The organism is Paraburkholderia sediminicola, assembly GCF_046026895.1.
GTDB classification, from domain to species: Bacteria; Pseudomonadota; Gammaproteobacteria; order Burkholderiales; family Burkholderiaceae; genus Paraburkholderia; species Paraburkholderia sediminicola_C.
In genome coordinates, this window is sequence record NZ_JAQQEU010000031.1 from 1 (window position 1) to 91,574 (window position 91,574).

At 62.8% G+C, this 91,574-nt stretch carries 85 protein-coding genes and 6 pseudogenes; 44 read left to right on the top strand and 47 right to left on the bottom strand.

What is annotated here, in order from left to right:
* From PQR02_RS21425 to PQR02_RS21440, 4 genes are all read right to left on the bottom strand, one after another.
* On the bottom strand, positions 1-236 hold a 236-nt coding region (locus PQR02_RS21425), incomplete at its 3' end, for a transposase (RefSeq protein WP_408235673.1).
* A gap of 155 nt (positions 237-391) precedes the next feature.
* Positions 392-913, bottom strand: coding sequence for a DUF8737 domain-containing protein (locus tag PQR02_RS21430; protein ID WP_408235428.1), 522 nt, complete (start codon positions 911-913; stop codon positions 392-394).
* A 17-nt stretch (positions 914-930) separates the two neighbouring features.
* Positions 931-1,773: a DUF8737 domain-containing protein gene (locus PQR02_RS21435; protein WP_408235431.1), complete on the bottom strand. Its 843-nt coding sequence runs from the start codon at positions 1,771-1,773 to the stop codon at positions 931-933.
* A complete protein-coding gene (locus PQR02_RS21440; RefSeq protein WP_408235434.1) occupies positions 1,773-2,624 on the bottom strand; it encodes a class I SAM-dependent methyltransferase in 852 nt (283 codons plus the stop codon). The genes PQR02_RS21435 and PQR02_RS21440 overlap by 1 nt, the downstream gene beginning before the upstream one ends.
* Before the next feature lie 131 nt (positions 2,625-2,755).
* Between PQR02_RS21440 and PQR02_RS21445 the strand changes: the two genes are divergently transcribed.
* On the top strand, positions 2,756-3,694 hold the full coding sequence (locus PQR02_RS21445; protein ID WP_408235437.1) for a LysR family transcriptional regulator: 939 nt from the start codon (positions 2,756-2,758) through the stop codon (positions 3,692-3,694).
* Between the two features lie 100 nt (positions 3,695-3,794).
* Here PQR02_RS21445 and PQR02_RS21450 read toward each other — a convergent pair whose 3' ends face one another.
* The 6 genes from PQR02_RS21450 to PQR02_RS21475 form a co-directional block, all read right to left on the bottom strand.
* Positions 3,795-4,163 carry a nitrile hydratase accessory protein gene (locus tag PQR02_RS21450; RefSeq protein WP_408235440.1) on the bottom strand — a complete coding sequence of 123 codons (369 nt, stop codon included), beginning with the start codon at positions 4,161-4,163 and terminating at the stop codon, positions 3,795-3,797.
* Between the two features lies 1 nt (position 4,164).
* Complete coding sequence (nthB, locus tag PQR02_RS21455) at positions 4,165-4,836, bottom strand: nitrile hydratase subunit beta (protein WP_408235443.1); 672 nt, start codon at positions 4,834-4,836, stop codon at positions 4,165-4,167.
* A complete protein-coding gene (gene nthA / locus PQR02_RS21460) occupies positions 4,833-5,501 on the bottom strand; it encodes a nitrile hydratase subunit alpha (RefSeq protein WP_408235446.1) in 669 nt (222 codons plus the stop codon). The genes nthB and nthA overlap by 4 nt, the downstream gene beginning before the upstream one ends.
* A 262-nt stretch (positions 5,502-5,763) precedes the next feature.
* The gene (locus PQR02_RS21465; protein WP_408235449.1) at positions 5,764-7,134 is read right to left on the bottom strand and encodes an MFS transporter; all 1,371 of its coding nucleotides are present in this window, start codon (positions 7,132-7,134) and stop codon (positions 5,764-5,766) included.
* 61 nt (positions 7,135-7,195) lie between these two features.
* The gene (locus PQR02_RS21470; protein WP_408235452.1) at positions 7,196-8,449 is read right to left on the bottom strand and encodes a metal-dependent hydrolase family protein; all 1,254 of its coding nucleotides are present in this window, start codon (positions 8,447-8,449) and stop codon (positions 7,196-7,198) included.
* Between the two features lie 12 nt (positions 8,450-8,461).
* On the bottom strand, positions 8,462-8,788 hold the full coding sequence (locus tag PQR02_RS21475; RefSeq protein ID WP_408235455.1) for a hypothetical protein: 327 nt from the start codon (positions 8,786-8,788) through the stop codon (positions 8,462-8,464).
* 94 nt (positions 8,789-8,882) lie between these two features.
* Here PQR02_RS21475 and PQR02_RS21480 point away from each other — a divergent pair, with 94 nt between their 5' ends.
* The 4 genes from PQR02_RS21480 (at position 8,883) to PQR02_RS21495 (ending at position 10,027) form a co-directional block, all read left to right on the top strand.
* Positions 8,883-9,089: a hypothetical protein gene (locus PQR02_RS21480; RefSeq protein ID WP_408235458.1), complete on the top strand. Its 207-nt coding sequence runs from the start codon at positions 8,883-8,885 to the stop codon at positions 9,087-9,089.
* Positions 9,090-9,128: 39 nt separating this feature from the next.
* Complete coding sequence (locus PQR02_RS21485; RefSeq protein ID WP_408235461.1) at positions 9,129-9,287, top strand: hypothetical protein; 159 nt, start codon at positions 9,129-9,131, stop codon at positions 9,285-9,287.
* A gap of 91 nt (positions 9,288-9,378) precedes the next feature.
* Entirely contained in the window at positions 9,379-9,561 is a 183-nt protein-coding gene (locus tag PQR02_RS21490; protein WP_408235464.1) for a DUF2934 domain-containing protein, read from the top strand.
* A 70-nt stretch (positions 9,562-9,631) separates the two neighbouring features.
* Positions 9,632-10,027, top strand: a complete 396-nt coding sequence (locus tag PQR02_RS21495) for a DUF2784 domain-containing protein (protein ID WP_408235467.1) — start codon at positions 9,632-9,634, stop codon at positions 10,025-10,027.
* 1 nt (position 10,028) lies between these two features.
* On the opposite strand, the gene PQR02_RS21500 is transcribed toward PQR02_RS21495, so the two are convergent.
* The 3 genes from PQR02_RS21500 to PQR02_RS21510 all read right to left on the bottom strand — a co-directional run bounded on the left by PQR02_RS21500 (position 10,029) and on the right by PQR02_RS21510 (position 13,325).
* Positions 10,029-10,514 carry a universal stress protein gene (locus PQR02_RS21500; RefSeq protein WP_408235470.1) on the bottom strand — a complete coding sequence of 162 codons (486 nt, stop codon included), beginning with the start codon at positions 10,512-10,514 and terminating at the stop codon, positions 10,029-10,031.
* Positions 10,515-11,210: 696 nt separating this feature from the next.
* Entirely contained in the window at positions 11,211-12,332 is a 1,122-nt protein-coding gene (locus tag PQR02_RS21505) for a YncE family protein (protein ID WP_408235473.1), read from the bottom strand.
* A 354-nt stretch (positions 12,333-12,686) separates the two neighbouring features.
* Positions 12,687-13,325: a TetR/AcrR family transcriptional regulator gene (locus tag PQR02_RS21510; RefSeq protein WP_408235476.1), complete on the bottom strand. Its 639-nt coding sequence runs from the start codon at positions 13,323-13,325 to the stop codon at positions 12,687-12,689.
* 229 nt (positions 13,326-13,554) lie between these two features.
* Between PQR02_RS21510 and PQR02_RS21515 the strand changes: the two genes are divergently transcribed.
* From PQR02_RS21515 to PQR02_RS21525, 3 genes are all read left to right on the top strand, one after another.
* Positions 13,555-13,956 carry a nuclear transport factor 2 family protein gene (locus tag PQR02_RS21515; protein ID WP_408235479.1) on the top strand — a complete coding sequence of 134 codons (402 nt, stop codon included), beginning with the start codon at positions 13,555-13,557 and terminating at the stop codon, positions 13,954-13,956.
* A gap of 43 nt (positions 13,957-13,999) precedes the next feature.
* Positions 14,000-14,755, top strand: a complete 756-nt coding sequence (locus tag PQR02_RS21520; RefSeq protein ID WP_408235482.1) for an SDR family oxidoreductase — start codon at positions 14,000-14,002, stop codon at positions 14,753-14,755.
* Positions 14,756-14,936: 181 nt separating this feature from the next.
* Positions 14,937-15,368, top strand: coding sequence for a TetR family transcriptional regulator C-terminal domain-containing protein (locus tag PQR02_RS21525; protein ID WP_408235485.1), 432 nt, complete (start codon positions 14,937-14,939; stop codon positions 15,366-15,368).
* Positions 15,369-15,503: 135 nt separating this feature from the next.
* On the opposite strand, the gene PQR02_RS21530 is transcribed toward PQR02_RS21525, so the two are convergent.
* Complete coding sequence (locus tag PQR02_RS21530; protein ID WP_408235488.1) at positions 15,504-16,223, bottom strand: FadR/GntR family transcriptional regulator; 720 nt, start codon at positions 16,221-16,223, stop codon at positions 15,504-15,506.
* Between the two features lie 139 nt (positions 16,224-16,362).
* Here PQR02_RS21530 and PQR02_RS21535 point away from each other — a divergent pair, with 139 nt between their 5' ends.
* From PQR02_RS21535 to PQR02_RS21570, 8 genes and pseudogenes are all read left to right on the top strand, one after another.
* On the top strand, positions 16,363-17,241 hold the full coding sequence (locus tag PQR02_RS21535; RefSeq protein ID WP_408235491.1) for a fumarylacetoacetate hydrolase family protein: 879 nt from the start codon (positions 16,363-16,365) through the stop codon (positions 17,239-17,241).
* Positions 17,242-18,027: an alpha/beta fold hydrolase gene (locus tag PQR02_RS21540; RefSeq protein ID WP_408235494.1), complete on the top strand. Its 786-nt coding sequence runs from the start codon at positions 17,242-17,244 to the stop codon at positions 18,025-18,027.
* A gap of 121 nt (positions 18,028-18,148) precedes the next feature.
* Complete coding sequence (locus tag PQR02_RS21545) at positions 18,149-19,486, top strand: metal-dependent hydrolase family protein (RefSeq protein ID WP_408235497.1); 1,338 nt, start codon at positions 18,149-18,151, stop codon at positions 19,484-19,486.
* 193 nt (positions 19,487-19,679) lie between these two features.
* Positions 19,680-20,705, top strand: a complete 1,026-nt coding sequence (locus PQR02_RS21550; RefSeq protein WP_408235500.1) for an ABC transporter substrate-binding protein — start codon at positions 19,680-19,682, stop codon at positions 20,703-20,705.
* A 19-nt stretch (positions 20,706-20,724) separates the two neighbouring features.
* Entirely contained in the window at positions 20,725-22,263 is a 1,539-nt protein-coding gene (locus PQR02_RS21555; RefSeq protein WP_408235503.1) for a sugar ABC transporter ATP-binding protein, read from the top strand.
* Positions 22,260-23,267, top strand: coding sequence for an ABC transporter permease (locus PQR02_RS21560; protein WP_408235506.1), 1,008 nt, complete (start codon positions 22,260-22,262; stop codon positions 23,265-23,267). Before PQR02_RS21555 ends, PQR02_RS21560 begins: the two co-directional genes overlap by 4 nt.
* Positions 23,264-24,220: an ABC transporter permease gene (locus tag PQR02_RS21565; protein ID WP_408235509.1), complete on the top strand. Its 957-nt coding sequence runs from the start codon at positions 23,264-23,266 to the stop codon at positions 24,218-24,220. The genes PQR02_RS21560 and PQR02_RS21565 overlap by 4 nt, the downstream gene beginning before the upstream one ends.
* Before the next feature lie 315 nt (positions 24,221-24,535).
* Positions 24,536-25,084 (top strand): annotated as a pseudogene (locus PQR02_RS21570) (hypothetical protein); the annotation flags it as partial.
* A 68-nt stretch (positions 25,085-25,152) separates the two neighbouring features.
* Here PQR02_RS21570 and PQR02_RS21575 read toward each other — a convergent pair.
* The 4 genes from PQR02_RS21575 to PQR02_RS21590 all read right to left on the bottom strand — a co-directional run bounded on the left by PQR02_RS21575 (position 25,153) and on the right by PQR02_RS21590 (position 30,667).
* A complete protein-coding gene (locus tag PQR02_RS21575; protein ID WP_408235512.1) occupies positions 25,153-26,031 on the bottom strand; it encodes an ATP-grasp fold amidoligase family protein in 879 nt (292 codons plus the stop codon).
* A 387-nt stretch (positions 26,032-26,418) separates the two neighbouring features.
* Positions 26,419-27,729: an MFS transporter gene (locus PQR02_RS21580; RefSeq protein ID WP_408235515.1), complete on the bottom strand. Its 1,311-nt coding sequence runs from the start codon at positions 27,727-27,729 to the stop codon at positions 26,419-26,421.
* Positions 27,730-27,917: 188 nt separating this feature from the next.
* The gene (pyk, locus tag PQR02_RS21585; protein ID WP_408235518.1) at positions 27,918-29,336 is read right to left on the bottom strand and encodes a pyruvate kinase; all 1,419 of its coding nucleotides are present in this window, start codon (positions 29,334-29,336) and stop codon (positions 27,918-27,920) included.
* Between the two features lie 236 nt (positions 29,337-29,572).
* Positions 29,573-30,667, bottom strand: a complete 1,095-nt coding sequence (locus PQR02_RS21590; RefSeq protein WP_408235521.1) for a tartrate dehydrogenase — start codon at positions 30,665-30,667, stop codon at positions 29,573-29,575.
* A gap of 109 nt (positions 30,668-30,776) precedes the next feature.
* Here PQR02_RS21590 and PQR02_RS21595 point away from each other — a divergent pair, with 109 nt between their 5' ends.
* Positions 30,777-31,703, top strand: a complete 927-nt coding sequence (locus PQR02_RS21595) for a LysR family transcriptional regulator (protein WP_408235676.1) — start codon at positions 30,777-30,779, stop codon at positions 31,701-31,703.
* A gap of 21 nt (positions 31,704-31,724) precedes the next feature.
* Here the strand turns inward: PQR02_RS21595 and PQR02_RS21600 are convergent, their stop codons facing one another.
* Positions 31,725-32,996: a glycosyltransferase family 87 protein gene (locus tag PQR02_RS21600; RefSeq protein ID WP_408235524.1), complete on the bottom strand. Its 1,272-nt coding sequence runs from the start codon at positions 32,994-32,996 to the stop codon at positions 31,725-31,727.
* Between the two features lie 330 nt (positions 32,997-33,326).
* On the opposite strand from PQR02_RS21600, the gene PQR02_RS21605 reads away from it, so the two are divergent.
* The 3 genes from PQR02_RS21605 (at position 33,327) to PQR02_RS21615 (ending at position 37,275) form a co-directional block, all read left to right on the top strand.
* Positions 33,327-34,835, top strand: a complete 1,509-nt coding sequence (locus PQR02_RS21605; RefSeq protein WP_408235527.1) for an integrase catalytic domain-containing protein — start codon at positions 33,327-33,329, stop codon at positions 34,833-34,835.
* A gap of 489 nt (positions 34,836-35,324) precedes the next feature.
* Complete coding sequence (locus tag PQR02_RS21610) at positions 35,325-36,896, top strand: UbiA family prenyltransferase (RefSeq protein WP_408235530.1); 1,572 nt, start codon at positions 35,325-35,327, stop codon at positions 36,894-36,896.
* 16 nt (positions 36,897-36,912) lie between these two features.
* Positions 36,913-37,275: a DMT family transporter gene (locus tag PQR02_RS21615; protein WP_408235533.1), complete on the top strand. Its 363-nt coding sequence runs from the start codon at positions 36,913-36,915 to the stop codon at positions 37,273-37,275.
* A 151-nt stretch (positions 37,276-37,426) separates the two neighbouring features.
* On the opposite strand, the gene PQR02_RS21620 is transcribed toward PQR02_RS21615, so the two are convergent.
* From PQR02_RS21620 to PQR02_RS21630, 3 genes are all read right to left on the bottom strand, one after another.
* Positions 37,427-37,765 (bottom strand): DUF4148 domain-containing protein, encoded by a 339-nt coding sequence (locus PQR02_RS21620; RefSeq protein ID WP_408235536.1) that lies wholly within the window; start codon positions 37,763-37,765, stop codon positions 37,427-37,429.
* 152 nt (positions 37,766-37,917) lie between these two features.
* The gene (locus PQR02_RS21625; protein ID WP_408235539.1) at positions 37,918-38,349 is read right to left on the bottom strand and encodes a PaaI family thioesterase; all 432 of its coding nucleotides are present in this window, start codon (positions 38,347-38,349) and stop codon (positions 37,918-37,920) included.
* 11 nt (positions 38,350-38,360) lie between these two features.
* Positions 38,361-39,200: an aldehyde dehydrogenase family protein gene (locus tag PQR02_RS21630; RefSeq protein WP_408235542.1), complete on the bottom strand. Its 840-nt coding sequence runs from the start codon at positions 39,198-39,200 to the stop codon at positions 38,361-38,363.
* A gap of 29 nt (positions 39,201-39,229) precedes the next feature.
* Between PQR02_RS21630 and PQR02_RS21635 the strand changes: the two are divergent.
* Both PQR02_RS21635 and PQR02_RS21640 read left to right on the top strand, forming a co-directional pair.
* A pseudogene (locus PQR02_RS21635) lies at positions 39,230-39,484 on the top strand (electron transfer flavoprotein subunit beta/FixA family protein); the annotation flags it as partial.
* 3 nt (positions 39,485-39,487) lie between these two features.
* Positions 39,488-39,901 (top strand): annotated as a pseudogene (locus PQR02_RS21640) (electron transfer flavoprotein subunit alpha/FixB family protein); the annotation flags it as partial.
* Positions 39,902-40,099: 198 nt separating this feature from the next.
* Here PQR02_RS21640 and PQR02_RS21645 read toward each other — a convergent pair.
* Complete coding sequence (locus tag PQR02_RS21645) at positions 40,100-40,339, bottom strand: DUF2934 domain-containing protein (RefSeq protein ID WP_408235545.1); 240 nt, start codon at positions 40,337-40,339, stop codon at positions 40,100-40,102.
* Positions 40,340-40,518: 179 nt separating this feature from the next.
* Here PQR02_RS21645 and PQR02_RS21650 point away from each other — a divergent pair, with 179 nt between their 5' ends.
* Complete coding sequence (locus tag PQR02_RS21650; RefSeq protein ID WP_408235548.1) at positions 40,519-40,686, top strand: hypothetical protein; 168 nt, start codon at positions 40,519-40,521, stop codon at positions 40,684-40,686.
* 63 nt (positions 40,687-40,749) lie between these two features.
* Here PQR02_RS21650 and PQR02_RS21655 read toward each other — a convergent pair.
* Positions 40,750-40,979: pseudogene (locus tag PQR02_RS21655) on the bottom strand (FCD domain-containing protein); the annotation flags it as partial.
* Positions 40,980-41,904: 925 nt separating this feature from the next.
* Between PQR02_RS21655 and PQR02_RS21660 the strand changes: the two are divergent.
* Positions 41,905-43,848, top strand: a complete 1,944-nt coding sequence (locus tag PQR02_RS21660; protein ID WP_408235551.1) for an alpha/beta hydrolase — start codon at positions 41,905-41,907, stop codon at positions 43,846-43,848.
* Positions 43,849-43,913: 65 nt separating this feature from the next.
* Here PQR02_RS21660 and PQR02_RS21665 read toward each other — a convergent pair whose 3' ends face one another.
* From PQR02_RS21665 to PQR02_RS21750, 18 genes and pseudogenes are all read right to left on the bottom strand, one after another.
* Positions 43,914-45,212 carry an L-fuconate dehydratase gene (locus PQR02_RS21665; protein WP_408235554.1) on the bottom strand — a complete coding sequence of 433 codons (1,299 nt, stop codon included), beginning with the start codon at positions 45,210-45,212 and terminating at the stop codon, positions 43,914-43,916.
* A gap of 207 nt (positions 45,213-45,419) precedes the next feature.
* The gene (locus tag PQR02_RS21670) at positions 45,420-46,361 is read right to left on the bottom strand and encodes an ABC transporter substrate-binding protein (RefSeq protein WP_408235557.1); all 942 of its coding nucleotides are present in this window, start codon (positions 46,359-46,361) and stop codon (positions 45,420-45,422) included.
* 87 nt (positions 46,362-46,448) lie between these two features.
* A complete protein-coding gene (locus tag PQR02_RS21675; protein ID WP_408235560.1) occupies positions 46,449-47,474 on the bottom strand; it encodes an ABC transporter permease in 1,026 nt (341 codons plus the stop codon).
* A gap of 14 nt (positions 47,475-47,488) precedes the next feature.
* Positions 47,489-49,003: a sugar ABC transporter ATP-binding protein gene (locus PQR02_RS21680; protein ID WP_408235563.1), complete on the bottom strand. Its 1,515-nt coding sequence runs from the start codon at positions 49,001-49,003 to the stop codon at positions 47,489-47,491.
* Positions 49,004-49,501: 498 nt separating this feature from the next.
* The gene (locus PQR02_RS21685; RefSeq protein WP_408235566.1) at positions 49,502-51,109 is read right to left on the bottom strand and encodes an ABC transporter substrate-binding protein; all 1,608 of its coding nucleotides are present in this window, start codon (positions 51,107-51,109) and stop codon (positions 49,502-49,504) included.
* 119 nt (positions 51,110-51,228) lie between these two features.
* Complete coding sequence (locus tag PQR02_RS21690; RefSeq protein WP_408235569.1) at positions 51,229-51,660, bottom strand: helix-turn-helix transcriptional regulator; 432 nt, start codon at positions 51,658-51,660, stop codon at positions 51,229-51,231.
* An 11-nt stretch (positions 51,661-51,671) separates the two neighbouring features.
* Positions 51,672-52,826 (bottom strand): NAD(P)/FAD-dependent oxidoreductase, encoded by a 1,155-nt coding sequence (locus PQR02_RS21695; RefSeq protein ID WP_408235572.1) that lies wholly within the window; start codon positions 52,824-52,826, stop codon positions 51,672-51,674.
* On the bottom strand, positions 52,823-54,235 hold the full coding sequence (locus tag PQR02_RS21700) for an FAD/NAD(P)-dependent oxidoreductase (protein ID WP_408235575.1): 1,413 nt from the start codon (positions 54,233-54,235) through the stop codon (positions 52,823-52,825). Before PQR02_RS21700 ends, PQR02_RS21695 begins: the two co-directional genes overlap by 4 nt.
* Entirely contained in the window at positions 54,217-54,525 is a 309-nt protein-coding gene (locus PQR02_RS21705; protein WP_408235578.1) for a (2Fe-2S)-binding protein, read from the bottom strand. Before PQR02_RS21705 ends, PQR02_RS21700 begins: the two co-directional genes overlap by 19 nt.
* Positions 54,526-54,619: 94 nt before the next feature.
* Positions 54,620-55,897, bottom strand: coding sequence for an NAD(P)/FAD-dependent oxidoreductase (locus tag PQR02_RS21710; protein ID WP_408235679.1), 1,278 nt, complete (start codon positions 55,895-55,897; stop codon positions 54,620-54,622).
* A gap of 60 nt (positions 55,898-55,957) precedes the next feature.
* Complete coding sequence (locus PQR02_RS21715) at positions 55,958-56,626, bottom strand: haloacid dehalogenase type II (protein WP_408235581.1); 669 nt, start codon at positions 56,624-56,626, stop codon at positions 55,958-55,960.
* A gap of 376 nt (positions 56,627-57,002) precedes the next feature.
* A complete protein-coding gene (locus PQR02_RS21720) occupies positions 57,003-58,484 on the bottom strand; it encodes an aldehyde dehydrogenase family protein (protein ID WP_408235584.1) in 1,482 nt (493 codons plus the stop codon).
* A gap of 97 nt (positions 58,485-58,581) precedes the next feature.
* A complete protein-coding gene (locus PQR02_RS21725; protein ID WP_408235587.1) occupies positions 58,582-60,597 on the bottom strand; it encodes a hydantoinase B/oxoprolinase family protein in 2,016 nt (671 codons plus the stop codon).
* A gap of 19 nt (positions 60,598-60,616) precedes the next feature.
* The gene (locus PQR02_RS21730) at positions 60,617-62,659 is read right to left on the bottom strand and encodes a hydantoinase/oxoprolinase family protein (RefSeq protein ID WP_408235590.1); all 2,043 of its coding nucleotides are present in this window, start codon (positions 62,657-62,659) and stop codon (positions 60,617-60,619) included.
* Positions 62,660-62,785: 126 nt separating this feature from the next.
* Positions 62,786-64,687 carry an ABC transporter ATP-binding protein gene (locus PQR02_RS21735; protein WP_408235593.1) on the bottom strand — a complete coding sequence of 634 codons (1,902 nt, stop codon included), beginning with the start codon at positions 64,685-64,687 and terminating at the stop codon, positions 62,786-62,788.
* Positions 64,688-65,674 carry an ABC transporter permease gene (locus PQR02_RS21740; RefSeq protein ID WP_408235596.1) on the bottom strand — a complete coding sequence of 329 codons (987 nt, stop codon included), beginning with the start codon at positions 65,672-65,674 and terminating at the stop codon, positions 64,688-64,690.
* A gap of 44 nt (positions 65,675-65,718) precedes the next feature.
* A complete protein-coding gene (locus tag PQR02_RS21745) occupies positions 65,719-66,672 on the bottom strand; it encodes an ABC transporter permease (protein ID WP_408235599.1) in 954 nt (317 codons plus the stop codon).
* An 86-nt stretch (positions 66,673-66,758) separates the two neighbouring features.
* Positions 66,759-68,335, bottom strand: a pseudogene (locus PQR02_RS21750) (ABC transporter substrate-binding protein).
* A 446-nt stretch (positions 68,336-68,781) separates the two neighbouring features.
* Here PQR02_RS21750 and PQR02_RS21755 point away from each other — a divergent pair.
* The 8 genes from PQR02_RS21755 to PQR02_RS21790 all read left to right on the top strand — a co-directional run bounded on the left by PQR02_RS21755 (position 68,782) and on the right by PQR02_RS21790 (position 77,113).
* Complete coding sequence (locus PQR02_RS21755; protein ID WP_408235602.1) at positions 68,782-69,666, top strand: GNAT family N-acetyltransferase; 885 nt, start codon at positions 68,782-68,784, stop codon at positions 69,664-69,666.
* A gap of 15 nt (positions 69,667-69,681) precedes the next feature.
* Positions 69,682-70,605: a 2-hydroxyacid dehydrogenase gene (locus PQR02_RS21760; protein WP_408235605.1), complete on the top strand. Its 924-nt coding sequence runs from the start codon at positions 69,682-69,684 to the stop codon at positions 70,603-70,605.
* A gap of 183 nt (positions 70,606-70,788) precedes the next feature.
* The gene (locus tag PQR02_RS21765; RefSeq protein WP_408235608.1) at positions 70,789-72,213 is read left to right on the top strand and encodes an aspartate aminotransferase family protein; all 1,425 of its coding nucleotides are present in this window, start codon (positions 70,789-70,791) and stop codon (positions 72,211-72,213) included.
* Between the two features lie 65 nt (positions 72,214-72,278).
* Positions 72,279-72,776 carry an Lrp/AsnC family transcriptional regulator gene (locus PQR02_RS21770; RefSeq protein ID WP_408235611.1) on the top strand — a complete coding sequence of 166 codons (498 nt, stop codon included), beginning with the start codon at positions 72,279-72,281 and terminating at the stop codon, positions 72,774-72,776.
* A gap of 311 nt (positions 72,777-73,087) precedes the next feature.
* Positions 73,088-74,182 carry a tartrate dehydrogenase gene (locus PQR02_RS21775; RefSeq protein WP_408235614.1) on the top strand — a complete coding sequence of 365 codons (1,095 nt, stop codon included), beginning with the start codon at positions 73,088-73,090 and terminating at the stop codon, positions 74,180-74,182.
* 76 nt (positions 74,183-74,258) lie between these two features.
* Entirely contained in the window at positions 74,259-75,731 is a 1,473-nt protein-coding gene (locus tag PQR02_RS21780) for an NAD-dependent succinate-semialdehyde dehydrogenase (RefSeq protein WP_408235617.1), read from the top strand.
* On the top strand, positions 75,728-76,720 hold the full coding sequence (locus PQR02_RS21785; protein WP_408235620.1) for a M14 family metallopeptidase: 993 nt from the start codon (positions 75,728-75,730) through the stop codon (positions 76,718-76,720). Before PQR02_RS21780 ends, PQR02_RS21785 begins: the two co-directional genes overlap by 4 nt.
* 48 nt (positions 76,721-76,768) lie before the next feature.
* Positions 76,769-77,113, top strand: a complete 345-nt coding sequence (locus PQR02_RS21790; protein ID WP_408235623.1) for a cupin domain-containing protein — start codon at positions 76,769-76,771, stop codon at positions 77,111-77,113.
* 88 nt (positions 77,114-77,201) lie between these two features.
* On the opposite strand, the gene PQR02_RS21795 is transcribed toward PQR02_RS21790, so the two are convergent.
* Positions 77,202-77,567 (bottom strand): nuclear transport factor 2 family protein, encoded by a 366-nt coding sequence (locus PQR02_RS21795; RefSeq protein ID WP_408235626.1) that lies wholly within the window; start codon positions 77,565-77,567, stop codon positions 77,202-77,204.
* 188 nt (positions 77,568-77,755) lie between these two features.
* The gene (locus PQR02_RS21800) at positions 77,756-78,511 is read right to left on the bottom strand and encodes an SDR family oxidoreductase (protein ID WP_408235629.1); all 756 of its coding nucleotides are present in this window, start codon (positions 78,509-78,511) and stop codon (positions 77,756-77,758) included.
* A gap of 90 nt (positions 78,512-78,601) precedes the next feature.
* Here PQR02_RS21800 and PQR02_RS21805 point away from each other — a divergent pair, with 90 nt between their 5' ends.
* Positions 78,602-79,555, top strand: a complete 954-nt coding sequence (locus PQR02_RS21805; protein ID WP_408235632.1) for a LysR family transcriptional regulator — start codon at positions 78,602-78,604, stop codon at positions 79,553-79,555.
* A 58-nt stretch (positions 79,556-79,613) separates the two neighbouring features.
* Here PQR02_RS21805 and PQR02_RS21810 read toward each other — a convergent pair whose 3' ends face one another.
* A complete protein-coding gene (locus PQR02_RS21810; protein ID WP_408235635.1) occupies positions 79,614-79,919 on the bottom strand; it encodes a hypothetical protein in 306 nt (101 codons plus the stop codon).
* Positions 79,920-80,244: 325 nt separating this feature from the next.
* On the opposite strand from PQR02_RS21810, the gene PQR02_RS21815 reads away from it, so the two are divergent.
* From PQR02_RS21815 to PQR02_RS21835, 5 genes are all read left to right on the top strand, one after another.
* The gene (locus tag PQR02_RS21815) at positions 80,245-81,078 is read left to right on the top strand and encodes an ABC transporter substrate-binding protein (protein ID WP_408235638.1); all 834 of its coding nucleotides are present in this window, start codon (positions 80,245-80,247) and stop codon (positions 81,076-81,078) included.
* 40 nt (positions 81,079-81,118) lie between these two features.
* Positions 81,119-81,835 carry an amino acid ABC transporter permease gene (locus tag PQR02_RS21820; RefSeq protein WP_408235641.1) on the top strand — a complete coding sequence of 239 codons (717 nt, stop codon included), beginning with the start codon at positions 81,119-81,121 and terminating at the stop codon, positions 81,833-81,835.
* A 22-nt stretch (positions 81,836-81,857) separates the two neighbouring features.
* Positions 81,858-82,508 carry an amino acid ABC transporter permease gene (locus PQR02_RS21825; RefSeq protein ID WP_408235644.1) on the top strand — a complete coding sequence of 217 codons (651 nt, stop codon included), beginning with the start codon at positions 81,858-81,860 and terminating at the stop codon, positions 82,506-82,508.
* Positions 82,505-83,257 carry an amino acid ABC transporter ATP-binding protein gene (locus PQR02_RS21830; protein ID WP_408235647.1) on the top strand — a complete coding sequence of 251 codons (753 nt, stop codon included), beginning with the start codon at positions 82,505-82,507 and terminating at the stop codon, positions 83,255-83,257. The genes PQR02_RS21825 and PQR02_RS21830 overlap by 4 nt, the downstream gene beginning before the upstream one ends.
* A gap of 121 nt (positions 83,258-83,378) precedes the next feature.
* On the top strand, positions 83,379-84,146 hold the full coding sequence (locus tag PQR02_RS21835) for an IclR family transcriptional regulator (protein ID WP_408235650.1): 768 nt from the start codon (positions 83,379-83,381) through the stop codon (positions 84,144-84,146).
* Between the two features lie 41 nt (positions 84,147-84,187).
* Here the strand turns inward: PQR02_RS21835 and PQR02_RS21840 are convergent.
* A pseudogene (locus PQR02_RS21840) lies at positions 84,188-84,424 on the bottom strand (DUF2252 family protein); the annotation flags it as partial.
* Positions 84,425-84,459: 35 nt separating this feature from the next.
* Complete coding sequence (locus PQR02_RS21845) at positions 84,460-84,681, bottom strand: hypothetical protein (RefSeq protein WP_408235653.1); 222 nt, start codon at positions 84,679-84,681, stop codon at positions 84,460-84,462.
* 221 nt (positions 84,682-84,902) lie between these two features.
* Between PQR02_RS21845 and PQR02_RS21850 the strand changes: the two genes are divergently transcribed.
* From PQR02_RS21850 to PQR02_RS21875, 6 genes are read left to right on the top strand one after another with little or no spacing between them, the layout of a single operon-like run.
* The gene (locus PQR02_RS21850) at positions 84,903-85,733 is read left to right on the top strand and encodes a DeoR/GlpR family DNA-binding transcription regulator (protein ID WP_408235656.1); all 831 of its coding nucleotides are present in this window, start codon (positions 84,903-84,905) and stop codon (positions 85,731-85,733) included.
* 22 nt (positions 85,734-85,755) lie between these two features.
* Complete coding sequence (locus PQR02_RS21855; protein WP_408235658.1) at positions 85,756-86,676, top strand: substrate-binding domain-containing protein; 921 nt, start codon at positions 85,756-85,758, stop codon at positions 86,674-86,676.
* A complete protein-coding gene (locus PQR02_RS21860) occupies positions 86,673-88,277 on the top strand; it encodes a sugar ABC transporter ATP-binding protein (protein WP_408235661.1) in 1,605 nt (534 codons plus the stop codon). Before PQR02_RS21855 ends, PQR02_RS21860 begins: the two co-directional genes overlap by 4 nt.
* Entirely contained in the window at positions 88,274-89,287 is a 1,014-nt protein-coding gene (locus PQR02_RS21865) for an ABC transporter permease (RefSeq protein ID WP_408235664.1), read from the top strand. Before PQR02_RS21860 ends, PQR02_RS21865 begins: the two co-directional genes overlap by 4 nt.
* Positions 89,280-90,263 carry a tagatose kinase gene (locus tag PQR02_RS21870; RefSeq protein WP_408235667.1) on the top strand — a complete coding sequence of 328 codons (984 nt, stop codon included), beginning with the start codon at positions 89,280-89,282 and terminating at the stop codon, positions 90,261-90,263. Before PQR02_RS21865 ends, PQR02_RS21870 begins: the two co-directional genes overlap by 8 nt.
* Complete coding sequence (locus tag PQR02_RS21875) at positions 90,256-91,572, top strand: D-tagatose-bisphosphate aldolase, class II, non-catalytic subunit (RefSeq protein WP_408235670.1); 1,317 nt, start codon at positions 90,256-90,258, stop codon at positions 91,570-91,572. The genes PQR02_RS21870 and PQR02_RS21875 overlap by 8 nt, the downstream gene beginning before the upstream one ends.
* Positions 91,573-91,574: the final 2 nt, after the last annotated feature.

The following is a 91,574-nucleotide window of genomic DNA, read 5'->3' on the forward strand; positions in this document are numbered from 1 at the left end:
GATTGAATACGGTTCAGGTAACCGTAGATGTAAATCTTGAGCATTACCTCCGGATGATACGAAGGCCGGCCGGTCAACGCTGGCTCAACACCTTCAAACCCGAGCTTCTGAAGATCGAGCTCATCCACAAAGACATCCACCACGCGCACAGGATTGGTGTCGGTCACGTAGTCATCAAGCGCTTCGGGAAGGAGAAAGCTTTGCGTACGACTATCGCCTTGAACGAACCGCTTCATCTTGCTCATCCTCCGCTATCGAATGAAGAATTCTAGCGCTTCAAAAATGTGTTTTGACACAGTCTGGGCCATCTGCGGCCATCGGATGCTTAATATCTGGGACATTTTCGAGGGACGCGGAGGGTGAACGGGAAGCAGGCTAGGGTTTGGTCATGTCATGACTTACGGAACGACAAATAGCTCCGGGTCGCCTTGGACTGAGGGCGCAGCAGCAGATAGAAGGCGACAACATGCGAAATCATCAGCACGGGCACGTAGATGATCGGAATCGCATAGGTAGCGCCCAGCTCTCCCGCATGCGCAGGAAGATCGGACTGAATAGCGTGGTAGTAGTCGAGCACGAGGTCGGTCGCGCCCACCAGATTGAAGAGTACGACGAACAACCAGAAGAGTGGGCGTATTGGTGCTGTGAGTAGAGCCAGCATCGCCAGAACTCCCGTTGCCAGGTCACCGTATGCGGCGAACACGGCGAAGCTGGCAGGCAGATCGGGGCTGACGATGCCCGGCAGGATGAAGACCAGTCCGAAGAAACGGAAGCTGTGCAAGGTGGCGATGGCGCGTTGCGCGTCGAATGGGTCCACCGATTTGAGCCTCGGCCACGCGTATGCGCGCAAGCAAAGCAGCCACGCGACATACCCCAGAACGAGATGCAATTGGAAGAGACGTTCCGTTGACATGCTACCTCCATCGAAGGTTAGGGAAGGGATCCGCCGGCGCGTCGCCGGATCAGCTGGCGCAGCGACAACGCATGTAGCAGGATCGATCCTGGCACCACGAAAGCAGGCGTCAGAACATCCGGATAAGCGCCGGCGCCGATGCTCGGCACGCTCGGAGCAATCAACTGGAACGGACCGGGCGAGGTGATCATCCCCAAGGCCATCCCGACGGCGAAGTCGGCGAGGCCGAAGATGTTCCAGGCGATCGCCGCCTTCCGCCCTTGAGCTGTACCACTCGCCACGGCGATTGCCGCCGGTACGGCGAGCAGGCCGGTCAATACATCGCCGGTTCCCGCCGGCAACGCGAACACGCCTGGCAGCACCCCATGCAGCCAGGCAGCGAGAGCCCAGCTGCCGAATACCCGGTAAAGCTGAAGAGCGACAAGCCAGGTCTCCGGCATCGCATCGAGCACCTGCCCTACCCGTTTCGACAATAGCAACAACGGCGTGCCGAACATCACCGGCAGGAAGATCGCTAATGGCAACAACGGCAACGGTGAGGCGCCCGTGCGAAAGACGCCATTGATCGCCGCGCTCCAGGCGACAGCAAACCAGAGCGTGTGCGGAATCACGACCGCCAGCCAGGTCGTGCGGCGTTGGCTCGGCGTCAGGTCCGTGTTTTCGAGGGCGAGCCACAAACCTACCGCGATAAGCGCATGGGCCATCAACTGATGGGCTGTGGTAGGAACCCCGCTGGTCGGGATAACCGGTTTCCAGTAGATCAACACGATCCACAGCGCTGCCAACGAGATGAGCCAAAGCCGGCTGCGCCAGGCGGCCCGCGGGGGGACGATACCGGCCGGAATAGAGGCGGCGGTCATCAGCAGTCCTCCATGTGAATCCCGGTCTTCGTAGACGCGGCCTCGAACACCGCAGCGAGAATGCCGAGCCGGCCTTCCAGGAGATTTCGCCCCAGGTTGGTCGAAAGCTGTGCAAAGTCCGGGCCCATCACCACGCCCAGATTGAGCGAGGACGGCGGCCCCGATGCACGCAGTTGGGTGATCCAGGCCTTTGCGGCCTCGGTGCCGTCTTGCCAAGCCAGCGTACGGAAACCGGCTTTTTCAATTGCCTCTTGTGTTGCGTCGGCCGTCAGGAGGAAGCTCGTGGCCGGTGTTCGCGCCCAAGGAACGGGGTAGTGCGGTTCGCTGCCGTTTGCGACGACATCGAACGTCGCAAACTTGCCGCCTGGCCTCAGCACACGTCGGATCTCTCCATAAAGTCGTGCGCGATCGGCGATGTTCATGGCCACATGCTGCAGCAAAACGACGTCAAAGCAGCTAGGGTCGAACGGAAGTTCCAGCGCGCTGGCGGTATGAAACGACACCTGTTTGCTCTGCCCCGTGCGTTGTGTGAGATAGCGCGCGGCATCGACGAACGGTTCGCTGAGGTCGATACCCGTCACCCGGCAACCATAGCTTGCAGCCAGAAAACGGGCCGGCCCGCCGACGCCCGAACCGACGTCCAGCACCGACATGTCGGCGGTGATCCCGGCCAGTTCGGCAAGCTCGGCGGTGGCAGCCAGCCCGCGGGTATGAAACTGGTCGAGAACGCCCAGTTGCTGCGAAGTGAGCCGTTGATCCTCCGGCCCAAGGACCGTGAGCGCGATCTTTAGCCGCTCGGTCAGACCGGTCGCGCGATAGTGATCGCGCACGCCATCAAGTGCATCAGTCATGGCAAGGTTCCTCCACAGTCGTAGCGGATGGTTCAGGGCTTGCGAGTCAAGCTCGGCGCGCCCCTTCATCTGTAGGCGTAGGTGTACCATGGCCTCTCGCGAACGACTATTCATCACAATGTTGACGGGCTATGAAGCAGAACTTCACAGTCAGGCAGGGCGCGCTCGATGGCGTGGAGGTGTTCCTGAGCGTTGCCCAACATCACAGTTTTCGCCGGGCAGCCGCCGAACTCGGGGTGACGCCGTCGGCCGTGAGCCAGGCGGTGCGTGTGCTTGAAGAGCGCATCGGCGCAGCGCTCTTCATCCGCACCACGCGTAGTGTCGGCCTGACCGAAGCTGGCGAACGGTTTCTTTCGCGCGCGAAGCCTGCCTTCGAGGAGCTTGTCGCCGCTGGGGAGGTGGCGCGCGGACTCGGCCAGCGGCCCGCCGGATTGTTGCGTCTTTCCGTGCCGCGCGCCGTGGTGCCAATCCTGCTGGAACCACTGATTGCATCCTTCTGCAAGGCTTATCCCGAGGTCGAAGTGGAGATCGCCGCGAGCAAGGAACTGATCGATCTCGCAGCGGAAGGGTTCGACGCCGGTATCCGGCTGGGTCAGTTCGTCGCCGCCGACATGGTCGGGGTACCGTTGACGCCACCGTTTCGTCTGGTCGTCGTCGGCAGCCCGGCCTACTTCGCAGAACGCGGCCGGCCCGAGCACACGGACGATCTGCGTCAACACGCGTGCTTGCGATGGCGCAGATCCGGCGGCGCGCTCGCGCTATGGTCATTCAACAGCGACGGCAACGCGATCGAGATCGCCGTAACCGGCCCTTTCATCGCCCATGATTTTCCCACCCTGCTGGGTGCGGCAGTCGAAGGTATGGGGCTTGCCCAGCTACCTGAGCCGATGGTCGCTGAAGGGCTGAGAGCGGGAAAACTGATGCACGTCCTGGAGCCGTTCGCGCCGGTGATACCGGGCGTGTTTCTGTACTATCCAGGCCGCCGGCAGATCATGCCGAAGCTGCGGGCCTTCATCGATCATGTGAAGAGCCGCCCGGCAGGCCAACGCAAAGTCTCGGGTACAGGATGACTATTGGCGTGCTGGATTGCAGAAGAGAAGCTGATGTTTTCCTTTATATGGACATCATGATGGCGAAGGCTTCTTAGACGCGTGCATAAAGCGCGCACTGTCACTTCAGCTCGATCGGCTGCCCATGTGGTGTATGTCGTGCAGCGATGTCCCATTCGATCCGGCGTTGCTCGAGGAGGCCGATGGTCAGCAATCCCTTGCGGGCGCTGATGCGCTCCAATGCCGTCAACCAGTGGCTGTAGTAGGTGTCTCCATGGTCTGGGTCGCCAGCGGCCTGCGCATCGCGGATTGCCTGATTCAGACATTCCGCCCATTCGGCCCACGTGAGCAGGCCATGCTCATGCAGGCTCAACGTCATGGCAAACGCGCGGGCTTCCCATGGCGCACGGAAAACGGGCCCTGCATCGTCACAAGGCAATGCCGGCAAGGCAGCGCGCAGTTCGGGAAGATTCGGCCGGGTATGCGTCATATCAGGCAGAGGCGGCATCCGGATAGTCCAGATAGGGTTCCCAGCAATCGACACATACGGATGCCGCAGTCGTATCCTTCCCCCAGAGTTCCGACGCATCGAAGCGAACGGTATACAGCCATTTCGGCTGTTCACCCAACCCGATTGCGTTGGTGTCGGGAAATACGTGCGGAGCGTGCACAGCGATGATTCGACCTCGTCTGCCTCGGCAATAGCGTGGCAACCGCGTATGCGTGGATGGGTTGAACCGACGGGTCAGGACCGCGTCGCCCACCTTGTAGCGTGCTTCGGTGACCGCAGGACGATCGACAGGGCTGCCCCGGCGTAGCGCCGCAGCCACCTCGCTGGCCATCAACACGCGGGGCACCGGCATCCCCGCACTGCTCGACACGCCGCAAGCGATTTCCTCGGCCGTCGCCAACCCCTTATCCAGCAGCAGCTTTTTCAGACCTTCGAACCAGATCTCGAAGTAGCTGCTGGTGAGATATTGCGCAGGCGGCAAGCTCTCCCGCGCCGCACGAGACATGTCGATGTTCCATTTGCCGACCGCGCCCATCGCCAGCGTAATCGCCAGCACGTGACGCTCCCAGTCCGCGTAAAAAATCAGCGCGTCGGCTTCCGGCCGAATCGGCCCGAACGATTGCATGCCACCGAGATCTTGCGCGCCGTTCATGTTGACTCCCGTGCGGGTTCCGGTGTCCTGGGCAGACCTGTGCCGATCATCGAGTCACGTGTCACCAGTTCAGCCAACGTTTCCTCGGAAAAACCAGCGGTTCCGGGAGGCTGCATAGGCAATACCAGATAACGGACCTCCGAGGTGGAATCCCATACCCGAAACTCGACTTCGGCGCCCAACTCCAAGCCGAATTCCTTCAGTACACCTCTCGGATCGATAATCGCACGGGACCGGTAGGGCGCCGACTTGTACCAGACCGGCGGAAGCCCAAGGACCGGCCACGGATAGCATGAACATAATGTGCAGACCACCATGTTGTGCACGGCGGGCGTGTTCTCCAACACGACCATGTGCTCGCCCTGCCTGCCTTGATAGCCGAGCGAGGCGATCGCTGCGGTCGCGTCGTCGAGCAACCATTGTTTGTAAGTGGGGTCGTGCCACGCTTTCGCTATCACGCGGGCGCCGTTGCGCGGCCCGACCTTGTGCTCGTAGGTCTCGATCAGTACGTCCAGCGCGTCGGGATCGACGTATCGTTTCTCGACCAGCAGGGATTCCAGCGCTCGGACGCGCAAGTCCATCTCCGACAGCGCACTGCCCGCGTTATCGTGATCATCAGCATGCGGATGCTGCGACTCGTGGCCATGGGAATCGTTGCCATTCATGGAAGTTCGCCCGGAAGTGCCCGACTTGACGAGTATGGTCGGCGCAACGTGTAAATGCAATTCGGAAGTGAAAGCCGCAGGCGAGGTGATGAATGGCTCAATTCGACTCTCCAGTTCGCTCCCCCGCCGTGGCGACCGGACCGGCCTGACTTTGCATCCCTTCAACGCGATCAACCGGCTACATTCCGCCCATCCGGCGGGTTGCCGTTCGAGGTGGACACGGCAATGCGCATGCCCATTTCGTCGCAACCACGCCACCGGATCAACGCTCGACTTGCCCCGCGGCAATATCCTCGAGCGACCTTCCACGCGTCGGCACCCCCATCAGCACCACGGCCAGCGCACCGGTCAGCAACACGAGAGTGGTCGCGCCGAACACCCCCCCAAACCCCAGCAGCGGATAAACATATCCGACGAGAATAGGCGCGGCAATCGCACCCAGCCTTCCAATTGACGAAGCGAGCCCCGTACCCGTTGCGCGCACGTCGGTGGGAAAGACCTCCGGCGTATAGGCATAAACGCCGGCATAGGTGCCGTTCATGAAGAACGACAACAGAATCCCCGACACCATGATGCCCGCATCGGTGCCCGTCAACGCGAGCCCAAGCGCCGATACGCCGCCGAGGATCATGTATGACGCGATCGTCGCCTGCCGGCCGATCTTCTCGTTGAGCCATGCGCCCGAAAAGTAGCCCGGTATTTGCGCGATGTAGATCACGAGCGAATACGAAAAGCTTTTCGTGATCGTCATACCGTTCTGAACCAGCAAGCCGGGAATCCACGTGAAAAACGCGTAGTAGCTGAACGTAATGGAAAGCCACATTAGCCAGGTCATCGCCGTGATGCGCGCGAGCTTCGCGGTCCACAACGCCTTGACATTCGCGATCACCGACGCCCGTCCCGCTGCGAGAGGAACGGCGCCCTCACGCACGGAAGACAGCGGTTCCAGCTGCACGCCTCCTCGCATCACCTCGGCCTCCATCCGCGACACGATCGCATCGGCCTCCGCGTGCCGGTCGCGCGCCTCCAGCCAGCGCGGCGATTCGGGCAACGCGCGCCGCCACCAGAGCAGCATCACAATGGGCAGCGCAGTGATGACCATGACCGCCCGCCATGCATTGGGTGCGAGCGGAATCACCAGATACCCGAGCAGCGCGGCCGCCACGAAGCCGAACGAGAAGAACCCCGCAAGGCTGCCGGTGAAACTCCCGCGATACCGGCGCGCCACGAACTCCGAGAGAAACGGCGCGACAATCGCGCTTTCCGCGCCCGTGCCCAGGCCGGCGACAATGCGTGTCGCGAGAAAAAAGCCCCAGTCGTTGGCGACCGCGCTGGCAAGCGACGCGACGCAGTAAATCACCAGCGCATACATCATCACCTTGCGCCGGCCGATGATATCGCCGAGCATGCCCGCGAGCATCGCGCCGACGAAGTAGCCGATGAACGTGCCGCTGCCCAGCACACCCGTCTGCACGCTCGTCAGCCCCCATTGCACGCGCAACACCGGCAGCAGGAATGCGAGCACCGCGGCGTCCATCGCGTCGAAGGTGTAGCCGAGGCCACCCATCAACAGCAGACGGCGGTGAAAACCCGAAAACGGCAAGCGCTCGATGCGAGCGGCAATCATCGACATGTACAGGCTCCGAGAGGGATGGTGGGACGCTGCGTTCGCAGCGCTATACGTTCAAGCTGGTTCACGCGGCACGTTCAAGTTCGTTGACGAAGAGCCGGCCATCCTTCATCACGAGTGGAATATGCTCGCCCTGGCCTAACAGACAATCGACCGACTTCAGCGGGTTGCCATCGACCACCAGCACATCGGCATGGGCACCCGGCATGATCCTGCCGAGCTTGTCCTGCTTGCCGAGTATTTCCGCTCCAACGACGGTCGCGCTCGCGATCACCTCGGCCGGCGACAGCACTTCGGCCAGAAGCCGGAACTCGTCGCTTTGCAGACGCTGCGCCTCGCCGAGCAGATCCGTGCCGAAGCCCATCTTGACGCCGGCGCGCTTCATGATTTCGATCGACTGCATGCCGGCGCCGTGCACGTCCTCGATCTTCGCAATGCTTTCCGGCGGCAGGCCGTACTTCTCGCCTTCGCTTGCAAGGGCGTCGTAGGTGACGAGCGTCGGCACGACATACGCGCCGTGCTCCGCGACGAGGCGCGCGGTTTCATCGTCGATCAGATTGCCGTGTTCGATCGTGCGCACGCCACAACGTACCGCGCGCGCGATTGCCGCCGGTGTATAGGCATGAGCGAGCACGTAGGTGCCGCGCCCCTGCGCTTCCGCGACGATCGCGCGAATCTCGTCTTCCGAGTAGCCGAAGGCACCGACCGGATCGGTCGGCGAAGCGACGCCGCCAGACGCCATGATCTTGATCTGGTCGGCGCCCATCTGCAGTTCCTCGCGCACCGCGCGGCGCACCGCATCGACGCCGTCCGCCACGCGACCGAGCGCGCCCACGCGCACGCAGCATCCGCACGGCGAATCGGGAGGCAAGTAGTCGGAGCGGGCGCGCGGATCGGCGTGACCGCCGGTCTGGCTCAACGCGCGGCCGGAGACGAAAAGACGCGGCCCCTCGACGAGTCCCGACTCGACCGCCTGCTTGAACGGATGCCCTGCACCGCCCGCGTCCCGCACGGTGGTGAAGCCGCGGCGCAGCATCGCGCGCATGATCGGCACGGCGCGCAGCGTAACGAGCACATTGGGCAGGGTCGCCACGCGCGGCAGGTTGAACTCGATTGCGACGACATGCACATGCAGATCGATCAGACCCGGCATGATCGTTTTGCCTTTGACGTCGATCACGTGCGCGTTGCTGCTCCTGATCGGCCGGTCGGACACTTCGCGCACGAAGCCATCCTCGATGAGGACTTCGTAGCCTTCCAGCAGATCAGGACGAGTAGGATCGAGAAGCGCGCCGTTACGTAGTAGAAAGCTAGTCAACGTGTGTCTCCTTCAAGTGTTGGTCACAGCGCCCGGCATTCGGGCCTCGCCTTCGAGTATGCAGGCTAGTGTATGGAAGCGCTGCCAGGGATTTTCATCAGGAGTGTTATGAGCCGCATGGAGTATGTGCGCTGACGAACATATCGCGCGAAGCAGCGCATGCTCGCCGGTCGACACATCATGCTGCGCTGCGATGGCCTCGTCGTGATCCCGCCAATATTTCAAAGGATTCCGTAAATATCTCAAAAAAGCTTTTCCCACATATTGATCTTTTGAGCGCGTGAGCATTAAGATGGCTGCGTTGGCTCGCGACATGCCATCCGCTTGCAGCGGTGACATTGCGCAGCAGCCATCCCCGAACTGATCCTGCTCGCGACGCGAGGCCCACGGATCGGGTTCCCCGCGAAGCAGCAAGCCCAGCCAGGAGACGGAGATGCTCAGTCCACATGAATTCGCGACTCTCATGCTACTCAAGGATGCGCCGGATCTGCCGAGCCTGGACGGTGCGGATCTCGAAGCGCTTCTGGACCGACAGCTCGTCAAGCTGGAACAACTCGCCTCCGGACGACAACGACCTCTCATCACGCATGACGGCCAGATGTTTCTGAACGCCGCCGCTCGCATCCTCAACGACGACTGACACGCATCGCCTGATCTCTTTCACAGTCAAGGAGCTACCGTGGGCGAATCGGGGATCGGAATCACTGTGGGTCTGTGCGGGCTGACCGCTGCCGTGCTGCTGGTTGCCAGTCACTACTGGCGCGAGTGGATGCGTCGAAAGCACCTGAAGCGGATGGACCATCGCGATTGCTGGGAAGTGATGCGCGACCGTCGCTGACGGTGCGCCCGCCCGTCGATGACCACGAGTCACTACAGGGGGTTCTCGGGGCTTTCTTTCGCGAGTACTCCTACGATAAGGAGACGCAGACATGCCCGAGCCATCATTGGCAGAACGAATCCGTGAGTGCGCATTCCTGCTTTGGCAACTGGACGGCAGCCTCGAAGGCTGCGCCGACGAATATTGGCGAATGGCACGCACGCTGATGGAGCGCGAAGCCCAGCCTCAAGCCGCGCAACACCCGTTCGATTCGGACCGCGCGGCTGCGGAGTGATCGTTGGGCAAGGACAAGCCTGTTTGATTCAATCGAAGGCGCAGCGAAGCCGGTCGCGGGACAACCGATCATGATCTGGCTAGCCGATGCAGTGCTGGTCGTGCATGCGCTGCTCGCGTTTTTCATCGTGTGCGGGCTTGTCGCGATCTGGACGGGCGCCGGTCTCGGCTGGGACTGGATACGCGGCCGGCTTTTCCGGCTCGCGCATCTGCTGGCGATCGCCATCGTGTCGACGCTGGCGCTGCTCGGTATCGCGTGTCCGTTGACGGTGCTGGAGGACTGGTTGCGTACCGGCTCGCTGGAACAACAAGGCTTCTTTCAGCGCTGGGTGAGCCGGCTGCTTTACTACGATTTGCCGGCGTGGGTATTCACGCTTTCGTACGTCGCTTTCGCGTTGCTGGTGGTGCTCACCTGGCGCCTGATTCCACCGCACAGCGTAGCTCACTCAAAGGTGACGCGCCGGTGACTCACACAAACGGCGTTTCATCCGTCGACAGTTGCTCATCCTTCGCGTGGCGTTTCTTCATCGTCGACGGATCGCGCACGATGGTGACCGCGCACGGTGCATACGCGAGAACCTGACGCGCGACCGAGCCGATCAGCCAGCGATCGAACGGCGTATGACCGCGATGGCCGACGACCAGATGATCGATACCGTGCCGCTCCGCGTAGAGCACGATCTCCTTGGCGGGTTGCCCTATCACGAGATCGAATGCCGGGTGCTCGCCATTCGAGGCGAGCTTCGCCTTGACGTCGTCGAGGATCGCGTTGCCATGCCGCACTTCGAGATCGACCAACTCCTTTCTCTCCAGCTCTATCGCGCCCCAGTCCGGCGCGCGCGCCACGACGAGCACACACAAGCGCGCGTCGAAGCGCTTTGCCAGATCGACCGCGAACGTAACGGCATGCCGCGCGGATGGCGACCCGTCGTAACCTACCAGCACGTTTTGCATGATTTGCTCCTGTGCGGTTCAAACCAGACCATGTCTTGATTGAAACCGCGAGCGTTTGCCGAGGTCCGGCGGCGGCCCGGGAAAGCATGCGCGACCGTCCGTCTCGCGGATGCGCCGCGCGGCGCGTTGCGAACGACGTCGATCCCGGCGGCGTTAAATCAGTTGTCGTCGCTTCGCGGTGGAAGATGCTCGTGAGGTTCGGGCTCTGCCGCATCGGCATTGGGAAGGTCGCTTTCCGCCGGCTTTTGCGATCGCCGTGAGTGGGACTTGCGGGACGTGCCGGAGGGGTTCTGCACGGGGTCGAGAGGCTTGCCAGTCGGCTCAGCGGATGGGTCGGAGGGCATGGTTTGCTCCTGCGCTGATGAATGCTGTTTCTACCATGATAGACCGCTTCTTGAATTTGAGGGATGCGGGAGAGCGGCGTTCGCCGCAGCGATTGCTGCGGTGCGCAAGCGGGCGGTTTTTTTATTCGTAGACCTGATGCATACCTGGGAATGGGCGTATTGCGCGTCCGCATTCTGGGCCAGAGCGAGCCAATTAGAACGCATCTGAGAACAACTGAAAGACAGTAGCCACCCGCGCTCCAAACCCGCAACCCAGCGGATCATGGAGCGTTGGTGGGAACGCCCATCCAGTTGGTGCCGAAACGTTTGTGCGGTCAGGGTCATCCGAACTGGCCCGTTGGACGATGGTCCCCTAGTGGGTGGAGAACACCGAGATGCCGCCGTTGGGGAATGCCGCCGCGCCGGGCTGGAACGGCACATACACTTGCCCGAGCGTGCTGTCGATGGCGACAGAATGCGCCCCTGTGCCGACCGCAATCTTAAAGAGCAACTGCCGTGACGCACCGTCGATCACGCCCATCTGTGGGCTAAATCCCGAGGCTGCAGCAATACCGCTCGTGACGTAGTGCCTGGCCGGCAAGAAATAGCGATTGGACGCCGGGTCGTAGCCGACCTGGTCCACCCCGCCGAATGGCAGGCTAGCTCGAATTGCGCCACTCGCACGATCGAGAATGAGCGTGATGAGCGGGTCACCGGCTGGCGGATCACATCCAACGAGCACGTCGTTATTCGGGCCAAGCACGATTCCCGTCGGCCCGCATTTGCCCAATGGAAACGACTTGCTGACAGAGGCGTTTCCCGCCACCGCCGAACTGGCGGTAATGACGTCAAGCTCGCCGTCGGGATTCGCGGAGGTGCCGTCGTTGTTGATCAGGAAGCTCTTCGAGGCAGGATCATAGGTACACGCTTCAAGCCCCGACGATCCATTGAAAGGAAGCTTTGCCACAGCTGTTTGCGTCAACGTGGAAATGAACGTCAGAAACGGCGGAGAGTCTCCCGGGCTCGCGTACATCACGAGATGATCGTCGGGATCGTAGCAGCCCTCATCGACGCGCGATCCGGAATTGCTAATGGCAATTGTGTTGACGGTCTTGTGCGCGGCCGTATCGATCACCTTAACCGAGTCCACGTCCCCGACATAGATTGTGTTCGTGCCGGTAATGCCTACGATTCCATCGGGACCGGACTCGTTTGTCGTTGCGCCAGCGCCTGTGAATGGCCCTGGAATCTGTGCGACCAAGGTGTTCGATTTCGTGTCCACGAGATCGATTGCTTTGTTATTGCGGTCGGCGAGAAAGTACTGGCCGGCCTCGACGTAGCCAATGTCGAAACTGAATGGCGGGCTCGACGCGTTGGGCACGGCGATGTTCGTCAATAGCTTTGGCGGTGTCGGTGCGCTGATGTCATCTCCACCTCCGCAAGCGGCCAACGCGGCCACGGCGAGCAACATCAAACTCATCAGGCGCTTGTCCATCTATTCGTCTCCTTTCCGTTTATCGGCCTGATCGTCGGTGCATGGATCGGCCTGAGTACTTGAATTTCTTCCACCCTTCGTAGACCAAAATCGACGATCCATTTCTTAAGGAATCTTAAGAAATCGTCGCCTGAAGATACGGCAGTACGGTTCACACAATGGCGGCGAGGTGGAAAATCGGAAAGTAAAAGTTATTTATGGTATGCATTGAATGGACGCTATGGCTGTAATCAATCTGAAATTCCATAGACGGGGTGGTGACACGCCAACTGCAATTTCAGTCCACGGATTGTTCCTGAAAGGATCGCTTCACCCGACTCAACAGCTAGAATGAAATTGACCGTCTGTGCTACGCTAGCACCTGCGCGCGCGACGACGTGATCGAATTCCCGGTTGTGCATCCACGGCAGCGAGGAGAAGCTGGCGGCCCTCATCGAGAATTTCATCCGCCAACGCCGGATCAATATCGGCAACAGCACGCGAAAGCAGTAGCGTGCCAACCATCTGGCTGAACAGCGTGATCGCCTTCCTGCGGCTATCTTCTTTGCTTCCATGTGTCTCTTCGATAACTCGGGTGAATCGTTCCAGGTTACCCGCGAGACCCTCTGCGTAAGCGTTGCGCGCCACTTCGCTCAACCGGCGCGCGTCGCCCACGAAACCCGACAACGGACACCCCGCATCGATATCTGCGCGATGCTCGGGGGACAGGTACCACTGAATCTGTTGCCTGACAGGGTCGGCGTCAGCCGATCGGGCAGCTTCGATTATTGAGCCAAACGCATCTCCACCATCTTGCATCGCCTTGTCCATCACCGCCGCGACCAGCGCGTCCTTCGATTTGAAGTGGTTGTAGAACCCGCCCTGTGTAAAGCCCGCCGCCTTCATCAGTTCGGCGAGCCCGACCGCATCGACCCCGCGCTCCCGAAACAGTTTGTCGGCGGCTGCCACGATCGCCTGCCGGTTCTCAATTGCCTGCTGCTTGGAAACACCCATTCCCGCTCTCCTCAGCCAACCACGGGCCAATAAGACCCATCGAAAAATACAATGGTGATCACCATTGACATTGCCGCGACGCACGCCCAGAATCCACCCCGATGACAATGTCATTCACCATTGTCTAAGTATAGCCTTCTTTACCTGAATGGTCAGGCATCAGGGGGCATAACGGCTTTGCGGCGCCTGAGCGCGTCGCCGGCCGCGTCTTTTTATAGAGGAACCCGACATGACGAAGACAACCCCTGCCCAGAACAAGGCGCTCGTGCTGGAAGCATTCGACACCCTGTTCAACAAGCGCGACTACGTTGCGGCAGAGCGCTTCTGGTCCGATCGCTACATTCAGCACAGCGCCCATATCGCGCCAGGGCGCGAAGGCCTCTTCGATCTGGTCCGCACGCTGCCCGATAGGTTGCGTTACGAGAACCAGCTGATCGTGGCCGAGGGCGACTATGTCATCGCACATGGCCGCTTTTCGGGAAGCGGCAGACCCGCCGCGTGGATTGCCGCCGATGTCGTGCGCTTCGAAGACGGCAAGCTGGCCGAGCACTGGGATGTCCTTCAGGACGAGGCGACCCAGATCCAATCCGCGAGCGGCCTGCCGATGTTCGGCGAGCGCTTTCCTGCCTGACCACATCAGCATCAATCACTCAGGCATCAACGAGGAAACGATCATGAAACTCACCGGAAACACGATCTTCATTACGGGCGGCGGTTCAGGCATTGGCCGCGGGCTCGCCGAGGCGCTTCACAAGCGTGGCAACAAGGTCATCATCAGCGGCCGCCGGCGCAGCCATCTCGACGAGGTGGTGGCGGCGAATCCCGGCATCGCCGCGATCGAGCTCGACATCAACGATGTCGCCAGCATCGAGCGGGTAGCGGCACAACTGATCGCGGACTATCCCGATCTCAACGTGCTGGTCAACAACGCAGGGATCATGCAGCCGGACCAGGCGGGCGGCCACATCGACGACGCGCTGATGGTGTCCACCATCACGACCAACCTGATGGGGCCGATCCGCATGACGTCGGCGCTGATCGATCACCTCAAGACCAGGAATGACGCTGTCGTCGCCTATACGAGTTCGGTGCTGGCGTTCGTGCCGTTGGCCATGACCGCCGTGTACTCGTCGACCAAGGCGGCACTGCATTCGTACATTCTCTCGCAACGCTTCATGCTACGTGACACGAAGGTTCGCGTACTCGAGATCGCTCCGCCCTGGGTACGTACGGACCTCATGAACAGCCGCGAAGCAGAACAGGCGATGCCGCTTGAAGCGTTCATCGACGAAACGATTGCTGTCCTCGGGACGGATGTGGATGAGGTGCTGGTTGAAGGTGCGAAGCAGTTCCGCGAGAACCCGGGGCCCGCTGAGCATGGGTTCGTCAATGGCTTGAATGCACAGATGCTGGAAGTGCTGGGCGGATGAACGGCCACCTGCCGGATACGTTTGCGAGCGGCTATACACCGAAGTCAGGCGACCTGCTCAACCTGATCTCCACGGACGCGCTGTCGGGACGCTTCTAACATCGTGGTCGATGGATTCACCGCTACGCCGACCTACGATGCGACGGGCGTGCATGTGCTGTTGAAGAGCTGAGCAACATGAGTTGCGTGCCGCCGGGCTTGCGCCCGGCGCGCTTAAGGCCGATCAACCGCTAGCCGGCGCATTATTGTCCGTGCACGAGAGTGCGCTTGCGCTCTACCTTCCGGTTGACGAGGCGCCGCGCGGATGTTTCCTGATCGGCACGGCACTGGGGGAATCGAGGGGGGACGCCAAGGTTCGCGAGAAACTCGCGAACGGATTGAATACCTTCGACGCCGCATTCGAGCGGCGATTCAAGCGCGCCAAGGCGCAGGGCGAACTGGATGCGGCGGCGAATCCTGCGGCGCTCGCGAAAGTGGCGTCGGCGATTCTTCACAGCCTTGCCTTGCGTTCGCGTGCAGGCGACTCACGCGAATCGCCGGGTGCGACCGCGAAGGCCGGTATCGCACTGATCTGCGCTGCGGTATGCCAGGCAAGCGGCGACGCAAATCCGTGAGCACGGGTAACACGCATAGCGGCGGTGAATCGCCTGCGGCCCCGCGCAAATCAGGCACGCGACGCAAGCTCACGGGCTAGCTGGATCGCAACACGACCACACGGTAAACACCGCCCACGGCCGGAGGCCCGATGCTCATCCGCCAAACAGATTGTGCCGGATCTGCTTCAGATGCCCGGTCAGCAGTTCGCACGCGAGATCCGCGTCGCGGTCGCGCAGCGCTTCGACGATCGCGCGATGCTGCGCCTCATACTCCGAACGCCGCTCGGGCGTCAGCGACTTGCGCTTGAGCCGTCCCCACTCCCCCTGCTCGCGCACTTCGTTGGTCAGTTCGAGCACGCGTAGAAAGAAGCTGTTGTGCGTGGCGAGCGCAAAGGTCTTGTGCAACTCGCCATCCCACTTCTCGAACTCCTCGATGCTCTGCGCGGCCTCCGACCGCTCGATGCATTCGACCATCCGCGCGAAGTCCCCCACCGTCGCGTAACGCACGATCAGGCCAGGCATCAGCGGTTCGATCAGCAGACGCGCTTCCATCAGTTCGGCGGGGCTGGTCTGTACGACTTCATGCGGACTCGCCGGCGCAGCCGCCGCCTCGGCGCCCGCCGCATTCCGTTGCGGCAACACGAAGGTGCCGCTGCCCACCGCTTGCGTAATGAGCCCGCGCCCCTTCAGATCGGCCAGCACCCGCCGCACCGCGCCGCGCGACGCTCCGAATTCCTCGCTGAGCTCGCGCTCGGCGGGCAGCTTGACGCCTTCGCGTAAGCGCCCCGTGCTAATGGCTTCCTCCAGGTAGCTCGCGAGCGCGCGCGCGCCCTCCGCCCTGACGGAAATCTTGCCTGTCTCGACGTCGCCCATGACCGTATTCCTTGCCGCTGAAACGCTTTACATAGAACCAATTGGTATCTATTTTTGGTTAACCCTAGTTGGTTCTGGTCGCATTTGGTCCTACAGTGACAGAAATTCTCACCAACTGGACCTAGATTAAGGGCTCAACATGAAATTGGCAAATTTGCTCGTCGAAGGCAAGAGAACCGTTGCAGTTGTCGATCCGGAAAGGCAGCAGTACTGGCCCGTGGCCGAATTGAGCGACGGTTTTCGCGGCGACATGATCCAATTGGTTCATGAATATGACGCGATCAAAAGCGCACTGCTGCCGAAGCACGACGGCCGGCCGCTGGCGGGCGTAACGGTGCTCGCGCCGATCGACCAGCCACGCCGAAACATTTTCTGTGTGGGCAAGAACTATCACGACCACGCCGAAGAATTCAGCAAGTCCGGCTTCGACAAGAGCGCGCAGGCCGGCGAGCACATTCCCGAAGCGCCGGTGGTATTCACCAAACCCGCATCGACGGTAATCGGCCCCGGCGCCAGAATTCCGCGTCACGCGGCAGTCACCCAGCAACTCGACTACGAAGCCGAGATCGGCGTCGTGATCGGCAAGGCGGGCCGCGGCATCCGCAAGGCCGACGCGCTTGCGCACGTATTCGGCTACACGCTCATCAACGACGTGACCGCGCGCGATCTGCAGAAGCTGCACCGCCAGTGGTTCCTCGGCAAATCGCTCGACGGCTTCTGCCCGATGGGCCCATATCTCGTGACCGCCGACGAACTCGATCCCGCCAACATCGACGTGCGCTGCTGGGTCAATGGCGAACTGCGCCAAAGCTCGAACTCGCGCGATCTGATTTTCGACATCCCCACGCTGATCGAAACGATTTCGGCCGGCATCGAACTGCAACCGGGCGACGTGATTGCAACCGGCACGCCGGCGGGCGTCGGCATCGGCTTCAATCCGCCCCGCTTCCTGCAAACCGGCGACGTCGTGCGAATGGAAATTCCGCGCGTCGGCATTCTTCAAAACGAGGTGGCATAAATGGCAACAACCCAGGTCCAGGGTCTCTACATCGAAACGGAAGGCGACGGCGCGCCCGTCGTGTGCATTCATGGTCTCGGCGGCTCGTCGAACAACTGGACGCCGGTGCTCGGCGCGTTCGAAGGCAAGCGGGTGATCCGCATCGACCTGCCGGGCAGCGCGCGTTCTGAGTTGCCGTCGCAAAGGCTGTCGATCGATGTGTACGTGGACATCATCGCTGCCGCGCTGCGGGAACTGAAGATCGAACAGGCGGACGTGGTCGCGCATTCGATGGGTACGATCGTTGCGCAGCATCTGGCCGTCAAGCATCCGCAACTGGTGCAGAGCCTCGCGCTGTTCGGCCCGCTGCTCGCGCCGCCCGACGCGGGCCGCGACGGTATCCGCCAGCGCGCGGCGCTCGCGCGCGACAAGGGCGTAGCGGGCTTGCAGGAAATCGCCGACGCGATCGTCAAAGGCGCGACCAGCGACGAAACCAAAGCGCAGCGTCCGGTCGCTCTGGCGCTGGTGCGCGAGAGCGTGATGCGTCAATCGCCGGAAGGCTACGCGCAAAGCTGCGAAGCGTTGGCGGGCGCACAGCCTGCGCAGATCGAACAGATCAAGGTACCGACGCTGCTCATCACCGGCGATCAGGACGGCGTCGGCAAGCCCGACGCGGTAAAGGCGATGGGCGAGCGCATCGCCGGCGCGAAGGTGGTGGTGCTGAACGGCTGTGGACACTGGACCACATTCGAAAAGCCCGCGGAGTCGAAGGCGGAATTGCAGGCCTTCTATCGCGCCGCCCACTGATGCGTCGCGCGGCACGCAATCGAACGACTGACCGAGCAAAGCTGGTGAAACGTCTTTAGCGAAGCACGAACCTTAGGGCGAGATGCGCGAGAGTCGCAATCCGCCCGCCTGGAGGAGACACATGAGCTCGATCGTATTGACGAACGTAACGGTATTCGATGGCAGCGGCGCGCAGCCCTTCAGGGGCGAAGTTCTCGTAGAAGGACAGCGCATCGCCAAAGTAGGACGTGAAGGCGCGCCGGTCAGCGCGCCGCACGCGCAACGGATCGATGGCAAGGGCGCGTTTCTGATGCCCGGCATGACGGAAGCCCACACGCATTTCTCGTGGAACGATCAGCCTTCGTTGTCGGCGATCCAGTTCATGCCGCCGGAAGAGCACATGCTCTGGTGCGTGCGGGTCGCAAGGCGTTATCTGGAGATGGGCTGGACCTCCGCGCTCGGTGCAGCGGCGGCCAAGCCGCGGCTCGATGTCGTGTTGCGCAACGCGGTGAACGCGGGCGAGTTTCCCGGCCCGCGCTACCTGGCCGGCAGCCAGGAGATCACGATTCTCGGCGGCCTCGCCGACAACACGCTGCCGCACATGCCGTTCAAGGAACTGAACTTCGGCGCGGTGGTGAGCGGTCCCGAAGAAATGCGCGCGACTACGCGCATGTTCGTGAAGTACGGCGTCGATCATCTGAAGATCAATCTGTCGGGCGAATACATCGCCGGCATTTCGGCGGAGGCGTCGCCATTTTCGGAAGAAGAGATCGCGATGCTCGCCGCCGAGGCCAAGCGCGCCGGCAAGCGCGTCGCCGCGCATGCGCGGTCGAGCGAGTCGGTCAAGCAATGCGTGCGGCACGGGCTGGAACTGATCTTCCACGCGAGTTTCGCCGACGATGAAGCGCTCGACATGCTCGAAGCCAACAAGGACAAGCACTTCGTCGCGCCGGGAATCGGCTGGCTGATCAGCACGCTCTATCATGCGGAGCCGTGGGGCATCAGCGAAGCGGCCGCGACGAAGATGGGCTACAAGCGCGAACTCGAAACGGCGGCGCTGACGCTGCAGAAGATGCACAAGCGCGGCATCCGCATCCTGCCCGGCGGCGACTACGGGTTCGCGTGGATGCCCCACGGCACGAATGCGCGCGACCTCGAATACTTCGTGAAGTACATCGGCATGACGCCGATGGAAGTGCTGTTGTCGGCCACCCGGCTCGGCGGTGAACTGATGATGCGGCCGCACGAACTCGGGCAGATTCGCGAAGGTTATCTGGCCGACATTCTGCTTGTCGACGGCGATCCGCTGAAAGATCTCGCGGTCCTCCAGGACCCGAAAAAAATCACGCTGGTGATGAAGGACGGCGAAATCTTCAAGACCTCGCACGATGTCGTGCCGCCGCGCGGCGAAGTGCATGCGAGCGGTACGTTGCCGGTCGATGCGGGCGTCGCGCAGACGATTCACGCGCCCGTGCATTGAGGGGCGCAAGCGCTTGAGGCGATAGCAGGTAACAACAACAAATGGGCCCAGAGCAAGGCGCTAAAGCGCCAACTCTGGGCGACCGCTTTGCATGGGCCCAGAGTAAGGCGCTAAAGCGCCAACTCTGGGCGACCGCTTTGCATGGGCCCAGAGTAAGGCGCTAAAGCGCCAACTCTGGGCGACAGGAGACAACATGAAAATGAAACGGATCACCCTGCTCGCCGCTTGCGCGGCGAGCCTCGCATGCGCGTCGGCATCAGCCGCCGCGCCGGACATCGGCTTGTCGAACGGCTATTTCGGCACCGAATGGCGCAACCAGATGGTCGACGGCGCCAAGGAACAGTTCCAGACCTATAAGGCCAAGGGCCTCGCCTCGAACCTCGTCGTCCAGCAGTCGGGCGCGAATACCGGCCAGCAGATTCAGGACATGCGCAACATGATCCGCCAGAAAACCGGCGCGATCATGGTCGACGCCAATTCGGCGACCGCGCTGAACGGCGTGATCTCCGAAGCCGAGCGCAGCAAGATTCCGGTCGTCTCGTTCGATCAGGCCGTGTCGAACAAATACGCGGTAAACGTCACCGTCGATCACTACAAGTGGGGGCAGCGCTACGCCGAGTGGATCGCGGAGCAATTGCACGGCAAGGGCAACGTGGTGGTGCTCGACGGCATTCCCGGCCATCCGGCCGCGGAGGCGCGCAAGAAGGCGGCGCTCGACTCCTTCGCGAAGTATCCCGGCATCAAGGTGGTGTGGTCCGGCTACGGCGAGTGGGACGAGGCGAAGGCGCAGGCCGTGATGGCCACGGTGATCGCCGCGCAACCGCAAATCGATGCGGTGTTCACCGAAGACGCGATGGCACTCGGCGTGCTGCGCGCGTTCGAAAACGCCAATCGGCGCGTCGCGGTGATGACCGGCGAAGCACAGAAAGGCTTCCTCGAAGAGTGGAAGAAGCAGCGCGACGCGGGCAATCCGATGAAGGTGTTCGTGCAGGTGAACCCGCCCGACATCAGCCGGACCGCGCTCGGCATTGCGGTGCGGCTTGCGCAGGGGCACAAGCTCAAGCCTCTGCCGGAGAACACCTACTACTTCCCGATCACGAAGACCGTCACGGCCGACACGCTCGACGCAACGCTCGCGTCGATGAACGGCAAGCCCGATAGCTACTTTCTGGGGCAATGGCTGAGCGAGCCGGAACTCGACGCGCTCTTCACCCCATGAACTCCGTGACCGACCCAGCATGCCCTTATTGACTGCCAACGGCATCACCCGGCGCTACGGCGGGGTCGTCGCACTCGAGAACGTCAGCGTCGAACTGAATGCCGGCGAAGTGCTCGGCTTGCTCGGCGCGAACGGCTCGGGCAAATCGACGCTGTCCAGCATTCTCGCGGGCGACAACCGGCCAGACCACGGCACTCTGTCGCTCGACGGCGCGGCGCTGCCGCCAGGCGAGCCGCGTGCGGCGCGCAACGCGGGCATTGCGATCGCGCATCAGCATCCGGGGCTCGCGCCGGATCTGCCTGTGTGGGAGAACGTGTTTCTCGGCGCCGAAGTGTGCCGCGCGGGACGGTTCCTCAACCGGAGCGCCGCCCGGCGGCGCGCGGCCGAACTGCTGACGAGCCTGCGCGCCGGCTGGGATCTCGACATGCCGGCCGGCCGGCTGAGCGTGGCGGATCAGCAGCTCGTCGAAATCGCCAAGGCGCTCGCGCTCGAACCGCGCGTGCTGATCTTCGACGAGCCGACCGCGGCGCTCGCCGCCGCGGAAGTCGACAGCCTGATGCAGGTGATCCGCTCGCTGGCCGCGCGCGGCACGGCGATCGTGTTCATTTCGCATCGGATGGCCGAGATCCAGGCGCTGTGCGATCGCGTGATGGTGCTGTGCAACGGACGGTATGCCGGCGAACTGCAAGTGCAAGGCCGGCTCGACGAAGCCCGCGTGCTGGCGTGGATGGGCGGCGCGGCGGGTGGCGCCGCCGACGCGCATCTGCACGACGCCGCACAGCCGTCGCAACAGCGCCTGCGCACGAGCGCTGCGAACGACGATGGCCGCGTCGCGTTAAGCGCACGCGGACTGCGGGCCGGTGCCCGTCTGCGCGGTGTCGACTTCGAGTTGCGGCAAGGCGAAATCCTCGGCGTCGCGGGTCTTCAGGGACACGGGCAGGAAGAACTGCTCGATGCGCTTGCCGGTTACCGCAAGCTCGATGGCGGCGAAATCGCGCTGCACGGCGCGCCGCTCACGGTCCGCTCGCCGCGGCACATGATCGATGCGGGCGTGTGCCTCGTGCCGAACGACCGCCATCGGCAAAGCTTGTGGCTCGATCATTCGGTCGAGTTCAATCTTGCGCAGGTGGCCACCAATTTTCAGAGCGAGCCGTGGCGCTTGCGCCGCCAATCGATCCGGCGCTTGGTCGACTTCGCGGTGAAACGGCTCCGCATCAAGACTGCCGACGTGCGGCAGCCCGTGCGCGCGCTGTCGGGCGGCAACCAGCAGAAGATCGTGATCGGCCGCTGGCTCGACCGGCAGGTCAAAGTGCTGCTGTTGAGCGATCCGACCAAGGGCGTCGATGTGATCGCGCGTAAGGAGATTTATGAAGCGATCGGCGCACTGACCGAAGCGGGCGCCGCCGCGATCGTCTACGCCTCCGATACGGATGAACTGCTCGCTGTTTGCGACCGCCTGATCGTGATGTATGAAGGCCGTGTGGTCGCGCAACTCGAAGGACCCGAAATGAACGAAGCCCGCGTGACCAGCGCGCTGTTCGGCAGGAGCGCCGCATGAAGGCCGGCCTGACCGAACGACTGCACGCTCCCCGCGAGCAGCGCTCGCGCAGCGCCCGCCAAGGCATCAACGCGCTCGCATTACGCAATGCCGGCGCATTGCCCGGCATCGTGATGCTGCTGATCGTGGTCGGCTGTAATGCGTTTCTTCAACCGGACTTCTTCAGCGCCGATTCGCTGGCGAGCAATCTGCAGAATGCAGCGCCAGTGATTCTCGTGTGCATGGCGCAGGCCGTGATCGTGTTGCTCGGCGAACTCGATCTGTCGGTCGGCGCGGGGATCTCGCTGGTCAACTGCGTGCTCGCCGCCGTGCCGTCGCTGACCGGCTGGGGCAGCGGCGCGACCTGTGTGGCGGCGCTCGCCGTCGCGCTCGCGGCCGGCGTCTGCAACGGCGTGCTGGTCGGCTACTTCCGGCAGAGCGCGCTGATCGCGACTTTCGCCACCGGCGCAATCTGGTTCGGCGGTGCGTTGCTGCTGATGCCGCAGCCTGGCGGCGCAGTGCCGGAGGTGCTCGGCGAGTGGTTCGCAATGCGCGTCGGCGTGCTGCCGCTCGCAGCCGTCCCGGTGATCGCGGCGTGGGCGTTGTGGGCCGCGCTGCAACGTCATCGTTTCGGACGTCGCCTGATCGCGACCGGCAGTTCGGCGGACGCGGTGTTCAAGTCGGGCGTCGATACGCGTGCCGTCAAACTGCTCGGCTATATGCTCGCGTGGTTGTTCGTGTTCGGCGCGGCGCTCTGCATCTCGGCGCAGACATCGTCCGGTGATGCGCGCCTCGGTCTGCCCTACACGTTGAATTCGGTGGCCGCTGTCGTGATCGGCGGCATATCGCTGGCGGGCGGGCGCGGCTCGATGCTCGGTGCGATCTGCGGAGCGCTGGTGCTCGTGCTGATCGGCAACGTCGTCTACTTCGCCGGCATTCCCAGCAACTACCAGGAAGTGTTCAAGGGCGCGGTCATTCTGCTTGCGCTCGGCTGCACGTTCATCAGCGCGAGGAAACCGGTATGAACGACATGCTCAACTCCAGACGCACGTTATTGCTGGTGCTGGTCGTCGTCGTGATGGTGGGCGGACAGTGGGCGGTGCCCGGCTTCACCAATGCGGACCAGTTGGCGAACCAGTTGAAGATCGCCACGTTCCTCGGCTTGTTCGGCATCTCGCAGACGCTCGTGATGATCGCCGGCGGGCAGGGACTCGATCTGTCCGTCGGCGCGGCGGCCACGCTGGGCGGGATAGTCGGCGCGGCCGTCATCGGCGCCGGGCCGGCGTGGCTGCCGCTGGCGCTGGTCGCGGCGGCATTGTGTGGCGCCGTAGTCGGCTTGATCAACGGCCTCGGCATCACGGTGTTCAGAGTGCCGCCCCTTGTCATGACGCTCGCGATGGCGAGCCTCGTCGACGGCGGCTTGATCGTGTGGTCATCGTTGCTGCACGTGAATACCGCCGCCAGCCCGACGCTCGTCGCACTGGCCGGGCGCAGCGTCGCCGGCGTGCCGACGGTTGCCGTGCTGTGGCTCGTGGCGGGAACCTTGGTGTGGTGGTTTCTCGACCGCTCGGCGTGGGGCCGCCGGTTGATGGCGACCGGCGCGAATCCGACCGCCGCGCTGCTGACCGGTGCGCGCGTGCGCGTCGTGCGAATCGCGGCCTATACGGCGAGCGCGATCATTGCCGCGCTGACCGGCGTGCTGCTGGTGGGGTACGTGGGGCAGGCGTTTCTCGGACTCGGCAGCGGCTATGTGCTGACCAGCGTGGTCGTCGCGGTGATCGGCGGGGTGTCGTTGAGCGGCGGGCGTGGCGACTATGTGGCCGTGGCGATGGCGGCGGTGTTCATCACCGTGCTGACCAGTTTGCTGACCGCGTTGCAGATCGGCGAGGCTGGGCGGCAGTGCATTTTCGGCGCCACGCTGCTGGTGTTTCTGGCAGTCAACGGGTGGTCGATGGGCAGGCGTGCGGTGGCGGCTTGATGCGGCGAGCGGCTGGGGGCGGACCCTGGCGCGCCATGCCCTTTTGCGAAATGAGCGGCCACCGTCGCGACGGTACCAGCCGCTCAAAACGCCACGCACTTCGCGCGTCGCTCGTACGTGCTGCGTCTATTCAATAACTATTACCGGACTCTGTAAATCGCGGCAGTAAAAAAGTCGGAGCGACGCTTTGAGCGCGGCGACCGCGTCGAAGAAGCTCGCGACCTTATGGCCCAATAACGCCTACTAATTGGCGGAATTTGATGCTCCCGCACAAATCGCTTTTGTTGCAAGCTAAACATTCAGACGATGCCATGAACGAAGACACTCGACTTCAACAACGCGAACTGGCCGGTCTTGCGAGGCGTGATGCGTGGCATGATCGACGGCGTGAAATCGGTTCAGCCCTCCGCGAAGTGCGGTATCAACTTCTGCGTGAACGATGTTGGCGCATCCGACGCGTTGTGGGAAGGTACTCAACCAGACGGCAGCAGTGGCTATTCGAAGGTGCGCTGGGACATTACGACCTGGCACAACTACGAAGTCTACGGCGATATCTTCAGCATCGGCACCGACGGTGCCGGTCCTGGCTTCGATCTGCCGATCTATTGCAAGGCCCGATGTGGCGTGCCTTTCATCATCACCGAGTGGAACACGGGTTCGGAACAAACCGAGGCGTACCGGGCGAATTACATCACTACCAAACTCGGCCAGTACTATCAGGCGAGAAACACTTACAACATCCAGTCTGCGATGTACTACGTGCTCGATAGTGGAAACGACACGTTCGGAATTATGATGAACGGCACACAAATCAATCCATCGTATAGCGCATTGACGAACTTTACCGCTAGCAACCCGGACTGATTCGCATAGGCGTAAGACCGTGGTTCTGTTGAATTAGCGCATTGCGATCTATTGCGAGATTCAGTTGCTCACGTCAAAAGCCGTCCCCACTCAAAATCGACCCGGTCAGGCCTCATGGGAACCACACCAGCACCCGGTGTAAAGGTTAGCTCGCCGAAGTACACGTCACTGTTCGGAGCGTACAGGTCGACGCGAACATAATTGAAGTCCTCCGACAGGATAGCCGCCGTCTCCAGAATCGCTTGCAGATTCTCCGGAGGCGGCGCGGGCGTCGGACTGCGAGAGTAAGGGCCGATCCCAACGTCAAGATGATTCCACTGAGCGTCGTACACGTCGCCACGTGTGTCTTTGCCGAACCGGTCCGAGATCACGACGATAAACATCATGGGTCGGCCTGGCCGGCCGCCGAAGCAGTGGACCTTGTAGTCGGCAGGAATCTGGCCGCGTTCGTCGAGAAGAAGACGTTCGAAGAAAATGCGCGGCTGAATGTCCCGGTAATGGCGTTCCCGCGCGATTCTGTAGAAGTCGGTAGAGGTCCACCGGCTGGCCAGAAGCTGCAAGCTCTCAAAAGTTCGTTGCGACTTGTCCCGAACGACTTCGACAAAACTACTTCCGTGATTCGCTTTCATCACGAAGGAGTCGGGCAGCATATCGAAGTTCGCCCGTGCGAAAACGGTAGGCGACGCAATCAACGGGATCAGATACTTCTCGCCGATCTTGGCCTTGACGTAGGCCCGCACGGCGAGCTTATCGGTCAACGCGCCGTATCGTGGGTCGGGCCGTAAGCTGCGTTGCAGGATCTTTTCGTTGAATGTCGTGGGGTGAAACAGTTTCGGGAAGCGGCCGATGTGCTTCCGATGCAGCAGGCTGAGGAAAATCGCATCTGGAATAAACTGTTTTGCACGGTCCTTGATCCGTCGAACAATCGCGTCAGGCGGGTAGAGCATAGTCCGTCTCCCAACAATGACCGGGCCTTCACGGGCCACCGGGGTGCATTCGCCGGACGGCTCGATCTCATTTCGCGGAACGCCCCGTGCTGCGCCGTGGCACGGCTCATGGAACTTCTATCGCGTCGCGAAGTGGCCCCAGCACCCGGCTCTTGCGCGAGAGAGAATAAGAAACACTTACATGTTGCACTGAAGCATAGCGCCGCGGTATCCCGTAAAAAGGTCGTGGCGCAAATCGAGGAGATATAGGCTCATTAAGTTGTATATTTCAGCCGCTTCGTGTGCTTTGGCGAACAACGAGACATTGCTCGCACGGATTGGATTCACCCCTTCCTGTCTCCTTACAGATCTGGGGCGAATTAGTTTTGTCCGGTTTCTATTCAGCCATCAATGCCCATGCCGCTCCCCGACAGCACCCGGCACCTGCTTCGCCTGCCGGCTCAGCAATAGCGTCACCACCGCAGACACAGCGAGCGTCGCCCCGACTACATACAACCCGGCCGCATACCCGCCCGTCACATCCTTCAGCCACCCTATCGCGAACGGCCCGACAAAGCCGCCAAGATTGCCGACGGAATTGATCATGGCGATACCCGCAGCCGCACCGGCACCCGAGAGAAACACGCTCGGCATCGCCCACAACGGCGCTTTGGCGGCGCTGATCCCGATGTTCACGATAACGAGCGCGAGAATAATCATCAACGCGCTGCTGGCGCCCCCGGCAAAAATGAATCCGAGGCAAGCAATCACGCATGGCATCACCACGTGCCACGTCCGTTCTTCCGTACGGTCCGAATGCTTCGCCCAGACGATCATTGCGACGACGGCCAGAATACTCGGCACACCGGCGATGAGCCCGGTTTCGAACGAACCGAAGCCATACTGGCGAATGATCAGCGGCGCCCACAGCCCCAGCGTGTAGAGTCCGGCCGAGGTGCCAAAGTAGATCAGTGCCAAGGCAAGCACACGCGGGTCACGCAATGCACTGAGCGCGCCCGCCGTATGACCGGCATGCGACTGCCTGGCATCGGCTTCCATTTTCAATCTGGCGATCAGCCATTCGCGTTCGTCGCTCTCCAGCCAGCGCGCCTTCGAGGGCGAGTCCGTCAGGTACTTCAGCACCACGAAGCCAAGAATGATCGCGGGCACCGCTTCGATGATGTAGAGCAACTGCCAGTCGGCCAAACCCCACATCGGCGGGAGTTTCATTATGGCACCCGACAGCGGCGAGCCGATAGCCGTGGAGATCGGAGCGGCCGCCATGAACCACGCCGCCGCTACCGCGCGTTGCCGGGTCGGAAACCACAAGCTGAGATAAAGAATGATGCCGGGAAAGAAGCCGGCCTCGGCGAGTCCCAGCGTGAATCGCAAGATATAAAAACTGGTCGGGCCGACGACGAACGCAGAGGCCGCCGACACGATGCCCCACGACACCATCACCCGCGCGATCCATCTACGCGCGCCCACCTTGTGGAGAATCAGATTCGAAGGCACTTCGAAAAGAAAGTAGCCGATGAAAAAGAGGCCGCCGCCAAGGCCGAACGCGGCCGGCGAAAGGCCTATGGCGTTGTTCATCGTCATCGCCGCGAACCCGACGTTGACGCGGTCGAGAAAGCTGACGAAGTACAGCAACATCACAAACGGAATGATCCGCAGCATCAGCTTGCGGGAAATCCGGGCTTCGAGATCGGAAATCATTGTGTCTCCTCCTTGGAGGGTCGAGCAGTGCTCTATGGGAAGATGCGGTGTTCTCGGTACGTCGTCCGTCAACCGTCTGCGCGGCGCTTCTTATCGGACTTACGAAGCCAGCACCCAAGGGCCGCTGCCCGGCGAACCGGGCAGCTCGAAGAAGTCCTGAATGTCCTTGATGCGTGTCATTCGATGCCTCACGGGATTTGCGCAATGCGCAGAAGATTGGTTGTGCCGGGCGTGCCGAACGGCATGCCTGCGGAGATCACGACGGTCTGACCGCTTGCGCCGAAACCTTCGTCGCGCACGGTGTCGCAGGCAAGCTCGCTCACTTCGAGCGCGTCGACGAGTTCCTTGCACACGACGGGATGGACACCCCAAACCAGCGCCAGACGACGTGCCGTCCCGCTCTGCGGCGTCATGCCGACGATGGGCGCGCCCGGCCGCTCGCGCGCCATGCGCAGGGCCGAATAGCCGGAACTGGTGTACGCAACCGTCGCGACCGCGTTCAGGAGGCCCGTGACGTGCCGCATCGCGTAGCCGATCGCATCCGAGGTGGTGGCGCGAGGCGCTGCATGCGAGGCCGCGATGACTTCACGGTAGTAAGGGTCGCGCTCGGTCTGCGAGATGATGAGGTCCATCATGCGTACCGCTTCGACGGGGTATTTGCCGCTTGCCGATTCGGCCGACAGCATCACGGCGTCGGCGCCGTCGTAGATGGCGGTCGCGACATCCGAGGCTTCGGCCCGCGTCGGCACGGGCGCCGAGACCATCGATTCGAGCATTTGCGTCGCGACGATGACCGGCTTGCCGGCCTTGCGGCACGCGCGAACGATTCGCTTCTGGATCGCGGGCACCTGCTCGGCCGGCATTTCGACGCCGAGGTCGCCGCGTGCGACCATCACGGCATCCGCCTCGTCGACGATCGCATCGAGGCTGCCGATCGCTGCCGGCTTCTCCAGCTTGGCGACGATCCCGACCCGGTCGCCGACGATCTTGCGGACCTCGCGAATGTCTTCGGCGCGTTGCACGAACGAAAGCGCCAGCCAGTCGATGCCCAGCGTGAGGCCGAATTCCAGATCGCGGCGATCCTTCTGCGTCATCGCCGAGAGCGGCAGCACCACGTCGGGAACGTTGACGCCCTTGCGCTCGGACAGCGGGCCGCCGACGATCACGGTCGTTTCGGCGAAGTCGGACCCGCACCGCTCGACGCGCAACTGCACGCGACCATCGTCGAGCAACAGGTTGGTCCGTATCTGGAGGGCTGCGAAGATTTCAGGGTGTGGAAGGCAAACGCGAGTCGCGTCGCCGGGCGTCTGCGCGTCGAGGTCGAGTCGAAACGCGGCGCCCTTCTCGAGAAAAATCGGGCCGTGTGCAAACGTACCGATACGCAGCTTCGGTCCCTGGAGATCGAGTAGCACGCCAATGGGTCGTCCCACGCTCTTCTCGATAGACCGGATGACTTCGAGGCGACGCTGATGATCGTCGTGCGTGCCGTGGCTGAAGTTCAGCCGGAAGACATCGGCTCCCGCATTGAACAGTGCTTCGATGGTGTCGTGACTCGCGCTCGCGGGACCCAGCGTAGCGACGATTTTGGCATTACGGGTGCGGCGCATCTTTATCGACTCCCTGAAACCCGCGCAGCGGCCGGCATGGCCGCAATAGAAGCGATATACGCCTCGGCGAAGGAAGTGAACCTCATGTCTGCGACTTTTTTCTGAGCGTCGGGACGAGTCGATCCGGGCCGCGAATGGATGCGGCCTTGTGTGAAGATCGTGCCGTCGCGACTGCTCGCGGATGCACGCCCGCCCTCAGGCGGGCGTGCTGCGCCAGGCGGTGAATTCAGCCTGACTCATGCCGCGTGAGCTGCGGGAACCGCAGACTTTTCGAGCAACGCGCAGACGGCGCCGGTGACCTGAGCCGTGGTTGCGACGCCGCCGAGGTCGCGCGTGTGAAGAGACTTGTCGGCGGTGACTTTTTCGACTGCCTGCATCACACGCTTGGCCGCGTCGAATTCGCCCAGATGTTCGAGCAGCATCACGACCGACCAGAACGTGCCGACCGGATTGGCAAGCCCTTTGCCCATGATGTCGAAGGCGGAGCCATGAATCGGCTCGAACATCGACGGATAGCGGCGCTCCGGATCGATGTTGCCGGTCGGCGCGATGCCAAGACTGCCGGCCAGTGCTGCGGCCAGATCGCTAAGAATGTCCGCATGCAGATTGGTCGCGACGATGGTATCGAGCGACTCGGGACGGTTGACCATGCGCGCGGTCGACGCGTCCACCAGTTCCTTGTCCCATTTGACGTCCGGAAATTCCTTCGAAATTTCGAGGGCGATCTCATCCCACATCACCATGGCGTGGCGCTGCGCGTTGCTCTTCGTGATGACGGTCAGCAGCTTGCGCGGACGCGATTGCGCGAGCCGGAACGCGAAGCGCATGATTCGCTCGACACCGGCGCGAGTGAGGATCGACACGTCCGTGGCCGCTTCGATCGGATGCCCCTGGTGGACCCGGCCGCCCACGCCCGAATATTCGCCCTCCGAGTTCTCGCGGACGATCACCCAGTTCAGGTCTTCCGGCTTGCAGCGCTTGAGCGGCGCATCGATGCCCGGCAGGATGCGGGTCGGCCGCACGTTCGCGTATTGATCGAGGCCCTGGCAGATCTTCAGGCGCAGGCCCCACAGCGTGATGTGATCGGGAATGTCGGGATCGCCCGCCGAGCCGAACAGGATCGCGTCCTTGTCGCGAATCGCGTCCAGACCGTTCTCCGGCATCATCACGCCGTGCTTGCGGTAATAGTCGCCGCCCCAGTCGAAGCTTTCGAACTCGAACGCGAACGACTTATCCGACTTCGCGAGCGCTTCGAGAACCTGCTGACCGGCCGGCACGACCTCCTTGCCGATGCCGTCGCCCGGAATGGTTGCGATGCGATAGGTTTTCATGTCTCCGTCCTTCTTGCTGTTGGGGTGTGACTGAACTCTACCGGCATCCGGACTCCAAAACCGGTGCTAAACTCAAACCATCTTTAACTTGAATTCACAAGTCCACACGATGCGCGAGACCGTCCAACCGGCCGATCTGAGTTTTTTCTCGACGCTTGCGGCGTCGGGCAGCCTGAGCGCGGCCGCGCGCGAATTGGGGCTGACGCCGGCCGCGGTCAGCAAGCGCCTGACGCAAATGGAGAGCCGCGCGGGCGTCGCGCTCATCAACCGGACCACCCGCAGGATGATGCTCACGCCCGAGGGCGAGCTGTATGTCGAGCACGCGCGCCGGATTCTCGACGAGATCGATCAGTTGTCGGAGCTGCTCGGCACGGCAAGGGAGAGTCCGAAGGGATTGCTGCGCGTGAATGCGACGCTCGGCTTTGGACGAAGCCACGTCGCGCCGGCAATCTCGCGGTTCGTCGCGAAGTATCCGCAGGTGTCCGTGCAGCTCCAGTTGTCGGTGACGCCGCCGCCTTTGACCGACGACACGTTCGACGTCTGCATCCGCTTCGGCGAGCCGCCCGATTTGCGGGTGGTCGCGCGGCGTCTCGCCGCGAACCGGCGGCTGCTGTGCGCGGCGCCCTCGTATATCGCGTCGCATGGCATGCCGATGACCGCGCATGACCTCACGCAGCACAACTGCCTCGGCATCCGGCAGGGGGACGAGGCTTATGGGGTGTGGCGTCTGACGTCGGGCAGAGGAGCGTCCCGCAAGACGGAGGCGGTGCGGATCAACGGCACGCTAACGACGAATGATGGCGAAATCGCCGTCAAGTGGACGCTCGAAGGGCACGGCATCCTGATGCGGGCCGAGTGGGATATCAAGCAGTATCTGGCGGATGGGTCGCTCGTTCGCGTGCTGCCCGATCACGAAACACCGAACGCCGATATCTTCGCGGTCTATTCGCAGCGGCACCAGATGTCCAACCGCATTCGCGCGTTTGTCGATTTCATTGCGCTCGATCTGAAGCGCGAGGTGGGGGAGCATGCCTAACGGCTCCCCTCACTCGAACGGTCACGCGAACCGCGTGGGGCGATGCGGGCGACGCACCGGCTCCGGCGGATAGTAGCGCGCGACGCACAGCCCGTAGATGATCAGCGAGGCGACCGTATAGGACACGAACTTCGCCGCGAAGAACAGGATCAGTACGGCGAGTGCCGCCAACAGCAATTCCACTTTGGGCTTGAGCGCGGAAAGCCGCTTGTTTTCCGACTCGAGCGCGGTGCCGAACAGAATCAACAGTGGAATCAGCGCAATTAGAAGGTGGATGGGTTCGAGCACCGGGTAAGCCATCAACATGGTCATCGCAGCGAGCGCGTAATCCATCCGGCTGTCCCCGTGGCGGCGCATCACGAGATACGCGGAGAACAGGCACGCGGCCAGCGCAAACCCGAGCGAAACGAGGGTGAGCATGTCGCTCGACATCGGCATGCCGACCTGCGCCGAGAGCGTCTGGAATGCGCCTTTCAGCGAATTGTTGCTCGGCAGGCCCCCGCCGCCCACCAGCTGGTTCATTGCGCTCAGGCGCGGCATGTCCGACAGGAAGTACTGCAACACGACGCCCGCGCCAACCTGAACCGCGGTCATCACCGTGAGTGCGATCGACACGATCATGGCCGCGATGAAAGTGCGCCATTCCCGGCGCAGCAGCAGCAAGCCGGCGATGGCAAGCGGCGTGAGCTTGAGTACGATCGCCAATCCGAGGACGAGGCCGGCAACGTACCGGTTGCCACGATCGACCAGGAAAAAGGTTGCGGCTAGCAGGAAGAACAGCAATTGGTTCGACTGACCATCGTACGCATCTTCCACCAGCGGAAAGCTCAACAGAGCGATCGCCACCAGCAGGATGGGCACGCCGCGCTCGCCGCCGCGGTACGCCATCTTGACGATAAGCAGCACGCCAATCGCGAACAGCACGAGCGACATCGTCATCCAGACAAATTTCGCGGCGAGCGGCGTGAGCAGCGCGAGCGGCGAAAACAGCAGCGCAAATTGCGGCGGATAGGCGTAGAAGACATCGTCGCCGGTGGAGCGGGCGCCGATGCCCTGCAGGAACGCGACGAGCCCGTCGTGATCGTAGAGCCGCGTCGGATCTTCCAGCACGGTGTTGAATGCGTACAGATAGAAGTTGAAGTCGCCGAACGCATCGGGCGGGTTCGCGCGAAACTTCACGTAGAGATGCAGGACGTGTATCGCGAGGCAGCCCAACGCAACCGCAAGCAGGATGACGGCACCCGCGCTGAAGCTCAATCCCGACTTCGCGCGCATAGCCCTGGTGTTGAACATGAAGCCCCCTGTGCGACATCTGATTTGCAAACTTGCGAGTTGCAGGCGCAGCTGGCTCGCATGCCGAACTCCAGCGATGGCGCGCACGCCTGGTTGCTCGCCGGCCGGGGAGGCCATCGTTGCTTGCCGGAACTGTCTTGAAGACGCTGAAACGCGTGGCGCGCCTGACCCGCTCGGCGGACGGTCGATCGACGCGGGACGGAAATGAAAGTCGCGTCCCGGCGCATTGACTCATCAGAATTGCAACTCGTGCTGACCTGTTGCCTCACGTAGTTTGCTACCAGCCGGATTGTCCGGCAGGAGCGGCGCGACGTGACGAGGCAAATCAGCATGACGACACGCAAGGAGTTGGTCGCAGCATTGCAATTACGGTATAGAAGCGCGACGTTCGGTGACCGGATCAGGATTCTCGACGAGTTCGTGGCGCTGACGGGGTATCACCGCAAGCACGCCATCCGGCTACTGCGGGAGCAGCCCGTCGCGGCAAAGGAGACGCGCGGGCGCAACCGGTTATACGACGAGGCGGTACGCCAGGCGCTGACGGTGTTGTGGGAAGCGGCCGACCGGGTTTGCGGCAAGCGCCTGAAGGCGTTGATCCCGAAGCTGGTTGACGCCATGGAACGGCACGGCCATCTCGACCTGGATCCGGTCATCAAGGCCAAACTCTTTGAGGTCAGCGCCGCGACCATCGATCGCATGCTGGCCAATGCGCGCGCGCACATCGATGGGCAGCGCAGACGGCGCACGGGGGTTGGCTCGGCCATCCGGCGCAGCATCCCGGTGCGTACCTTCGCCGACTGGCGCGACCCGCCACCGGGCTTCTTCGAGATCGACATGGTCGAACATTGCGGCGGCTCGAAGACAGACGGTGAGTTCGTCCACACGCTGACGTTGACCGACATCGCCAGCGGCTGGACAGAATGCGTGGCCATGCGTACGCGCAACCAGATGCTGATTATCGAAGCGTTTGACAAGGTGGCCGCTGAGCTGCCATTCGCGATGCTTGGAGTGGACTCGGATAACGACAGTGCGTTCATGAACCAGAACGTCTTCGACTACTGCAAGGGTCGCGGTCTGGTGCAGACGCGCTCAAGGGCCTACAAGAAGAACGATCAGGCCTGGGTGGAGCAGAAGAACGGCTCCGTCGTGCGGCGGCTGGTCGGTTATGGCCGGCTGAGCGGCGCCGATGCCGGGAACGCGCTGGCGCAGCTGTACGCGTCATCGCGGTTATACATTAACTTCTTTCAGCCTTCGTTCAAGCTGAAGTCCAAGACGCGCGACGGCGCGCGCGTGCACAAGGTCTACTTCGCGCCGGCGACGCCGTGCGATCGGCTTCTGGCACACGACAGCGTCGAACCCACTACCAAAGAGAAACTGAAGGCGCAATTCAAGGGCCTCGATCCTGTGCGGCTGCTGCAGGAGGTGCGAACGGCTCAGCAGACATTGAGCGACTTCGCGGCCCACGGCGTGCGGGCTGAAGCAGCGCCAGCAGGCAAATCAGACGTTGCCGTCTTCCTCGCCAGCCTCTCTTCGGCATGGAAGGAAGGTGAGGCCCGTCCGACACACCGAAAGCAACCCAAGGCAAAGCACTGGTGGAGAAGCCGGGTGGATCCGTTCGCCGACGCGTGGCCGCTAATCGAAGGATGGCTGATTGCGGAGCCCTCTGTGCCGGCCAACGTATTGATGGATCGGTTGGCCGCGATGTTTCCAGAAGCGTATGCAAGTCAGGCACAACTACGGACGCTGCAGCGCCGGGTCAAGGCGTGGCGAGCAGAGCGCGTAAAAGAACTGATTCTGGGCGGCCTGCAAAAGTCTGCTGATGCGCCAGCCGAAGCGTGAGTTGCGGAAAAGTTGAAGGTCGCCGGGGGGGCCGGGCGCTCCGCGCCCGGGAAGTCATTAAAAAAATAAAAAGGAAAAACGACAACAATCAGGCGAGTAACATTCCTTCTTGAGGCAACACGCCGGCGAATGTCATTCACGCAAAAGATCGGCAAAACCCACGTCGTATGAAACACCCGAAACCTCGAACGGCAGACCCAACGCCGCATTCGTCCCCGGACAGTTCGAGCAAAGCCTACCGATTCCCCCCGCTTCGATATGTGCGTTGGAGCGCATCCACCGCCCCTCCGCGGGAACAAGCGCGCGAACCCGCCGCCAACGTAACTTTTACGAAGCAGGGTATTCAAACCTCGGATCTAGCCGCCGCGCGCACCGCGAAAGCGCCAGAACACGGGGACTCCAGCGGAGCGCCGGTCCACCTGCGTCGCTTAGCGCACATATCTTTACCGGCCCGGCCCCTAAGCTTTTCATGGACTGGAGGAGCCGCGCATGCGCAAAGAAGCACGGGCACTGGACACGACGACTGCGTACTACCTCGCGAACAGCAGTCGCGGCGCCGCGCTGGCCGGGTTCGGGGCGGCCGCCAATGGCTTGGGCAGCACGGGCGTGCCGCTAGGCGACGGCCTCGCGGCGAGCGGCAGCGACGGCGAGAACGTGCCGCTGTGCGTCGATCTCGATCACACCTTCACGGACACCGATCTGCTGATTGAATCGTTTCTCGTGCTCGTCAAGAAGAACCCTCTGTATATCTTCATGTGCTTCTTCTGGCTGCTCAAGAGCAAGGCGTGGCTGAAAACGCAGATTGCCAACCGCGTCGCGATGGACATCGCGGTGCTGCCGTACAACGCGGCATTGCTGGCCTATTTGAGCGGGCAGAAGGCTCAGGGCCGGAGCCTCTTCCTCTGCACCGCGGCGAACTGGAGCCTCGCGCAGAAAATCGCCGACCACTTTGGCATTTTCGACGGCGTGATGGCCAGTAACGACGCGCACAACCTGTCCGGCAAGAACAAGGCCGAGGCCTTGGTCGGCCGCTTCGGTCCGCACGGATTCGACTATTGCGGCGACGCGATGACCGACCTGCCGGTGTGGGTGCAATCGCGCCGCGCGATCGTCGTGGGGACCAAACGGACTGCCGCGGCCGCCGCCAAGGTGAACGGAAGCATCGTGTTCTTCGAAAAGAAAAGCGCGCTGCTGCGGCTGATTACCAAGGAAATGCGCGTGTATCAGTGGGTCAAGAATCTGCTGATCTTCGTGCCGCTACTCGCGTCCCATCGTTTCACCGATGTCCCGTCGATCGTCCACGCGGCTGTCGCGTTCGCGTCGTTCAGCCTGTGCGCGTCGTCGGTCTATCTGCTCAACGATCTGCTCGATCTCGACGCCGACCGCCGCCACGCGCGCAAACGCAACCGGCCGTTCGCGTCGGGGCAATTACCGGTGTCGCTCGGGCTCGGCCTGTCGTTCGTGCTGATGATCGGCAGTGCGGCGCTCGCCGTGCTGTTGCCCGCCAAATTCGCGCTGGTGCTGGCCAGCTATTTCGTCGCCACCCTCGCCTATTCGTTCTTCCTCAAGCGCCACATTCTGATCGACGTGTTCACGCTGGCCGGTCTCTATACCGCGCGCATCGTCGCCGGCGGCGCGGCGGACGACATCGTGTTGTCGTACTGGCTGGTGCTGTTTTCAGGCTTGCTGTTCCTCAGCCTTGCGATGGTCAAGCGCTATACCGAACTCGACGCGCTGGTGCGCAGCGGCAAGCAGGCGGCGGCCGGGCGCGGCTATCTCGCACAGGACATCATGATTCTGTGCGCATTCGGTACGTCCTCCGCCTATGCCGCCGTGCTGGTGCTGGCGCTCTACATGAACTCGCCCGAAATCAGCACGCTATATAGCCATAAGCCCGCGCTGTGGATGCTCTTCGGCCTGTTGCTCTACTGGATCAGCCGGGTCTGGATGCTCGCGTTTCGCGGCCAGATGAACGATGACCCGATCGTGTTCGCCATCAAGGACCGCACGAGCCTGATCGTCATCAGTCTGTGCGTGCTGTCCGTCATGCTGGCGATCTGAACGGACGCGCTCACCCATGTCGATTCTGTTGCTTCTGATTAGCGGCTCGTGCAGCGCAGTCGCCAGCATTCTGCTGCGTGTGGCGAGCCAGTATGCAGTCGTGAGCGGCGACCTGAGCACCCTGCTGTTTGCGCGGCCGAATCTGATGCGCGGGGCGGCGCTGGGCGCCTACGGTGTCGGTTTCCTGCTGTATGCGCTGGCGCTCAAGCGGGTCGAGCTGAGCATCGCGTATCCGGTGATGGTGGCGGTCACCGTGATCGAACTGTACCTGTTCAGTCTATGGAGCGGCGATGGTTTGTCGTTCAAGACTATCTCCGGCGCCGCGCTGCTGATGGCCGGCGTCTGGTTGATGTATTCGTCGCGGGGCGCGGCCGCTTGAGCTTGGGTTTGCGCTTGCATGGCCACACGCCGCGCGTGGGGACAAGTCTCTGAAGGTCGCGCGGCCCGCGTGCGCATTCGCCGGCGAGTAGTTCCGGCCGAACGCGTGACCGGGCGTATGCCCTTACGCCAGGTCACGCCAGCCCAAGGGTTTACTTGCTTGCTGCCTGACCGGCAGCCGCTTTACGTTCCGCCTTCTGCAGATTCTCCGGATAGTTAGGATCGTTTTGATTAGGCTGGTACCCCGCGTCTTTCAGCCTTTTGATTTCGGCGCTGTTCTTCGCCTTTGCCTCTTTCCTTGCCGCCTTGTGTTGCGCTTTCCGTTCGGCCTTCGTAAGCGGCACCGACGCCGGCTGCGCGGCGCCATTCGCGGTGGTGGCGGCAGGCACGCCGCTTCCCGGGCCTTGTGCAAGGGCTGACGTACACATGCCGATGGCAAGCGCCACCGACCCAGCCAGTACAGTCATTTTCTTTGCGCGCGACAACGTCATTAGCTTTCTCCGATAGGGTTTCAATGTTCAGAAGCACCTCACCCACTCGAACCGGGTGACGATGACTGTCCTTCGTCTTTCGACGAAATGCTTTATTGCAGTTCAGGCCAGCCGAGGCTTGGAACACCCCGGGCCGGTCCACGCGCGGCACGTCAGCCCCGAGCGCGAACGACCATGCACACGGCGACCGCGGTCGCGACCAGTTTGTCCGCCTGCCATAGCTCGCCGTTCACGTTGCAGACGCCCTTGCGCCGGCGCACCAGCGTCGCGTTGGCGCGCAACGGCCCAATCCCCGCGGGGCGCAGAAACGATGTGTTCAGATTCAGCGTCGCGCAGTGTTCGTGCTCGTCGAGCGTTGCGGTGACCAGCCACGCCGTGACATCGTCGAGCATCGCGGACAGAATCCCGCCCTGCAGCTGGCCGGCCGGGTTCAGAAAGCGCTCCACGCCGACGTATTCGCAATTCAACCGGCTGCCGTCGGCTTCGAGCGACAAAATCCTGCCGCCCAATGTCGTCGTGATGGGTGGTGGCGGCAGCTCGCCGCGCTGAACGCGCCGCACGTACTGGCTCATATCGTTTTTCACGTGCGCGCCTTTCACTCAGTCAGATCGACCGCGATCGACTTCAGCTCCGTATAGGCCTCCAGGCCCTCGCGGCCGTTTTCCCTCCCCCACCCCGATTGCTTGTAGCCGCCGAACGGCATTGCGAAATCGAGCGCGCCCGACGCGTTGATGCGCACATTGCCGGCGCGAATCCGCCGCGCCAGTCTGTGCGCCTTCGAAATGTCGCGCGTCCAGATACTCGACGACAATCCGTAGTCCGTGTCGTTGGCGCGAAGCGCAAGTTCGTCGAGACTTTCTTCATCGAAGATCTGCGTGGTCAGCACCGGGCCGAAAATTTTTTCGCGCACCACACGCATCGCGGGCGTCGTGTTGACGAGAACGGTGGGCTCGACAAAATAGCCGTCGCGATCGAGCGCGCGGCCGCCCGCCGCAACTTCGGCGCCTTCGGTCCGCGCGCTGTCGATATAGCCGAGCACGCGCCGCTGCTGCTGCGACGAAATCAACGGTCCCATGTCGGTATCGTGCTCGAGACCGGGCCCGACCTTGAGCCGTCGCGCGCGCTCGGCGACGCTGCTCACCACGCGCTCGAACCCCGCGCGATGCACGAACAGGCGCGAGCCGGCGGCACACACCTGGCCGCTATTGCTGAAGATGCCGCGTGCGGCCGCGTCGATGGCGCGCTCGATATCCGCGTCCGGAAACACTAACACCGGCGACTTGCCGCCGAGTTCCAGCGACACGCGTTTCAGATTGCCCGCCGCCGACGCAAGAATCGCCTTACCCACCGCGGTCGAACCGGTAAACGAAATCTTGTCGACGCTTGGATGATCGACCAGAGCCTGGCCGGCCTCGCTGCCCAAGCCGGTCACCACGTTCACCACGCCCGGCGGAAAACCCGCTTCTGTCGCTGACGCTGCCCGCGGTGGTCACGACGGATCTGCGCCTGAACGAGCCGCGCTACGTGACGCTGCCGACCATCACGAAGGCGAAGAAAAAGCCACTGGAAACGCTCAAGCCGGAAGACCTCGGCGTGGATGTCACGCCGCGCCTGAGGACGCTGAAAGTCACCGAGCCGCCGAGGCGCTCCGCCGGTGTGATGGTGCCGGATCTGAAGACGCTGGTCGAGAAGCTGAAGACCGAAGCCAAGGTGCTTTAAGTAAAACGCGGAGACGTGTCGAAGGTGCTGCTGGCCGACGCGCCGCAACTCGAAGCGGGCCTCGCGGAAAACGTCGAAGCGACCGTGATGAACATCGCGAAGGACTACACGCACATCCTCGCGCCGGCAACCGCTTACGGCAAGAACATCGCGCCGCGTATCGCCGCGAAGCTCGATGTCGCGCAGATCAGCGACATCACCGCAGCGGCCAGCGCCGACACGTTCGAACGCCCGATCTATGCGGGCAACGCCATCGCGACGGTGCAATCGGCTGACCCGATCAAGGTCATCACGGTGCGTTCGACCAGCTTCGATGCAGTGGCGTCCGAAGGTGGCAGCGCATCGGTGGAAAAGATCGAAGCCGCCCGGCTCATCGCACCTCGCCCGCACATCACCGCGCCGAACATCACGGTGTCGCCCAGCGAAATACCGGGCTGATCCAGACCGGTTAGCAAATCCGGCCTCGCGCGCTCCTAGCTGCGCACGAGGCCAGTCAGGAGCGGAACGCATCCACAAGTTCGCCAGCGGGGACAGTCGCAATGGTCAGGCGGGCAGCGGCGCGTCTGGCCGCGCCTCTGATCAATCCGCGCTTCGGCGCGTCATGTGTCCAGGCGCTCAGCTGTTGCCGTCCGGCGTTTCCTGCAACTGTTGCTCGGGCGCGATGCGGGGTCCGCGGTCGCGATCCGTCGACTGATCGACATTCGGAATCGGACTGTCCCCCGAAGCAGTGCCTTCCGCTTCGATCTGCCGGCACGCCTCTTCCCAATGCTTCTCGGCATTGCTATCCGGCGATGGATCGTTTTCCCAGATGTGGTATGCCCGCGTCCGGATCCGGGCTTCGAGATCGCTGTCCATATTCGTGGCTCCTCGATAAAGGTATCGACTTCGCTCCCGGCAACATGCGGCCCTTTCGACGACCTTCCGAAATCCTCACTCGCGCCAATCGGCTTTGCCGGCAGAGTCAGTAGCGATTCACCAGCAATCACTATTCCCGCGCTGTTGTCGTACTCACGTGGCGCTATGAATTCGCGAAGATGCACGCCGATGGGGTTAATTTCATCCCCGTGGTGAACAGGTTTGGCTCAAGCCAAAGCGGCGAGAAGAAAGAACTGGTCGTTCTGTTCGATTCGTCCAACGTCGTGAAGCGCTATTCGATGAGCGTGTCGGACGTGACTGTCAAGACGGGCATTTTCAACCAGTAAAAAACTTTGGCTCGTGGAATAGACGAGCCGCTTAAACAACTGGTTATCTGGGCTGCGCGTGATTCACAACAGCATCACTGTGATCAACGTGCGATAAAGCTCGTTGGCGCGAGTCAGATGCGCGCGCATCGCTGCCGCGGCTTCGTCGCCGTCGTGTTTGGCGATCGCATCGACAATGCGCTGATGTTCCGACAGTGTCAGCTCTCGGCACCTGGTGCGCGGACCAATGGACGATAGTATTCGCCAGCCCAGCGAAACAGCGATTCGACGATCGACGGAAAAATCGGATTGCCGTGGGCACTGGGTTTACTACCGAGACGGGTGATGGCGGTGGACGACGCGCCGCAAGCTCGGCGCTTGCGGCGATTTCGCCGATTAAGGGATCGCGCCCGGACTCAGGTGTGACTAGGTGTCTCAATTTTGGAAAGAAATTTTTTCTAGTCCTGATCACATTTTTTTGGCGCTTTGGCGACAGGTTTTCTTTTCCTTATCCTATGCAGAGAACGCTGAAAAGTACTAATGAATTAGCGCTACAAACGTATTGTGTCAACTGCATGCGAGCCACGCGATCTTCCCGTGGTCTGTTCTTCGAAGTCTTATGCCGACCGGGCCGCGGTGCGTGGGCAGCGCGCGGCACCCAGATATGCTGAATCGACTATTTTCGCGTATATCAACGCGCGCAAACGTTTGCTATCGGTACTCGTGTTGGCAATGCTAATTCCTGAAACGGCGTAATTAAGAATGGCAGTCGCTTAATTATGCTTATTGTTTTGTCCGTCGCTGTTATTAACGGTAATGTGCGCAGCATTTCCACTTCGAATTTTATTCGCGGCGCTATGCGAAAACATGCCGCTCGGGCGCGGCCGATTTCCTGATTTCGTTGCCGAACCGCGAAAGACTTCACACGCACATTGCGTGAGCTGTCGCCGTGGCGCCGGTCGAGTCCAATGCAAATTCCTCCCACGGCGCATAACTTTCGAATCCTTTTTGCACCGAAAGTACTTTTGGGAGAGAACGCGGTCGGCCCGGTGATCGAATGGATGCTTCTAACCCAAATGCCAGACTGCACTGAGCAAGCCGTCAGATTGGGCCAAACACGCGTGTTCCAGACGGCTAGGGGCTGGTCAATGTCACCGGGCCGCCATGTGCGCAAGCGCACGGACAGTCGCCCTGGGGGTATCGCCTAATGAGCCCACACTCTATGTCCAACAAAACAACATGACAAAGGCAACGGAACAGCTCTCCGAGGCGGCGATTGTGCGCAGCAGCGAGGAGAGGGAGACAAATCCGCCGGACTTCAAAATGCACCCCGTCGATTTCGGCGGCCATTTCGGCTGGCTGCACGAGCCGCTTCACGCCGTCCGCGGAAATGGCCGCACAGGCATCGTGCTCTGCAGTCCGCTCGGCCATGAAGCGCTATGGCTGCATCAGACCATGCGATCGCTGACCGACCACCTCGCGGCTCGGGGTTTCGCAGTACTGAGGTTCGACTATGCCGGCACCGGCGACTCGATCGATATCGGCGGACTCGTCGAACCGGGCCGCTGGGTGGACGAAGCCGTCGAGGCCGTGAGTTTCCTCAGGCGCGCGACAGGCGTCGAGCGTGTCGCGCTGATCGGCTTCCGCTTCGGTGCGACGGTGGCCGCGCAGGCCGCTCGCGCGGCATCGGTGGATGCCGTGGGGCTGATCGCGCCGGTGGTCGCCGGGCGGCAGTACGTGCGTGAAATGACCGCGCTGCACCGCACGTGGCTAAACACGGTGGCTCCCGACGTACGCAACGACGTAGCGCCCGCCGATGCGATCGACATGCTCGGACATCGCTTCAGCCGCGCCGCCATCGACGAGATTGCGACGCATGACTTGCGCCGGGCCGGCACGCCACCGGCGGCCAAACTGTTGATCGTGCACGCGGCCAGTCAGGGGGCGAGTCACGAGCTGGCGAACGTGTATGGCAAGCTGGGCGCTCAGGTCGATTCGCTGCCGTTCCCCGAATACGCGGAAGCGCTGCAGCCGTCGTGGCTGGCTGCGCTGCCCCAGGCAACGCTCGGTTGCGTCGAAGAATGGTTCGCCCGCGAGTTTGCGCAGTCCTCCGCGCCGTTGCCGCATGCCGCATCCGACGCGGCGATCCTCCCTTTCCCATCGCGACGGCCATGCGGTTCGATCGATTCGGGCGGTGTTACCGAAACACCGGTGCAGCTTGCCGGCGGACGTTTATTCGGAATCCTGTGCGAACCGGCGGAGCGTCGCGAGCGCGCGCCACTGGTCGTGATCGCCAACACGGCGACGACGCATCATGTCGGCGACGGCCGCTTCAACGTCGAACTCGCGCGTTCGCTGGCGCGCGCCGGCATCGCGTCATTGCGAGTCGACGCGCATGGCATCGGCGACAGCCCCGGCGCCCACACGGTCGTCAACCCGTCCCTGCTCAGCTACGAGCAACTCGCCGCCGATACATCGCTGGCCGTCGATTGGGCTGTCGACAGAGGGCATCCGCGCGTCGCCGTGTTCGGCATTTGCTCGGGCGCGTATCTGAGCCTTCAGGTCGCCACGAAAAATCCCGCCGTTTCGGCGATGCTGCTGGTCAACCTTCAGCGCTTCGAGTTTCCGGTGGGCTTCAGGATGTGCGACGCGCTCAAGATCGGCGCGGGCTCGACGCGTGCCCACTTCCGGGCAATGCTGCGTGTGCGCAAATGGGCGCAGGTTCTGCGCGGTGAGGTCGGCTTGCGGCCGGTGCTGCGCACGCTGACGCGCTATGCGATGGACGCCTTTGTCAGCAATGCCGCGGCTTTGGCCGGAGACGCGAACGGCAGGGCCGGGAATCGCGGCGCCCGCGCCCGGCGGCGAATGAAAGATCTCGACGCGCGGGGTGTGCGGGTCCGGCTGCTATTCAGCCCGCTGGATCGCGGGCTGGACGAGCTGCGCATGCACTTCGGCCCGGGCGGACGCCGGCTCAACAAGCTGGCGCACGCCAGCGCAATGGTGATCCCGAACATGGATCACGAAGTGTTGAACCCCGCCGCGCGGCAGCAGGTTGCCGCGTTGTGCGAAACGTTTTTCCATCAGGCATTCGCGGCCGCCAAAGCGGGCGGCGCGCCTCACGAAAAGGAAGCAAACGTTCGCGCACGCGGCCGACGGGGTTCATTCGATCCCGCGTCGTCGTGACGCTGCGCTGCTGAACGCGAAAGGCGCGCAGCGGGTCGCGAACCCACGGCCCGGCTCATGCGCTCTCACACCTGCCAGACTGGCCCATCGGGAAAGCTGTGCTGGTCGAGCGAGGCCGCATGCATTTCGATGCTGTAGCCCGGACGCTCCGGCGGCATATAACGGCCGTTACGGATCACGACCGGATCGACGAAGTGCTCATGCAGATGATCCACGTATTCGAGCACGCGGTTTTCCAGCGAAGCCGACACGCAGATATAGTCGAATAGCGAAATGTGCTGCACGTACTCGCACAAACCGACACCGCCCGCATGCGGACACACCGGCACGCCGAACTTCGCCGCCATCAGCAGCACGACGATCACTTCGTTCAGACCGCCGAGGCGGCAGCTATCCACCTGGCAGAAGTCGATCGCCTGCGCCTGCAGCAGTTGCTTGAACATCACGCGGTTGTGGCAATGCTCGCCGGTCGCCACGCCGATCGGCCGCAGGCGCTGGCGGATGGCCGCATGCCCGAGGATGTCGTCCGGGCTAGTGGGTTCCTCGATCCACCACGGATCGAATTCCGCGAGACGCCGCATGTTCGCAACCGCTTCATCGACGTCCCATACCTGGTTCGCGTCCATCATCAGCTTGCGGTCCGCGCCGATTTCCTCGCGCAGGATGCGCGCGCGCCGCACGTCTTCTTCGAGGTGGCCGCCCACTTTCTGCTTGAAGTGCGTCCAGCCCTGCGCGACGCCTTCACGCGCGAGCCGGCGAATCTTGTCGTCGTCGTAGCCGAGCCAGCCGGCCGATGTCGTGTAGGCCGGATAGCCGTGCGCGCGCATTTCCTTTTCGCGTTCACCGCGAGTCTTCGCGTGACGGTGCAGCAGCGCGATCGCTTCATGCGGCGTGATCGCATCGGTCACGTAGCGGAAGTCGAGGCAACGCACGAGTTCTTCCGGGCTCATGTCGACGAGCAGCTTCCACACCGGCTTGCCTTGCGCTTTGGCCCACAGGTCCCACACGGCATTCACGACGGCCGCCGTCGCCAGATGAATCGCGCCCTTGTCCGGGCCGATCCAGCGCAACTGGCTGTCGGATGTCAGCGCGCGCCAGAACACGCCCATGTTCGCGGCGATGTCCTCGAGCGTCTTGCCGACCACCAGCGGGGTCAGCGCCTGGGCCGCGCTCACGCAGATCTCGTTGCCCCGCCCGATCGTGAAGGTGAGGCCGTGGCCCGTGAGTGCGTCTGGCGAATCCGTTTCGAGCGTCACGTAGGTCGCGGAATAGTCCGGCGCGGCGTTCATCGCATCGGAGCCGTCGAGTGAACGCGAGGTCGGAAAGCGGATGTCCCGCACGGACAGCCTGGTGATCGTGGTCATCTGAACGCGCTCCTGGTCGGCAGCGATCGACTTCCGCCTGGCAGAAAAGGCGGACCGGTTTGTTGCGTTGCAACTGAACGGGCGCGCTGTGTTGGCCCGCACTGACCCGCGTTGGCCCGTATCGGCCTGTGTCGCCGCGAGTCGCGAACGAAAAGAAGAGGCAGCGTCGCGCGCCCCTCTTCTTCCATCATAGAGGCACGGCGATGGTCAATCGTAGAGCACGGCGGCGATCTTCGGGTCGGTCATGTTGGTCTTGTCGTACCAGAAGAAGCCCGTGTCGATTTTCTTGGGCAGCTTGCCGCCCTTCAACGCCGTCACCGCCGAGTCGACCACGCACTTGCCGATGCCGACCGGATTCTGCGTGATCGCGCCGAGCATCAACCCGGAAGTGATGTCCGCTTTCTGTTCCTTGCCGGAGTCGAAGCCGATCAGCACGAGTTTCTTGCCCGATTCCCTGACGCCGATCGCCGCGCCTTCGGCCGAGCCTTCATTGGCGCCGAAAATGCCCTTCAGGTTGGGATTGGCCTGAATCATCGCCTTGGCGATTTCCGCTGACTTCAGATGGTCGCCGCCGCCATACTGAACGGAGACGATCTTCACGTTCGGATGCTTCGCCTTCATCTGGTTCACGAAGCCGTCGCGGCGGTCAATCCCGGTGCGGCTGGTCTGATCATGGACGATCACGCCGACTTCGCCGGAATTGCCGATCGCCTCGGCCATTTTGTCGGCGGCTAGCGCGGCGGCGGCAAGATTGTCGGTCGAGCAGGTGGTCAGCGGAATGTCGCTGTCCACGCCGGAGTCGAACGCGATGACCGGCATCTTGGCGGCCTGCGCGCGTTTCAGAAGCGGAATCGCCGCCTTGCTGTCGAGCGCGGCGATGCCGAGCGCCTGCGGCTTCTTGGCGAGGGCGGCCGACAGCATGTCGATCTGCTTATCGACCATCGCCTCGGTTTCGGGCCCCTCGAACGTGATCCTCACACTGTGTTCCTTCGCCGATTGCTCGGCGCCGGATTTGACGGCCTGCCAGAACTGATGCTGGAAGCCCTTCGAAATGAGCGGGATATAGACGTCATCCGCATACGCCAGATTCGCCCCGCCAACGAGTGCGCCCAAGCCGACCACGACACCGACTATTCTTTTATTCAACATGGAATTTCTCCTCCTAAGGTGGACCAGCAACCTACAGTCGTTGGGAAACCTTGTGGCGCTCCCCGTTTTAATGATGTCGGCGCGGCGTCAGCCCCTTCTACGCCGCAGAATGTCGGCATAGACCGCGAGAATGATGATGAGGCCCGTCACCACGATCTGCCATTCCTGTGCGACGGACATGATACGCAGGCCATTGGTCAGCACGCTCATGATGAACGCGCCGATGATCGTGCCGAGAATCGTGCCCGAGCCGCCGCTGAGCGACGTGCCCCCGATCACCACGGCGGCAATCGCTTCGAGTTCGTAGCCCTGGCCGAGCGCCGGCTGGGCCGAATTCAGGCGCGACGCGATCAGCAGCCCGGCGACGCCGCAGATGGCTCCGCTCAGCCCGTAAATGGCGATCTTCCAGCGATCGACATTGACGCCGGACAGGCGCACGGCTTCCTCGTTGCTGCCGAGCGCGAAGGTATAGCGCCCAAGCGCCGTGCGATTGAGCGTGATCGAACTCGCCACCGCGAGGAAAAACAGAATCAGGACCGCGTTCGGAATGGGCAGGCTCGGCACGACATAGCCGATCAGTGAATCCTGCGAGATCCGATAGAAGTTTTCGGTGTCGGTGAAATAGATCGGCTTGTCGGCCGACACGACGAGCGAGAGCCCTTTGAGCAGCATCATCATGCCCAACGTGGCGATGAACGGCGGTATTTTCATCTTCGCCGTGAGGGTGCCCGAAATGGTCCCGCAAATTGCGCCCGTGCCGATCGCGGCGAGCACGCCGATCCACATCGGCAAATGCCAGAACGTGAGGAACACGCCGCAGATCACCGCCGTGAAGGTCATCAGCGTGCCGACCGACAAGTCGATGCCGCCGGTGATGATCACGAACGTGCAGGCAATCGCGAGCACGCCGTTGACCGCCGTCGCCTGCAAAATGCCGAGCATGTTGTCCATCTGCATGAACGCCGGCGAAGCGAAGCTGAAAAAGATCAGCAGCAGGATCAGGCTCGCAAAGGCGAGCAGCTTTTGCAGCGCGGTCGGCGAAAAGACGCGCGCTCTCAGAGCCGCGGAGCGTCCCTGTCTCGCAAGCGCCGAACTATCCGTAGGCAATGTCATATCGATCTCTCGGCTCACGCCGCCGCTTTCAGGGTTTCACGCCGGGTCGCCAGATGCATGATGCGCTCCTGGGTCGCTTCTTTGGCTGACAGTTCGCCGGTAATCCGGCCCTCGCACATTACGATCACGCGATCGCTCATGCGCAGGATTTCCGGCAATTCCGACGAGATCATCACGACCGCCTTGCCTTCGTCGGCGAGCGTGCGCAATAGCTTGTAGATTTCGTTCTTCGCGCCGACGTCGATACCGCGCGTCGGTTCGTCGAAAAAGAGCACGTCGCAATCGCGCTCCAGCCACTTCGCAATCACGATCTTCTGCTGGTTGCCGCCCGACAGAAGCCGCACCTGCTGGGTGGCGGAGGGCGTGCGAATGGCGAGCAGGCTGATGAAATGGCTGGCGGTGCGGCGGATTTGCGCGCGGCGTAAAACGAACTTGAACGCGAGAAACTTGCGCAGGTTGGACATGACGATGTTCGATTCGACGTCCATGCCGGTCGCGAGACCATAGCGTTTGCGGTCTTCGGACAGATAGCCGATGCCGCGCGCCACCGCGTCGCTCGGCGTTCGGATCGCCGCCTTCACGCCTTTCACGACGATTTCGCCCGATTCGATCGGATCGGCGCCGAACACCGCTCGCGCGACCTCGGTACGCCCCGCTCCCATCAAGCCCGCAAAGCCCAGAATCTCGCCCTTGTGCAGCGCGAAGCTCACGTCCCTGACGAGCGGACCGGCATTCAGATTCCTGACTTCGAGCGCGACCTCGCCCTTGTCCGCAGTGCTGTGGGAAGGCGCGACATCGGTCAAGGTTCGCCCGACCATCATGCCGATGACCGCCTCGACACTGGTGTCCTGGGCGGCGACGGTGGCCACATATTCGCCGTCGCGCATCACGGTGACGCGGTCGGCAATCTGCTTGAGCTCATCCATCTTGTGTGAGATGTAGATGATGCCGACGCCCCGGCTCTTCAGCTCGCGGATGATGCGAAACAGCTCGGCGATCTCGGCGTCGTTGAGCGCCGAGGTGGGCTCATCCATGATCAGCACGCGCGAATCGAACGACAACGCCTTGGCGATCTCGACCATCTGCTGCCGCGCGACGGTGAGCGCGCCCACGACGGCGCGCGGGTCGATAGCCACATGCATGCGGGCGAGAATGTCGCGCGCCTGCGCATTGAGCTTGTCTTCGTCGAGGAACAGGCCGAGACGCCCGCGGGGCTCGCGGCCGATGAAGATATTCTGCGCGACGGTGAGATGGTTCATCAGGTGCAGCTCCTGATGAATGATGCCGACGCCGACGGCCTGCGCGTCGCGCGGGCTCTCGAACTCGACCGGCTTGCCTTCGTAGAGGATTTCCCCGGAGTCGCGGGTGTAGACACCGGCGAGGATCTTCATCAGCGTCGACTTGCCGGCGCCGTTCTCGCCCATCAGCGCGTGGACTTCCCCGGCCATGAGCTCGAACTGGACTTCATGCAGCGCCCTGACGCCGGGAAAGCTCTTGTTGAGCCTTTTGACGGAAATGAGCGGGGTCACGGCGCGGATCGGGTGACAAATGCGCGGCCGCCGCGGGCCTCATTGCGCGAGGCTGACGGCAAGGACGCGAGGCGCCGCGAGGCTTTGTGACGGTAATCGCAAAGAGAAACCAGACGCATTGCTGGACCCCGAAAACCGATGTGCCACGATTTTACGACGCGGGGGAGTGGTGGCTCAAGTGCAGGCATTCCCCAGTGTCGGGGAGAGACTGGGGTGTCCCTGCCTAAGAGATCCGAGAAAAGAAGCAATAAACTCGAAAAGCACCGCGGCACACACAAAACAATAGAACCGGAAATCGAAAGGAAAATGAAGGAGTTACGCGCTATTAGCTCCTATTGAAATTGCGCGTGATGTCCGTCAAACCGAAGATTACCCATTATTTGAATTCCGCCCAGCCACGTCAAAGTTCGCTGATGTTAATTATGCAAAACGAAGCTGAGCGGCTAACTACATTCGTGCAAAGTCCCGAACGTCAAGCATAGTCGGACCCGTGATGCGCTACGCGCTCCACCACACGTTTTCCGCAAACGAAAACCCCATCATGCCGCCTGTCGGAATCGCGCCGAGTCCCTTCACCCTCACGTCATAACCATCGAGCAGACTCAGAAACGCAGGAATGCCGATTCCACCTTCGTTGCTGACGATGGTCTGCATATCCGCATATATCTGCTTGCGTTTGGCATCGTCGGTCTCGGCGCGCGCGGCGAGCAGCAACTGGTCGAACTGCGCACTTTTCCAGCCGGACTCGTTCCACGGGGCGTCGGACTTGAAAAACTGCGTGAACAGCACGTCAGCACTGGGGCGCGGATTGATGCTGCCAAATCCGAGTGGATGCTTCATCCAGTGGTTCGACCAGTAACCGTCGGTCGGAACCCGGTTCACCGCCAGGTCCACGCCTATCTTCTGTGCGCTCTGCTGCATCAGGACGGCCATTTCAATCGAGCCGTTGGCGGCCGTGGTGGCGAAGATCGGCGGAACCGCCGTACCCACGGCGCCGGCCTTCTGTAAATGAAACTTTGCGCGGTCCAGGTCGTACGGCCGTTGCGGCAGTCCCGCGAAGAAGTATCGATGCGATGGTGGAATCGGCTGATCGTTGCCGACCACGGCATAGCCGCGAAACACCGAACTCCTGATCTGCTCGCGGTCGAACAGGTATTTCATGCCCTGCACGAAATCCGGATTGCCGGTGAGCGGATTGTCGCGGCGCATGATCAGATCCGTGTACAGACCGGACTTCGTCTCCTGGATCGCGTAGCCGGGAGTCGACGCGACGCGCTGCGTGGCGCGCGGATCGACGGCCGCGATCAGATGCACATCGCCCGACAGCAACGCGTTCACGCGTGCAGCATCGTCGCTGATGCCGATCAACTCCACTTCATCCAGATACGGTTTGCCCGGTCTCCAGTAGCTGGCGTTGCGTGCTCCCACGGTCGTGACGCCCGGCTTGAAGGTCTTGAGCTTGAAGGGCCCCGTGCCCACCGCAGTGGAAAAATCGGTGACGCCGTTCTTGACGATCACGAGTTGTGGCGTGGCGAGGATCGATGGCAGGTCGGCGTTGGGCTGGGTGAGCGTGATCTGGATTTCGTTGGGACCGGTCGCCTTGATGTCCTCGAACTGATCGGCTACCGACTTCACTTTCGAACCTGTCGCCGGATTCTTGTGCCGCATCAACGAGTACACGACGTCGGCGGCATCGAGCGCCTTGCCGTCGTGGAACGTCACACCCTTGCGCAATTTGATGACCCAGACCTTCGCATCGCTACTGGTGAACGACTCGGCCAGCGCGGGTTGCGGTGTCAGGCTGGCGTCGAACTGCGTGAGCCCGCTATAGAACATGAAGAAGCGGATGTAGTCAGTGCCGGTCGAGCCCTTGGCCGGATCGAGCGTGTCCGCGGTCGAGCTTGCGTCGTACGCGGCACGAATCCTACCGCCCTTCTTCGGCGTGTCGGCAAAGGCGCTCGAGGCCCCCGCCAGCATCCCGCCCGCACCGGTGGCGAGCATGCCGCCCGCCGCCAATACCCGCATCATGTCACGACGGCTAAAGCCGCCCGGTTTGGTTTCGTCGCTCACGGTGCCAGCTCCTTGATCAAAGTGGAACAAATCCATTTCTACCCGGCGGTGGCCGGACAGCGTCGAAGTCTGGCGCCATGCACGTCAAGGCCGCCAAGCCCGTCAAATCCCAGCGATAGCGACGCGCGCGTGAAGCACACGGCCCGTTCGCTTCGTCAGGCCGAAGGACGCACGACGTAGTCGCCAGGCGTCACGCCAACGGTCCGCCTGAAGTGACGGCCCAGATGACTTTGATCGAAGAAACCGACTTCAGTCGCCACGACGGATGGCGGCGTCCCATGACGCAGCAAGCGTTGCGCATGCCGGACACGCACGAGACAGAGGTAGCGATGCGGCGAGATGCCCACTTCCTGCCTGAACAGCGTCGCGAAGCGCGAAACGCTCAGTTCGGCGAGCGCGGCGAGCATCGCAAGGCTCACGGGCTGCGCGAAAGACGTTTCTATAAACGCGACCGCCCGCTCGACGGCGCGCGAAGTCGTACGCCGCAGATCGGACGTGGCCGTCGAAGCCGGCACCGGAACAACCGGTGCAAACATCGTCGGGGTCGCCGGCAATTCTCCCGCCGCATCATCGAGCTTCTTCGCCATAGACTCACCTGTCAGGCCGCGACCGGGACCGTGCTCGCCGTCGCGCCGAAACGCTGGATCGCGAACGGATCGATCGGCGTACTGGTCGCGCCCGTGTCGATCAGTTCGGCCATCACGTCGCCGACGCCGGGACCCAACTGGAAGCCGTGACCGCAAAAACCGAACGCGTAATACAGCCCGTCGACCTTGCCACTGCGCCCCATGATCGGACGATCGTCGGGCATATAACCTTCAACGCCGCTCCACACGCGAATGATGTTCAGCCGCGTCAACGCAGGTGCGAGCCGCGCCATCTGTCTGAATTGCAGTAACGTGCTTTCCGGCAACACTTTCGCGCGCCGCTCGTCGAGATAGGCAGGGCCGCGTGCACATCCGCCGATCACGATATTGCCGCGCTCCACCTGCCGGAAATACAGCACTTCCTCGATGAACGGCGACGACACGCCGACCACCGGACCGATTGCATAAGGCATCGGCTCGGTCACGGCCATTTGAGGTCCGTGAATGGCGATCGGCACCGGCTCGCCGAATTGCGCGCTCAACTGACTGCCCCACGCGCCTGCGGTAATCAGCAGGTTCGGCGCGCAGAAGGTTCGGCCGTCGGTGCTGGTCGCGCGAAACAGATCGCCGTCTTTTTCGACGGTGGCGATTTCGGTGTTCTCTTCGATGCGGGTTCCGGCGCGCGCCGCGGCGCGTCCGAAAGCGGGCGCGGCAAGACGCGGATTCGCGTGGCCGTCCTGCACCGAATGCGACGCGGACAACACTTCGTCACCGAGAAACGGAAACTTCGCGCGCATCTGCGCGCCGCGATACAGATCGAGCTTGAGCCCGTATTGCGCCGCTTCGCGCGCATAGATTTCGAACGCGTCGTCCTGTTCCTGCCGGTAGCACACGCGGACATGACCGGACTTCAGAAATTCGGCGCTATGACCGATCAGTTCGGGCAACTTGCCCCAGATCTCGCGCGACCGGTTCGCAAGCGGCAATTGCGGCAGAAAGCGTCCTTGCCGGCGTACGTTGCCGAAGTTTGTGCCGCTCGCCTGCTGACCGACGAGGCCGCGTTCGAGCAACACCACCGAGCGGCCTCGCTGGCGCAAGAAAAACGCTGCGGCAACACCCATGAATCCGCCGCCGACAACCACCACATCCGCATCGATCCGGCTCATTGTTCCCCCGCTATCTCAGTGGATTCAGGCGTCACCATGCTCACCGGAATAGTCGAAATCGCAAACGGCTTGACCGGCGCCTGGCCGCGCAGCCGGCCAACCTTGTCGAGCGGCACGCCGGCTGCGGCGGCAATGACTTCGGCTGCCGCATGGCCGCAATAGCGCCCCTGGCACCGTCCCATGCCGACGCGGCTGAACGCCTTCGCGCGATTCGCTTCACGCGCGCCTTCTTCGAGCGTCACGCGGCGCAACTCGCCCACGCTGATGCCTTCGCAACGGCACACGATCGTGTCGTCCGACAAACGTGCGGCATGTTGCGCGGGCCACGGAAACGCTTCGGCAAGACCAGCGCGAAAGCGGTCCATCTTCGCGCGCTCGCGCGTCAACGCGTCGACGCGCGCCGCATCGACCGTGCGTCCGAGATCTTTCAACACCGCCAGCGCCGCGAGCGCGCCGGCCGCTTCCGCACCATCGGCGCCGAGCACGCGCACGCCATCGCCGGCGAGATAGACCGTCTTGACCGAACTACGGCCCATCTCGTCGAGTTGCGGCAACCATTGATGCGTCGACGCATCGAAGGTGAACGCGCAGCCGGCCAGATCCGCGAGTTGCGTCTCCGGACGCAGGTGATAGCCGAGCGCGACGGCATCGCATGCGATCCGCTGCACGGTGCCGCTCGAATCCCGGTAACTGACGCCTTCGACGCCACGCTGGTCGTCACCGTGAATCTCCACGGGCTCGATGCCGCTGACAATCTTGACGCCGCCTTTCTTCAACGACTTCACCAGCGTCGCGCCCTTGCGCAATACGTCCAGCCGCGCAAGCAGCTTCGGCAACGCGCGCACGCGCTTGCTGAACGGCGACGTATCGAGCACTGCCGCGACCTTCGCACCTGCTTGCACGTACTGGTTCGCTACCAGATAAAGCAGCGGCCCCGAGCCCATGAACACCACGTTGCCGCCGATCGCACACGCTTGCGCCTTCAGTGCGATCTGCGACGCGCCAAGGCTGTATGTGCCGGCGAATTGCCAGCCTCTGACGGGCATCAGACGATCGGTTGCGCCGGGGCAAAGAATCAACGCGTCGTACGCATGGTCGCTTGCGAGGCCGTCGCGCGCGGTATAGAGCTTGCCGCCCGCGATGTTCCAGGCGAGCGTTTCGGGCGAGTACTCGACGTTCGCGCGCAACGCTTCGAAGCTGTCGTGCAGACTTTTCGCGCGCGCCGCTTCGGTGCCATAGAGCTTGCTGTACGGACGCGAAAACTGTTCCGGCTGCCGACGATAGATCTGTCCGCCGTCGCGCCGTCCTTCGTCGACGATCATCGGGCGGATGCCCGCCGCGACCAGGGTCTCGGCGCAGCGCACGCCTGCCGGCCCCGCGCCGACCACGATCACACGAGGTTGGGCCATGACACCTCCGGCTGGCGGGTGACGATATCGAGGTCCGCGTTGACCGGCGTGGTACAGGCGCGCACGCGCTGACCGTCGGCGGTCCAGACCCAACAGTCCTGACACGCGCCCATCAGGCAGAAACCGGCGCGCATTTCGGGACCGAACTCGGAATGACGAACGTGATCCCCATTGCAGAGCATCGCGACCAGCAGCGTGTCGCCTTCAAGACCGGCGACCACTTCGCCGTCGACCCTGAACGACACCGCGCGGCGCCCCGTCTCGGCGAGCCGGACGAATCTCGACTTCATGCGCATGACTCCTGTTGCACGCCGCCAACGCGGCGTCGATCGAAAGTGGCAACGGCGGCGAACACCGTCAGCGGAGCTATCAAAAGTGGCTTCATCAATGCAGCCTGTCCTGCACGCGGTAATACGCGCCGACCAGCGGCAGGAACCACGCATGTCCGAAATGCCCAGGTATGGCGGGCCAATCGAGTTCGCGCCACGGATTCACCGCAGCCGAACCGTACAGCACGTCGGCCATCACGCGGCCCATATGGACCGACATCTGCACACCGTGACCGCTATAGCCCATCGAATAGAACAGGCCTTCATGCTGGCCGGCGCGCGGCAGCCGGTCAGCCGTGATATCGACCAGACCGCCCCAGCAATAATCGAGGCGTACGCTGGCGAGTTCGGGAAAGTAGGCCGCCATGCCCGCGCGCAAAATCTCGCCGCTCTTGCTATCGGACTTCGGGCTCGACATCGCGAACCGCGCCCGTCCGCCGAACAGCAAACGGTTGTCCGGCGTCACGCGAAAATAGTTGCCGATATGCCGCGTCGTCACATACGCGCGGCGTGCCGGGAACAGACGATCGAGCTGGGCTGTGGGCAAGGGCTCCGTCACGACGATAAAGCTGCCGACCGGCGCAATTCGGCGACGGAACCACTGGAACGGTCCCAATTGCGACGCGCCGGTCGCGACCAGCACGCGATCCGCGCGGATCGTGCCGCGTGCCGATGTGATCGCGTATCGCTCGCCGTCGAGTTGCTTCATCTGCGTGACAGCGGCGTGTTCGAAAATCCGTGCGCCGTTGCGCACCGCCGCCTGCGCGAGTCCGACGCCGAACTTGCCCATATGCATCTGCGCGCCGTTACGCTGCACCAGGCCGCCGAAGAAACCGTCCGAACCGATTTCGTCGCGAATCCGTTCCGGCGTGATCAGCTCGATGTTCTGATCGACCTCGCGACGCAACACCTCGTAGGTCTCTTTGAGGCCCGCGAAATGCTGCGGCTTCGCGGCGAGCTTGAGCTTGCCGCTGCGCACGAAATCGCAGTCGATGCCGTGCGTGCTGACGATCGAATCGACGGTCGCCACCGCGCTTTCATACGCACGATAGAACGCCTTCGCCTGCGGCGCGCCGATCTTCGCCGCCAGCGACGCGTAGTCGTGCGCAAGACCGGTGTTGCATTGACCACCATTGCGACCGGACGCTTCGCCGGCAATCTGCCCGGCTTCGAGCACGATCACCCGGACGCCGCGCGACGCCAGTTCGAGCGCCGCCGACAAGCCCGTAAAACCACCACCGATCACGACCACGTCGGCGCGCCCCTCCACCGGCCCTTCGCAGCCTTCGCGAAAGGCCGGACGCGTGTCCAGCCAGTACGATTCGAGCTTCATCAGATCCTTTTCAGCGAGATTCACGTGTTGCGCGAGGCGCACGGCGCGGTTCGAAGCCGTTTAAAGACCCACGACACCGGCGAGACCGCCGATATCCTTGATCTCGGTGTACCCGTAATACGGCGTGGACGGTTCGTGACCACGCGCGACGAACACCTTGTTTTTGATGCCGATGTCGTTCGCGGACATCAGGTCATAACGCAGGCTCGACGATACATGCAGAATGTCTTCCGGGCCGCAGCCGAGGTTGTCCAGCATGTATTCGAACGCTTGCAGACGCGGCTTGTACGCCTGCGCCATCTGCGCGGTGAAGACCTTGTGAAACGGCGCGCCAAGCTTGTCGACGTTGCTCTGAATCTGATCGTTCGACGCATTCGACAGGACCACCAGCGGGATTTCCTTCGCGACCTTCGACAGCCCTTCCGGCACATCCGCATGCGGACCCCAGGTCGGCACGGCGTCATAGAACTTCTGTGCCTCGGCATCGTTGTATTCGATGTTCCAGCGCTTGAGCGTGCGGCGCACCGCGTTCTTGACGACGTCCTGATACGGCTTCCATGCGCCGAGCACTTCGTCCAGGCGATAGGCGGCGAAGTCCTTGACGAACTGCTCCAACTGCCCGGCCGGGACGCGGTCCGAGAACAGTTCGCGCGCCATGTCGCCCATACGGAAGCGCGTCAGCGTGCCATAGCAGTCGAAGGTGATGTATTTGGGCTTGAAGCGGGTCATGTCTTTATCCTGTGATCAGCGAAGGGTGAGCCGGGGCCGGGTCGGAAACGGGCGCGACCACGCGCAGTGCTCGCGCCATTGCAAGCGGGTGTCGCGGCGCATCGTCGAGACGATGCGCCAGCAGAACGCCGTGGTATTTCGCGCTCTCGCGGCGTCGTCTGCTGAGACAAATTAAAGCACCGCAAAAAAGCCCCGTTGCCTTGTATTGGCGGCCCCGAGGCACAGAATCCACCGTTTTTGGCGGCTTGCGCAGCACAACATGCGGCGTGTTTTCGACGCGGCTTCGCCGGTCTCGAAACGCACACGGCCGCGTCTGCGAGGACGCGGCCGTGAGGGCGGGGCGGCTGTGGCGGCCGCTTCGACGATCGGTCGCGCGCTATGCGCCGTCGCTGATATCGATCAGCACGCTCTTGAAACGCAGATTCGCTTCATAGGCCTGGCGACCGAGATCCTTGCCGATGCCCGAGCTTTTATAGCCGCCGGTAGGGATCACAAAATCGGCGGTGCGGCCGTAGCGGTTGATCCACACGGTGCCGGCTTCGATACCGCGCATCATCCGTAACGCGCGGCTCAGGTCCGACGTATGGACGCCCGCCGCCAGTCCGTACTTCTCATGGGATGCGAGCGCGAGTGCTTCATCCTCATCATCGAACGTCTGCACGGTCAGCACCGGCCCGAAGATTTCTTCGCGCACGGCTTCCGAATCCGCCGTCACGCCGGTCAGTATGGTCGGGGCGTAGAACGCGCCGTCGCCGTTCAGCGCAATGCGTGCGCCGCCCGTCGCCGCCTGTGCGCCGCTCTGCAGTGTGCGCTTGACGATGCCGTCGATCCGCTGCAACTGCGGCAACGAAATGATCGGCGGCAGCGTCGTGCCTGCTGCCCAGGTCGCGCCCGGTTTCAGCGCGGCGAAGGCCGTCGAGACACCATCGATCAGGCGCGCCGCCGCGCTGCGCTCGACAATCAGCCGCGATCCGGCCACGCACACTTGTCCCGCGTTGCCCGCAATCCCCGCCGCCACGCGCCGCGCAACACGGTCGAGATCCGGCGCGTCGGCGAACACGAGTTGCGGGCTCTTGCCGCCCAGTTCGAGCGTGACCGGCTTGGTGCCAGTCTGCGCGCACGCGCTCATGATTGCCGCGCCGGTCTGACTGGAACCGGTGAACGTGACTTTCGAGATCTTCGGATGGCGGCACAGCGCGTCGCCAGTCGTGCGTCCGTCGCCTTGCACGACGTTGAAAATGCCCGGCGGAATGCCCGCCTCGACCGCGAGTTCGGCCAGCCGCAACACGGAAAACGGCGTCAATTCCGAAGGCTTCAGCACCACGGCATTACCCGCCGCCAACGCCGGCGCAACCTTCCACGATGCCATCACCAGTGGAAAATTCCATGGTGCGATCGCAGCGATCACGCCATACGGCTCAGCGACAGTCATGCCCAGATGATCGGGCCGGGTCGCGGCAACTTCACCGCCGATCCGATCCGCGTACTCGCTGTAGAAACGGATGCCTTCCGCCGTGAACGGCACATCCCAGCGCGCGGCATCGGCGATCGGGCGGGTCGAACCGAGCGCTTCGAGCGGCGCGAGCGTCTCGACGTCGGCTTCGATCAGCTCCGCCCAGCGACGCATCACACGCGCCCGCTCGCGCGGCGCACGACGCGCCCAGTCGCCAGTCTTGAACGCGCGCCACGCGTCTTCCACCGCATGATCCACGAGCGTTGCATCCGCTACCGGCAGCGCCGCGTAAGCCATGCCGTCGGACGGCCGCGCGACGTCGATGACGCCCGCGCCCTCCAGATACTGTCCGCCGATGAAATGCGCACTGCGCACAGTGACGCGAGAAGGATCGAAGTTGTTCATCCTGGTCGTTTCCAAGGTCAATCTGATGACAAGGGCGGCGCCCTGCGAACGCGATCGCGCCGCAGAGGGCCCCCGCTTTAAACGCGGACCACAAGGGTTAAGCCGCCGCAGTCAGTTGCGGATAGTTCGCGACAAGCTCCGCGAACAACACGTGGACGATAGCCGGGCTGCCGTCCGCGCAAGCTTGTGGCTGCGCTGCGATCCGCGCATCCAGCGCCTCGAAAATGCGATGCTTGATGAAGTAGCGCCACTGCACCGGGACACCGGCCAGCAGCGATGTCAGCGCGGCGTAGCGTTCACGGGTCCACTTCGCTTCGAACGCATCGCGGTGCGGGCCAAACGAGAATGCGGGCGCCGCCTGTCCTGCGAGCCGCGCGCGAGTTTCGTCGCGCAGCCGCGCGGTTTGCGCGGCGTCGAGTGCCAGTTGCTCGCCGGTCAGCACGACGCCGTACACGTCACGCGCTTCGTCGAGCGTGACATAGCCGCGCAACACGTCTTCGCGGACCTTCGCCGCCTCGCGATCGACAGGAAGGCCGTAGCCGCCCGCACCTGCCCCGACCAGCCGGATCACGTCGCCCGGCACGCAGACCACCAGGTCGTTGTTATCCAGTTCCTCGGCGTTCGGCATGCCGGGGTTGCGCGTGAAACGCGCGTTCGCGCCCGCATGACCGCCGCGCACGCCCCACGACGCGAAGCGCGTCCGGTCCCGGTTGCGCGCCGTGACCAGCGTGTTCGGCGAGAACACCTTGAACTCCATCACGAGACCTTGTCCGCCGCGATACTGTCCGGCCCCGCCCGATCCCGGCGCGACGCCGTAGCGCGTAATGCGAATCGGCACTTCGGCCTCGTTGATTTCGACCGGCGTGTTGCGCAGGAATGCGTTGTTCGCGCCGGAGCCGTCTTCGCCGTCGTCCGACGGGCTGCCCCCCGCACCGCCGCCGATCGGTCCGATCGAGGCCATCACCGTCGCCCCCTGCGGGTTCATCGTCTTGACGCTGAGAATCGACAGGCCGCCTGCCGGACACGCGGCGAGACGATCCGGCACCGCTTGCGCGAACGCGCCGAAGGTCAGCAGATGCAGTAGCTTGCAAGTCAGACTGCGCATGCCGACCGCCGCCGGCTTCACCGCATTGACGACCGTCCCTTCGGGCAAGATGCAACGCGCGACGCGCAACATGCCTGTGTTTAGCAGGATGTCCGGGTTAAGCGTGTACAGCACGTACACGAGGCCGACCAGCGCCAGCGCATGCCGCTCGCGTCCGCCGGTCGGCATGTTCAGCGACGATTGCAATTGCGGATCGCTGCCGGTGTAATCCATCTCGACCGACCCGTCCCGGATGCGCGCCGTCAGCGCGACACGCATCGGCTTGCCGCGCACCGAGTCTTCGTCCGCATACTCCGCGAAGAAATAATCGCCATCCGGAATGCTGCGCAACACCGTGCGAGCCTGTTCTTCCGAGTAGTCGAGCAACGCGCCCATGCCGGCCTTGAAGCCGTCGATGCCGAAGCGTTCGATGATTTCCAGCACGCGGCGCTCGCCGGTATGCAGCGACGCCAGTTGCGCGCGAAAGTCGCCGAGATTCTGATCGGGTACGCGGACGTTGGCCGCCATGATCTTCAGGATCGATTCGTCGACGACGCCCGCCCGCACGATCTTGCACGGCGGGAAACGGATGCCTTCCTGTTCGATCTCGGTCAGCGTGCGGGACAGCGACGCGGGTACCGCCCCGCCCATATCGGTATTGTGAATATGGCCGCCGACGAAACACACGATCTCGCCACCATGGAACACCGGTTTCCAGATCACGATATCGGGCGTATGCGTTGCGACGAAGCCGCTGTACGCGTCGTTCGTCATGCACACATCGCCGGGCTCGTAGTCGTCGATCATCGCGATCACCGGGCTGTAATCGAGCCCGACATACCAGGTCGCGCCCAGCGTCTTCGGCGACGCGAAGGTGAGCCCTTCGGGCGTCATGATCGCGCACGAGAAGTCCTCGGTTTCCTTGACGAACGTCGAGTGCGCGGTACGCACCAGCGTGTACGCCATACTCTCGGCCGCAGCCACGCAATAGTTCGCGAAAATCTGCAGCACTGCCCTGTCGAATTGCATTGCGATGCTCCGTACGAAATCAGTTGACGTTCGTGAACACGAGGTTGCCGTAGGCATCGACGCGGCCGCGATAATCCGGCAGCACGCTGGTCGTGCAATCGTCCTGCGCGATCACCGCGGGGCCGTCGAGTTGCTGGCCCGCTTTCAGGTCTTTGCGGTGATACAGGCCGGCATCGTGGAACGCGCCGTCCATGAACACTCGAATCGTGCCGGCAGGCGTCGGCGCTTGCGTGCCGCTTTCGATCGGCTGCAGGACGGGCTTCGGCGTGGCCGCGGTGATGACAAGACGTAGTGCGACGACCTGCATTCTTGCGGAAACGTCGCGGTGTCCATACAGCCGCTCATGCTCGCGATGGAACGCTTCCTCGAGCGGCGCGAGATCGTTGCCGGTAAGCCAGGGCATCTGCAACGGCGTATCGATTTCGAACGACTGGCCCTTGTAGCGCATCTCCGCGGAAATCGCGACCGTCGCGTTCGACGCATCGCCGATCTGGCCAGTCATCCACTCGCGCGCCGCGTCGTCGAGACCGCGCACATCGTCGCCGAGCTTCGCCAGCGACGCCGCGTCGAGGTCGTAGTAGGTGGTTTTGACGAAGTCGTTACGCGTATCCGCAATCAACCCGCCGAGCGCGCTCAATACGCCCGGCGCCATCGGCACGAGGATGTTGTCCATGCCGATCGCGCGCGCAAAGTAGCAAGCGAGCATCGGACCCGCGCCGCCGAACGGTAGCAGCGAAAACGCGCGCGGGTCGATCCCGAAACGCGACACGATGCGGCTCACGCCCGCATACATGCCCGACACCGCCACGTTGACGATCGCTTCGGCGGTCTTGTACACGTCCGAGCCGAGCCGGTGCGCAAGAACTTCCACCGCCCGATGCGCGGCGTCGTGATCGACCTTCACCGAGTTATAACCGAGGCTCGCATTGCCGATCACGCCGAGCACGACGAAGGCATCGGTGATCGTTGCGCGCGTGCCGCCGCGTCCGTAGCAGACCGGGCCGGGGTTGGATCCGGCGCTTTCGGGACCGACTTTCAGCACGCCGAAGTCGTCGACCCATGCGATCGAACCGCCGCCATCGCCGATCGACGACACCGACACCGACGGAATATGAATCTGGAAATCGCCGATATATTCACCGCTCGCGTATTGCGGCTCGCCATCGACGATCAGCGCGACATCGGCGGTCGTGCCGCCGATGTCGAGACTCATGCACTGCTTCAACCCGCTTTGCCGCGCGACATACGCCGCACCGATCACGCCCGACGCCGTACCCGACAGAATCATCTGCACGCAGTTGGTCTTGCCGGCTTCCGCGCTCATCACGCCGCCGTTCGATTTGGTGACCTTCATGTCCGCGGTGATGCCGGTTTCGACCAACGCGCGTTGCAGTGACGTCAGATAGTGCGACACCTTCGGTTGCACATATCCGCCGATCACCGCCGTCGACGTGCGTTCGTATTCGCGGATGATCGGCCACACGTCGCTCGAACACGACACGAAAAAGCCCGGCATTTCGGCTTCGATGATCGCTTTCACCGCGTGCTCGTGCTCCGGGTTGCGATATGCGTGCAGCAGCGAGACGACCACCCCTTCGCATCCCGCGCGGCGCAGCTGGTCGCAGGCGTCGAGCACGCTCGCCTTGTCGAGGGGTGTTTCGACACTGCCCTGCGCCGTCAACCGTTCGACGACGCCGAACACGCGTTCGCGCGGCACCAGCGGCGCGGGCCGCTTCGACAGCAGGTTGTACATGTCCGGGCCTTTGAGCCGCGCGATATCGAGCACGTCCTCGAAGTTGCGCGTCGTGATCAGCCCGAGCCGCAGGCCCTTGCGCTGCACGACCGCGTTGACGCCGACGGTCGTGCCGTGCGTGAAATAAGCGACGTCCTTCGGCGCGATGCCGTAACGCTCGGCAAGCTGTTCCATGCCGCGCAGCACTTCGCTGCCCGGACTATCGGGCCGCGAAAACACCTTCAGCGTTTTCAGCTCGCCTGTCGCGTCGTTCAGTACGGCAAAATCGGCAAACGATCCGCCGATATCCACCCCGATTCTCATGCCCATGAAAAGTCCCTTGACGTTGGTCCCGAAAGCCTGGACGAGCGCTTTCCGCCGGACGACCGGAAGCACACCCCGGGGCCATGCCTCGGGGTCCGTGTTTTGCAAATCGAAATTTCGAAAAGGCGTTCGCTAGGCGCGCTCGACCTGCGCGAATGCGAATGCCTCGTGCGGTGTCTGAAAGCTCAGCAAGTCGGCCTCGCTGCGATGGCACAACACCTGCGCGCCGTTTTCCAACGTGCGAATCGACGGCGCCGCGTGGTTGCACAGGCCGTCGACCCGCATCGCGCAGCGGTCGAGAAACGTGCACAACTCGGGGTTGTCGGCGGACGGTCCGATCGGCGCGAGCGGCTGATGACAGCGCTCGCTCGCTTCGTCGAGCCAACCGGCGCGCAGCTCGGGCGCGGACGACACCAGCAGGTGCGAATAAGGATGGAACGGCGGCGCGCACAACGCTTCGCGGTTGCCAGTCTCCACGCGATGGCCCGCGTACAGCACGACGATGTCGTCGCTGATTGCGCGGACCTTCGCGATATCGTGCGTAATGAACACATACGACACGCCGAGCTTGCGTTGAAGATCGCGCAGCAGATCGAGAATCGCCGCGCCGACCACGGTATCCAACGCCGACGTGACTTCGTCGCAGAGAATCAGATCGGGCTCGGCCGCGAGCGCGCGCGCGAGATTGACGCGCTGCTTCTGCCCGCCGGACAACTCGGACGTCGAACGCGACGCGACCGACGCGGGCAGCTTCACCAGTTCCAGCAGTTCGGCCACGCGCGCCTTCGCTTTTGCGCCTTTGATGCCGTGATAGAACGCGAGTGGACGGGCCAGCGTGCGTTCGACCGTATGCACCGGGTTCAGCGCGGTATCGGCGTTCTGGAACACGATCTGGATGCGCCGGAACTGCTCCTTGGTGCGCTTGTCCAGATTGCCGGCGAGCGGCTCGCCGTCGAGCAGCAGACTGCCGCCCGACGACGGCACCAGACCGGCGATCACCTTCGCGAGCGTGGTCTTGCCCGACCCGGACTCGCCGATCACGCCCACCGTCTGAGCGCGCCCAATCCGCAAATCGACGTCGTTCAGGATCACTTTCGCGGGCCAGCCCTTCGCGTCCTTGCGGCCATAACCGGCCACCACGCGACGCACTTCGAGCAGCGGCGTGTCCGACTCGCGCCGCGCCTGCGGCGATTGCCCGGAGATCGGCGCGGCTTCATCGGCACGGCATGCGGCGCTGTCCGGCGTTACCGCGGCGATGAGGCTTTGGGTATAAGGATGCGCCGGTGCATGCAGGATCTGTTCGGTTACGCCGGCCTCGCGGATCTGGCCGTCGCTCAATACGAGAATCCGGTCCGCCATCTGTGCGACGACCGCGAGATCGTGCGACACGTAGACGGCCGTCATGCCGAATTCCTTGATCACGCGCCTGAAGGCCTGCAAGACATCGATCTGCGTCGTGACGTCGAGCGCGGTGGTCGGCTCATCGAGAATCACCAGTTCGGGGTCGGTGATCAGCGCCATCGCCGCCATCAGACGCTGCAACTGACCGCCCGACACCTGATGCGGATAGCGCTTGCCGATCTTTTCCGGCTCCGGCAACGCCAGCGCGCGAAACAGTTCGACCGCCTTTGCCTGCGCGGCGGCCTTTGACAGCGTGCCGTGAATCAGCGCGCTTTCGATCACCTGATCGAGAATCGCACGCGCCGGGTTGAAGGCCGCCGCCGCGCTCTGCGCGATATACGCGACCTTGCGTCCGCGCAAGCCCTCAAGCCCTTTCGCCGACAGCGACCGCACATCGGTCCCGCCGACGTGGATCATGCCGCCGGAAATCCGGCAACCGCTGCGCGCATGTCCCATCAGCGAAAGCGCGATGGTCGTCTTGCCCGAGCCGGATTCGCCGATCAGCGCCAGCACCTCGCCGCGCGCCACGTCGAAATCGATGCCGTGCACGATGATCGTATCCGGTTCGCCCGGACGGCTGCCGACCACGCGCAGGCCACGCACTTCGACCAGATTGTCTGCATTGGTGCTCATTCAATGATCTCCAGCGATGCGTGCCGCGACTTTACGGCGGCCGCGGTGCGGCAGTCCGTCGATCAGCAGGTTCACGCCGACCGTCAGGATGGCGATGGCCAGCGCGGGCATGATGACGACCGGCGCGCCGTCGCCGAGACCGGCGATGTTCTCGCGGACCAGCGAGCCGAGATCGGCATACGGCGGTTGCACGCCTAGACCGAGGAAGCTGAGCCCGCTCAGCAGCAACACGACGAACGTGAAGCGCAAGCCGGTATCGGTCAGCATAGGATGCAGCATGTTCGGCAGCATTTCGACGCACGCGATATACAGTGCGCTTTCGCCGCGCGCCCGCGACACCTGCACGTATTCGAGCTGGCTGATGTTGACCGCCAGCGAGCGCGCGATCCGGTACGAGCCGGGCATATAGCTGATCGCCGCAACCAGCACGAGCAGCGTCAGCGAAGAACCGAACGCCGCGACGACCATCAGCGCGAACATCTTCGACGGGATCGACGTGAGCGCATCGAGCAGGCGGCTCATCGTTTCATCGACGACGCGGCCCGCCACCGCGGCCAGCAGTCCGAGCGTGGTGCCGGTGATAGCCGCAAGCAAGGCCGCGGCCAGCGACAGCAGCACGGTCAGCCGCGTGCCGTAGACGATCCGGCTCAGCATGTCGCGGCCCAGGTAGTCGGAGCCGAACGGCAGCTTCGCGCTGAATGGGGCGAACACGTCCGGCGTCAGGATCGTGCCGACCTGATGCGGCGCGAGCCACGGTGCGAAAGCGGCGACGAACAGCGCGAGACAGACCATGCAGAAGCCGATCCAGCCGCCTTTGGACAGACCCATGCGCGCCGCCAGTGAACGGCGTCTGCGTTGCGGCGCACCCGACGGCGCCGTCGGCGTGCCGCCGGACGGTTGCGAAGGCTGCGAGGGTTCGGGCTGCTGAGGCCGATCCGCGCCGGGCGGCGACGCGTGGCTGCGCGTGACCAGATCGTAATGGTTCATGAGCGGCTCCTACTGCGGATGCGGTGAAAACGGGCGGTTGACGTTCATGTGCGCAATCTCGGGTTCGAGAGGATCGCGCAGAGATCGGCCAGAAAGACGAGCACCAGATAGCCGAGGCAAAACAGCAGTGTGCAAGCCTGGACCAGCGGAAAATCACGGTTCGCTACGGCGTCGACCATCAGACGGGCAAGTCCCGGGTAGTTGAAAATCGTCTCGACGACGATCACGCCGCCCAGCAGATACGACAGACTCAACGCGATGGCATTCGCAATCGGGCCGATCGCGTTCGGCAAGGCGTGACGCAATACGACGCGCGCCGGGCTCGCGCCCTTGAGCACCGCCATTTCGACATACGACGAACCGAGCTGCTCGATCACCGCGGCGCGCGTCATCCGCGCCATCTGTGCAATCACGACGGCGCACAAGGTCAGCACCGGCATCGCATAGGCCCGCAGGAACTGGTTGAAATTATCAATCTCGCCGCTATACGACAGCGCGGACAGCCAGTGCAGCTTGACGGCCAGCACCAGCACGGCAACCGTCGCGATCAGGAATTCGGGCGTGGCAACCAGCGACAGCGTGCCCAGACTAACGATCCGGTCGATCAGCGTATCGCGCCTGACTGCCGCCAGAATGCCGCACGACACCGCGATCGGCACCGACACGGCGGTCGTGATCGCGGCGAGCGTCAGCGAATTCGGCAGACGGCCCTCGATCAGTTCCGTCACCGGCATGTTGTTCGACAGCGACAGGCCGAAGTTGCCATGCACCAGACCGACGAGCCAGTTCAGGTAGCGCAGGTAAGGCGGTTGATCGAGACCGAACTGCTGACGCAAGGCGGCCACCGTTTCGGGCGTTGCCGACTGGCCGAGCGCAGCCTGCGCGGCGTCGCCGGGCAGCAGATTGGTGATCAGGAAAATGATGATCGACACGATCAGCAGCGTGAGCGCGGTGACCGCAACGCGCCGGCCTATCAGTGCGGCTATGTTCTGGTTCATCGTCCAGATCTCCTCAGGGTGACATCGCGCAAACCGGCGCGTGGGGACGCGTGCCGGTTTGCGCGTACTGCTTCAACGCGCGATCGTCACGCGTTCCACCAGACATGTTCGGCGAAGGAGAAGCCCATCATCGCACCGGTCGGGATCGAGCCGAGTCCTTGCAGACGCTGGTCGTTCGCATCGAGCAGGCTGATGAACGCCGGAATGCCGATACCGCCCTGCTCGGCGACGATGACCTGCATGTCGCCGTACATCTGCTTGCGCTTCGCGTCGTCGGTTTCCGAGCGGGCCGCCAGCAGCAACTGGTCGAACTTCGGGTTCTTCCAGCCCGACTCGTTCCACGCGGCGTCCGACTTGAAGAACTGCGTGAACAGCACGTCGGCGCTCGAGCGCGGATTCACGCTGCCGAATCCGAGCGGATGCTTCATCCAGTGGTTCGACCAGTAACCGTCGGCCGGCACGCGATTGACCGTGATGTTCAGGCCGACTTTCGCGCCCGTCTGCTGCATCAGTTCCGCCATTTCCACCGAGCCGTTCGCGTCGGGCGTCGCGTAGATCGGCGGCAGCGGCGCGCCGATCGCACCGGCTTTCTGAAAGTAGAACTTCGCCTTGTCCAGATCGACCTTGCGCTGCGGCAGCGCTGCATTGAAGTAACGATGGCCCGGCGGAATCGGCTGGTCGTTGCCAATCACCGCGTAGCCGCGAAACACCGCCGTGCGGATCTGATCGCGGTCGAACAGATATTTCATCCCGTTCACGAAATCCGGGTTGCCGGTCATCGTATTGTCGCGGCGCATGATGAGGTCCGAATACAGACCCGACTTGGTTTCGTTGACCGCGTAACCCGGCGTCGATGCGATGCGCTGCGTCGAACGAGGGTCCACCGAGTTGATCAGATGCACGTCACCCGACAGCAGTGCGTTCACGCGTGCGGCGTTATCACTGATGCTGATCAGTTCGATCTGGTCGAGATACGGCAGACCCGGCTTCCAGAATTGTCGTTTCGCACGCCGACCGTGCTGACGCCCGGTTTGAACGACTTCACCTTGTACGGGCCGGTGCCGGTGCCCGCGTTGAAATCGGTCGTGCCGTCCTGGACGATCACGAATTGCGGCGTCGCGAGAATCACCGGCAGATCGGCGTTGGCCGAGGCGAGCGTTAGCGTCACTTCGTTCGGGCCAGTGGCCTTTACGTCGGCGAACTGGTCGGCCAGCGACTTCACTTTCGAGGCCGTCGCCGGGTTCTTGTGGCGCATCAGCGAGTACACGACGTCGGCCGGCGCGAGCGCCTTGCCGTCGTGAAAGACGACGCCCTTGCGCAACTTGATGACCCAGGTTTTCGCGTCGGACGTATCGAGTGCTTCCGCGAGGTTCATCTGCGGCGTCAGGCTTGCATCGAGCTGCGTCAGACCGCTGTAGAACATGAAGAAGCGGATATAGTCGCTGCCCGCCGAACCCTTTGCCGGGTCCATCGTATCGGCGGTCGAACCGACGTCGTAGGCCACCCGGATCTTGCCGCCTTTCTTCGGCACGGGCGCGGCGAATGCGGACCTCGCACCCGCCAGTAGTCCGCCTGCGCCGGTCGCCAGCATGCTGCCCGCAGCCATTACCCGCATCATGTCGCGGCGGCTGAAACCACCTTGTTTGACTTCGTCGTCGTTCATGCGAACTGCTCCTAACAATGAGAAGGTTGGATTCTGCTTAGCCGGCTTGAGAAGATTTAAGCACCCCAAAAAACTACCGGTTGTCGCGATCGGAGCGTCGCGACCATTCGAATCGGCCGTTTTGGGTGGTCTGCGCAGCACGATTTGCCGTGCCCCCCGTGCGACTGGCGCCGCGCCTCCGGCTGCGCCGGGCGGCTGCCTTGCACTAGCGGCGGCGGACAACGCGGCCACTGACAGAAATCGTAAAGTCTCATGCGTGATATATGCCGCCGACAAAAATGCCGATTCAGCACAATCGACGCGTTCCGGCCCGATTGACGGTGTGTTTTGTAGCGAGTTGCGTCGAACGGGATTCTGGTGAGGCAAGATAAAAGGATCGTCCTATTAACGACGCAGCCGAAATGCGACAGTCGCAGGCAAGTGTGATGTCTTTCAAGGAGTGAGCCGTGTCAGGATCCGCAGAACAAGAAACGCTTATCTATCGACGCTTTACCCCTGACGACATCGCGGCCGCGCATGGCCTGTCGACGGCGGTCAGCTGGCCGCATCGTGCCGAAGACTGGCGCTTTGCCGCCGATGCGGGAAGCGGGTTTGCCGCCGAAGAGGCCGGCGTCGTGATCGGCACGGCGCTGTTCTGGAAGTTCGGCGCGGACCGCGCGACGCTCGGCATGGTGATCGTGTCGCCGGAACATCAGGGGCGTGGGATCGGCCGCAAGCTGATGATGCTGGTGCTCGCGGAGACAGGCAACCGGGTGACCTTTCTGCACGCGACCGTGGCAGGTCAGCCGCTGTACGAAAAGCTCGGTTTCCGCGCGTGCGGCGCGCTCGAACAGCATCAGGGCGCGGTGTTCCAACCGCCGCTCGTGTCGTTGCCCGCGGGTGAACGCCTGCGTCCGCTGGGCGTCAACGATACGCCGCAACTGGTCGAACTCGCGTCGCGCGCATGCGGGCTGGATCGCAGCGCCGTGCTGCCCGCACTGCTGCAGGCCGCCGACGGCATCGCGCTGGACCGCGACGGCGAACTGCTCGGTTTTGCGTTGTTCCGCCGATTCGGCCGCGGTTATGCAATCGGTCCGGTGGTGGCCGCGGATGCCCCCGATTGCAGCCGTGCGAAGGCGCTGATCCGGCATTGGCTCGCGCTCAACGAGGGCGCGTTCGTGCGGATCGACGTGCCGGCCGGTAGCGGTCTGACCGACTGGCTGATCGGCCTGGGCCTGCCGCGCGTCGACCAGGTCGTGAAGATGGTCCGCAATGCGGAGCCTTCGCGGATCGAAGGGCCGCCCGATACGCTGTTCCGCCAGTTCGGCATCATCAATCAGGCGATGCTTTGACGCCGACACACTGCCGTGACCTTTCTCTATAAGGCCGATCCGGTCCGCGGCGCGCAATGGGCTGAACGCTTCGCGCTGCGTGCGCCGGACCTACGGTTCCGGGTTTGGCCCGATCTCGGCGACCCGGCCGAGGTCCGCTATCTCGCCGCGTGGTCGCCCGGCGATCTTGCCGAAACACTGCCGAATCTCGAAGTGGTGTTCTCGGTTGGCGCGGGCGTCGATCAGTTCGACCTGACACGCGTGCCGCCGCATCTGCCGGTCGTGCGGATGATCGAGCCGGGCATCGTCGAGGGCATGGTCGAATACGTGACCGAGGCCGTGCTGGCCGTGCATCGCGATCTGTTCGACTACGCGTTGCAGCAGCAGGCGCTCGTGTGGCAAGCGTTGCCGGTGAGAGCGGCGTCGGCGCGCCGGGTCGGCGTGCTGGGCCTTGGCATGCTCGGCGCGGCGGTGCTCGAACGGCTGAAGCTGTTCGGCTTCGCGTGTGCGGGCTGGAGTCGTTCGCCGCACCAGATAGAGGGCGTCGACTGTTACGCGGGCGACGCGTCGCTCGACGCATTCCTCGCCCGCAGCGATGTGCTCGTCTGTCTGTTGCCCCTGACCGATGCAACCCGTGGGCTACTGTCGCGCCGGGTGTTCGACGCGTTGCCCGACGGCGCATCGCTGATTCATACGGGACGGGGCCCGCAACTGAACACCGTCGATCTGCTCGACGCACTGCGCCGCGGACGTCTACGCAATGCGGTGCTCGACGTCACCGATCCCGAGCCGCTGCCTGCCGATCATCCGTTATGGACGCAGCCGCGCGTGCGCATCACGCCGCATATCGCCAGCGCCACGCGTCCCGACGGCGCCGTCGATGCGGTTCTCGACAACCTGCGCCGTCATCGCAATGGGGAAGCGATGCTCGGCGAGATCGACCGGGAGCGCGGCTATTGAGCGCGTGATGCGCTCGTACGCACCGCTGTTAAGCGGGCGCGGCAGAATATGCTGCACATTGGGTGCAAAACGCGTCAGCTGCGCTCTTTGAGCTTTTTTTTGGCGGCACGGCGGGTAGCGGGCAATCGTTAGTATGGACCGGTCAACAGTCACTTCCGCTCCAACCCGCGACGAGAACCCAACATGCCGAACCAATCGCTTATCGAAGCCGACCGCAAACACCTGATCCATCCGGTCATCAACTACCGCGCGCATGAAGCACGCGGCGTCACCGTGCTCGAATCGGGCCACGGCGCGTATCTGCGCGACCGCGATGGCAACGAACTGCTCGACGCATTCTCTGGCCTGTGGTGCGTGAACGTCGGTTATGGCCAGGACAGCATCGTCAAGGTCGCAGCCGAACAGATGGCGCGCCTGCCTTACGCGACCGGCTATTTCCACTTCGGCTCCGAGCCTGCGATCGAACTGGCCGAGAAGCTGGTGTCGTATGCCCCGGCGTCGCTGCAACATGTGTACTTCACGCTCGGCGGCTCCGATGCGGTCGATTCCGCGATCCGCTTCATCACGCATTACTACAACGCGACCGGCCGGCCGTCGAAGAAGCACATGATCGCGCTGGAACGCGGCTATCACGGCTCGTCCTCGATCGGAGCGGGGCTGACGGCGTTGCCGGCGTTTCATCGCAACTTCGACCTGCCGCTGCCGAGCCAGCATCATTTACCATCACCTTATCTGTATCGCCAGCCGGCGGGTATCGACGCGAAGGCGCTGATCGCGAAGTCGGTCGCGGCGCTCGAAGCGAAAGTCGTTGAACTCGGCGCGGACAACGTCGCGGCGTTCTTCTGCGAACCCATCCAGGGTTCAGGCGGTGTCGTGGTCCCGCCGGGCGGCTGGCTGAAGGCGATGCGCGACGCGTGCCGCCGCCTCGACATCCTCTTCCTCGCCGATGAAGTGATCACCGGGTTCGGTCGCACCGGCCCGCTGTTCGCATGCGAGGCCGAGCAGGTCGAACCGGATCTGATGACGGTCGCGAAGGGTTTGACCGCCGGCTACGCGCCAATGGGCGCCGTGCTCATGTCGGACGCGATTTATCAGGGGATTGCCGGCCAAGCAAACGACACGGCCATCGTCGGTCACGGCCATACGTATTCCGCGCATCCGGTTAGCGCGGCGATCGGCCTCGAAGTGCTGCGGCTTTATCACGAAGGCGGACTGCTCGCGAACGGCCAGGCGCAGGCACCGCGCTTCGCTGCCGGTCTCGATGCGCTGCTCGATCATCCGCTGGTGGGCGATTCCCGGCATCGCGGCCTGCTCGGCGCGCTCGAACTCGTATCGGACAAGGAAAGCAAGCAGGGCTTCGATCCGTCGCTGAAGCTGTCGGACAGGATCGCCGCGGCGGCATATCGCAATCAGCTGGTGTTCCGTGCATTCGGCGACAACATCCTCGGTTTCGCTCCCGCGCTGTGCTATACGGAAGCCGAATTCGACCTGCTGTTCACGCGCTTGAAACGCACGCTCGACGAAGTCATGAACGAGTCGGAGGTCCGCGCCGCGCTCAAGGGCTCGTCGCATGCGGGATCGCCCGGAACAAGGCGCGCGGCGGCATAACGGCGTGATAACATCGGCATGCTTTTTTAAAGCATAACCCTTCGATCGTCAGACCGAACCAAGACATGAGTAGCGACTGCAAGCTGGACCGGATTGACCTGCGCATTCTTTCGCAACTGCAGAAGAAGGGCCGCATTACGAATGTCGAACTTGCCGATGCCGTGGGGCTGTCACCCAGCCCCTGCCTGATCCGTGTGAAGCGCCTGGAGAAAGCCGGCTATATCGTCGGCTATGGCGCACAGATCCAGCTTGAAAAGCTCGGCGATGTACAAGTCGTGTTCACCGAAGTCACGCTTGCCGATCATCGCCGTGAAGACTTCATCAAGTTCGTCGCGGCGGTTCGCGACGTGGACGAAATTGTCGAGTGCCATCTCGCGAGCGGCGGCTACGACTATCTGCTCAAATTCGTGACGCGCAGCGTGAGCCACTACCAGAGCATCATCGAACGGCTGCTCGAACGCGACATCGGCATTGAAAAGTATTTCAGCTACGTGATCATCAAGACGCCGTTCATCAAGACGCACTACCCGCTCGAAACGTTGTTTTCGCAGAACCACAATTGAGCGATTGACGCGGGGCCAAGGGCGGCTGTTCGAGCTTGTCTGCTTGAGGTTGCCGGCTTGAGGTCGATCACTTGGGGTTGACCACCTGGCTCCATGCCAACCGCGTCTTTCTTTCGTTCCGCTTTATCTCCCTTTCGCCAATGTCACGCGACGCCCGCAAAGCGTCGTGCATTGCGTGCGCGCGCTCTTTTCGGAACGCGTGCCGCGTCCGCGCGTCAAATGCAGATTTTTATGCTGTGCACGCCCGCATAGAATAAAGCTCATCGTTTTTCGCTAGCGCATTGGTGCGCGCCTATCAGGAGAGACCCGGTATGACCCGCAGTTATCGCATTGCCGTGATTCCCGGCGACGGCATCGGCGTCGAAGTGATGCCCGAAGGCTTGCGCGCACTCGAAGCCGTGAGCCAACGTTTCGGTATCAAGTTCGACTTCAAACATATCGAGTGGGCGAGTTGCGACTACTACGCACAGCATGGCCAGATGATGCCGGACGACTGGAAAGCGCAACTGCAAGACTGCGACGCGATCCTGTTCGGCGCGGTCGGCTGGCCCGACAAAGTCCCGGACCATATCTCGCTGTGGGGTTCGCTGCTGAAGTTCCGGCGCGAGTTCGACCAGTACATCAACCTGCGTCCCGCGCGTCTCTTCGAAGGCGTGCCGTCGCCGCTGGCCGGCCGCAAGGCCGGCGATATCGACTTCATGATCGTGCGCGAAAACACCGAAGGCGAGTATTCGTCGGTGGGCGGCACCATGTTCGAAGGCACCGCGCGCGAAGTCGTGATGCAGCAATCCATCTTCACGCGGCACGGCACCGAACGCGTGCTGAAGTTCGCGTTCGATCTCGCGCAGCGTCGCGCGAAGAAGATCACGGTTGCGACCGAGAGCAACGGTATCTCGATCAGCATGCCGTGGTGGGATGCCCGCGCCGCCGAAATGGCCGCGCGCTATCCGGACATCAAGTGGGACAAACAGCACATCGACATCCTGTGTGCGCGCTTCGTGCTGAACCCGGACCGCTTCGATGTGGTGGTTGCATCCAACCTGTTCGGCGACATTCTTTCGGACCTCGGCCCCGCATGCACCGGCACGATCGGCATTGCGCCGTCGGGCAATCTGAATCCCGATCGCACGTTTCCTTCGCTGTTCGAACCGGTTCACGGCTCCGCACCGGATATCGCGGGCAAGAACATCGCCAATCCGGTTGCGATGGTATGGTCGGCGGCGATGATGCTCGATTTCCTCGGCAACGGCGAAGGCATCGAACGCGAAGCACACGACGCCATGCTCCAAGCGATCCAGCATGTGCTGAAGGAAGGCCCGCGCACCGGCGACCTCGGCGGCAAAGCGAACACGACGGAAGTCGGCAAGGCACTCGCTGCACGGATCGCCGGAACCGAAGCGCGCTAGTCTCGCGAGGCGCGCACAACTCATCTGCGACGCACGTACCAGGCACACGCAGTCACCAACCAACGACGAAACCGCCATGTCACTTGAACAGCAAGCGCGTCCGCTGATCCGCGCGGACAACTTTATCGACGGACGCTGGGTTGCCGCGCAAAGCGGCAAGCGCTTCGTCGTCACCGATCCCGCGACCGGCGAGTGCATCGCCGAAGTCGCCGACAGCGGCCCGCAAGACGCACGCGCCGCCACCGACGCCGCCGCCCGCGCGCTGCCGCAATGGCGCGCCCGGCTGCCCACCGAACGCGCGGCGGTGCTGCATCGCTGGCACGCGCTCATTCTCGCGAATCAGGATGCGCTCGCCGCGCTGATCTCGCTCGAACAGGGCAAGCCGCTCGCGGAAGGACGCGGCGAAGTCGCGTATGGCGCGTCCTATGTCGCGTGGTTCGCGGACGAAGCCACGCGCATCTACGGCGACCTGATCCCGCAGCGGCAGCGCGGCAAGAAGATGAGCGCGGTGAAGGAGCCGATCGGTATCGTCGCCGCGATCACGCCGTGGAATTTTCCGCTTGCGATGATCGCGCGCAAGATCGCGCCTGCACTCGCGGCAGGCTGCACGGTGGTCGGCAAACCGGCTGAAGACACGCCGCTGACCGCGCTCGCGCTGGTCCAGCTTGCGCACGAAGCGGGTGTCCCGGCGGGCGTGCTGAACCTGATCGCGTCGTCGCGCGAATCGGCGGTGGAAGCGGTCGCCGACTGGCTCGGCGATAGTCGCGTACGCAAGATCACGTTTACCGGCTCGACGCCGGTCGGCAAGTATCTGGCACGCGAATCGGCGGGAACGCTCAAGAAGCTGTCACTGGAGCTGGGCGGCAATGCGCCTTTCATCGTCTTTGACGATGCGGATCTCGACGCGGCGGTCGAGGGTCTGCTTGCAGCGAAATTGCGCAACGGCGGACAGACCTGCGTGTGTCCGAACCGTGTGTATGTCCAGGACCGCATTTACGATCGCTTCGCCGCGCGTTTGCGTGATCGGGTCGCCGCATTGCGCGTCGGACCGGCGACGGACGACGCGTCGCAAATCGGTCCGATGATCAATCTGCGGGCGGTCGACAAGATCGCGCGTCACGTCGAGGATGCGCTCGCCAACGGCGCGACCCTGCTGACAGGCGGTCGCCGTCTGACCGAACTCGGACCGAACTACTATGCGCCGACCGTGCTGGGCGACGCGTCGTCAAAGATGGCGCTGTGCGGCGAGGAAACCTTCGGGCCGGTCGTGCCGCTGTTCCGTTTCGACACCGAACAGCAAGCCGTCGATGCGGCGAACGACACGCCATTCGGTCTTGCCGCATATTTCTACAGCGAGAATCCGCGCCGCATCGAACGCGTATCGCGAGCGCTGGAAGCCGGGATTGTTGGCATCAACGAAGGTGCGCTGTCGTCCGAAGCCGCGCCGTTCGGCGGCGTGAAGGAATCGGGCTACGGCCGCGAAGGCTCGAAATACGGCCTCGACGACTATCTGTCGATCAAATACCTGTGTCAGGGAGGATTGGAATGAGCAACGAAGCGAACCATGCGAACCACGCGTATCCGATCGAAATCGAATTCCCCGACATTTCCGCGCATGCCGAAGGCAACACCGGCATTGCCTACGTGCACACGTTCGACTCGGGCACGCCCGGCCCGCATGTCATGATCAATGCGCTGACACACGGCAACGAAGTGTGTGGCGCAATCGTCGTGGATGCGCTGTTGCGCGCCGGGTTACGGCCACGGCGCGGCAAGCTGACGCTGTCGTTCGCCAACGTCGATGCGTACGCGCGTTTCGATCCGGAACACCCCGACGCCGCGCGCTTCGTCGATCAGGACTTCAATCGCGTGTGGACCGCAAGCGTGCTCGACGACCTGTCGCGCACATCGAGCGAACTCGAACGCGCGCGTCAGATGCGTCCGGTGATCGACACCGTCGATGCATTGCTCGACCTGCATTCGATGCACGAGAAAAGCGCGCCGCTGATCGTCGCCGGTCCGCTCGACAAAGGGATCGCGCTAGCGGTCCAACTCGGCACGCCCGCCACCGTGATCTGCGACGAAGGCCATCCGGAAGGACGCCGGATGCGCGACTACGAAGACTTCGGTCGCGACACGAGCCCGAAAAACGCCCTGCTGATCGAATGCGGCCAACATTGGGAAAAGAGCGCGGTGACGGTTGCGCGCGACACGACTGCGCGCTTTTTGCTGCTGGCCGGTGTGGTCGACGAAAACGATCTGCCTGATGGCTGGCTCGCGCCGTTGCCATCGTCGCTCCATGTGGTGCGCGTGACCGAACCGGTCGTCGCAAAGAGCATGGATTTCCGCTTTGCGGGTCCGTACAGCGGGCTCGAAATCTTCGATAAGGCGGGAACGGTGATCGGCTGGTCGGACGGCCAACCGGTTGTCACGCCTTACGACGATTGCATGCTCGTGATGCCTTCGCTGCGTCAACTACGTCCCGGCGTGACCGTCGTGCGGCTCGGCAAGATCGAGCAGCGCATCGAGCGCGCGTGAGCTCAGCGTATTTCCAGTCTACCCATTCAACGTCCAGGGCAGCATCTCGTGAAAGTTCAGCAGATCAAACAGGCCGTACGGCTTCAACCGCTCGAAGACTGGGGAACCGCCGCTCTGCCGGGCACCGAACCGGCTCGGGTCTCAGGGCGTCAATACGTGATTCCGGGCGCGGAGGCGGTCGATGCAGGCGTGTTCGAATGCTCGCCGGGGACGTACCGCCGCTCGGTCAAACAGGCCGAAGTGATGCATTTTCTGACGGGTGCGGGATCGTTCACGCCGGACGGCGAAGACACGATTCACTTTACCGGCGGCGATACGTTGTTCTTCGAAGCGAACACTGAAGGATTGTGGGAGGTGAATGAAACGATGCGGAAAATCTACGTGATTTTCTAGCCGACGCCGGCCTCGCGTGCACTGCAACGGGGCGTCGCCTTCAAGTCATTGAGGTTGCTAGTCTTCCTGAATGGGGGCGCCCACCGGGTTATGCAGGCATGGAGTCGAGGAAAACGTAGAGCGCAGCAATCTTCTCATCGCGAACGATGATTACATCCACGCCCGTATACTCCGGGGCCGCGCCCCGCGGGCCGGACCCCCACGCCAGGCGGCCAGCGTCGTGCAGGGCCTGAGCCTCTCCGTGCGGCACATAGGCGAAATGCGGGTGCGTCGCGCGAAGTTCCCCAGCGAAGGTGTCGAGCGCATCGTGCCCGACGAATACACCCGGAGGCGCGTAGAGCACGCAGTCCTCGGTATAGAGTTCCTCGATTGCCGCGCGACGACGCGTTGCGTCGCCCTCGCCAAAGACCTCCTGAAGGTTGCGACAGAGCAGTTCGTTGATACGGTCGGTCATAACAATTCTCCTTGCTGATTGACTACTCACTGAGCCAGGTCACGTCGCGTGAATATAGAAAGAATGCGTTTTTTCATCGCACTACTGAGCGAGTGCCAGCGCGATGGGGACTTTGACACTGTTGGGCGGGGCGAACGCTCGGAATTGAGCAGCCGGTATCGAATCGCCGGCTGATCTGGGGCCTTTCGTCAAATCTGAGCTTGTCCACCATCGACGAAGATTTCCGTGCCGGCGATGAAGCTCGAATCGGAGGAAGCGAGAAAGGCGGCGGCGCCCGCGACTTCGTCAGGATCGCCGACGCGCCCGAGCGGGATGGTCGAGGCCATGTAGTCGAGCATGCTCTGCTGCTGCGCGCTATCGGGGCCGGCCAGATCGACAAGGCCTGGCGTCTTGATCGGACCCGGGCTAATGACGTTCACGCGGATGCCGCGCGACTTCAGGTCCAGCGTCCAGCTCCGGGCGAGGTTGCGCACCGCGGCCTTGGATGCGCTATAGACACTGAACGCCGGCGTGCCCTTGATGCTGACGTTGGACCCAGTGAGTATCACCGAGGCGCCGTCGACGAGAAGCGGCAACGCCTTCTGCACCGTAAAGAGCACGCCCTTCACATTGCGACCGAACGTGTCGTCATACTGCTCTTCGGTGATTGACCCCAAGGGCAACATAGAGCCACCGCCCGCATTGACGAACAGTACATCGATGCGGCCTGCCTCGGTCTTTACGCGCTCATAGAGCCGGTTGAGGTCGTCAAGATTGGCGGAGTCCGCCTGCACGCCGGTCGCGCTCGGCCCGATCGCTGCAGCAGCGGCATCGAGTTCCGTCGAACGGCGGCCGGTCACAAAGACCCTCGCACCCTCGGCCACAAAACGCCTCGCGGTGGCAAGGCCGATACCCGTTGTGCCGCCGGTGACGACGGCTATCTTTCCTTCCAGTTTACGTACCATGATTTATCTCCTGTGTGACGAGACAAATCTATGGCAGCGTGCTAATTTTCGAAAGAGAAATGACTGAAAACCATCGTTGCAGGATTGTCGATGTCAAAGTTACCTGACTTTGAAGGATTCGCGATGTTCGCGAAGGTCGCCGAAGAAGGTTCGTTCGCTGCTGCTGCGGCGACAATGGGCGTCTCCGTTGCCACGGTGTCTCGGGCCGTCACCCGCCTCGAGGAGCGACTGGGAGGGCGGCTTTTTAACCGCACCTCCCGACGGCTTGCGCTCACGGACTATGGCCATATGCTCGCCGAGCGCGCGTCGAAAATCTACGCCGACGCCGAAGAAGCTGAGGACATCGCGCGCGAGACGTCAAGCCGACCGCGTGGTCTGGTCAAGCTCGCTGCGCCACTGTCCTTTGGCGCGCGCTGGGTTGCCCCACTGCTGCCGGAGTTCTTCCGCACCTATCCGGATATTGCCGTGGAACTGCATCTCACGGACGCCCATGCGGATCTGATCGGTGATGGCTTTGACGCCGCCCTCCGTATCGCCATCATGGAAGATTCGACACTCGCTGCACGTCTCATCGCACCCGTGCGCCGGTTTATCGTGGCTTCTCCGGCCTATCTGTCCCGTTATGGTCGCCCGCAGCACCCCCATGATCTTGGCGCGCACCAGTGCCTTACCTTCGCCAACAGAAGCAAGCGGGACGTTTGGCGATTTACCCACAAAAGCGGTGAGGAGTGCACGATTACGCCGACCGGGGCGTTGCGCGCGACAAACGTGGAAGGGTTACTGCCCACGCTCCTCGCGGGACTTGCCATTACCGAGCTGCCCGAGTTCGTTGCGACACAGTATTTCGCCGACAAACAGCTTGAACCGCTGTTGACCGATTGGCGCTTGCCGGAAGGCGGCCTGTATTTCGTCACACCCACTGTTCGCGCACGGCCAGCAAAGGTTAGCGCGTTGGCCGATTTCGTCATCTCCAAACTCACCCCGGCTGAATGGAGCGCCGAGACGATGATGGGCTGGAAGTCACCCAGTCACCATAGCCGGTGAATGCGGTCCTTTCCAAAGGGCCTGTCACATTATTCCTCTCGCCTTTTGTTTGCGATCGTCAGCGTTTCGCGGAATCGTCCCCAGGCGAGTCCTTATGGACGACCTCGACGTCGACGGTCCGGCCGTCGTCGCCGAACGCGCGCGCCTGTTTGCGCAGTGCGCGCGTCTTCCACCAAAGATAGCCGCCGACGATCGTGCCCACCGCGAACAGCACAGCGAGCAGCACCACCGACAGCATCGCGGCCGCCACGAATACGATCGCGCCCAGGACGACGGCCAGCCATCGGCCGAACCATCCCGAGCCGCCCATCCTGATCCCTTTGTCGAATGCCACGCGCCGCGGCGGCGGTCTGTCGTTCTGCATCGCTTGTCTCCCGGCCGGTCCGGCGAATGCGGGCAGGCGGTCTTCAGTTGTGCGTCGCCTCAATGTGAACCACTGACGTCGTCGGCGCAAGCAGTCAATCGGCGGGCGTTCAAACCCGGGAAGTGCCCGCGTATACCCCATTGCAACTATTTTTTTCCCGTGAAACACTGGCCGTCATCTGCTGTGTCGGACATGAATCCGATATATCGGACAGCCAGGCGTTAGCGCGCGATCGCGTCGATTTCATCGATCGGAGAGTGCCGCGAAGGTCTTCTTGACGCCGCTTGTGTACACGCATGGACTTCTCACGAGATCGGGACGAAAAATGAGATTTGTCAGGGAAAGCGCAAAGTTCACCTGTTTATTCGCAGTGGCCGGTCTGTTGATCCTCGCCGGTTGCACAAAGGTTGCCCCGCCGGAGCAGGGTGCCGCAGTTGATTCGACGCTGAAGCAGGTCCTGCAACGCGGCACGCTGCGCGTAGGCGACTGCTTGACCTTCGCGCCGTTCGGCTTCTACAACAAGGACGGCCAACCCGACGGCTACGACGTCGACCTGGCGAAAGAACTCGCGAAGCAGATGGGCGTCAAGCTCGAAGTCGTGAATACGACGAGCGCCAACCGGATTCCGAACCTGCAAACCAGCAAGGTCGACGTCGTCTTCTGCAACTTCACCCGCAACCTCGAGCGAGCGAAGGAAATCGCGTTCACGAATCCCTATGTGGTCGCGAGTGAGGCACTGCTGGTCAAGAAGAGCAGCGGCATCAAGTCCATCAACGACATGTCGGATCGCACGATTGCAACGGTCAAGGGCTCGACCAACGGCGATGAGGTGCGCTCGCTGAACATGAAGGTCAAGATCCAGGAATTCGACAGCTCGCAGGCTGCGATCCTCGCCGTCAAGCAGGGACAGGCCGATGCGATGATCGAGGACAACAACTTTCTCGCCTATCAGGCATCGCTCGATCCCGATCTGACCGTCACCAACGAAGCGCTGGTTCCGCTCGAATACAACGCGTTCGGCGTGAAGGCAGGCGATGAGGTCTGGCTCAACTACCTGAACCTGTTCCTGTTCCAGGTCAACGCATCGAAGCAGAACGCGCAGCTCTACAAGAAGTGGTTCGGCGCCGAGCCGCGCTTCCCGCTGAACCCGCAGTACTGAATCCCCGCTGGCGCCGCGCGGGTCGATCGACGGAGGAACCATGAGTTATGAATGGGTGACCCTTGCGGGTTATTGGAACGATTTCGTTCGCGCGTCGTGGCTGACGCTCCAGGTCACGCTGCTGGCCTTCGTCCTCGCGATGCTGCTTGGCTTGCTGACCGCACTCGCGAGCTCGTCGCGCGTCGGGCTGCTGCGGGCGATCGCAAGGGTGTATGTCGAAGCGATCCGCAATACGCCGGTACTGTTGCAGATCTTCATCGTGTTCTTCGGGTTGCCATCGCTTGGCATCACGCTCAATGCCTATACAGCCGGTGTCATTGCGTTAGGGGTGAACGTCGGCGCGTATCTGGCCGAAGTGTTTCGAGCCGGTATCCAGTCCGTGCCGCGCGGGCAGCTTGAGGCGGCGTCGATCCTTGGACTGGAACGTTCGCAGATCTTCATCGAGGTGGTTCTGCCGCAGGCTGCGCGAGCCGTCTATCCGGCGATCGTCAACAACCTGATCCAGCTGTTGCTCGGCACGTCGCTCCTGTCGGCGATCGCGCTGCCGGAATTGAGCGGAACCGCGACGGTGATCAACGCGCGCACGCTGCTTTATATCCAGACGTTTTCGATCACGCTGATTGCCTATCTGTTCCTGAGCAATCTGCTGTCGTGGCTGGCGGGTCAGATCGGCGTGCGTGTTTTTCATCCGCCGCTCGTCATGAAGAAACGCACGCGCCGGCTGTTCCTTCTCGCGCGTCAGGCCGATCGTACTTAAGCGCTCAAACGGGAGATCGAATATGTCGAGCGAATTGTTAATGACCAGCCTGGCGATCCTGTTCCAGGGATTACTGGCGACACTGCTTCTGTCTGCGGCGTCGATCGTCGGCGGAACGCTTATCGGACTGCTGGCAGCCGTATTGCGTTCATTCGGTCCATGGGGCACGCCGCGCATCGCCAGGCTCTATACCGAACTATTTCGTGGCACACCGGTGCTGATCACACTGATGTTCATCTATTTCGGCGTGTCGTACTTCGGCTACGCGATAGATGTTTTCGCAGCGGGTGTCGTGGGCTTGAGCGTGTATCAAGGCGCCTACATCGCCGAAGTATTCCGCTCCGGCATCGAAGCCGTACCGAAGGGCCAGTGGGAGGTGTCGCAGATCCTCGGGCTCAGCAAGACCCAGGCGTTCTTTTCTGTGATCCTGCCGCAGACCGGAAAGATCGTGATGCCGCCGCTCATCGGCCAATATTTGTCGCTGATCAAGGATACGTCGATCGTCAGCATGATCGGTATGTCGGAATTGATGCATGGTGGCCAGGCCATCGTCGACCGGGTCGGCAAACCGGTGGAGATTTATGGACTCGTTGCCGTGATTTATTTCATCGTGTGCTTTCCACTGTCGCAGTGGGTGCGCCACCATGACCGAAGAAGGAGCCTGTTGTCATGACCACTGTCACTACGTCAAAGCCCATCATCAATCTCACCGGTGTCAGCAAGTCGTTCGGCGCTACACAGGTGCTGAAGGCGATCAACCTCGATGTGCGGCCCGGCGAAGTGCTCGTGCTGATCGGCGCATCGGGCTCGGGCAAGAGCACGGTGCTGCGCATCATGAGCGGTCTGGAAACGGCCGACACGGGCGAAGTCTGGGTCAACGAAGTGCCGCTGCACGATGCGCGCCGGGCTAAGGAAATCCGCGGTCATGTCGGCATGGTGTTCCAGCAGTTCAACCTGTTTCCGCACAAGAGCGCGCTGGGCAATGTGACGCTCGCGCTGATCAAGGCACGCAAGATGAGCGCCGCGGACGCGAAGAAACGTGCGATGGACGCGCTTGACCGCGTGGGCCTTGCCGATAGAGCCGAGCACTACCCCAGCCAGCTCTCCGGCGGGCAACAGCAGCGTGTCGCGATCGCGAGAGCGTTGGCCGTCGAGCCGGGCATCATGTTCTTCGACGAAGCCACGTCCGCCCTCGACCCGGAGCTCGTCGGGGAGGTGACCGAAGTCATGCGCGGACTGGCGCGCGACGGGATGACCATGGTCGTTGTCACACACGAAATGGGCTTCGCGCGGAAGACCGCCGACCGCGTCGTGTTCATGGATAAGGGTGTGATTGCGGAACAGGGCGCGCCTGAGCAGATCTTCGTGAACCCGCAGAATGAACGTACGCGTCAGTTCCTGCATCGCGTGCTCGATCATTGAGCATCCCAGCAAGGCGTCGCGCCTCTATGGGCCGCGCAATGGCCAAGCGTCGTCCTTTACGCGCTAAACTCGCGTCACCCAAAAATAGATCGCGATCCCTATCGCCGACGGAGTTCAAGGAATGTCCGCACCAGAATCATCGAGGGCCAGGGGAGTTGACCGCGTCATCGGCATTCTCAAGCAGTTGCATATCGCGCGGCGTCCGATGGCGATGCGCGAACTGATTGAAGCGACCGGCGCGCCGCGCTCGAGTATTTACGAACTGGTCACCATGCTCACTGAAGCCGGATGGCTCGAGACAACGGCGGACGGGAGCGTGTTTTTCGGCCGCGAGATGCATTACTACGGCTCCGACTACGCCGTCCATAACGATCTGATCAGCCGCGCCCACCAGGCGATCCTCGCGCTCGTCCGGACGCACGACGAAACCGCGCAGTTGTGCATGCTCGAAGGCAACAAGTACACCGTGGTTCTGTCGGAGAACAGCTCGCGACCATTCAATATCAGTTCCGACATCGGCGTGAAGGTGCCGATTCCATGGACCGCTTCGGGCCGTCTGCTGCTCGCCCATATGCGGGCGGAGGAAATTCGCAGCTTGATCCCGGACGAAGACTTTATCCTCGACAACGGCAGACACATTGATTTCCGGGACTTTCTGTCAGATGTCGAGCGGGCCGCTGAGCAGGGATACTGTTGCACCGAAGGTCTATCCCACACTTTTCGACTCTGCATGGCGGCGCCTATCCGTGACCGCGCGGGTCTCCCCGTCGCGGCGCTCTGCTTCATGACCAGCCGGGACACGAATCCGGACAAGCGCGCGATGATGCTGGAAGACCTGATCAGGTCGTCGAAGGCGTTGTCGCAACCTTATGTCCGCGTGATCGCCTGAACCGAGTCAACGCGTTCAGAGTGGGTGACGCATGAAGTGAGTGGGTTGCCGATCACCGTCTGGTCCAGATCGCGAATCTGGACCGGACATTGCCTCCCGCATTGGCCACCGGACCCAGACTACCGGTATGGCAATCACCGCAGATCCAGTTCGCAGGCCTTTCGGCAGGGTCCTGACCTCCGCTGCTTCCAGCCAGTCGTAGAACTTGACGGTATTGCCTCGCACGTATGCATGTGTGAGCGGGACGTCCTGGCATTTCGGAGGAGCCCCGCGTGCATGGATCACGGTCGAGCCCTCTCGCCTCGCACCGGCCTCATTGCCGCTCATCATCATCAGGATCGATGCCGATCATCCGCAGGGTGTCGACGATCAAATCAATCTCCGCCCGCGCTCTTTCCAGCGACCCTGCTTCGAATGATGCCGGGTCTTCGCGCCCCTGAGCTTTGCGGATCGCGTCGACCATCGCGCAAAAAGCGAAGGCTTCCAGTTCGGGCGGGAAAGCTTCGTCGGGGAAGCGGTCGTGTTGGTCAGTCATCAGTGGGTAACGGCGCGGCGCGACCAATCTTTACGGTCCGGCGCCCCGGCCTACTGGAGGACCGGCCCTAAAAAACTCCGACGCCCCCACTCCGCCGCCGAAACGTCTCCCCCCAACTCGCTCAGTTCGATGGCCAGGGAAAACCTTGATGTCCTCGGATGCTGAATCCGTTGACCAACTTTCGTTTCGAAACTAAACTCCTTCGAAACGAAAGTCATCACTTGAAGAGCGGAGACATGCTGGCGAGCAAGAGTTCACTGAAGCGACGGCTGCAGATTGTCGAGATGGTTCGCAAGCGCGGCGAAGTGTCGGTTGAAGAACTGAGCCAGGCGTTCGACGTCTCCAGCGTGACGATCCGCAGCGATCTGACGTATCTCGAAGAACAGCGCTATCTGGTGCGCTCGTTCGGCAAGGCGCGCTACCTCGCGCAGCGTCCCGACGAAAGCGTATTGACGCCGCTGTCGGATGTCGCAGCCCGCAAGGCCGGCGAAATGTCGGTCGCGCGGCTCGCGGCCGAGTCGGTGGGCGACTACGCGTCGGTGATGCTCGGCGCAGGCGCGATCGTCCACAAGCTGCTGCCGCTTCTGTCGGATCGCACCAACCTCGCGTTGCTCCTCAACGACATCGCGATGGCGCAAACGGCGCAGCGCTTCATCCATTGCGAACTGCAACTGACCGGCGGCCATCTCGACCAGAACAACACCGTGCTGACCGGCCCGGATGCCGAACGCTCGGTCAAGGCGCGCTCGCTCGATCTATGCATTCTCGAAGCCTCCGGACTCGACGCCGACGGCAACCTGTTGTGCGCCGACCCGGCCCTCGCGCGCGTGTTCCGGGCCGCGACCGTCGCCGCGACCCGCAGCGTCGTGGTCGCGTGGCAACCGCGTTTGTCCGAACGCGACGGCCATGTGTTCTGCAATCTCGCCGACCTCGACGTCGTCGTGATCGACGACGGCATCGACCCGCCGACGATGGACCTGTTTCCCGCCAAGCAACTGGACTTATACCGACGAGAAAACGGAATTCTCGAATTCCGTCAAGCCACGCATTGATCCAATCAAAGGAAGAGACACCATGACCAAGCGCACCTCATTCATGGCGATGCTGTCGACGATCGCCACCGCGACGCTGATCGCCGCATCGCCCGCCGCCCACGCCGCCGACGTGAAAATCGGCGTATCTCTGCTGACGCAGCAGCATCCGTTTTACGTCGCGCTGGCCGACGCGATGAAGCAGGAAGCGGCGAAGGATCACGCGCAACTCGATATTTCGATTGCGAACCAGGATCTGAGCAAGCAGATCGCCGACGTGCAGGACTTCGTGACGCGCAAGGTCGACGTCATCGTGCTGTCGCCGGTGGACTCGAAGGGCGTGAAGGCGGCCGTGCTCACGGCCCAGCACGCCGGCATTCCGGTGATCACCGTCGACATTCAGGCGCAAGGCGTCGAAGTCGCGTCGCACATCGCCACCGACAACTATGCGGGCGGCCAGAGCGCGGGGCAGTTGATGTGCAAGGTGCTCGGCGGCAAGGGCAAGGTCGGCATCATCGACTACCCGACGATCCAGTCGGTGATCGATCGCGTGAACGGCTTCAAGAAGGCACTGGGCGCCTGTCCGGGTGTTCAGGTCGTCGCCGTGCAGCCGGGCATCACGCGGGCCGACGCATTGAGCGCCGCGCAAAACATGTTGCAGGCGCATCCCGACCTCGACGGCATTTTCGGTTTCGGCGACGATGCGGCGATGGCCGCGGCCGTAGCCGGTAAATCGGCGGGCAATCACATCAAGGTGATCGGCTTCGACGGGATGCCCGAAGCACGCGCGGCCGTGGACAAGAACCCGAACTTCGTCGGCGTGATCCGTCAGTATCCGGAGAAGATGGGCGCGCTTGCGGTCGATACCGCCGTCAAGGTCGCGGGCAAGCAGGCGGTCGCGAAAACGATTCCCGTGACGCCGGGTGTCTATCTGCATGAAAACGCGCAACAAGCCGCAAAATGAACGCGCGCGCCGATGCACGCCGGCCCGGGCCGGTTCAGCCAGCGCCATCGAGCGGCGCATCGGGCGCAAGCCCGGTGGCCGGCCACGACGGCGCGAGCGCGCTGGCGCCGCTCTTCGAATTGCGCGGCATCGCCAAGTCGTTCGGGCCGGTCGAGGCGATCAAGGAGGTCTCGCTCAAGCTGCGGCGCGGCCGCGTGCATACCTTGCTCGGCGAGAACGGCGCGGGCAAATCCACGCTGATGAAAATCCTCGCGGGCGTGTACCAGCCCACGCGCGGCGAACTGCTGCTCAACGGTGCGCCGGTCGTGTTCAGCCGACCCGCCGACGCGCAGCACGCCGGCGTGTCGATCATCTATCAGGAACTCAGCCTCGCCGCGAATCTGAGCGTGGCGGAGAACATCTTCGCGGGGCACGAGCCCCGGCATTTCGGCGTCGTCGATTTCCGGCAGTTGAGGCGCCGCACGCGCGAACTGCTCGATGAACTCGGCATTCCGATCGACCCGGCCGCGCCGGTGGCGCGACTGTCGATGGCCGAGCGGCAACTGGTCGAAATCGCCAAGGCATTGAGCCGCGACGCCGACCTCGTGATCATGGACGAACCGACGTCGTCGCTCTCCGACCGCGACGCCGACCTGCTGTTCGACATCGTGATGAAACTGAAGGCGCGGGGCAAGGCGATTGTCTACATCTCGCACCGGATGGACGAAATCATGCGCATCTCCGACGACATCTCGGTGATGCGCGACGGCCGCTACATCACCACCGAAAACAAGACCGACACAACCATCGGCGCGCTGATCGCATTGATGGTCGGCCGCGAAATGAGCGACGTCTATCCGCGTCGCGCCGCGCCGTACGTACGGGGTGAAAAGGCCCTGCTCGAAGTTCGCAACCTGACGCTCGACGCCCGGTTCCACGACATCTCGTTCGACGTGCATCCAGGCGAGATAGTCGGCTTCTTTGGGTTGATCGGCGCGGGGCGTTCCGACGTGATGAACGCGCTGTTCGGCATCGGCCGTACGCAAGGCGAGATCGTGATGAACGGCAAACCCCTGACGTTGCGTTCGCCCGAAGATGCGATCTCCGCCGGCATCGCCTTCGTCACCGAAGATCGCAAGCACCAGGGCCTCGTGCTGATGCACTCGATCGCGCAAAACGTGACGATGGCCAGCTTCGAGCGCAAAGGCTCGCGCTTCGGCATTCTGCGAAGCCGCTTCGAAGACGACCAGACCGCCAGCGCGATGACGCGGATGAACATCAAGGCGCACGGCCCCTATCAACGCGTGGGCGATCTGAGCGGCGGCAATCAGCAGAAAGTCGTGTTCTCCAAATGGCTCGCGCTGAAGCCGAAACTGCTGATCCTCGACGAGCCGACCCGTGGTGTCGATGTCGGCGCGAAATTCGAAATCTATCGCGTGATTCGCGAACTCGCCGCGGCGGGCACCGCCATCGTGCTGGTGTCGTCCGAATTGCCCGAGGCGCTCGCGATGAGCGACCGCCTCGCGGTGATGCGCGAGAAACGGATCGTCAAACAGTTCGACACGGCCGGGCTCACGCCTGAAACCGTGATGTCGTATGCAACGGGAGCCATGCAGTCATGAAATCCACCTCTCTTCACGCGGATCAGCAAACCGGCCAGGACGGCGGCCAGCGCGGCACGCCGGCCGGCCGGGGAACAGTGTCGCGGCTCGTGCGGCACTATGGCGGGATCGTCTGCGGGCTGATTGCGCTGTGCGTGCTGTTCGCGCTGCTGTCGTCAAATTTTCTGGCGCTGAACAACCTGCTGAACATCGTGATGCAAGTGTCGATCATCGCGATCCTCGGCTTCGGCATGACCTACGTGCTGCTGCTCGGCGATATCGACCTGTCGGTCGGCGCGGTGATGGCGCTGGTCGGCGGGATCGCCGCATACGCGATGCAGCACGGCCTGCATCCGGCGTTCGCGGTGCTCGCCGCGATGCTCGCGGGACTCGTGCTCGGCTGGATCAACGGCGCGCTCTCGGCGATGCTGACGATCCCGTCGTTCATCGTGACCGTCGCGACGATGGGCGTGTTTCGCGGCTTCGCGTATATCACCTCGAACGGCTTGCCGATTTCCGTCGACGACGACCGCTTCGCCGCGCTCGGCAACGGCACGCTGCTCGGCATCGCGTTTCCGATCTGGGTGCTCGCGGCGCTTCTGCTGATCAACCATTTCGTGCTGTCGCGCACCGTGTTCGGCCGCAAGGCGTATCTCGCCGGCGGCAATCGGGAGGCCGCGCTGTATTCGGGCATCAACGTCAACCGCCTGCGGATCGGCATTTTCATGATTTCCGGGCTGATGGCGAGCATCGGCGGCGTGCTGATGACCTCGCGCCTCTATTCCGCGCAACCGAACGCCGGGATGGGCTACGAGCTCGACGCGATCGCCGCGGCCGTGCTTGGCGGCACCAGCCTGAGCGGCGGCTACGGCACCATCATGGGCACCCTGATCGGCGCGTTGATCATTGGCGTGATCAACAACGGCATGAACCTGCTGAGCGTCCCCTATTTCTACCAACTCATCGTGAAGGGCGTCGTGATTCTCGTCGCCGTCTGCATCGATGTTCAAACGAAGAAACGCCATGCGTGATCTGGAAAAACCTTCCGCCAGAACCGGCGGCGCCATCCTGACGATGGGCGAGATTCTCGTCGAGATCATGGCAACCGAGCGCGGCCAGTCGTTCCGCCAGCCCGGCACGCTGATCGGCCCGTATGCGAGCGGTGCGCCCGCCATCTTCATCGACCAGGTCGCACACATGGGCAGCCGCTGCGCGATGATCGGCTGCGTCGGCGACGACGATTTCGGCACGCTGAACGTCGAACGCCTGCGCCATGATGGCGTGGACGTGTCCGGCATCGCGGTGATCAAGGGTGCGACGACCGGCAGCGCGTTCGTCACGTATCGCCAGGACGGCGAGCGCGACTTCATCTTCAACATCACGAACAGCGCGTCGGCACGCTTTTCGGTTGCGAATATCCGCGACGAACAGCTGAAGGACTGCAGTCATTTCCATGTGATGGGCTCGTCGCTGTTCTCGTTCCGGATCATCGAAGCCATGAAGAAGATGATCGAAACGGTCAAGGGACAGGGCGGCACGGTCAGCTTCGATCCGAACATCCGCAAAGAGATGCTGCGCATTCCCGAGATGCGCGAGGCGCTCGATTTCATCCTCGACTACACCGACGTTTTCCTGCCAAGCGGCCACGAAGTGACCCTGCTGGCGAGCGCGAGTTCGGAGCGTGCGGCGATCGACGAACTACTCGAACGCGGGGTGCGGGAAGTCATCGTCAAACGCGGCAAGGACGGCTGCAGCTATTACGACGGCGCGCGCGAGATTCACCTGCCCGCATTCGTGGTCGACGAGGTCGATCCGACCGGCGCGGGCGACTGCTTCGGCGCGACGTATATCGCGTGCTGGTCGCAGGCAATGAGCGTCGAACAATCATTGCGCTACGCCTGCGCGAGCGGCGCGCGCGCGGTCACCGTGCGCGGTCCGATGGAAGGCACCGCCACGCTCGCCGAACTCGATGAATTCATCGCGAACACGGAGATTCACCATGTCTGATATCGTCGCGCGTCTGTCGAACGGTCATCCGGCCGCGGCGTCGCTCAGGGGAATCTATTCGATCTGTTCGGCGCACCCGTGGGTGCTGGCCGCCGCGATGGAACAGGCCCGCGAAGACGGCACGCCGCTGTTGATCGAATCGACGTCGAACCAGGTCGATCAGTTCGGCGGCTACACCGGCATGAAGCCGGCGGACTTCGTCCGCTTCGTCCAGTCGATCGCCGACGACGTCGGCTTCGCTCGCGAGCACCTGATTCTCGGCGGCGACCATCTCGGACCGAACGCGTGGCGCAGCCTGCCCGCGGAAGAAGCGATGACGCGCGCCGAGGCGTTGATCGACGCGTACGTGTCCGCTGGTTACACGAAGATTCACCTCGACACCAGCATGGCGTGCGGCGGCGATCCCGAGCGGCTGTCCGACAGCGTGGTGGCTGAGCGCGCCGCGCGTTTGTGCGCGGTTGCCGAAGCCGCTGCGGCGCGCCTCGCCATCGGCAAAGCGCCGGTCTACGTGGTCGGCACCGAAGTGCCGGTGCCGGGCGGCGCGAGCGAAACGCTCAATACCGTCGACGTGACGAGCCGCGAGGCGGCGCTCGAAACCGTCGCGGTGCATCGGGAAGCGTGGCGCGCGCGCAAGCTCGACGACGCGTGGCAGCGCGTGATTGCTCTGGTCGTGCAACCGGGCGTCGAGTTCGATCATACGAAAGTGATCGACTACCGCCCGGAGCTCGCGACGGGTCTGTCGCACGCGCTGAAGGACATGCCCGGGATGGTGTTCGAAGCGCACTCGACCGACTACCAGAAGCCCGAAGCGCTCGATGCATTAGTGCGCGACGGCTTCGCGATCCTCAAAGTCGGACCGGGCGTCACTTTCGCCTTGCGCGAAGCGCTGTACGCCCTCGCCGATATCGAAGCCGCGCTGCTGCCAGACCTGCTGCCTGACAGCGACCGCTCGGCGCTGCGCAACGTGGTTGAGGCGGTGATGCTGCGTCGTCCGGGCAACTGGGAGAAGTACTATCATGGCGACGCACGCACGATGCGCCTGCTGCGCACTTATAGCTACAGCGATCGCGTGCGTTATTACTGGGCCGATCCCGAGATCGATGCGGCCGCGCGCAAGCTCTTGAGCAACCTGGCGAACGTGACGATTCCCGAAAACCTGCTCGGTCAGTTTTTGCCGACGCAGTATTGGGAAGTGCGACGCGGCGCGATCGACGGATCTCCTGAAAGCATCGTGCGCAGCAAGGTGCGCGATGTGATCCGGTCTTATGCGAAAGCCTGCGGCGCAGAATGCGCATCAAGTGATGCGTGACG

What these genes read in the sequence shown, in the direction of transcription:
- PQR02_RS21430 (WP_408235428.1), bottom strand. Translation starts at nt 913, where the DNA reads ATGTCAACGGAACGTCTCTTCCAATTGCATCTCGTTCTGGGGTATGTC.
- PQR02_RS21435 (WP_408235431.1), bottom strand. Translation starts at nt 1,773, where the DNA reads ATGACCGCCGCCTCTATTCCGGCCGGTATCGTCCCCCCGCGGGCCGCC.
- PQR02_RS21440 (WP_408235434.1), bottom strand. Translation starts at nt 2,624, where the DNA reads ATGACTGATGCACTTGATGGCGTGCGCGATCACTATCGCGCGACCGGT.
- PQR02_RS21445 (WP_408235437.1), top strand. Translation starts at nt 2,756, where the DNA reads ATGAAGCAGAACTTCACAGTCAGGCAGGGCGCGCTCGATGGCGTGGAG.
- PQR02_RS21450 (WP_408235440.1), bottom strand. Translation starts at nt 4,163, where the DNA reads ATGACGCATACCCGGCCGAATCTTCCCGAACTGCGCGCTGCCTTGCCG.
- nthB (WP_408235443.1), bottom strand. Translation starts at nt 4,836, where the DNA reads ATGAACGGCGCGCAAGATCTCGGTGGCATGCAATCGTTCGGGCCGATT.
- nthA (WP_408235446.1), bottom strand. Translation starts at nt 5,501, where the DNA reads ATGAATGGCAACGATTCCCATGGCCACGAGTCGCAGCATCCGCATGCT.
- PQR02_RS21465 (WP_408235449.1), bottom strand. Translation starts at nt 7,134, where the DNA reads ATGTCGATGATTGCCGCTCGCATCGAGCGCTTGCCGTTTTCGGGTTTT.
- PQR02_RS21475 (WP_408235455.1), bottom strand. Translation starts at nt 8,788, where the DNA reads ATGTCACCGCTGCAAGCGGATGGCATGTCGCGAGCCAACGCAGCCATC.
- PQR02_RS21480 (WP_408235458.1), top strand. Translation starts at nt 8,883, where the DNA reads ATGCTCAGTCCACATGAATTCGCGACTCTCATGCTACTCAAGGATGCG.
- PQR02_RS21490 (WP_408235464.1), top strand. Translation starts at nt 9,379, where the DNA reads ATGCCCGAGCCATCATTGGCAGAACGAATCCGTGAGTGCGCATTCCTG.
- PQR02_RS21495 (WP_408235467.1), top strand. Translation starts at nt 9,632, where the DNA reads ATGATCTGGCTAGCCGATGCAGTGCTGGTCGTGCATGCGCTGCTCGCG.
- PQR02_RS21500 (WP_408235470.1), bottom strand. Translation starts at nt 10,514, where the DNA reads ATGCAAAACGTGCTGGTAGGTTACGACGGGTCGCCATCCGCGCGGCAT.
- PQR02_RS21505 (WP_408235473.1), bottom strand. Translation starts at nt 12,332, where the DNA reads ATGGACAAGCGCCTGATGAGTTTGATGTTGCTCGCCGTGGCCGCGTTG.
- PQR02_RS21510 (WP_408235476.1), bottom strand. Translation starts at nt 13,325, where the DNA reads ATGGGTGTTTCCAAGCAGCAGGCAATTGAGAACCGGCAGGCGATCGTG.
- PQR02_RS21515 (WP_408235479.1), top strand. Translation starts at nt 13,555, where the DNA reads ATGACGAAGACAACCCCTGCCCAGAACAAGGCGCTCGTGCTGGAAGCA.
- PQR02_RS21520 (WP_408235482.1), top strand. Translation starts at nt 14,000, where the DNA reads ATGAAACTCACCGGAAACACGATCTTCATTACGGGCGGCGGTTCAGGC.
- PQR02_RS21530 (WP_408235488.1), bottom strand. Translation starts at nt 16,223, where the DNA reads ATGGGCGACGTCGAGACAGGCAAGATTTCCGTCAGGGCGGAGGGCGCG.
- PQR02_RS21535 (WP_408235491.1), top strand. Translation starts at nt 16,363, where the DNA reads ATGAAATTGGCAAATTTGCTCGTCGAAGGCAAGAGAACCGTTGCAGTT.
- PQR02_RS21540 (WP_408235494.1), top strand. Translation starts at nt 17,242, where the DNA reads ATGGCAACAACCCAGGTCCAGGGTCTCTACATCGAAACGGAAGGCGAC.
- PQR02_RS21545 (WP_408235497.1), top strand. Translation starts at nt 18,149, where the DNA reads ATGAGCTCGATCGTATTGACGAACGTAACGGTATTCGATGGCAGCGGC.
- PQR02_RS21550 (WP_408235500.1), top strand. Translation starts at nt 19,680, where the DNA reads ATGAAAATGAAACGGATCACCCTGCTCGCCGCTTGCGCGGCGAGCCTC.
- PQR02_RS21555 (WP_408235503.1), top strand. Translation starts at nt 20,725, where the DNA reads ATGCCCTTATTGACTGCCAACGGCATCACCCGGCGCTACGGCGGGGTC.
- PQR02_RS21560 (WP_408235506.1), top strand. Translation starts at nt 22,260, where the DNA reads ATGAAGGCCGGCCTGACCGAACGACTGCACGCTCCCCGCGAGCAGCGC.
- PQR02_RS21565 (WP_408235509.1), top strand. Translation starts at nt 23,264, where the DNA reads ATGAACGACATGCTCAACTCCAGACGCACGTTATTGCTGGTGCTGGTC.
- PQR02_RS21575 (WP_408235512.1), bottom strand. Translation starts at nt 26,031, where the DNA reads ATGCTCTACCCGCCTGACGCGATTGTTCGACGGATCAAGGACCGTGCA.
- PQR02_RS21580 (WP_408235515.1), bottom strand. Translation starts at nt 27,729, where the DNA reads ATGATTTCCGATCTCGAAGCCCGGATTTCCCGCAAGCTGATGCTGCGG.
- pyk (WP_408235518.1), bottom strand. Translation starts at nt 29,336, where the DNA reads ATGCGCCGCACCCGTAATGCCAAAATCGTCGCTACGCTGGGTCCCGCG.
- PQR02_RS21590 (WP_408235521.1), bottom strand. Translation starts at nt 30,667, where the DNA reads ATGAAAACCTATCGCATCGCAACCATTCCGGGCGACGGCATCGGCAAG.
- PQR02_RS21595 (WP_408235676.1), top strand. Translation starts at nt 30,777, where the DNA reads ATGCGCGAGACCGTCCAACCGGCCGATCTGAGTTTTTTCTCGACGCTT.
- PQR02_RS21600 (WP_408235524.1), bottom strand. Translation starts at nt 32,996, where the DNA reads ATGTTCAACACCAGGGCTATGCGCGCGAAGTCGGGATTGAGCTTCAGC.
- PQR02_RS21605 (WP_408235527.1), top strand. Translation starts at nt 33,327, where the DNA reads ATGACGACACGCAAGGAGTTGGTCGCAGCATTGCAATTACGGTATAGA.
- PQR02_RS21610 (WP_408235530.1), top strand. Translation starts at nt 35,325, where the DNA reads ATGCGCAAAGAAGCACGGGCACTGGACACGACGACTGCGTACTACCTC.
- PQR02_RS21615 (WP_408235533.1), top strand. Translation starts at nt 36,913, where the DNA reads ATGTCGATTCTGTTGCTTCTGATTAGCGGCTCGTGCAGCGCAGTCGCC.
- PQR02_RS21620 (WP_408235536.1), bottom strand. Translation starts at nt 37,765, where the DNA reads ATGACGTTGTCGCGCGCAAAGAAAATGACTGTACTGGCTGGGTCGGTG.
- PQR02_RS21645 (WP_408235545.1), bottom strand. Translation starts at nt 40,339, where the DNA reads ATGGACAGCGATCTCGAAGCCCGGATCCGGACGCGGGCATACCACATC.
- PQR02_RS21650 (WP_408235548.1), top strand. Translation starts at nt 40,519, where the DNA reads ATGCACGCCGATGGGGTTAATTTCATCCCCGTGGTGAACAGGTTTGGC.
- PQR02_RS21660 (WP_408235551.1), top strand. Translation starts at nt 41,905, where the DNA reads ATGACAAAGGCAACGGAACAGCTCTCCGAGGCGGCGATTGTGCGCAGC.
- PQR02_RS21665 (WP_408235554.1), bottom strand. Translation starts at nt 45,212, where the DNA reads ATGACCACGATCACCAGGCTGTCCGTGCGGGACATCCGCTTTCCGACC.
- PQR02_RS21670 (WP_408235557.1), bottom strand. Translation starts at nt 46,361, where the DNA reads ATGTTGAATAAAAGAATAGTCGGTGTCGTGGTCGGCTTGGGCGCACTC.
- PQR02_RS21675 (WP_408235560.1), bottom strand. Translation starts at nt 47,474, where the DNA reads ATGACATTGCCTACGGATAGTTCGGCGCTTGCGAGACAGGGACGCTCC.
- PQR02_RS21685 (WP_408235566.1), bottom strand. Translation starts at nt 51,109, where the DNA reads ATGGATTTGTTCCACTTTGATCAAGGAGCTGGCACCGTGAGCGACGAA.
- PQR02_RS21690 (WP_408235569.1), bottom strand. Translation starts at nt 51,660, where the DNA reads ATGGCGAAGAAGCTCGATGATGCGGCGGGAGAATTGCCGGCGACCCCG.
- PQR02_RS21695 (WP_408235572.1), bottom strand. Translation starts at nt 52,826, where the DNA reads ATGAGCCGGATCGATGCGGATGTGGTGGTTGTCGGCGGCGGATTCATG.
- PQR02_RS21700 (WP_408235575.1), bottom strand. Translation starts at nt 54,235, where the DNA reads ATGGCCCAACCTCGTGTGATCGTGGTCGGCGCGGGGCCGGCAGGCGTG.
- PQR02_RS21705 (WP_408235578.1), bottom strand. Translation starts at nt 54,525, where the DNA reads ATGAAGTCGAGATTCGTCCGGCTCGCCGAGACGGGGCGCCGCGCGGTG.
- PQR02_RS21710 (WP_408235679.1), bottom strand. Translation starts at nt 55,897, where the DNA reads ATGAAGCTCGAATCGTACTGGCTGGACACGCGTCCGGCCTTTCGCGAA.
- PQR02_RS21715 (WP_408235581.1), bottom strand. Translation starts at nt 56,626, where the DNA reads ATGACCCGCTTCAAGCCCAAATACATCACCTTCGACTGCTATGGCACG.
- PQR02_RS21720 (WP_408235584.1), bottom strand. Translation starts at nt 58,484, where the DNA reads ATGAACAACTTCGATCCTTCTCGCGTCACTGTGCGCAGTGCGCATTTC.
- PQR02_RS21725 (WP_408235587.1), bottom strand. Translation starts at nt 60,597, where the DNA reads ATGCAATTCGACAGGGCAGTGCTGCAGATTTTCGCGAACTATTGCGTG.
- PQR02_RS21730 (WP_408235590.1), bottom strand. Translation starts at nt 62,659, where the DNA reads ATGGGCATGAGAATCGGGGTGGATATCGGCGGATCGTTTGCCGATTTT.
- PQR02_RS21735 (WP_408235593.1), bottom strand. Translation starts at nt 64,687, where the DNA reads ATGAGCACCAATGCAGACAATCTGGTCGAAGTGCGTGGCCTGCGCGTG.
- PQR02_RS21740 (WP_408235596.1), bottom strand. Translation starts at nt 65,674, where the DNA reads ATGAACCATTACGATCTGGTCACGCGCAGCCACGCGTCGCCGCCCGGC.
- PQR02_RS21745 (WP_408235599.1), bottom strand. Translation starts at nt 66,672, where the DNA reads ATGAACCAGAACATAGCCGCACTGATAGGCCGGCGCGTTGCGGTCACC.
- PQR02_RS21765 (WP_408235608.1), top strand. Translation starts at nt 70,789, where the DNA reads ATGCCGAACCAATCGCTTATCGAAGCCGACCGCAAACACCTGATCCAT.
- PQR02_RS21770 (WP_408235611.1), top strand. Translation starts at nt 72,279, where the DNA reads ATGAGTAGCGACTGCAAGCTGGACCGGATTGACCTGCGCATTCTTTCG.
- PQR02_RS21775 (WP_408235614.1), top strand. Translation starts at nt 73,088, where the DNA reads ATGACCCGCAGTTATCGCATTGCCGTGATTCCCGGCGACGGCATCGGC.
- PQR02_RS21780 (WP_408235617.1), top strand. Translation starts at nt 74,259, where the DNA reads ATGTCACTTGAACAGCAAGCGCGTCCGCTGATCCGCGCGGACAACTTT.
- PQR02_RS21785 (WP_408235620.1), top strand. Translation starts at nt 75,728, where the DNA reads ATGAGCAACGAAGCGAACCATGCGAACCACGCGTATCCGATCGAAATC.
- PQR02_RS21795 (WP_408235626.1), bottom strand. Translation starts at nt 77,567, where the DNA reads ATGACCGACCGTATCAACGAACTGCTCTGTCGCAACCTTCAGGAGGTC.
- PQR02_RS21800 (WP_408235629.1), bottom strand. Translation starts at nt 78,511, where the DNA reads ATGGTACGTAAACTGGAAGGAAAGATAGCCGTCGTCACCGGCGGCACA.
- PQR02_RS21805 (WP_408235632.1), top strand. Translation starts at nt 78,602, where the DNA reads ATGTCAAAGTTACCTGACTTTGAAGGATTCGCGATGTTCGCGAAGGTC.
- PQR02_RS21810 (WP_408235635.1), bottom strand. Translation starts at nt 79,919, where the DNA reads ATGCAGAACGACAGACCGCCGCCGCGGCGCGTGGCATTCGACAAAGGG.
- PQR02_RS21815 (WP_408235638.1), top strand. Translation starts at nt 80,245, where the DNA reads ATGAGATTTGTCAGGGAAAGCGCAAAGTTCACCTGTTTATTCGCAGTG.
- PQR02_RS21820 (WP_408235641.1), top strand. Translation starts at nt 81,119, where the DNA reads ATGAGTTATGAATGGGTGACCCTTGCGGGTTATTGGAACGATTTCGTT.
- PQR02_RS21825 (WP_408235644.1), top strand. Translation starts at nt 81,858, where the DNA reads ATGTCGAGCGAATTGTTAATGACCAGCCTGGCGATCCTGTTCCAGGGA.
- PQR02_RS21830 (WP_408235647.1), top strand. Translation starts at nt 82,505, where the DNA reads ATGACCACTGTCACTACGTCAAAGCCCATCATCAATCTCACCGGTGTC.
- PQR02_RS21835 (WP_408235650.1), top strand. Translation starts at nt 83,379, where the DNA reads ATGTCCGCACCAGAATCATCGAGGGCCAGGGGAGTTGACCGCGTCATC.
- PQR02_RS21845 (WP_408235653.1), bottom strand. Translation starts at nt 84,681, where the DNA reads ATGACTGACCAACACGACCGCTTCCCCGACGAAGCTTTCCCGCCCGAA.
- PQR02_RS21855 (WP_408235658.1), top strand. Translation starts at nt 85,756, where the DNA reads ATGACCAAGCGCACCTCATTCATGGCGATGCTGTCGACGATCGCCACC.
- PQR02_RS21860 (WP_408235661.1), top strand. Translation starts at nt 86,673, where the DNA reads ATGAACGCGCGCGCCGATGCACGCCGGCCCGGGCCGGTTCAGCCAGCG.
- PQR02_RS21865 (WP_408235664.1), top strand. Translation starts at nt 88,274, where the DNA reads ATGAAATCCACCTCTCTTCACGCGGATCAGCAAACCGGCCAGGACGGC.
- PQR02_RS21870 (WP_408235667.1), top strand. Translation starts at nt 89,280, where the DNA reads ATGCGTGATCTGGAAAAACCTTCCGCCAGAACCGGCGGCGCCATCCTG.
- PQR02_RS21875 (WP_408235670.1), top strand. Translation starts at nt 90,256, where the DNA reads ATGTCTGATATCGTCGCGCGTCTGTCGAACGGTCATCCGGCCGCGGCG.